The sequence below is a fragment of the Bradyrhizobium erythrophlei genome (assembly GCF_900142985.1).
Classification (GTDB): domain Bacteria; phylum Pseudomonadota; class Alphaproteobacteria; order Rhizobiales; family Xanthobacteraceae; genus Bradyrhizobium; species Bradyrhizobium erythrophlei_B.
The window spans coordinates 1600147-1714157 of sequence record NZ_LT670849.1; the positions used below are offsets into that span (position 1 = coordinate 1600147).

Annotated in this window: 106 protein-coding genes and 2 tRNA genes (2 of these 108 only partly in view); 48 read left to right on the forward strand and 60 right to left on the reverse strand. The window is 62.3% G+C overall.

Annotation, left to right across the window (positions count from 1 at the left end):
- A protein-coding gene (locus BUA38_RS07525) for a substrate-binding domain-containing protein (protein ID WP_244553210.1) crosses the window boundary here: on the forward strand, nucleotides 1-407 show its 3' portion. It extends 295 nt beyond the left edge of the window; 407 of the gene's 702 nt are visible here — the last part of the coding sequence; its start codon lies beyond the left edge, outside the window; its stop codon occupies nucleotides 405-407.
- Between the two features lie 33 nt (nucleotides 408-440).
- Here the strand turns inward: BUA38_RS07525 and BUA38_RS07530 are convergent, their stop codons facing one another.
- Both BUA38_RS07530 and BUA38_RS07535 read right to left on the reverse strand, forming a co-directional pair.
- A complete protein-coding gene (locus BUA38_RS07530; RefSeq protein ID WP_072817375.1) occupies nucleotides 441-2051 on the reverse strand; it encodes an acyl-CoA synthetase in 1611 nt (536 codons plus the stop codon).
- A gap of 80 nt (nucleotides 2052-2131) precedes the next feature.
- Complete coding sequence (locus BUA38_RS07535) at nucleotides 2132-2587, reverse strand: GatB/YqeY domain-containing protein (RefSeq protein WP_072817376.1); 456 nt, start codon at nucleotides 2585-2587, stop codon at nucleotides 2132-2134.
- Between the two features lie 172 nt (nucleotides 2588-2759).
- Here BUA38_RS07535 and carA point away from each other — a divergent pair, with 172 nt between their 5' ends.
- A complete protein-coding gene (gene carA / locus BUA38_RS07540; RefSeq protein WP_072817377.1) occupies nucleotides 2760-3950 on the forward strand; it encodes a glutamine-hydrolyzing carbamoyl-phosphate synthase small subunit in 1191 nt (396 codons plus the stop codon).
- Nucleotides 3951-4143: 193 nt separating this feature from the next.
- Complete coding sequence (locus BUA38_RS07545; protein WP_072817378.1) at nucleotides 4144-4656, forward strand: PaaI family thioesterase; 513 nt, start codon at nucleotides 4144-4146, stop codon at nucleotides 4654-4656.
- Between the two features lie 157 nt (nucleotides 4657-4813).
- Here BUA38_RS07545 and BUA38_RS07550 read toward each other — a convergent pair whose 3' ends face one another.
- The gene (locus BUA38_RS07550; protein WP_072825924.1) at nucleotides 4814-5371 is read right to left on the reverse strand and encodes a Dps family protein; all 558 of its coding nucleotides are present in this window, start codon (nucleotides 5369-5371) and stop codon (nucleotides 4814-4816) included.
- A gap of 79 nt (nucleotides 5372-5450) precedes the next feature.
- Between BUA38_RS07550 and BUA38_RS07555 the strand changes: the two genes are divergently transcribed.
- The 5 genes from BUA38_RS07555 to BUA38_RS07575 all read left to right on the forward strand — a co-directional run bounded on the left by BUA38_RS07555 (nucleotide 5451) and on the right by BUA38_RS07575 (nucleotide 11421).
- Nucleotides 5451-6152, forward strand: a complete 702-nt coding sequence (locus BUA38_RS07555; RefSeq protein WP_072817379.1) for a class I SAM-dependent methyltransferase — start codon at nucleotides 5451-5453, stop codon at nucleotides 6150-6152.
- Between the two features lie 196 nt (nucleotides 6153-6348).
- Nucleotides 6349-6424: transfer RNA gene (locus tag BUA38_RS07560), tRNA-OTHER, on the forward strand.
- Between the two features lie 257 nt (nucleotides 6425-6681).
- Nucleotides 6682-10146, forward strand: coding sequence for a carbamoyl-phosphate synthase large subunit (carB, locus tag BUA38_RS07565; protein ID WP_072817380.1), 3465 nt, complete (start codon nucleotides 6682-6684; stop codon nucleotides 10144-10146).
- 206 nt (nucleotides 10147-10352) lie between these two features.
- Nucleotides 10353-10829 (forward strand): transcription elongation factor GreA, encoded by a 477-nt coding sequence (greA, locus tag BUA38_RS07570; RefSeq protein ID WP_072817381.1) that lies wholly within the window; start codon nucleotides 10353-10355, stop codon nucleotides 10827-10829.
- A 193-nt stretch (nucleotides 10830-11022) separates the two neighbouring features.
- Complete coding sequence (locus BUA38_RS07575; protein ID WP_072817382.1) at nucleotides 11023-11421, forward strand: DoxX family protein; 399 nt, start codon at nucleotides 11023-11025, stop codon at nucleotides 11419-11421.
- A gap of 190 nt (nucleotides 11422-11611) precedes the next feature.
- Here the strand turns inward: BUA38_RS07575 and BUA38_RS07580 are convergent, their stop codons facing one another.
- Nucleotides 11612-12091 (reverse strand): Lrp/AsnC family transcriptional regulator, encoded by a 480-nt coding sequence (locus BUA38_RS07580; RefSeq protein ID WP_072817383.1) that lies wholly within the window; start codon nucleotides 12089-12091, stop codon nucleotides 11612-11614.
- 291 nt (nucleotides 12092-12382) lie between these two features.
- On the opposite strand from BUA38_RS07580, the gene trxB reads away from it, so the two are divergent.
- From trxB to BUA38_RS07605, 5 genes are all read left to right on the forward strand, one after another.
- On the forward strand, nucleotides 12383-13348 hold the full coding sequence (trxB, locus tag BUA38_RS07585; protein WP_072817384.1) for a thioredoxin-disulfide reductase: 966 nt from the start codon (nucleotides 12383-12385) through the stop codon (nucleotides 13346-13348).
- A 32-nt stretch (nucleotides 13349-13380) separates the two neighbouring features.
- Nucleotides 13381-14274, forward strand: a complete 894-nt coding sequence (locus tag BUA38_RS07590) for a LysR family transcriptional regulator (RefSeq protein ID WP_072817385.1) — start codon at nucleotides 13381-13383, stop codon at nucleotides 14272-14274.
- Between the two features lie 575 nt (nucleotides 14275-14849).
- Nucleotides 14850-15794: a 4-hydroxy-tetrahydrodipicolinate synthase gene (gene dapA / locus BUA38_RS07595; RefSeq protein WP_072817386.1), complete on the forward strand. Its 945-nt coding sequence runs from the start codon at nucleotides 14850-14852 to the stop codon at nucleotides 15792-15794.
- 74 nt (nucleotides 15795-15868) lie between these two features.
- A complete protein-coding gene (locus tag BUA38_RS07600; RefSeq protein WP_072817387.1) occupies nucleotides 15869-17674 on the forward strand; it encodes an adenylate/guanylate cyclase domain-containing protein in 1806 nt (601 codons plus the stop codon).
- A gap of 98 nt (nucleotides 17675-17772) precedes the next feature.
- Nucleotides 17773-18666: a haloalkane dehalogenase gene (locus tag BUA38_RS07605; RefSeq protein WP_072817388.1), complete on the forward strand. Its 894-nt coding sequence runs from the start codon at nucleotides 17773-17775 to the stop codon at nucleotides 18664-18666.
- Nucleotides 18667-18680: 14 nt separating this feature from the next.
- On the opposite strand, the gene BUA38_RS07610 is transcribed toward BUA38_RS07605, so the two are convergent.
- Nucleotides 18681-21170, reverse strand: coding sequence for a heavy metal translocating P-type ATPase (locus tag BUA38_RS07610; protein WP_083587501.1), 2490 nt, complete (start codon nucleotides 21168-21170; stop codon nucleotides 18681-18683).
- A gap of 53 nt (nucleotides 21171-21223) precedes the next feature.
- Here BUA38_RS07610 and BUA38_RS07620 point away from each other — a divergent pair, with 53 nt between their 5' ends.
- The 3 genes from BUA38_RS07620 (at nucleotide 21224) to BUA38_RS37495 (ending at nucleotide 21970) form a co-directional block, all read left to right on the forward strand.
- Nucleotides 21224-21499, forward strand: coding sequence for a metal-sensitive transcriptional regulator (locus BUA38_RS07620; protein WP_072817391.1), 276 nt, complete (start codon nucleotides 21224-21226; stop codon nucleotides 21497-21499).
- Between the two features lie 149 nt (nucleotides 21500-21648).
- Complete coding sequence (locus tag BUA38_RS36560; protein WP_156898438.1) at nucleotides 21649-21801, forward strand: hypothetical protein; 153 nt, start codon at nucleotides 21649-21651, stop codon at nucleotides 21799-21801.
- A 31-nt stretch (nucleotides 21802-21832) separates the two neighbouring features.
- Nucleotides 21833-21970, forward strand: a complete 138-nt coding sequence (locus tag BUA38_RS37495; protein ID WP_172805998.1) for a hypothetical protein — start codon at nucleotides 21833-21835, stop codon at nucleotides 21968-21970.
- An 84-nt stretch (nucleotides 21971-22054) separates the two neighbouring features.
- Here BUA38_RS37495 and BUA38_RS07625 read toward each other — a convergent pair whose 3' ends face one another.
- Nucleotides 22055-22735, reverse strand: a complete 681-nt coding sequence (locus BUA38_RS07625; RefSeq protein ID WP_072825925.1) for a ParA family protein — start codon at nucleotides 22733-22735, stop codon at nucleotides 22055-22057.
- 234 nt (nucleotides 22736-22969) lie between these two features.
- Complete coding sequence (locus tag BUA38_RS07630) at nucleotides 22970-23275, reverse strand: hypothetical protein (RefSeq protein ID WP_244553211.1); 306 nt, start codon at nucleotides 23273-23275, stop codon at nucleotides 22970-22972.
- Between the two features lie 317 nt (nucleotides 23276-23592).
- Here BUA38_RS07630 and BUA38_RS07635 point away from each other — a divergent pair, with 317 nt between their 5' ends.
- Complete coding sequence (locus BUA38_RS07635) at nucleotides 23593-24237, forward strand: cytochrome c oxidase assembly factor Coa1 family protein (RefSeq protein WP_072817392.1); 645 nt, start codon at nucleotides 23593-23595, stop codon at nucleotides 24235-24237.
- A gap of 41 nt (nucleotides 24238-24278) precedes the next feature.
- Here the strand turns inward: BUA38_RS07635 and BUA38_RS07640 are convergent, their stop codons facing one another.
- Entirely contained in the window at nucleotides 24279-25409 is a 1131-nt protein-coding gene (locus tag BUA38_RS07640) for a hypothetical protein (protein WP_072817393.1), read from the reverse strand.
- A gap of 227 nt (nucleotides 25410-25636) precedes the next feature.
- Complete coding sequence (locus tag BUA38_RS07645) at nucleotides 25637-27367, reverse strand: NACHT domain-containing protein (RefSeq protein ID WP_072817394.1); 1731 nt, start codon at nucleotides 27365-27367, stop codon at nucleotides 25637-25639.
- A 147-nt stretch (nucleotides 27368-27514) separates the two neighbouring features.
- Between BUA38_RS07645 and BUA38_RS07650 the strand changes: the two genes are divergently transcribed.
- A complete protein-coding gene (locus BUA38_RS07650; RefSeq protein WP_072817395.1) occupies nucleotides 27515-28189 on the forward strand; it encodes a recombinase family protein in 675 nt (224 codons plus the stop codon).
- Between the two features lie 266 nt (nucleotides 28190-28455).
- Here BUA38_RS07650 and tnpC read toward each other — a convergent pair whose 3' ends face one another.
- The 7 genes from tnpC to BUA38_RS07685 form a co-directional block, all read right to left on the reverse strand.
- Nucleotides 28456-30048, reverse strand: coding sequence for an IS66 family transposase (tnpC, locus tag BUA38_RS07655; RefSeq protein WP_072825673.1), 1593 nt, complete (start codon nucleotides 30046-30048; stop codon nucleotides 28456-28458).
- Between the two features lie 94 nt (nucleotides 30049-30142).
- Complete coding sequence (gene tnpB / locus BUA38_RS07660) at nucleotides 30143-30490, reverse strand: IS66 family insertion sequence element accessory protein TnpB (protein WP_072815721.1); 348 nt, start codon at nucleotides 30488-30490, stop codon at nucleotides 30143-30145.
- Nucleotides 30487-30888: an IS66-like element accessory protein TnpA gene (tnpA, locus tag BUA38_RS38745; protein WP_072815717.1), complete on the reverse strand. Its 402-nt coding sequence runs from the start codon at nucleotides 30886-30888 to the stop codon at nucleotides 30487-30489. The genes tnpB and tnpA overlap by 4 nt, the downstream gene beginning before the upstream one ends.
- Nucleotides 30889-30969: 81 nt before the next feature.
- Entirely contained in the window at nucleotides 30970-31356 is a 387-nt protein-coding gene (locus BUA38_RS07670) for a hypothetical protein (protein WP_072817396.1), read from the reverse strand.
- An 83-nt stretch (nucleotides 31357-31439) separates the two neighbouring features.
- Nucleotides 31440-31516 (reverse strand) — tRNA-His (locus BUA38_RS07675).
- A 181-nt stretch (nucleotides 31517-31697) separates the two neighbouring features.
- Nucleotides 31698-32132: a phasin gene (locus BUA38_RS07680; protein ID WP_072817397.1), complete on the reverse strand. Its 435-nt coding sequence runs from the start codon at nucleotides 32130-32132 to the stop codon at nucleotides 31698-31700.
- 248 nt (nucleotides 32133-32380) lie between these two features.
- Complete coding sequence (locus tag BUA38_RS07685) at nucleotides 32381-32764, reverse strand: phasin family protein (RefSeq protein ID WP_072817398.1); 384 nt, start codon at nucleotides 32762-32764, stop codon at nucleotides 32381-32383.
- Between the two features lie 204 nt (nucleotides 32765-32968).
- Between BUA38_RS07685 and BUA38_RS07690 the strand changes: the two genes are divergently transcribed.
- Nucleotides 32969-36139, forward strand: coding sequence for a PAS domain S-box protein (locus tag BUA38_RS07690; protein WP_072817399.1), 3171 nt, complete (start codon nucleotides 32969-32971; stop codon nucleotides 36137-36139).
- 42 nt (nucleotides 36140-36181) lie between these two features.
- On the opposite strand, the gene BUA38_RS07695 is transcribed toward BUA38_RS07690, so the two are convergent.
- Nucleotides 36182-36628, reverse strand: a complete 447-nt coding sequence (locus BUA38_RS07695; RefSeq protein ID WP_072817400.1) for a hypothetical protein — start codon at nucleotides 36626-36628, stop codon at nucleotides 36182-36184.
- 103 nt (nucleotides 36629-36731) lie between these two features.
- Between BUA38_RS07695 and BUA38_RS07700 the strand changes: the two genes are divergently transcribed.
- Nucleotides 36732-37301, forward strand: a complete 570-nt coding sequence (locus tag BUA38_RS07700; protein WP_197685920.1) for a TetR/AcrR family transcriptional regulator — start codon at nucleotides 36732-36734, stop codon at nucleotides 37299-37301.
- A 12-nt stretch (nucleotides 37302-37313) separates the two neighbouring features.
- Here BUA38_RS07700 and BUA38_RS07705 read toward each other — a convergent pair whose 3' ends face one another.
- Nucleotides 37314-38102 (reverse strand): alpha/beta fold hydrolase, encoded by a 789-nt coding sequence (locus BUA38_RS07705; RefSeq protein WP_072817402.1) that lies wholly within the window; start codon nucleotides 38100-38102, stop codon nucleotides 37314-37316.
- Nucleotides 38103-38283: 181 nt separating this feature from the next.
- Between BUA38_RS07705 and BUA38_RS07710 the strand changes: the two genes are divergently transcribed.
- The 3 genes from BUA38_RS07710 to BUA38_RS07720 are packed head-to-tail and all read left to right on the forward strand — an operon-like array spanning nucleotide 38284 to nucleotide 41861.
- Nucleotides 38284-38934, forward strand: coding sequence for a GntR family transcriptional regulator (locus BUA38_RS07710; protein ID WP_072825927.1), 651 nt, complete (start codon nucleotides 38284-38286; stop codon nucleotides 38932-38934).
- Nucleotides 38931-40460, forward strand: coding sequence for an aldehyde dehydrogenase (locus BUA38_RS07715; protein ID WP_072817403.1), 1530 nt, complete (start codon nucleotides 38931-38933; stop codon nucleotides 40458-40460). Before BUA38_RS07710 ends, BUA38_RS07715 begins: the two co-directional genes overlap by 4 nt.
- Nucleotides 40461-40520: 60 nt before the next feature.
- Nucleotides 40521-41861: an MFS transporter gene (locus BUA38_RS07720; protein WP_072817404.1), complete on the forward strand. Its 1341-nt coding sequence runs from the start codon at nucleotides 40521-40523 to the stop codon at nucleotides 41859-41861.
- Between the two features lie 182 nt (nucleotides 41862-42043).
- On the opposite strand, the gene BUA38_RS07725 is transcribed toward BUA38_RS07720, so the two are convergent.
- Both BUA38_RS07725 and BUA38_RS07730 read right to left on the reverse strand, forming a co-directional pair.
- Entirely contained in the window at nucleotides 42044-42694 is a 651-nt protein-coding gene (locus BUA38_RS07725) for a 3-oxoacid CoA-transferase subunit B (protein ID WP_072817405.1), read from the reverse strand.
- A gap of 22 nt (nucleotides 42695-42716) precedes the next feature.
- On the reverse strand, nucleotides 42717-43424 hold the full coding sequence (locus BUA38_RS07730) for a CoA transferase subunit A (protein WP_072817406.1): 708 nt from the start codon (nucleotides 43422-43424) through the stop codon (nucleotides 42717-42719).
- Between the two features lie 387 nt (nucleotides 43425-43811).
- On the opposite strand from BUA38_RS07730, the gene BUA38_RS07735 reads away from it, so the two are divergent.
- Nucleotides 43812-45749 carry an AsmA family protein gene (locus BUA38_RS07735; RefSeq protein ID WP_072817407.1) on the forward strand — a complete coding sequence of 646 codons (1938 nt, stop codon included), beginning with the start codon at nucleotides 43812-43814 and terminating at the stop codon, nucleotides 45747-45749.
- 152 nt (nucleotides 45750-45901) lie between these two features.
- Here the strand turns inward: BUA38_RS07735 and BUA38_RS07740 are convergent, their stop codons facing one another.
- On the reverse strand, nucleotides 45902-47077 hold the full coding sequence (locus tag BUA38_RS07740; protein WP_072817408.1) for a DUF3734 domain-containing protein: 1176 nt from the start codon (nucleotides 47075-47077) through the stop codon (nucleotides 45902-45904).
- A 149-nt stretch (nucleotides 47078-47226) separates the two neighbouring features.
- On the reverse strand, nucleotides 47227-47724 hold the full coding sequence (locus BUA38_RS36565; protein WP_156898439.1) for a hypothetical protein: 498 nt from the start codon (nucleotides 47722-47724) through the stop codon (nucleotides 47227-47229).
- A 99-nt stretch (nucleotides 47725-47823) separates the two neighbouring features.
- Between BUA38_RS36565 and BUA38_RS07755 the strand changes: the two genes are divergently transcribed.
- From BUA38_RS07755 to BUA38_RS07770, 4 genes are all read left to right on the forward strand, one after another.
- Nucleotides 47824-49902 carry an FUSC family protein gene (locus tag BUA38_RS07755; RefSeq protein ID WP_072817411.1) on the forward strand — a complete coding sequence of 693 codons (2079 nt, stop codon included), beginning with the start codon at nucleotides 47824-47826 and terminating at the stop codon, nucleotides 49900-49902.
- The gene (locus BUA38_RS36570; RefSeq protein WP_072817412.1) at nucleotides 49899-50108 is read left to right on the forward strand and encodes a DUF1656 domain-containing protein; all 210 of its coding nucleotides are present in this window, start codon (nucleotides 49899-49901) and stop codon (nucleotides 50106-50108) included. The genes BUA38_RS07755 and BUA38_RS36570 overlap by 4 nt, the downstream gene beginning before the upstream one ends.
- Nucleotides 50105-50986, forward strand: a complete 882-nt coding sequence (locus tag BUA38_RS07765; RefSeq protein ID WP_072817413.1) for an efflux RND transporter periplasmic adaptor subunit — start codon at nucleotides 50105-50107, stop codon at nucleotides 50984-50986. Before BUA38_RS36570 ends, BUA38_RS07765 begins: the two co-directional genes overlap by 4 nt.
- Nucleotides 50987-51081: 95 nt before the next feature.
- Nucleotides 51082-51504, forward strand: a complete 423-nt coding sequence (locus BUA38_RS07770) for an SH3 domain-containing protein (protein ID WP_072817414.1) — start codon at nucleotides 51082-51084, stop codon at nucleotides 51502-51504.
- Nucleotides 51505-51534: 30 nt separating this feature from the next.
- Here BUA38_RS07770 and BUA38_RS07775 read toward each other — a convergent pair whose 3' ends face one another.
- Nucleotides 51535-52518: an N-acetylmuramoyl-L-alanine amidase family protein gene (locus tag BUA38_RS07775; RefSeq protein WP_244553212.1), complete on the reverse strand. Its 984-nt coding sequence runs from the start codon at nucleotides 52516-52518 to the stop codon at nucleotides 51535-51537.
- A gap of 214 nt (nucleotides 52519-52732) precedes the next feature.
- The gene (locus tag BUA38_RS07780) at nucleotides 52733-53845 is read right to left on the reverse strand and encodes a hypothetical protein (protein WP_425304952.1); all 1113 of its coding nucleotides are present in this window, start codon (nucleotides 53843-53845) and stop codon (nucleotides 52733-52735) included.
- A gap of 225 nt (nucleotides 53846-54070) precedes the next feature.
- Here BUA38_RS07780 and BUA38_RS07785 point away from each other — a divergent pair, with 225 nt between their 5' ends.
- A complete protein-coding gene (locus tag BUA38_RS07785) occupies nucleotides 54071-55015 on the forward strand; it encodes a DUF5996 family protein (RefSeq protein ID WP_072817415.1) in 945 nt (314 codons plus the stop codon).
- A 128-nt stretch (nucleotides 55016-55143) separates the two neighbouring features.
- Here BUA38_RS07785 and BUA38_RS37500 read toward each other — a convergent pair whose 3' ends face one another.
- A complete protein-coding gene (locus tag BUA38_RS37500) occupies nucleotides 55144-55299 on the reverse strand; it encodes a hypothetical protein (RefSeq protein WP_172805999.1) in 156 nt (51 codons plus the stop codon).
- 286 nt (nucleotides 55300-55585) lie between these two features.
- Here BUA38_RS37500 and BUA38_RS07790 point away from each other — a divergent pair, with 286 nt between their 5' ends.
- Complete coding sequence (locus BUA38_RS07790; protein WP_072817416.1) at nucleotides 55586-56278, forward strand: glutathione S-transferase family protein; 693 nt, start codon at nucleotides 55586-55588, stop codon at nucleotides 56276-56278.
- A 55-nt stretch (nucleotides 56279-56333) separates the two neighbouring features.
- Nucleotides 56334-56702 carry a cupin domain-containing protein gene (locus BUA38_RS07795; protein ID WP_172806000.1) on the forward strand — a complete coding sequence of 123 codons (369 nt, stop codon included), beginning with the start codon at nucleotides 56334-56336 and terminating at the stop codon, nucleotides 56700-56702.
- A gap of 36 nt (nucleotides 56703-56738) precedes the next feature.
- On the opposite strand, the gene BUA38_RS07800 is transcribed toward BUA38_RS07795, so the two are convergent.
- Nucleotides 56739-57305 carry a RidA family protein gene (locus BUA38_RS07800; protein WP_083587505.1) on the reverse strand — a complete coding sequence of 189 codons (567 nt, stop codon included), beginning with the start codon at nucleotides 57303-57305 and terminating at the stop codon, nucleotides 56739-56741.
- 1047 nt (nucleotides 57306-58352) lie between these two features.
- On the opposite strand from BUA38_RS07800, the gene BUA38_RS07805 reads away from it, so the two are divergent.
- The 3 genes from BUA38_RS07805 to BUA38_RS07815 all read left to right on the forward strand — a co-directional run bounded on the left by BUA38_RS07805 (nucleotide 58353) and on the right by BUA38_RS07815 (nucleotide 61611).
- Nucleotides 58353-59729, forward strand: coding sequence for an ABC transporter substrate-binding protein (locus BUA38_RS07805; RefSeq protein ID WP_072817417.1), 1377 nt, complete (start codon nucleotides 58353-58355; stop codon nucleotides 59727-59729).
- 161 nt (nucleotides 59730-59890) lie between these two features.
- The gene (locus BUA38_RS07810) at nucleotides 59891-60763 is read left to right on the forward strand and encodes a carbohydrate ABC transporter permease (protein WP_072817418.1); all 873 of its coding nucleotides are present in this window, start codon (nucleotides 59891-59893) and stop codon (nucleotides 60761-60763) included.
- Complete coding sequence (locus tag BUA38_RS07815) at nucleotides 60760-61611, forward strand: carbohydrate ABC transporter permease (protein WP_072817419.1); 852 nt, start codon at nucleotides 60760-60762, stop codon at nucleotides 61609-61611. Before BUA38_RS07810 ends, BUA38_RS07815 begins: the two co-directional genes overlap by 4 nt.
- A 4-nt stretch (nucleotides 61612-61615) precedes the next feature.
- Here BUA38_RS07815 and BUA38_RS07820 read toward each other — a convergent pair whose 3' ends face one another.
- The 5 genes from BUA38_RS07820 to BUA38_RS07840 all read right to left on the reverse strand — a co-directional run bounded on the left by BUA38_RS07820 (nucleotide 61616) and on the right by BUA38_RS07840 (nucleotide 68857).
- Nucleotides 61616-62431 (reverse strand): ABC transporter permease, encoded by an 816-nt coding sequence (locus tag BUA38_RS07820; RefSeq protein ID WP_072817420.1) that lies wholly within the window; start codon nucleotides 62429-62431, stop codon nucleotides 61616-61618.
- Nucleotides 62431-63342, reverse strand: coding sequence for an ABC transporter permease (locus BUA38_RS07825; protein ID WP_072817421.1), 912 nt, complete (start codon nucleotides 63340-63342; stop codon nucleotides 62431-62433). Before BUA38_RS07825 ends, BUA38_RS07820 begins: the two co-directional genes overlap by 1 nt.
- Complete coding sequence (locus BUA38_RS07830; RefSeq protein ID WP_072825932.1) at nucleotides 63339-64523, reverse strand: ABC transporter ATP-binding protein; 1185 nt, start codon at nucleotides 64521-64523, stop codon at nucleotides 63339-63341. Before BUA38_RS07830 ends, BUA38_RS07825 begins: the two co-directional genes overlap by 4 nt.
- 92 nt (nucleotides 64524-64615) lie before the next feature.
- Nucleotides 64616-66082, reverse strand: a complete 1467-nt coding sequence (locus BUA38_RS07835; protein ID WP_072817422.1) for a glycerol-3-phosphate dehydrogenase — start codon at nucleotides 66080-66082, stop codon at nucleotides 64616-64618.
- A 90-nt stretch (nucleotides 66083-66172) separates the two neighbouring features.
- Complete coding sequence (locus BUA38_RS07840; RefSeq protein WP_072817423.1) at nucleotides 66173-68857, reverse strand: sensor domain-containing protein; 2685 nt, start codon at nucleotides 68855-68857, stop codon at nucleotides 66173-66175.
- Between the two features lie 296 nt (nucleotides 68858-69153).
- Here BUA38_RS07840 and BUA38_RS07845 point away from each other — a divergent pair, with 296 nt between their 5' ends.
- Nucleotides 69154-70257: an NAD(P)/FAD-dependent oxidoreductase gene (locus BUA38_RS07845; RefSeq protein ID WP_072817424.1), complete on the forward strand. Its 1104-nt coding sequence runs from the start codon at nucleotides 69154-69156 to the stop codon at nucleotides 70255-70257.
- A gap of 87 nt (nucleotides 70258-70344) precedes the next feature.
- Here the strand turns inward: BUA38_RS07845 and BUA38_RS07850 are convergent, their stop codons facing one another.
- A complete protein-coding gene (locus BUA38_RS07850; RefSeq protein ID WP_072817425.1) occupies nucleotides 70345-70530 on the reverse strand; it encodes a YdcH family protein in 186 nt (61 codons plus the stop codon).
- Between the two features lie 559 nt (nucleotides 70531-71089).
- On the opposite strand from BUA38_RS07850, the gene BUA38_RS07855 reads away from it, so the two are divergent.
- The 3 genes from BUA38_RS07855 (at nucleotide 71090) to BUA38_RS07865 (ending at nucleotide 72046) form a co-directional block, all read left to right on the forward strand.
- Nucleotides 71090-71296, forward strand: coding sequence for a YdcH family protein (locus BUA38_RS07855; protein ID WP_072817426.1), 207 nt, complete (start codon nucleotides 71090-71092; stop codon nucleotides 71294-71296).
- A 96-nt stretch (nucleotides 71297-71392) separates the two neighbouring features.
- On the forward strand, nucleotides 71393-71605 hold the full coding sequence (locus BUA38_RS07860; RefSeq protein ID WP_072817427.1) for a hypothetical protein: 213 nt from the start codon (nucleotides 71393-71395) through the stop codon (nucleotides 71603-71605).
- A gap of 189 nt (nucleotides 71606-71794) precedes the next feature.
- Nucleotides 71795-72046 (forward strand): hypothetical protein, encoded by a 252-nt coding sequence (locus BUA38_RS07865; RefSeq protein ID WP_072817428.1) that lies wholly within the window; start codon nucleotides 71795-71797, stop codon nucleotides 72044-72046.
- A gap of 5 nt (nucleotides 72047-72051) precedes the next feature.
- Here BUA38_RS07865 and BUA38_RS07870 read toward each other — a convergent pair whose 3' ends face one another.
- Nucleotides 72052-73221 carry an epoxide hydrolase family protein gene (locus BUA38_RS07870; protein WP_072817429.1) on the reverse strand — a complete coding sequence of 390 codons (1170 nt, stop codon included), beginning with the start codon at nucleotides 73219-73221 and terminating at the stop codon, nucleotides 72052-72054.
- Complete coding sequence (locus BUA38_RS07875) at nucleotides 73218-73925, reverse strand: GGDEF domain-containing protein (protein ID WP_072817430.1); 708 nt, start codon at nucleotides 73923-73925, stop codon at nucleotides 73218-73220. The genes BUA38_RS07870 and BUA38_RS07875 overlap by 4 nt, the downstream gene beginning before the upstream one ends.
- Before the next feature lie 210 nt (nucleotides 73926-74135).
- Between BUA38_RS07875 and purE the strand changes: the two genes are divergently transcribed.
- Together purE and BUA38_RS07885 are read left to right on the forward strand one after the other, a co-directional pair.
- Complete coding sequence (gene purE / locus BUA38_RS07880) at nucleotides 74136-74624, forward strand: 5-(carboxyamino)imidazole ribonucleotide mutase (RefSeq protein ID WP_072817431.1); 489 nt, start codon at nucleotides 74136-74138, stop codon at nucleotides 74622-74624.
- Nucleotides 74621-75724 (forward strand): 5-(carboxyamino)imidazole ribonucleotide synthase, encoded by a 1104-nt coding sequence (locus tag BUA38_RS07885; protein WP_072817432.1) that lies wholly within the window; start codon nucleotides 74621-74623, stop codon nucleotides 75722-75724. Before purE ends, BUA38_RS07885 begins: the two co-directional genes overlap by 4 nt.
- A 22-nt stretch (nucleotides 75725-75746) precedes the next feature.
- On the opposite strand, the gene aqpZ is transcribed toward BUA38_RS07885, so the two are convergent.
- A complete protein-coding gene (gene aqpZ, locus BUA38_RS07890; RefSeq protein WP_072817433.1) occupies nucleotides 75747-76469 on the reverse strand; it encodes an aquaporin Z in 723 nt (240 codons plus the stop codon).
- Nucleotides 76470-76728: 259 nt separating this feature from the next.
- Here aqpZ and rpsU point away from each other — a divergent pair, with 259 nt between their 5' ends.
- Both rpsU and BUA38_RS07900 read left to right on the forward strand, forming a co-directional pair.
- Nucleotides 76729-77034, forward strand: coding sequence for a 30S ribosomal protein S21 (gene rpsU, locus BUA38_RS07895; RefSeq protein WP_072817434.1), 306 nt, complete (start codon nucleotides 76729-76731; stop codon nucleotides 77032-77034).
- 169 nt (nucleotides 77035-77203) lie between these two features.
- Entirely contained in the window at nucleotides 77204-78088 is an 885-nt protein-coding gene (locus tag BUA38_RS07900) for a tetratricopeptide repeat protein (RefSeq protein WP_072817435.1), read from the forward strand.
- Nucleotides 78089-78129: 41 nt separating this feature from the next.
- On the opposite strand, the gene BUA38_RS07905 is transcribed toward BUA38_RS07900, so the two are convergent.
- The 8 genes from BUA38_RS07905 to BUA38_RS07940 form a co-directional block, all read right to left on the reverse strand.
- Entirely contained in the window at nucleotides 78130-79071 is a 942-nt protein-coding gene (locus BUA38_RS07905; protein ID WP_072825933.1) for a hypothetical protein, read from the reverse strand.
- Nucleotides 79072-79144: 73 nt separating this feature from the next.
- Complete coding sequence (locus BUA38_RS07910; protein ID WP_072817436.1) at nucleotides 79145-79429, reverse strand: cupin domain-containing protein; 285 nt, start codon at nucleotides 79427-79429, stop codon at nucleotides 79145-79147.
- A gap of 19 nt (nucleotides 79430-79448) precedes the next feature.
- Nucleotides 79449-80543, reverse strand: coding sequence for a calcium:proton antiporter (locus tag BUA38_RS07915; protein ID WP_072817437.1), 1095 nt, complete (start codon nucleotides 80541-80543; stop codon nucleotides 79449-79451).
- Nucleotides 80544-80788: 245 nt separating this feature from the next.
- Complete coding sequence (locus BUA38_RS07920; RefSeq protein ID WP_072817438.1) at nucleotides 80789-82186, reverse strand: NAD(P)(+) transhydrogenase (Re/Si-specific) subunit beta; 1398 nt, start codon at nucleotides 82184-82186, stop codon at nucleotides 80789-80791.
- Nucleotides 82187-82228: 42 nt separating this feature from the next.
- The gene (locus BUA38_RS07925) at nucleotides 82229-82546 is read right to left on the reverse strand and encodes a proton-translocating transhydrogenase family protein (RefSeq protein ID WP_072817439.1); all 318 of its coding nucleotides are present in this window, start codon (nucleotides 82544-82546) and stop codon (nucleotides 82229-82231) included.
- A gap of 11 nt (nucleotides 82547-82557) precedes the next feature.
- Nucleotides 82558-83682 (reverse strand): Re/Si-specific NAD(P)(+) transhydrogenase subunit alpha, encoded by a 1125-nt coding sequence (locus BUA38_RS07930; RefSeq protein ID WP_072817440.1) that lies wholly within the window; start codon nucleotides 83680-83682, stop codon nucleotides 82558-82560.
- A gap of 136 nt (nucleotides 83683-83818) precedes the next feature.
- Nucleotides 83819-83971, reverse strand: coding sequence for an aa3-type cytochrome c oxidase subunit IV (locus BUA38_RS07935; RefSeq protein ID WP_072817441.1), 153 nt, complete (start codon nucleotides 83969-83971; stop codon nucleotides 83819-83821).
- Nucleotides 83972-84101: 130 nt separating this feature from the next.
- On the reverse strand, nucleotides 84102-85982 hold the full coding sequence (locus tag BUA38_RS07940) for a M3 family oligoendopeptidase (protein WP_072817442.1): 1881 nt from the start codon (nucleotides 85980-85982) through the stop codon (nucleotides 84102-84104).
- 116 nt (nucleotides 85983-86098) lie between these two features.
- On the opposite strand from BUA38_RS07940, the gene BUA38_RS07945 reads away from it, so the two are divergent.
- The 3 genes from BUA38_RS07945 (at nucleotide 86099) to BUA38_RS07955 (ending at nucleotide 92064) form a co-directional block, all read left to right on the forward strand.
- A complete protein-coding gene (locus tag BUA38_RS07945; protein WP_072825934.1) occupies nucleotides 86099-87598 on the forward strand; it encodes a sigma-54-dependent transcriptional regulator in 1500 nt (499 codons plus the stop codon).
- Nucleotides 87599-87975: 377 nt separating this feature from the next.
- Nucleotides 87976-90192: a L,D-transpeptidase family protein gene (locus BUA38_RS07950; protein WP_072817443.1), complete on the forward strand. Its 2217-nt coding sequence runs from the start codon at nucleotides 87976-87978 to the stop codon at nucleotides 90190-90192.
- Nucleotides 90193-90462: 270 nt separating this feature from the next.
- Nucleotides 90463-92064 carry a DUF882 domain-containing protein gene (locus BUA38_RS07955; protein ID WP_072817444.1) on the forward strand — a complete coding sequence of 534 codons (1602 nt, stop codon included), beginning with the start codon at nucleotides 90463-90465 and terminating at the stop codon, nucleotides 92062-92064.
- Between the two features lie 33 nt (nucleotides 92065-92097).
- On the opposite strand, the gene BUA38_RS07960 is transcribed toward BUA38_RS07955, so the two are convergent.
- Nucleotides 92098-92373 (reverse strand): DUF2312 domain-containing protein, encoded by a 276-nt coding sequence (locus BUA38_RS07960; protein WP_072817445.1) that lies wholly within the window; start codon nucleotides 92371-92373, stop codon nucleotides 92098-92100.
- A 233-nt stretch (nucleotides 92374-92606) separates the two neighbouring features.
- The gene (locus tag BUA38_RS07965) at nucleotides 92607-92909 is read right to left on the reverse strand and encodes a DUF1244 domain-containing protein (RefSeq protein WP_072817446.1); all 303 of its coding nucleotides are present in this window, start codon (nucleotides 92907-92909) and stop codon (nucleotides 92607-92609) included.
- A gap of 223 nt (nucleotides 92910-93132) precedes the next feature.
- Between BUA38_RS07965 and BUA38_RS07970 the strand changes: the two genes are divergently transcribed.
- Both BUA38_RS07970 and pyk read left to right on the forward strand, forming a co-directional pair.
- Entirely contained in the window at nucleotides 93133-93732 is a 600-nt protein-coding gene (locus BUA38_RS07970) for a DUF1036 domain-containing protein (protein WP_072817447.1), read from the forward strand.
- Nucleotides 93729-95165 carry a pyruvate kinase gene (pyk, locus tag BUA38_RS07975; protein WP_072817448.1) on the forward strand — a complete coding sequence of 479 codons (1437 nt, stop codon included), beginning with the start codon at nucleotides 93729-93731 and terminating at the stop codon, nucleotides 95163-95165. The genes BUA38_RS07970 and pyk overlap by 4 nt, the downstream gene beginning before the upstream one ends.
- Before the next feature lie 21 nt (nucleotides 95166-95186).
- On the opposite strand, the gene BUA38_RS07980 is transcribed toward pyk, so the two are convergent.
- On the reverse strand, nucleotides 95187-95612 hold the full coding sequence (locus tag BUA38_RS07980; RefSeq protein WP_072817449.1) for an OsmC family protein: 426 nt from the start codon (nucleotides 95610-95612) through the stop codon (nucleotides 95187-95189).
- A 348-nt stretch (nucleotides 95613-95960) separates the two neighbouring features.
- Between BUA38_RS07980 and BUA38_RS07985 the strand changes: the two genes are divergently transcribed.
- A complete protein-coding gene (locus BUA38_RS07985; protein WP_072817450.1) occupies nucleotides 95961-97454 on the forward strand; it encodes a hypothetical protein in 1494 nt (497 codons plus the stop codon).
- Between the two features lie 32 nt (nucleotides 97455-97486).
- Here the strand turns inward: BUA38_RS07985 and BUA38_RS07990 are convergent, their stop codons facing one another.
- From BUA38_RS07990 to tolQ, 14 genes are all read right to left on the reverse strand, one after another.
- A complete protein-coding gene (locus BUA38_RS07990; protein ID WP_072817451.1) occupies nucleotides 97487-98161 on the reverse strand; it encodes a TetR/AcrR family transcriptional regulator in 675 nt (224 codons plus the stop codon).
- Nucleotides 98162-98299: 138 nt separating this feature from the next.
- Complete coding sequence (locus BUA38_RS07995) at nucleotides 98300-99529, reverse strand: glycosyltransferase family 87 protein (RefSeq protein WP_072817452.1); 1230 nt, start codon at nucleotides 99527-99529, stop codon at nucleotides 98300-98302.
- Nucleotides 99530-99639: 110 nt separating this feature from the next.
- A complete protein-coding gene (locus tag BUA38_RS08000; RefSeq protein WP_072817453.1) occupies nucleotides 99640-101112 on the reverse strand; it encodes an NCS1 family nucleobase:cation symporter-1 in 1473 nt (490 codons plus the stop codon).
- An 83-nt stretch (nucleotides 101113-101195) separates the two neighbouring features.
- The gene (locus tag BUA38_RS08005) at nucleotides 101196-101624 is read right to left on the reverse strand and encodes a DUF3052 family protein (protein ID WP_072817454.1); all 429 of its coding nucleotides are present in this window, start codon (nucleotides 101622-101624) and stop codon (nucleotides 101196-101198) included.
- A 16-nt stretch (nucleotides 101625-101640) separates the two neighbouring features.
- On the reverse strand, nucleotides 101641-103563 hold the full coding sequence (ftsH, locus tag BUA38_RS08010; RefSeq protein ID WP_072817455.1) for an ATP-dependent zinc metalloprotease FtsH: 1923 nt from the start codon (nucleotides 103561-103563) through the stop codon (nucleotides 101641-101643).
- A gap of 237 nt (nucleotides 103564-103800) precedes the next feature.
- Nucleotides 103801-104868, reverse strand: a complete 1068-nt coding sequence (tilS, locus tag BUA38_RS08015) for a tRNA lysidine(34) synthetase TilS (RefSeq protein ID WP_072817456.1) — start codon at nucleotides 104866-104868, stop codon at nucleotides 103801-103803.
- Nucleotides 104869-104926: 58 nt separating this feature from the next.
- A complete protein-coding gene (gene ybgF / locus BUA38_RS08020) occupies nucleotides 104927-105973 on the reverse strand; it encodes a tol-pal system protein YbgF (RefSeq protein ID WP_072817457.1) in 1047 nt (348 codons plus the stop codon).
- Nucleotides 105974-106139: 166 nt separating this feature from the next.
- Nucleotides 106140-106628: a peptidoglycan-associated lipoprotein Pal gene (pal, locus tag BUA38_RS08025; RefSeq protein WP_072817458.1), complete on the reverse strand. Its 489-nt coding sequence runs from the start codon at nucleotides 106626-106628 to the stop codon at nucleotides 106140-106142.
- A gap of 331 nt (nucleotides 106629-106959) precedes the next feature.
- Nucleotides 106960-107703, reverse strand: a complete 744-nt coding sequence (locus BUA38_RS08030) for an N-acyl amino acid synthase FeeM domain-containing protein (protein WP_072817459.1) — start codon at nucleotides 107701-107703, stop codon at nucleotides 106960-106962.
- A gap of 171 nt (nucleotides 107704-107874) precedes the next feature.
- Nucleotides 107875-110202, reverse strand: a complete 2328-nt coding sequence (locus BUA38_RS08035) for a putative bifunctional diguanylate cyclase/phosphodiesterase (protein WP_072825935.1) — start codon at nucleotides 110200-110202, stop codon at nucleotides 107875-107877.
- A gap of 186 nt (nucleotides 110203-110388) precedes the next feature.
- Nucleotides 110389-111720, reverse strand: coding sequence for a Tol-Pal system beta propeller repeat protein TolB (tolB, locus tag BUA38_RS08040; RefSeq protein WP_072825936.1), 1332 nt, complete (start codon nucleotides 111718-111720; stop codon nucleotides 110389-110391).
- A gap of 90 nt (nucleotides 111721-111810) precedes the next feature.
- Complete coding sequence (locus BUA38_RS08045) at nucleotides 111811-112746, reverse strand: protein TolA (RefSeq protein ID WP_072825937.1); 936 nt, start codon at nucleotides 112744-112746, stop codon at nucleotides 111811-111813.
- A gap of 45 nt (nucleotides 112747-112791) precedes the next feature.
- Nucleotides 112792-113262 carry a biopolymer transporter ExbD gene (locus BUA38_RS08050; RefSeq protein ID WP_072817460.1) on the reverse strand — a complete coding sequence of 157 codons (471 nt, stop codon included), beginning with the start codon at nucleotides 113260-113262 and terminating at the stop codon, nucleotides 112792-112794.
- 54 nt (nucleotides 113263-113316) lie between these two features.
- Nucleotides 113317-114011, reverse strand: the 3' portion of a protein-coding gene (gene tolQ, locus BUA38_RS08055) for a protein TolQ (protein ID WP_072817461.1). The gene runs 19 nt beyond the window's last position; only the last 695 of its 714 coding nucleotides appear in the window; its start codon lies off the right edge, out of view; it ends in the stop codon at nucleotides 113317-113319.

A 114011-nucleotide genomic window follows, 5' to 3' on the forward strand; every position in this document is an offset into this window, starting at 1 on the left:
CGGATATCGGCAGCGTCGATGCGTTGAAGCGGGCGCTCACCGGCGCACGCATGGTGGCGCTGCCCGGCAGCACCAGCGGCATTTTCATGAAGGACGAGGTGTTTCCGCGGCTCGGCATCGCCGACAAGGTATCGTCGAAGCTCTACGCGCGCGGCATCGAATCGACCAACGCACTGGCGGCCGGCGACGCCGATCTCGCCATCGGTCCGGTCAGCGAACAGGTCAATCAGCCCGGCATCGAACTGGTGGGACCGCTTCCCGACGAGGTGCAACTGGTCCAGATATTCACCGCGGCCATCGTCAAGACGGCGCATAATCCGGAGCAGGCCAAGCGCCTGATTGCGTTCCTGGCGTCCGATCAAACCACGACCGCCATCAAGAACTCCGGCATGCAGCCGGCTCGGTAACGGCCGCAAGCCGCGAAGACCAACGCGGCTGGATCATCCCAGCGCCCGCAGCTCGCGCCGCAGCACTTTTCCCGTCGCCGTCATCGGCAGGTTATCTGCGAACTGCACAAAGCGCGGATATTCGTGCGCGGCGAGTTTCACTTTCACGAAATCCTGGATCTCGCGCGCCAAGGCCTCGCTTGGCGCAAAACCCGGCCGCAGCACGATCCACGCCTTGATCGACTCGGTGCGGACCGGATCGGGAACGCCGACCACCGCCGACATCGCCACCGCCGGATGTTTCAAGAGACAATCCTCGATCTCCGACGGACCGACGCGATAACCGGCCGTGGTGATGACGTCGTCCTCGCGGCTCAGGTACCAGAAGTAGCCGTCCTCATCCTGCCGTCCGAGATCGCCGGTCAACAGAAACCCGCCGACATATTTCTTTTGCGTGGCGTCCGGGTTCTTCCAGTACTCGATCATGGTGACGGGATTGGGCTGTGCGACGGCGATGATGCCGCGCTCGCCCCGCGGCAATTCGTTGCCCGCATCGTCGACGATGCGCACGTCGAAACCCGGCGTCGCCTTGCCCATCGAGCCCGGCCGGATCGGAAACAGTTTTGCATTGTTGCCGACCGACAGATTGCATTCGGTCTGGCCGTAGCCTTCGTGGACTTCGATGCCGAAGGTTGATCGCACCCAATCCAGGAGTTCTGCGCCGAGCGCCTCTCCGCCCGAGAAGATGCTGCGCAACTTCACGCCGGGATGACTGACCTCGGCCTGCCGCATCAGCTTCAGTGCGGTCGGCGGCAGGAACACGTTGCGCACGTTGTGTTCGGCCATCAATTGCATCGCGGCATGCGGTTCGAATTTTTTCGCGCGGTGCCCGACCACCGGCACGCCGTGATAGAGCGAGGGAAACAAGACGTCGAACAAGGCTCCGATCCAGGCCCAGTCGGCCGGCGTCCACATCACGTCATCGGCTTTGGGGAAGAAATCGTGGATCATCTCGACATTCGGCAGATGACCGAGCAGCACGCGGTGGGCGTGCAGCGCGCCCTTTGGATTTCCGGTCGTACCTGACGTGTAAATGATCATCGCGGGATCGTCGGCCGCGGTATCGACGGTCGTAAAATCGCTCGAGGCGGCTTGCAGCGCCGGCCCGAATTGTTTCGTGCCGGCGGGCGCATCGTCGCCGACGAGATAGATGTTTTTCAGATCGGGAAGGTGGTCGCGGATCTTTTGCAATTTCTGCCATCCGGCCGCATCGGTGACGATGGTCCTGGCGGCTGAATTGGCAAGGCGAAATTCCAGCGCGTCTTCGCCGAACAGCGCGAACAGTGGAATCGAGATCATGCCGGCGCGAAAGGCCGCCAGATGCCCGACCAGCAATTCCAGCGACTGCGACAGGAACAGCGCGACGCGGTCGCCGCGCGTGAGCTCATCGGCGACAAGTACGTTGGCGAAACGGCGCGACAGCACGGCGAGTTCATCGAAAGAGGTGTGGCGCGACGAACCATCCTCGTCGACATAGATCAGCGCGAGGCGGCCGCTTCCGTCGGCATGGCGATCGCAGCAGGCGGTCGCCATGTTGAAGCGCTCGGGGATCTCCCAGCGAAACTCGCGGCAAAGTTTGGCGTAATCGTTGGTTTCGGTGAGCATGGCGTAAGCTTAAACCAACACCGCTGCCACTCAACCCTCTCCCACAAGGAGAGGGGGCGATAGATCAAGCGGGGCGAGGTTCAAGAATTAAGCGCCGCCTTCACCAAACCGCTGGCTTTGCCGAAATCCATCTGCCCGGCATACTTGCCCTTGAGCTGGCCTACGACCTTGCCCATGTCCTTCATGCCAGCGGCGCCGGTCTCCTTGATGGCCGCCGCAATCGCGGCCTTCATGTCGTCGTCTGACATCTGCTTGGGCAGGTACGCCGAAATCACCGCGATCTCATCGCGCTCCTGGGCGGCGAGTTCGGCGCGGCCGCCTTTCTCGTAGAGCTCGACCGATTCCTGGCGCTGCTTGATCATCTTCTGCAACACGCTGAGCAGGTCAGCGTCGGAGAGCGGCGGCTTGCCCTCGCCGCGCGCGGCAATGTCGGCGTTCTTGATGGTCGAATTGACCATCCGCAACGTGGAGAGCTTGCGCTCTTCCTTGGCCTTCATCGCGTCCTTGACCGCGTTGTTGATGTCGTCGCGCAGCATGGGAATCACCCTCTTTTCGGCTTGAAACGTTGATCTAGGCGGTTCGGCTGACCGAGACAACCGGCGTTCCGGCCGCGGGCCTGCTAACTGCCCGGAAATATGCTGAAAACGCATGTGAATCAGCCTGAAGCGACTTTGACGCGGGCCCCGCACGCGACTATGTAAAGGCTTCATGACGACATCCGGAAATACTGCCGCCTGGCCGGACCACAAGCCGACCGCACTTCTCGTGCTGGCCGATGGAACGGTGCTGGAAGGTTTCGGCCTTGGCGCCGAGGGCCACGCCGTCGGCGAGGTCTGCTTCAACACCGCCATGACCGGTTATGAGGAGATCCTCACCGACCCCTCCTACGCCGGCCAGCTCATCACCTTCACCTTCCCGCATATCGGCAACGTCGGCACCAACGACGAGGATATCGAGACAGTGAACATGGCGGCGACGCCGGGCGCGCGCGGGGTGATCCTGCGCACCGCGATATCAGACCCCTCGAACTATCGCGCTACGCGGCACCTCGACCAGTGGCTGAAGGCGCGTGGCATCATCGGTCTCTCCGGCATCGACACGCGCGCGCTGACCGCATTGATCCGCAGCAAGGGCATGCCCAATGGCGTGATCGCGCATGCCAAGAATGGCGAGTTCGACCTCCACGGCCTGAAGGAAGAGGCGCGGGAATGGCCGGGTCTCGAAGGCATGGACCTGGTGCCGATGGTGACCTCCGCCCAGCGCTTCACCTGGGACGAGACACCGTGGAGCTGGGACAAGGGTTTCGGACACCAGACCGATCCGGAATTCAACGTGGTCGCGGTCGACTACGGCATCAAGCGCAACATCCTGCGCCTGCTCGCCGGCGTCGGGGCCAAAGTTACGGTGGTGCCGGCCACGACCTCGGCCGAAGACATCCTGGCGATGAAGCCGGACGGCGTGTTCCTGTCGAACGGTCCGGGCGATCCGGCCGAGACCGGCAAATATGCCGTTCCGGTCATCAAGAAGGTAATCGATTCCGGCACGCCGACTTTTGGCATCTGCCTCGGCCACCAGATGCTGGGGCTCGCCGTCGGCGCCAAGACGAAAAAGATGCATCAGGGCCATCACGGCGCCAATCACCCGGTGCGGGACGAGACCACCGGCAAGGTCGAGATCACCTCGATGAATCATGGATTCGCGGTGGATCAGGCGACGCTGCCGAAAGGCGCGACGCAGACCCACGTCTCGCTGTTCGACGGCTCCAACTGCGGCATTGCGCTCGACGGCAAGCCGGTGTTCTCCGTGCAATACCATCCGGAAGCCTCGCCGGGCCCGCGCGATTCCCACTACCTGTTCCAGCGCTTCGCCGATTTGATGCGGGCGAAGAAGCGGGCTTGAGAAGATCCTTCGTCATCGCCTGCGACAAACGCAAGGCGTTTGCGCAAGGGAGCGCAAGCGAGGAAGTGATCCAGCGTTCTCTTTGAACTGGATTGCTTCGCTGACGCTCGCAATGACGGGTTGCCAGGACTGGCGTCCTTGATCGCTATTTGATATGACGTATATCATTGCATTTTCCGCTCGGAGTTCCCTCATGACCGACACTTCTGCCCGCAAGGTCGAATACGGCGTGACGCTCACGGACGTGATGGCCTCGATGAAGGGCATCGATTTCCTGCGCGCCATGCTCATCGAGGGCAAATTCCCGGCGCCGCCGATCATGCAGAACATCGAGCCGTTTGATCATGTGGTCGAGCCCGGGATCGTTTCGTTCTCCAGCGTGCCCGGCTTTCGCCACTACAATCCGATCGGCTCCGTGCATGGCGGTTACGCCGCGACGCTGCTGGATTCCGCGATGGGTCTTGCTGTGCACTCGATGCTGCCGCCCGGCTCAGGCTACACCACGCTCGAATTCAAGGTCAGCTTCATCCGCGGCATGACAAAGGACACCGGCGTCGTGCGAACCGAGGGCCGCACGCTCAATGTCGGCCGCCGCGCCGCCACCGCGGAGGCGCGCATCACCGATGCCAGGGGCCACCTGCTCGCACATGCGACGACGACCTGTCTGGTTTTCGAGATTCCGGGGCCCGGCGCCAAGGGAATGTAAACGTTGGTGGTTCCGGTCGTCCCGGCGAAAGCCGGGACCCATAGCCACCAGCCTTCGTTTTGCGAAGAAACTTCGTCCGCGTCCATTTCGAGAATCACGCGGTATGGGTCCCGGGTCGCGCTTCGCTTGCCCGGGACGACCTGAAAATGTTCGACAGCTACGCCGCGTTCGAGCCTTCCTGGCGCGTGGCTTCGAACAGGAACCAGGTGCGCCGTTCGGTCTCGTCAATGAATGTCTCGAGCAGGCCGGCGGTGCCGGAGTCCTCATGCTCGTCGCACAGCTTGTGCGCCTTTCGCATCGCGGCTGCGACGTGCTTGTTGTCTTCCATCAATTCGCGCAGCATTTCGCGCGGCGGCACGTAGCTTTCGTCGTTGTCCTTGATGGTCTGCAATTTGGCGACCTGCCCGATCGAGCGCACCGTAGTGCCGCCGATCTTGCGCACCCGCTCCGCCAACTGGTCGGTGGTGGCGAAGATGGCGTCCGAATGCTCGTCGAGCATCAGATGATAGTCGCGGAAATGACGGCCGCTGACGTGCCAATGGAAATTCTTGGTTTTCAGATAGAGCGCAAAGGCGTCGGCCAGAAGCACATTGAGCGCGGCTGAAATCTTGTCGGTGGCGGCCTTCGACAGGTCGCTCGGGGTGTCGAGATCGGGGGAGGTTTTGCTGGCTTTGCTCACGATCAGCCTTCCTGTTAGGTAGCCGGCGATGGACATCGTTCGCCGGACCATTTAACGCCTCATTGGCGGGGCGGTTCCTACGGCGGAACCCTGGTATTTTCGGGCGCTACACCTCATGGACGAATGGATCGATTATTACGATTCCACGCATACGATCTATGCGAGCAAGTTGCATCGCGATCTGCATTTTCAGCTGATTGCGCGGGACATCATCGGATATATCGGCACGCCCGACGCGGTGGTGTTGGATTACGCCTGCGGCGAGGCGCTATCGGCGGCCCGCGTCGCGGACGCCTGCGGCATGCTCTATCTCGCCGAGCCTGCGCCCGGGGTGCGCGGACGCCTGATCGCCCGCTTTGCCCCGAATACCAAGGTCCGCGTGCGCTCGCTCGAAGACGTGCGCAAGATGGCCGAACAATCGATCGATCTCGTGGTGATGAATTCGGTCACGCAGTACATGACCCCGGAAGAACTCGACGGCGCCTTTGCAAACGTCCGGCGGATCCTGAAGCCCGGCGGACGGCTTGTGGTCGGGGACGTGCTTCGCCCCGAGGTCGGCATGCCGCGCGACGTGATCGCGCTGTTGCGTTTTGCCGCTGCCCACGGATTTCTGCGCGACGCGCTGATCGGGCTGGTCTCGACGGCATTGTCGGACTATCGGCAATTGCGCAGCCGCGTCGGCCTGGAGCGCTACAGCGAGGCCGACATGGTGGCCAGGCTTGGGGCAAGCGGCTTCACCGCCTCGCGCGTCGCCGTCAATATCGGCCACAATCCCTGGCGCATGACCTTCGTGGCGCGGCCGTCGCTGGCCACGTGAAGGAGTGAACCGAGCGGGCCCGTCTTCGCCCTTCCGCCTTCGCTCTTCGAGCTTCGGCGGACATGTCGGGCTACGCCGAGGCAGCCCTCGCTACGAGGTGGCCTGCCTGGCCGAAGCAGGCGCAGCCTGCGAAGGCTGGTAGGGTTAACCGCGACTAACAGTGGCCCCACGGGCGCCGATCGGGAAAGATGGATGCGGCCCGGTGGCGGAAGCGTCGACGCGAGAGCAGTGCAATGCTCTTTATCCTGGTTCAAATCCAGGCCGGGCCTCCAGCCTTCGCTCGCTTTGCGAGCGAAGGCCAGGCAGGCCAGCCCTATCAGGCCGAAAGCCAGCCCACCCGGCCCCGCCTCGCCATAGCTCGGAGAGCGAAGGCGGGAAAATGGCGGTTGATGGTCCTTTATTGGGGGTTTCGCGGTCGCGGAATCTGGTCTAAAGACCGACCGCGCGCGGCGATCACGCGCTTCTGGCTAGGGGACGCGCGGAATGCGCGCCCTTTTTTTGTGCCCGATTTCCCGGCCCGCGAGTATTGATGCCCAAAAGAACTGACATCTCCACCATCCTGATCATCGGCGCCGGTCCCATCGTGATCGGCCAGGCCTGCGAGTTCGACTACTCCGGAACGCAGGCGGTGAAGACGTTGAAGGAAGAGGGCTACCGCATCGTCCTGGTCAACTCCAATCCGGCGACGATCATGACCGACCCGGAACTCGCGGACGCCACCTATATCGAGCCGATCACGCCCGAGATCGTCGCCAAGATCATCGAGAAAGAGCGTCACGTCATTCCCGGCGGCTTTGCGCTGCTGCCGACCATGGGCGGGCAGACCGCGCTGAACTGCGCGCTGTCGCTGCGCCGGCTGGGCACGCTCGCCAAATTCGACGTCGAGATGATCGGCGCCACGGCAGACGCGATCGACAAGGCCGAAGACCGCCAGCTTTTCCGCAACGCCATGCAGAAGATCGGCCTCCAGACGCCGAAGTCGCGGCTGGCCAACGCCTCCGCGCTCAAGAAATCCGACCGCGACAAATACCTCGCCGATCATGAGAAGCTCTCCGGCGAGGCGCTTGAAACGTTCGAGCGGCAGTGGACGCTAGGGGAGAACGAGCGGCGCAAGCGCTATCAGCAGCAGGCGCTCGCCGAAGCGCTGATGGCGCTCTCCGAGATCGGATTGCCCGCGATCATCCGCCCCTCCTTCACCATGGGCGGCACCGGCGGCGGCATCGCCTACAACAAGGAAGAGTTCATCGACATCATCGAGCGCGGGCTCGACGCCTCGCCCACCAACGAAGTCCTGATCGAGGAATCCGTTCTCGGCTGGAAAGAGTTCGAGATGGAGGTGGTCCGCGACAAGAAAGACAATTGCATCATCGTCTGCTCGATCGAGAACCTCGATCCGATGGGCGTTCACACCGGCGATTCGATCACGGTCGCGCCGGCACTGACGCTCACCGACAAGGAATACCAGATCATGCGCGACGCATCGCTTGCGGTGCTGCGCGAGATCGGCGTTGAAACCGGCGGCTCCAACGTGCAGTTCGGCGTCAATCCGGCCGACGGACGCATGGTCGTGATCGAGATGAATCCGCGCGTGTCGCGCTCGTCGGCGCTGGCCTCGAAGGCAACCGGATTCCCGATCGCCAAGGTGGCCGCGAAGCTCGCTGTCGGCTACACGCTCGATGAAATCGCCAACGACATCACCGGCGGCGCCACGCCGGCGTCGTTCGAGCCGACGATCGATTACGTCGTCACCAAGATTCCTCGATTCGCGTTCGAGAAATTTCCCGGCGCTTCGACAACGCTGACCACGTCGATGAAGTCGGTCGGCGAAGTGATGGCCATCGGCCGCACGTTTCAAGAGAGCCTGCAAAAGGCGCTGCGCGGGCTCGAGACCGGCCTCACCGGCCTCGACGAAATTGAGATCGAGGGCCTCGGGCGCGACGACGACAAGAACGCGATCCGCGCGGCACTCGGCACGCCGACGCCGGACCGCCTGTTGCAGGTGGCGCAGGCGATGCGGCTCGGCTGGAGTGATGAAGACATCTTCAACTCCTGCAAGATCGATCCGTGGTTTTTGGCGCAGATGCGTTCGATCGTCGAGATGGAAGCCAAGGTGCGTCAGGACGGCCTGCCGCCGAATGCTTTCGGCCTGCGCATGCTGAAAGCGATGGGCTTTTCCGACGCGCGGCTCGCCGTGCTCGCCAACATGACCGAGGCCGACGTGAAGGCGCGCCGGCATCAACTTGGCGTCCGCCCGGTATTCAAGCGCATCGATACCTGCGCCGCCGAATTCGCCTCGCCAACCGCCTACATGTACTCGACCTACGAGGCGCCGTTCGCAGGTCCCCCGTCGGACGAAAGCGCGCCGTCTGACAAGAACAAGGTCATCATTCTCGGCGGCGGACCCAACCGCATCGGCCAGGGCATCGAGTTCGACTATTGCTGCTGCCACGCCTGCTTCGCGCTGCACGATGCGGGTTATGAATCGATCATGATCAACTGCAATCCGGAAACCGTGTCGACCGACTACGACACCGCCGACCGGCTGTACTTCGAGCCGCTGACGGCCGAGGACGTGCTAGAAATCATCGAGACCGAAAAGACCAACGGCCGCCTGCATGGCGTGATCGTGCAGTTCGGCGGGCAGACGCCCTTGAAGCTCGCGCACGCGCTCGAGGAAGCCGATGTGCCGATCCTCGGCACCTCGCCCGACGCCATCGACCTCGCCGAAGACCGTGACCGCTTCAAGCGCGTGCTCGACAAGCTCAGATTGAAGCAGCCGAAGAACGGCATCGCCTATTCGGTCGAACAGGCTCGCCTTGTCGCGGCCGATCTCGGCCTGCCGCTGGTGGTGCGGCCGTCTTACGTGCTCGGCGGCCGCGCGATGCAGATCATTCGCGAAGACAATCAGCTCAGCGACTATCTGCTCGGCACCCTGCCCGAGCTCGTGCCGGGTGACGTCAAGGCGCGCTATCCCAACGACAAGACCGGGCAGATCAACACCGTGCTCGGCACCAATCCGCTGCTGTTCGACCGCTATCTGTCCGACGCGATCGAGGTCGATGTCGACTGCCTCTCCGATGGCAAGGACACCTTCATCGTCGGCATCATGGAGCACATCGAGGAGGCCGGCATTCACTCCGGTGACTCCGCTTGTTCATTGCCGCCGCACTCGCTCGATGCCGAGACCCTCGCCGAACTCGAACGGCAAACCCGCGAGCTGGCGCTCGGGCTCGACGTTGTCGGTCTGATGAACGTGCAATACGCCATCAAGGACGGCGATATCTATGTGCTGGAGGTCAACCCGCGCGCCTCACGCACGGTGCCTTTCGTCGCCAAGGTAATCGGCATGCCGGTCGCCAAGATCGCCGCACGGCTGATGGCCGGCGAGAAGCTCGCTGACTTTAATTTGAAGAAACCGAAACCCGATCATGTCGGCGTCAAGGAATCGGTATTTCCGTTCGCGCGCTTCCCCGGCGTCGACACCGTGCTCGGGCCGGAAATGCGCTCGACCGGCGAGGTCATGGGCATCGACCGCTCTTTCGAAATTGCCTTCGCCAAGAGCCAGCTCGGCGGCGGCACGCGTGTGCCGAGGAAAGGCACCGTGTTCGTCTCGGTGCGCGAGAGCGACAAGACCCGCATCATCGATGCGGTCCGGCTGTTATCCTCGCTTGGATTCAAGGTATTGGCGACGTCGGGCACGCAGCGCTTCCTCAGCGATCACGGTGTGCCGGCGGAGAAGGTCAACAAGGTGCTGGAAGGACGGCCGCATATCGTCGACGCCATCACCAATGGCGACATTCAGCTCGTTTTCAACACCACCGAAGGGCCGCAGGCATTAGCCGATAGTCGATCGCTGCGGCGCGCTGCCCTCTTGCATAAAGTGCCGTATTACACCACTCTCTCCGGTGCCGTGGCGGCTGCCCAGGGCGTCCGCGCTTATCTGGGCGGAGACCTTGAGGTCCGCACGTTGCAGAGCTACTTTTCCGAGAACTGATCATTGGCGAGCCCAAAAGCCCCTGCAATGATTGGCAATAAAGCCAGCTGGGAACTCTCCGCCCGCATCAATGTTGAGTTGGCCTCCCTTCACCGGGCCGAGTTAACGGGCTTTTGAACTGTTTCGGCAGTGAAAGCCTGATCTGAAAACGTTTTCGCGCGAGCCAAACCACGATCTGCCGCCCGCGCGGACAAGGGATAGAGAAGATGATTGAAAAGGTTCCGATGACCGCGGCGGGTCATACCGCGCTCGAGGATGAATTGAAGCAGCGCCAGTCGGTGAATCGTCCGCGCATCATCGAACACATCGCGGAAGCGCGCTCGCATGGCGACCTTTCAGAAAACGCGGAATATCACGCCGCGAAGGAAGAGCAGTCGCATAACGAAGGCCGCATCGCCGAGCTCGAGGACAAGCTCGCGCGCGCAGACATCATCGACATCTCGAAGCTGTCGGGCGACACGATCAAATTCGGCGCGACCGTCACGCTGGTCGATGAAGACACCGAGAAAAAGGCGGTGTGGCAGATCGTCGGCGAAGTGGAAGCAGACGCCAAGAAAGGCAAGATTTCCATCACCTCGCCGCTGGCGCGCGCGCTGATCGGCAAGAAGAAAGGCACGACCGTGGAAGTCATGGCCCCCGGCGGCCCCAAATCCTACGAGATCACCAAGGTCGAGTGGCGCTGATTTTTTGAGCCCACTAGCACCTCCGTAGCCATGAAAATCCGAAAGCCGCGCCTTCAGAGCGCGGCTTTTCTCATGTCGGCAGTCGGAATATTGTTCAAAAGTGGGGGTTAGACGGTGGGCCGCACGAAGCTTTTGGGCGGCCGAGACGATAAGCTCACGCGTACTTTAACGTGTCAAAACAGGGGGACATGACATGGACCAGACGTTTTCGAAATTTCAGCCAGCCGCGCTCAGTCTGTTTCGCTTCATCACCGGACTGCTGCTCTTCCAGTACGGCGTTGCCAAAATCCTGAAGTTTCCGGCCGGCACGCCGTTCGAAAAGGTGGAATTGTTCTCGCTGATCGGCGCAGCCGGCTCGATCGAACTCATCCTCGGCGGGCTTCTGATGATCGGCCTGTGGTCACGGATCGTCGCTTTCATTCTGTCGGGCGAAATGGCCTTTGCCTATTTCATCGGACACTTTCCGCGCGGATTTTTCCCGATCCTCAACAACGGCACCGCGGCAATCCTGTTCTGCTTCGCCTGTCTGTATCTGGCGACGTCGGGCGGAGGCCCCTACAGCGTCGATGCGAAGATGGGAAAGAAGGATTGAGGCGAGGCTAGCGATATCGCCGGCGGAATGAATCCCTCCCCCTTGCGGGGAGGGAAGGTTCGCGAAGCGAACCAGGGTGGGGGTAACGTTTCGCAAATCAGACGCCCCCACCCGGCTCGGCGCTCGTTGTCGCTCACGCCGATCCACCCTCCCCGCACTCGCTAAGCTCGCGGGGGAGGGATAAGAGAAGCTAACCCCTCGCCTTCACTTCCAGCGGCACGGCCGCCTCAAACTTCGAATTGTGCAATACCAGCGACGTTCGCACGTTTCGCACGTGCGGCGCCGCGGTCAGATGCGTGACGAAATCCTGAAACGTCGCCATGTCGGGCGCCACGCATTTCAGAACGAAATCGACCTCGCCCGACAGCATCCAGCATTCCCGCACCAAGGGCTCGGCGCGCACGAAATCCTCGAACGCGCGCAAATCGGCGTCGGCCTGGCTCGACAGATGGACGGACGCAAATACCGTGACGTCGAAGCCGAGTTTTCGCGGATCGAGCAAGCCGCGGTAGCCCTGTATGTAGCCCGCTTCCTCCAGCGTCCGCACGCGGCGCAGACACGGCGGCGGGGAAATGCCGACGCGTTTGGCTAATTCAACATTCGTGATTCGACCGTCGGCCTGGATTTCGCTCAGGATTTTGAGGTCAATTTCGTCAAGATTCTTCGACACGCGGTCTGGGTTCCAGCAGGCTGAGAGGGACTTCTTGCGGGTGGCGGCCAATTTTTGCGGCCTTGGCCGTAACTCTCTTAGCCCAGCTCGGCTACGTCGCGCAATTTTATTACGCGTGCGTTGCGCCATTTTTCTAACTCACGGGAAATTTTGCTGATTTGAATTGCAATTCTTGCATAGCTCGCCAGATACCTTAGACTTGCATTTGACACTTTCAGCGCCAATGCGGCGCCTTCCCGGGCGAAAACAGCTTAAGCGCTCATCAAATCCCCCTCGGTAAGGGACCTGCTCATGCCTGCACCTATTCACGCGAAGGTCGTCATCATCGGTTCCGGCCCGGCCGGTTACACCGCGGCGATCTATGCGGCGCGGGCGATGCTTGAACCGGTGCTGATCCAGGGCATCCAGCCCGGCGGCCAGCTCACCATCACGACCGACGTCGAGAACTATCCGGGCTTCGCCGATGTGATCCAGGGCCCCTGGCTGATGGAGCAGATGGAGAAGCAGGCCGCCCATGTCGGCACCAAGATCGTCACCGATTTCGTCAACAAGCTCGAACTCGCGCGGCGGCCGTTCCGGCTGACCTGCGATTCCGGCGACGTCTATCTGGCCGAGACCGTCATCCTCGCCACCGGCGCCCAGGCGCGCTGGCTGGGGATGCCGTCGGAAGAGAAATTCAAGGGCTTTGGCGTCTCGGCCTGTGCGACCTGCGACGGGTTCTTCTATCGCGGCAAGGAAGTCATCGTGGTCGGCGGCGGCAACACCGCGGTCGAGGAAGCGCTGTTCCTCACCAACTTCGCCTCGCAGGTGACGATCGTGCATCGCCGCGATCACTTCCGCGCCGAGCGCATCCTGCAAGATCGCCTGTTCAAGCATCCCAAGATCAAGGTGGTGTGGGATTCTGCGATCGACGAAATCAGGGGTGCGGAGAACCCATCCAAGGTCACCCATGTCCGGCTGAAGAACGTCAAGACCGGCGCGCTCACGGAAGTGCCCGCCGACGGCGTCTTCATCGCGATCGGCCATGCGCCGGCGACAGAGCTTGTGGCCGGACAGATCAAGCTGAAACCGTCCGGCTATGTCGAGGTCGCACCGAACTCGACCGCCACTTCCGTGCCGGGCCTGTTTGCCGCCGGCGACGTCGCCGACGAAACCTATCGTCAGGCGGTCACGGCCGCGGGCCTTGGCTGCATGGCGGCACTCGAAGCTGAACGTTTTCTGGCGCTGCGCGCGAGTGATCGCGCGGCAGCTGAATGAATTTTCACCGCATACGCGACGGGTTTATGGATATGGATTGGGACAAGCTGAAAGTATTTCACGCGGCGGCCGAGGCGGGGAGCTTCACGCATGCCGGCGAGCAACTCGGTCTGTCGCAGTCGGCCGTCTCGCGCCAGGTCTCGGCGCTGGAGCAGGAATTGTCGGTCTCACTGTTCCACCGTCATGCCCGCGGCCTGATCCTGACCGAACAAGGCGACCTGCTGTTTCGCACCGCGCATGACGTGTTCATGCAGTTGCAGGCCGCCCGCGCCAAGCTCACCGACAGCCGCGAGCGGCCGAGCGGCGACCTCAAGATCACCACCACGCCCGGCGTCGGCATCAACTGGCTGATTCCCCGGCTCGGTGAATTCACCGCGCTCTATCCGGAAATCCGCATCTCGCTGATCGTCACCGACGAGGAGCTCGATCTGTCGATGCGCGAAGCGGACGTGGCGATCCGGACCCGCAAGCCGACCCAGCCCGACCTGATCCAGCGCAAGCTGTTTGCGATGGGCTTCCACGCTTATTGCTCGCCGGAATACATCAAGCGATTCGGCACGCCGCGTACGCTCGACGAGCTCGACGCGCATCGGATCATCACGCTCGCCGACGGGCAGGTCGCGCCGCATCTGCAAAACCGCAATTGGCTCGTCGAGGCCGGTCGCAACGGCACCGGCCCGCGCGAGGCCTATTTCAAGGTCAACAACATCCTGGGGCTGGTGCGCGCCTGCCAGCAGGGCCTCGGGATCGCGGCACTGCCGGATTACCTGGTCGAGGAAAACAGCCGCCTCGTGCAGCTGTTCGGCGAATCGGATTCGATCCAGCTGGATACGTATTTCGTCTATCCCGAAGAATTGAAGACGGTTGCACGCGTTCAGGTGTTTCGCGACTTCGTGGTGAGCAAGGCTCAGCGCTGGCCGTCCTGAAGCCGAAGCGCGACGAAGGCCTTCGTCGCGCTTCGAAAGCCACTGCACAGTTTTCCCGTGCGCATCCTAATTATCGGTCGATAATCGATCCCCGCATGTCTGACATGCGGCCCACCCCGTTGCTGCAGGGCGCCCGGCGGGACCATAATGTTCGGACACTGAGCTTTCGCGTTGCGCACATGTCCCCCTCCTCCAGTGGCGCGGATGTTCGGTTATCCCTCTTGGAAGGTGATTGTGTCGGCCCAACGAGGCCAATACTCAAAGCCGGGCTCTCATGAGCCCGGCTTTTTTTCGCGCTGACATCAAAGGCTTTTTCCACGCGGCGGTCTTCCCCTGATTGTTTTCACGATGGGAAAGCCTGACCTCGCACGCCACCCGTGTTGACAGTGGAACTGATGCACCGCATCATCGCGGCATGATCACGCGTTCGTGCACAGCCCTCCGTTCGAAAAAAGTCTCCCTTCCGGGGGCCTGGGGTCGACGCGCGCGATAGACACTTCGCAACAGCCGATCTGCAACCCCCGCCGCGAGGCGGGTTTTTTGTGTCCCGTCTCCGGTCAATCAGGAGAAGGACCATGACTGCCCCCTTTCAATCCTCAGGCCTGTGCTCGCAATTGCACGGCCTCTGGCTGCCGCTCGTCACGCCATTCTGCGATGGCATCGTCGATGAGACTTCGCTGCGGCGGCTGGTGCGCCATTACGCGGCGCTGCCGATCGACGGCTTGATCCTTGCGGCGACTTCAGGCGAAGGCCTGACGCTTGGAATGGCCGAACTCGAATGGATTGTCGCCGTGACGCGCGAAACCCTTGCCGAGGCGAGGCGCTATTTGCCGATCTGCCTCGGGCTCGCCGGCAGCTATACGCGCAAGCTTTGTCATACGCTCGATGAAACCGCGGGCTGGCCAATCGACGGCTATCTGATCTCGAGTCCATATTATTCGCGCCCCTCACAGCGCGGCCTGTTGCAGCATTTCAACATGCTCGCCGACCACGCCTCGTGGCCGCTCGTACTCTACAACATCCCCTATCGCGCCTCGGTCGCGCTTGAAACCGAGACGCTGCTCGAGCTCGCAAGCCATCCGAACATCGTCGGCATGAAGGATTGCGGCGCCAACCGCGCGCAGTCGATCGAGCTGTTGCGACGGCGGCCGGCCGGCTTTCGCATCTTGACCGGCGAGGACGCCCTGTATTTCGAGGCGCTCGCTGACGGTGCCGACGGCGCAATCCTGTTGTCGGCCCACGTCGAGACGCCGACATTTGCCGCGATATGGAAGCTCTTCAAGGAAGGTCACACGGACGATGCGCGCGAGCGCTGGGACAGCGTCTCCCCCCTCCCACGGCTGCTGTTTGCCGAGCCCAGTCCGGCGCCGGCCAAGTATTGGCTGGCGCGTACGGGCCTGATCGACAGCGCCGAGGTCCGGCTACCGATGGTCGAGGTCAGCCGCGAACTTGCAGCAAGGCTCGATGCCGAGATCGCGCGTCGGCAAGTTCCGGTATCGCGTTTAGAACCTTCGGCGTAGTCGGAGAGACGGAGCTAGAAGCAGGGCGAACGAAGTGCTTTGATCTCACGGTCGACTCGGCCGCGGAGGCTTTCTTGACCGGCGAAGGCGTGCAACGGCGGCTGGCGGCGGTGCTGGCAGGGGTGGTCGAGGACTACGGCCGCCTGATGCAGGCCGGCGAGGAAGTCGCCATGACCCGGCTCAAGGCGATCCGAAAGAACATCGTCGCTCCCGCCATCGCGTCTTGTCGCGGGCGCATCGTGAAGGTGTCCGGCGAGAGCATGCTGGTGGAGTTTTCAAGCGCGGTCGATGCGGCACGCAGCGCCGTCGAAGTCCAGCGCGCGATGGTCGCGCACGAGAGCGGCCAGGCTGGCGAACCTGACATCGCGTTTCGGATCGGCATGAATGTCGGTGACATCATGATCGACGAGAACGATATTTTCGGCGACTGCGTCAACATTGCCGTGCGCCTTCAAGGGTTGGCTGCGCCCGGCGGCATCTGTTTCTCCGACGACGCCTACCGGCAGATCCGCGGCAAGGTCGAACTGGCGTGCCACGATCTCGGTCCGCAGCGGCTGAAGAACATCGCCGAGCCGGTACGGGTTTGGCGAATGTCTTTTGGTGACAAAAAAAGTTTTAACAGAGAAGGCGCAGCCCAAATCCCGTCCTCGTTGCCGGCGACGGAGCCGCCGGCGCTCGAACTTCCGGCCAAACCGTCGATCGCGGTGCTGCCGTTCGCGAACCTGAGCAACGATCCCCAGCAGGATTATTTTGCCGATGGCCTGGTCGAAGACATCATCACCGCATTGTCGCGGTTCAAATCGCTGTTCGTGATCGCGCGGAATTCTTCGTTCGTCTACAAGGGCAAGCCGATCGATATCTGGCAGGTCGGGCGTGAACTGGGCGTGCGCTACGTACTGGAAGGCAGTGTACGAAACGCGGACTCGCGGCTGCGAATCACCGGACAACTCGTCGACGCCACCACGGGCGCGCACCTGTGGGCCGAGAAGTTCGACGGCCCGATGGCCGACGTGTTCGAACTTCAGGACAAGGTCGCCGCCAGCGTCGCCGGCGTGATCGATCCCCTGCTGCTCGACACGGAAATCCAGCGCGCCCTGGAGCAACCCACATCCAATCTGACCGCTTATCATTTTTATCTTCGTTCGCTGCCGCTTATTCGCGCGTGGACGCCCGAGGCCAATCTGGAGGCAATCGCGCTACTCGAACGCGCGGTCGAATGCGACCCGCGTTACGGGATGGCGCTCGCATCACTCGCACTCTGTCACGCCCACAATCTCTTGAACCGGTGGGTCAAGGACGCCACGACTGAGAGAGAACTCACCATCATCTGGGCGCGTCGCGCGCTTGAGGCCGCGCCCGACGACCCCTCGACCGTCACCTCGGCCGCTGGCGCGCTGATGGACACGGGCGAAAATATCGAAACGCTGAAGCGGCTGGTCGACGGGGCCCTGGCGCGCAATCCCAGTCACGCCTTCGGCTGGTTATGGAGCGGTTGGATGCGCACCGTTTCCGGCGAGTCCGAGCTCGCGATCACCCATTTCGAGACATCGCTGCGGCTCGACCCTCGCGCCACGCGCAAGGCGTTTCACCTGACCGGCATCGGAATGTGTCATTTCTTCAAATCACGTTTCGGCGAGGCCTGCCGAATCCTGGAAATTTCCTTCACCGAGCTCCCAAGCTACTCGCTCACCGCCTGGTTCCTGGCCGCCACCTACACAAAAATGGGACGGCTCGACGCGGCGCGAGAATTCGCCAAACGCCAGGGAATTGCACCCGGCGGGGCGTGGCTGGTGATCGGACAGCTGCTTGGTAACGCGGCGCATCGCGACATGGCGCTATCCGCGCTCAGGCTCGCGACGGGTCAGGAATCCGGCGCCTGAGCCTCGCGAGATTTTGAGACGATTTGGCATGGCACAAAGCCGGCCTGCGCGACTTAATAGGTCGAATTTATCGGTCGAAATCGCGAAAGCGAGGCGACATGAGCAAGATCACCATCTCCGCTGAAGATCATCTTCCCCGGCGCCGGATTCCCATCCTCGACACCGAAATGAGCCATGTGACGGTCGGTCAGGGCCATCCGATCGTGTTCCTGCACGGAAACCCGACGTCCTCCTATCTCTGGCGCAACGTCATTCCTCACGTCAGCGATCTCGGCTGGTGCCTGGCGCCCGACCTCGTCGGGATGGGACAATCCGGGCCCTCTCCTGCCGGCGCCTACCGGTTTCGCGATCACGCGCGCTACCTCGATGCGTGGTTCGATGCGATCGGCCTGCACGAGAATATCACGCTCGTCCTGCACGATTGGGGATCGGCGCTCGGCTTTTACTGGGCGTCGCGGCACCCGGAACGCGTCCACGCCATCGCCTATATGGAATCGATTCTTTTCCCGCGCGAATGGGCAGATCTCCCGCAAAGCCGGGCGCCGCTCTTTCGCGACCTGCGTTCGGAGAAGGGCGAGCACATGATCCTCGATGAAAACTTCTTCATCGAGGGGTTGCTGCCGAAACTCGTCATCCGTCCTCTCGGCGAGAAGGAAATGTACGCATACCGGCGTCCGTTCCTTAACCCGGTATCGCGGCTGCCAATGCTGGTCTGGCCGCGGGAATTGCCGATCGGCGGCGAGCCGGCCGATGTTGTGGCCATCGTCGAACGATACGGACAATGGCTTCTGGAAAGCCCGCAACCGAAATTGTTCATCAATGCCGAGCCGGGCTCGATGCTGACCGGACGTTCGCGCGATTTCTGCCGGCGTTTTCCCAACCAGCAGGAGGTCACGGTATCCGGCCTGCATTTCATTCAGGAGGATTGCCCCGACGAGATCGGCGCGGCGTTATCGCGCTTCATCGGCGCCAACCGGCCGAAACGAAGCTGATCAGAGCAAGCTGGTCAAAGCCTTGTGCGCGCCAGCCGCAGCGCGTTGCCGATCACGCTCACCGATGAGAGCGCCATCGCAGCAGCCCCCAGCATCGGCGACAGCAGAATGCCGAACACCGGATAGAGCGCGCCCGCCGCGATCGGCACGCCGGCGGCGTTATAGACAAAGGCGAAAGCGAGATTCTGCCGGATGTTGCGCATGGTCGCCGCCGACAACCGCCGCGCCCGAACCAGGCCGGACAGGTCGCCGGTGAGAAGCGTGATGCCGGCGCTTTCGATGGCGACATCCGTGCCGCCGCCCATCGCAATCCCCACATCGGCCGCGGCCAGTGCCGGCGCGTCGTTGACGCCGTCGCCGACCATGGCCACGCGGCGGCCTTGCTGGCGAAGCCGCTGCACCACCTCACCCTTGCGCTCGGGCAACACGCCGGCCTCGATGTCAGTGATATCCAGCTGAGAGGCGACGGCGCGCGCGGTGGTCGCGTTGTCGCCGGTCAGCATCACGATGCGCAGGCCTTCCGAGCGCAACGCCGCGATTGCGGCTTTCGCCGACGCCTTGATCGGATCGGCGATGGCGAGAATGCCGGCAGCGCGGCCATCGATCGCCGCATGAATGACGGTCGCGCCGGAGGCGCGCGCCGCTTCCGCCGCGGGCTCAAACGCGGCTATCGCGACATTCAGCTCGCCCATCAACGTGGCATTGCCGAGCGCGACGGTGCGGCCCTGCACGCTCCCGGTGGCGCCCTTGCCCGGATGGGCCGCAAAGTCGGACGCACTTTCGAACGACAGGCCGCGGGCCTTGGCGGCCTCGATGATCGCACGCGCCAGCGGATGCTCACTCGCCTGCTCGAGCCCGGCGGCCAGCCGCAACAGCGTGTCCTCGTCGATGCCTGGCGCGGTCGCGACGGAAGCGAGCTTCGGTCTGCCTTCGGTCAGCGTCCCCGTCTTGTCGATCACGACGGTGTCGATCCGCTCGAACGCTTCCAGCGCTTGCGCATCGCGGATCAGAATGCCTTCGCGGGCGCCGCGCCCCACCCCCACCATGATCGACATCGGCGTGGCAAGGCCAAGCGCACAGGGGCAAGCGATGATCAAGACCGTCACCGCGGCTACCAATCCGAAGGTGAAGCGCGGTTCGGGTCCGAACATAACCCAGGCGGCAAAGGCTACTCCCGCCGCAGCCAGCACCGCCGGTACGAACCAGCCGGAAACACGATCCGCCAGACGCTGGATCGGCGCGCGCGAGCGCTGCGCCCGCGCCACCATGTCGACGATCCGCGCCAGCATGGTGTCGCGGCCAACCTGTTCGGCCTGCAACACCAGCGTACCATGCTGGTTGACGGTGCCGCCGATGACGCGCGCGCCCTCGGCTTTCGCGACCGGCATTGGTTCGCCCGTCACCATGGATTCGTCGACGAACGAATGTCCCTCGATCACGCGGCCATCGACCGGGATTTTTTCGCCGGGGCGAACCCGCAAATGATCGCCGACCCCGATCGAATCGATCGAAACGTCCTCGTCGCCGTGACCGGTGATGCGCCGGGCGGTTTTTGGCGCAAGCCCCAGCAATGCGCGGATCGCGCCCGAGGTGCGCTCGCGCGCCCGCAATTCCAGCACCTGGCCGAGCAGCACCAGCACCGTGATCACGGCTGCCGCCTCGAAATACACCGCAACCGCGCCGTGCGCGTCACGGAAACCGGCCGGAAAGGCCTGCGGCGTCAATGTGCCGATCACGCTGTAGAGCCAGGCCACGCCTGTTCCCATCGCAATCAGCGTGAACATGTTGAGGTGGCTAGATACGACCGAGCGCCAGCCGCGCGCGAAAAACGGCGCGCCCATCCACAGCACGACCGGCGTCGACAGCAGAAGCGAAATCCAGTTCGACCAGACTGGCGGCATCCCATGCATGAGACCGAGATGGCGGCCCATCTCGATCACGAACACCGGCAACGTGAGCGCCAGCGCAATCCAGAACCGCCTCGTCATATCGATCAGTTCGGGATCGGGGCCCTGGTCGAGCGAAACCTGTTCCGGCTCCAGCGCCATGCCGCAGATCGGACAGGTCCCCGGCCCGACCTGGCGGATCTCCGGGTCCATCGGGCAGGTGTAGATCGTGCCTGCCGGAACCACCGGCTCCGGCCGCTCGGCCGCGGCCGGCTTGGTTTGATCCTTCGGCTTGAGAAAACTGTCAGGGTCGGCCTGAAAACGGTCGCGGCAGCGCGCGGAGCAAAACAGATATTCCGTGCCCTGATAGTCGAAGCGATGTTTGGCGGTCGCACGCTTGACCTTCATGCCGCAGACCGGATCGATCGCGACCTCCGCGTCCGCGCCGGCTTTCCCTTCATGATCGCCGCCGCAGCAGGAAGCGGCAGCCTGATCATGATCGGCGTGACGAGGGTGACCGTGATGATCGTGGTTGTGCTGACCGTGGTCGTGATGATGGCAGGCGTGATCGCCGGAGGCGGCGTCTTTGGCGCCGTGAGTATGTTCGCCGTGGGCCATTTTTCGCTTCCGTCTCTCTTGAACAATATACCCTAGGGGGGTATATGACTCCCATGCGCGAAGAGATCAAGACCTCCTGCCTGAAAAGGCTGAAACGAATCGAAGGCCAGATCCGCGGGCTTGCGGGCATGGTCGAGGACGACCGCTATTGCATCGACGTCGTCACGCAGATCGCGGCGGCGAAAGCGGCGTTGCGCCGCGTCGAGGAGGAAATCCTGCGCGATCATGTCGCCCATTGCGTCGAGCACGCGATTGTTTCCGGCGACAAGGCCGATCAGCGCCGCAAGATTTCCGAACTGATGGATGTGATCGGCCGCGCCGATCGCTAAGAGGGATCAATCCGGAAGAATACCGCCTCTAACACGCTTGGTTAACGTGCGCTGAAACGCCCCGTTAAACTCTGTGTCGAGGGCAAGGCCGGTATCTTAGGACTTTGCCGCTATCGATAGCCCCAATCACAAAAAGGCGGGGGCGCATCATGACGACCGAGACCATCCCAAACAGACGTTTTGCGAATTCCAAGTGGGCCGAGAGGAAGCAGGATTTCCTGATCGTTTCCTCGTTCGCCCTGTGGTCGATGCTGCTCGGCTTTTCGCCGGTGCTGGCCGTTCGCTTCCTGTCTGGAAGCTGAGGACGCCACAACAGGAAAACGCGGGGGCGTTATGGTGGACATCCAGGAAAATTCAGAACAGGTCGGCGACGGCTTTTGCCGCCAGGACATCCTGTGGGCCGTCGGCATCTGGTCGGTGATCCTGACCCTGTCGCCGGTCGTGGTGTTCTACGTGCTGATGGTGAACTGACGACATTCACGAGACAACATCATCCCGCGTGTGCGCCGCATTATTGCGCACGCGGGATGATGTTTGTTGACGTGCAAGCGCGCTTTAAGCGGCCTGCTTGTGCATCACGCCACTGGCGGAAGCGGTACCGCGGATCGCCTTCACCGAACGCTCGATCGCAGCCCACAGCCGGCCGACTTCGGCAGCCGCACGGCCTTCCGCAAAATATTCGCGGGCGCCTTCGCCCTTGCCGAGCGCCATCAAAAGGTCGGCGCGGTTGGTGATCTGCCCGCCCCACACCGGCGCACGGAACTTCGCCAACGCCTCGCGTGCAATGGTGACGATGCGGCTTTCGACCTCGTCGCGCCGGGCCGGTGCACCGTTGAGCACGACCGCGTAAGGCTTGCGCGCGGCACGGCACATCTGAATCGTTTCCTGCACGGCATTGACGTCGAAGACGCCCGGACGCGCCGGAATCACGACCATGGTGGCGTTCTTGATCGCATCGTCGACGACGGCCGACAGATTCGGCGGCGTGTCGATGAAGACCCATTCGTAGCCATCGCGCTTGGCGGCAGCAACGATCCCGCTGACGGAATTAACGGCGGTCTTGATCTGCGGTTCGTTGGTGCCGCGCAACTTGTGCCACAAGGTCAGCGAGCCCTGCGGGTCCGCATCGACCATCAGGCACGGTTTGGTTATCTTGTGGACGTGCGCCGCAAGATGGGCAGCGAGGGTGCTTTTCCCCGAGCCACCTTTACGCGACGCAAAAACTATCACGTTCATATCCTTCGCCTCCATTGACCCCAGAGAGGGAAAAATGAATCAGCGCGCTGATTCGTGGAAGCGGAATTTGGTGTCAAATGTGGCGAAGACAGCAAATAGCTATCAGTGGTTGCTTTTGAGTCATACCATCGAGTCATACCCCGGCATGCCACACCCTGATGCCACGAATGACGCCGGATGCGGCGATCGCCGGGGTATGAGCCCTCGATCCGCCATTCGAAGGAGGCGCTTTACCTAATCATCCTCGCTGAGGCGCTGCCGGTACGGCCGGTGCTGACGCCGCGGCCTCTCGGACACCTCCTGAGGCTGGGGCCTGAAATAAATCCGGCATCCGGGGCTGAGCTGGGCCTGTTTTCTCACCATGCAGGCGGTGGTCCGCTGCACGTCGGGAATTTCAGAACCACAGAGGCTGAACGCATCGCCCATGCAGGCCTGTTGTTGTTCGGCCGTATAGGCCCACCCGGCCGTCGGCAGCAGCCACAACGCGGAAGCGGCGATCATGCCGCCGAATAGTTTTCGTCCAAGCGCAAAGCCAGTCATGATTCCCCCAATCCGCCCCAGAGACAAATTGTGAGTCAGCGTCATCGCGTTGGCAAGCGAACCTTCGCAGGATGACACCCACTAGCGGTGGAAAGCTTTCAAAGTGTGCTTTCGCTGCACACCGGTTCCCCGGATGAAACCGAAAGGCGCTCGCTTCGTTGCAGCAGATGCAAAAACGGTGTGCATCACGGTGCGAGACGACGGCCGTCACGGCGCGATCGCTTCGGCGCTGCGACTTTGGCGGTGGCTCTGCCCGTGTCGCCCGGCTGGCAAACCGGCTAAAATCCTGACCGACTCACCTCAAGCGGGTGCGCGCCATGACCGACCAGAGCTTGCCCCTCGATCAGACGGAAGTGCCGGCGGAAATCGACCGCTGGAACTGGGGCGCGTTCCTGCTGAACTGGATCTGGGGCATCGGCAACAACGTGTTTATCGCGTTGCTGGTATTCGTGCCGCTGCTCGGTCTGGTCATGCCGTTCGTGCTCGGCGTGCGCGGCAATCGCTGGGCCTGGCGCAACGGACGCTGGGACAGCATCGAACATTTCAAGCGCGTGCAGCGCGCCTGGACCAAATGGGCGGTCATCATTTACGTCGGTGTGATCGTGCTGTTTTGCGCGATCTTTGGCGGCGTGTTCTATCTCCTCAGTCACTCCGAGGCTTACCGGCTTGGCGTCGCCAATCTCGAGGCCAGCGCGGAAGTGGCCAACGTCTTGGGAAAACCGATCACGACCGGCCTTCCGACCGGCAAGATCTCCACCAGCGGTTCAAGCGGAAATGCGGCGCTCAGTTTTTCGGTCAGCGGACCGAAGGGCACGGGCCGCGTTTTTCTTGAGGCGATCAAAAGAGATGGAGCCTGGTCGCTCGGAAGTCTCAAGCTTAGGGTCGATGGACAGGACAGCGTCATCGATCTACTTCGCCCGACGCGCGCGGAGATCGACGGCGATCGGAGGTGGACGAGTTAGGTTGCCGCGGCGTCATTTCAGATGGCACCGGATGCTTGCTTCTAAAGCTCCGCCTCGACTCTCGCTGGAAGTTCCAACAGAGTCGGCACTACCCGTTCGCCGAAGCTCACCTTGTGCCTTTTTAGAAGGTCCGAAAAAGCACGGTCTCCTCGCCAGAGGTCGGCATGCGGCAGATACATTACATGCACGAAATCGATGCCGTCCGAATCTTTGATCGGCCGTTTATCGCGCTCGAATGCAAAGAGGACCTCGGCCGCGAGGAGGGCGCTCTCATCGCCAAATAACTTCTTCCAAATCGGAACGTCCTTACATAATTGCTGCGGAGAAGATATCTCTTCACGGAATGTCTTCAGGTCTCTCCGCAATCGGAGGAGTTGCGAACGCCCGTCCGCCGATAGAGCTTCATCCCCTGCCGCGTTTAGTTCGGCGGTAATTCTAGCCCGTAGGTCCTTTGTACGCGCCAACGTGCCCCGCAGTTCTCCGAGCATAGTAACGAACTTTCCCGCAATGTTGTCTCGCCGCTCCATGATTGGGCAATCCCAATTGCACTGCTCAAACCACAGTTCGTAGATAGACTCGGGGTCGTTGATGAAAAACCATAACTTCCGGTTCGCTTCGTCACGGCTTATCGTACCCGCGACGTATCTGCCAAAGGTGCCATCCTTGGCTAATGATCGGCCAAACATTACCGGCCAATTCCTGTCGGCAAGGTCTGCAAAGCGCTCGGGATATTCTTCGGCCCAGCGGCGCAGGTATTTACGCCTTGTCACAATGCGCTGTGCGTGGGCTGTCGCTTCGGGGTCTTGTTGGACCCCCTGAATAAAATGGCCAACGATCACTTCGACCTCGTGATCGTCTAGGGTTATCCGAGGTTGCCATAACCCTTCCTTTGAGAAGCGATGCCCGTCACCCAGATCGGTAGGATATGGAAATGCGTTCCGGCCGCAAAGTTCGGAAAGCAGTCGAGCCCGAGACAGACGGTTGCCTCGGTGCTCCGGGTCGGCTCGTTGCAGCAATTCAAAGACTACGTGGTACGACAGGCCAATTTCGATTCGCCCCGATTGCGCCAACTCGGTAAGTTTCTCCCGAATTTTGGCGACAGGGCTGCCCATCGGCGCATCGTGCATGGCCGAGTAGTCGGATGTGTCGAGGTGTATTCTGATCGGGCGCATTTAAAAGCCGCTCAGGACTCCCTAGTCCATACAGAGTGCGGCACAATTTGCTGAGCTGGTACAGTTGGGTGGGAACCCAAATATATCCCGTATAGCACTGTAATAACTCACCTTTTAGAGATGTATTGTTGAGCATCTGTAGCTCATTTTGTAGTTGCCGCCAATCCTCATCGGTTATCCCAACGGCATATCGGGAAGTTTCAGGTGTGCTCGTGCAGATGCCTCCGTTAGCTCGGTAGGCTGAAGTCGCGAATCAACTTAGCATCTGCGCCAGTCTTCTGAGCCTCTCGGTCGCGCAACAATGTGTAGTAGCGCTCAAAAAGCTCCCATCGATCTTGAGGAATTGCTCCCTTCAGCAACGAAATGCCAAACATGATTGTAACTTGAAGGGGACTGCTCAAAAGTAGCATCGTCGATGCATCGGCTGCTGCTCGGTCGAGCTCTGCTAGAATCACGTCACGTCTGTCAGGATCAGACAAACGAACCTGTGCAAGGCGTGATGCAAATTTCATTGCGTCGGAAGGAGTTAGAGGCGACAACTCCCAATGCTGCCAATAGTTAGCGCTTAGATCGTCGTTGTAACCTTGTGGCCGAGTGGTAACAACCACCAGCACATCCGCTGCGACGAGTGCCAAGTCATCCCAGAGCGCATCAATACTCTTAAGGAGCTCGGTGCGATTGCCGCTTGGAGGAACTTCGTCAAGACCGTCTAAAATTATAAGGGCTGGGCATGTTCCAAGCCAAGTGCGCAGCTCTGCCGCAGCAATTGGCTGATCTACATTTCGCGAAAGTCTATCTGCCGCGAAGGCAATCAAGCTTTGGCCCGATGGCGTCTTCTGAAGTGCATCAGCATAGATTGGCAAGTCAATGCGAATTGGAAAGCGAGCAGGTCCCTGAAGAGAAAGCCCTTCCTTAACGGCGCGTTCTAATATTGGCGCCACAAGGTCAGCCGTTTGCGGATTTAATGCCGAGTTCGCGTGCTCAGATAGCAATCTTGCTCGCGATACTTGCGCAAGAAATTGACCAATAGTTGATTTTCCCTGACCGGGACCACCGAGAACGACCACCCGGTTAGGCTGAGGTTCGGTACGTCTTCCCTTACGTAAACGCGAATTGCAAGCTATGGACTCATTGTCCAACTTATCGGCAGCACAGAGCAATAACTGCGCTACGACGCGAATTGAGTCATCTTCGGGTTCATCATCCTCTGCATGGTCGAATTCCGCCCCTTTGTCCTCCTCATCCGCGTCGTCAATATCTTCTTTCGATATGGCTGGAGCCGCAAAAGGCAGATCGATGAACAGATCATCTAGATAAATTGGCTTTTCTGTCTCTCGGCCCGCTTCTCGAAGGCGAACATCCCTTTCTTGTCGCAAATCTCGCGCTAACGCGAGCGGCAAAACCTGTTTCAGATAAGGCTTGGCAATTTGGTCAATTAAACCAGCCAAGACGTCGCTCGGTGTCAGCCACGCTGTATAAGAACGTCTGACCTCCGGTGCATTTTCTAAGTGCGCTCGGAGCTCATCTGCAGAAAGAATAGCAACATCTTTGATACCTAAGCGCGTCTTGTACTGGTCGATCAGTTTCTCGACTTTTGCTTTTCCCCCGCCCTTCGGCTCGGGCGAGAGGGTAACGTTTGTTGCTATGATGTAGTATTCAGGACGGCGCAGGTTCTTGCGCGTGATGAATTTTTGAAATTCTTGCTTCAACTGCGCCGTCAGCCAAGTTGCATCCCGAGCGTCCCCCTTCATGGCTTCTCGGCACTTTGCTTGCACCACAATGTAGCCGTTCCATCTATCCTCGCTGCTAGGAAAAGGGACGGTTCCTTCAAAGGTCGCTTCTCGAGCACCGTCGGGTCCCGCCCCAAAAACAACCACGCCCGGGCCCAATATCCTCACACTTAACGCCTGGACGAGGCGTTCGAAGGATTGAGGAGAGAAATTGCTGAACGTAAGCATGAGACCTAACCAGCCCTGCGACAGTTTCGACCACGAATCGTGGAACTAGTGAATGTTACATGTGCAACTTTTAGTCGCTAGTTCTGTCTTGTATAATACCTAATCATCCGTATAGTATTTATACAGAAACCTATAGGGGCCTTTGGCGTGTCTAAACGAGCGTTGATTAGTTACATCCGTGTTTCCACTTCACAGCAGGGGCGCTCAGGGCTTGGCATCGAAGCGCAGCGGGAGACTTTGACGCGGTTCGCCGAGGCTGAGGGCTTTGAGTTCCTCAAGGAATTTGTGGAGGTCGAAACGGGCAAAGGGGCCGATGCCCTCGACAGGCGGCCTCAGCTCTCAGCGGCCCTTGCGGCAGCACGGAAAGCCAAGTGCCACGTTGCGGTGGCCAAGCTGGACCGCCTGAGCCGCGACGTGCATTTCATCAGTGGCCTTATGGTCCACAAGGTGCCGTTTGTGGTCGCTGAGTTGGGGCCTGATGTTGATCCTTTTATGCTGCACTTGTTCGCAGCGTTCAACGAACGAGAGGCGAAAGAAATTGGACGGCGCACCAAGGCCGCGTTGGCGGCCGCAAAGGCCCGTGGTGCCACTTTGGGCAATCCAAGGCTTGCTGAAGCCCGTGAGAGCGCTGCGGACGCTGTCAGAGCTTCTGCTGACAGGCACGCGGCTAACGTGCTCCCCATCATCCGCGAGGCTAGGAAAGCTGGCGCAACTACGCTCAGGGAGATTGCGGATGTGCTCAATGCTCGCGGGGTCTCTACCGCGCGTGGTGGCCAATGGTACGCAACGAGCGTGAGGAACATGATGGCTCGGGCAACTTAGGGCTCTCCTGTCTCAGCGTTCGACAGCGGCCTTGCGTGCGAACGCTTGGGTCCTTTGTGACCTCGCGCTCTCTAATAGATAAGACCCCGGTGGGTGACTTCAAAAACCAGACGGCTTTATTCGCGGACGCACGGCTTCCCGCACGTGTGGCGCTTTGGCCCATTCCCAGTCCGCTTCGGCCCTCGGGTCTCCAAGGAACTCCGCTGGGGCTTCATCGTAACCATCCGGTGAGGGCCGCGGGATAGTCGCGTGGTTCTGTGATCCGATCATGCGGCGGACTGAACAAGGAGCTTCTTCCATTCCCAAGGGAGTAGCTCATTGAGCCGGCCTTGCGGAGTGGCGGCGATGCGGGCGAGCACGTCGGCCAGCCATGCTTGCGGATCGATGTCGTTGAGCTTTGCCGTCATGATCAGGGTGGCCATGATGGCGGCGCGGTCGGCCCCACGTTCGGAGCCGGCGAACAGCCAGGACTTGCGACCCAAAGCAAAGCCGCGCAGCGCGCGCTCCGCCGCGTTGTTGGTCAGACAGATCCGCCAGTCATCGACGAAGCGGGTGAACCGGTCCCAGCGGCGCAGCATGTAGTCGATGGGCTTGGCGACCGCGGACGAGTTCGACAGCCGGGCACGCTGCTCGCGCAGCCAGGCTTCGAGCGCCGTCAGCAGCGGCGCACTCTGTTGCCGGCGGACCCGCAGCCGCTCTTCGGCGCTTTGACCATTGATGCCGCGTTCAATGTCGAACAGTGCATCGATGCGCTTGACTGCTTCCAGCGCGATCGGCGAGATCGCCGCGGCGTTCTTGTCTCGCCTCGCATTGGCGGCGATGTCCGCCAACTCGAAGAACTGCCGCCTGGCGTGCGCCCAACAAAGTGCGGGCATGATGGGTCCCTGCGCGCGCGATGGGTCGTACAGCGCGTTGTAGCCGCTGTAGGCGTCCGCTTGCAGGATGCCGGTGAACGTCTGAAGATGCTGGGCAGGATGCTCCTGCCGGCGATCGCGCGAGGCGTAATAGAGCGCGGCCGGCGGCGCCCGTCCCCGGAACGGGCGGTCGTCGCGGACATAGGTCCAGATGTGGCCCTTGACCGTCTGGCCCTTGGCCAGGATCGGCACCGTGGTGTCGTCGCCATGCAGTCGCTCGGCGGAGAGGACATGACGCTCGATCAGCCGATAAAGCGGCTGCAGGGTCGTCGCACAGGCGCCGACCTGGTCGGCCAGCGTCGATAGGCTCAGATCGATGCCCTCCCGGGCGTAGCGCTCGCTCTGCCGGTTCAAAGGCTGATGCTGGCCAAACTTCTCGAACAGGATCATGGCCAAGAGGTTGGGCCCGGCAAAGCCGCGCGGCGTCACGTGGAAGGGCGCCGGCGGTTGGGTGATTGTCTCGCAATCCCGGCACGAGAACTTCTCGCGCACGGTCTGGATCACCTTCCACTGCCGCGGAATGACCTCCAGCGTCTCGGTGATGTCCTCACCCAGTTTCGAGAGCCTCGATGACCCGCAGCAAGGACAGCTCTCCGGCGCCGGGACCACGACCCGCTCGCGCGGCAGATGATCGGGGAACGGTTTGCGCGACGGCCGCTTACGCTGGAAGGACTTGACGGTCTGTGTCTGAGCCGCCGCCCTCTCAGCCGCCAGTTCGTCCTCGGTTGCGGTTGCTTCCAGCTCTTCAAGCTGAAGCTCCATCTGCTCCAAGAGCCGCGCCTTGCGCTCCGATCGGCTGCCGTAAATCTGGCGACGCAGCTTCTCGATCTCGAGCTTGAGGTAACTGATCAGTGCTTCGGCCGCCTTCGCGTTGGCCGCTTCCGCTTTGGCGCTCGCCGCGACCGCTTCCGCTTGCAGGCGCGCGGCGCGCTCCGCGAGGATCATCGCATGCGCGGCGGCCAGATCGGTGGGGAGCGATTCAGAGGTGGTCACAACGATGATGGAATCACATCCATCGCGATCCGAGAAGTGCAAAGCCTCATCCGACCGATGTCGGCCGCCACGTCTCTTGTGGGTGCCTCCAGTCAATCCCGGACAGGAGATAACCGAGCTGCGCCGACGAGATCGTCACCGCACCCTCAGCCGGGCTCGGCCAGATGAAGCGACCCCGCTCCAGGCGCTTCGTGAACAGGCAGGCGCCCTGGCCATCATGCCAGATCACCTTCAGCAGATTGCCGCGACGACCGCGGAAGCAAAACAGGTGGCCGCCCAGCGGGTCGCGATGCAGGATCTCCTGCACCTGCAAGGCCAGCGACGGAAAGCCCTTCCGCATGTCGGTATAGCCGGTTGCGAGCCACACCCGCACGCCGGCCGGCAACGGGATCATCGTGACTGCCCATCAGTCAGCGCCGCCACGACTGCGCTCAGCGTCGCGGCGTCAACCGCGCCCGTGATCCGCATCCGAGCCCCGGCCGCGAACTCGATCTCGATCGCACCGCTGGTCCCGGAGGGCGCCGCCGACGGTTGCCGCTCTGGCGCAATGGAGACCGCCGCAAAACGGACTTCGTCAGCTTGCCGCTGCATCGGCCCGGGCTCGCAAACGAGGACGCCCGTGCGGGCCTGCCGCCGCCAGGCCGTGACCAGATTGCGGTGAACATCATGTCGTCGAGCAACCTCGACAACACTGGCCCCGGGCGCCAGACTCTCCTCCACGATCCGAAGCTTCTCGGCAGTGGTCCACCGCCGTCGTCGCTCTGGACCGGACAGAATCGTAACCGTTGTCACGTTTGCTCATTTGCTTGCAAATTAATGAGCAAATCATCTCACGATCGAGCCCAATCCGGGAAGGCGGCCCTCAGCGGAGGCTTACGCTTCATCGTGGATGACATTCCACACAAGCGTTTCGCTCAGTTCGCGCCAGTGGCTTGGGAGCCTTAAGTCTTTCTGGTGGTGCTCAATGAACCAAGCGTACCAACGACCAGCAAGCGCCAGCGCCTCCGTCCTGGTGAGCGGCTGTGCTTCTCCTTTGGCGGCTGCACGCAGCTTCGCTATGCGTGTCTCAATCTCTACTAACCATTCTTTGTGCCGCCGAATGGCTTCGTACCGCGGCAGTCCGCTCGGCAGCGTCAGCCGCTCTTCCCAGCCCTTAAGACCGTACGTGTGCCGATAGGCTTCCAACACTTCGACGGGAATTGCTTTGCGCGAAGAGTAGCTTTTTTTCGTATTATCCAGTCGCGGCATTTTCACCGTCATTTGTATCGCTCTCTGTAAATAAAGCGAACAAATCGGTGAGGTCTATCAACATGTTGTTGATGCCGCAGGCAAATTGCGTAGCGTGGTACAGTTGGGTGGGCTCGAACCACCGACCTCCTGTTCCACAGACAGGCGCTCTAACCAACTGAGCTACAACTGCATCCCGGCCGGGCCCGCACGAAGGGGGCCCGAATGGGCGGGAAACTAGGTGCAAGCTTGCGCTTTGGCAAGGCCGACCACACGCCAAAACAAGGCTTTATCGGCGCGGTTTCTCTCCGCATTCAATAAAAAAACCCGGGCGCGACCGCCCGGGTTTTTTCTGGCTGATTGCCTTGCCTCGATCAGGCGGCGGGCTTGAACAGCTTGCTGGCGTTGGCCTTGATCGGCTCGACGGTGTCGGTCGCGACACGCTGCGAGAGCTCGGTGAGCTCCTTGCTCCAGGCGGTGAAGGCCTCGAACTGCTTCTTGGCGTGGCCGCTCCAGAGCTCTAACGCTTCCGAGGGGGTCTTCACGGCGACCAGCTCCTGCGCGAAGTCGAGCGAAGCCGAGGTGTTGGCCTTGACGATTTCCATCAGCTTGGCGGAGTACTCGCTGTAGCCTTTGCTGGCGTTGGAAAACACGGCTTCGATCGTCGAATTGTGGGTTTCGGCGACGTCCTTGAAACGGGCGTAGTTGTCGCGGGCCTGCGAAACGCCTTTCTCGGCGAAAGCGCGAACCTGCTCGGGGACTTCGAACGGGATGATGGAGGCGGAGAACGGGTCGGTGGTGTTGGCCATGGCGTGCATCCTCTGGGGGAAGGGTGGCTAGGGTTGTGACCCCTTGCTCGCCCGGCAAATTTCCGGACACGTCGGCATGGATCACAAAGGCGGAGGTGCCCTCTTGGGGCGCTTAAGATATGAGCACATTATCATGGCAATTTTGTGCAACGCAACGAAATTACTGGTGCAATGCCATAAAATAATAATTAGACAACCGGCCTCCGCGCCGCGAAGGCCGGTCGCTTTGCCTTAAATAGTTGCAAAACCTAGTGTTTCGGTTTGGCCGCATCCATGGCCGTGCGGCTCACGATCTGGCCCATCTCGCTCGCCTGCTCGGCGAGTGAGCGCATCTGGGCCTGCACATATTCGCGGTGCAACCGCATGACCTCGCTCAAGTCTTTGGCATGCACCAATGACTGCGCATAGTCGAGCGAGGCCTGGACGTTCTTTTCGGCATAGGAAAATGCCATGGCGCTGGCGTCCTTGGCGCCGGCGCCGACGGTTGCCGTCCGTGCGGAGAGCGACTCGGCCGCCACTTGCGCGCCTTCGATGAATTTTTCGAAGGTTTTGCGCGCCTGCTCCAGCCCCGCATCCGCCATCGACCGCATCTCCTTCGGAATCTCGAAATGCCTTTGTCCCTGTTCACTCATGGCCGGCCTCCTGCTTGCGTGGGATTCACGGCAACGTCCGAATGCGCAACAAGGTCCATGGAAACGGGCAGGTAGTTAAGGTTATCCAGCCGTTAAAAGCTGGACTCGTTCCCCGGCCATGGACCTGCAAGACGCGGAAGGCGATACTAACGATCTGTTAACGCTGTCACCTCAGGCAGCCCGACCACCCGACGCCGAAAGACGATGCAAAGTAGCGAATTCAAGGCGCGAGGCCCGGACGATCCGCGGCTGGCGGTGCATGCGACAAGCCCCCTTCCCGCCTGGCTTTGGTCGGTCGATGGCACGCGGGTGCTGTGGGCCAATCCGGCCGGCGCACTCGCCTTTGGCGCGACAAACGGCGTTCGTCTCGCAGGCAAGATCTTCGGCCCGGCCGATTCCCATCGCCGCCAAATTGCGCAACTCGCGCACCGACTGTTGCCGAACGGCGCCGTTCGCCTGGAACGGTTGCGCGGCTTCGGCTCCGTCCTCAACACGCTCGTCACCTGCGCCTGCGCCCGGCTTGAATTTGCCGACGGCCATGACGGCGTGCTGATCGTGGCCACCGATCCCCTCAGCCGCACGATGCCGCTGACCGAACGGCTGGAAAAACTGGTCGAGGAAGTGGACGCGCCCGTTGCGACGTTCGAGAGCGACGGCACGCGCGTGGCCGCAAGCGCTCGAGCCGACTTCTACGGCCTTCATCACCTCGCTGACGCCGGCCTTGAGGAAGCACGCCAGATCGCCTTGAGGGACGGCCGCGCCGAGGCTCCGCTCGGCTCGGCCCGTATCACGCTCACGCGCCTCGGCGACCGCACCGACACCGGCCTCTTGGCCGTGATCACGCCTGCGGAAATTCCAGCCGTAGCAGACGAGCTTCCAACGGCGGTATTCAGCGATGCCGTGGCAGACGATGCTGCGGCCGAGATGCCGAACACAGCGGGCAATGCGGACGCCGTTTCGCAAGGTGATGCGACGGAAGCTGCACCGCGCGCCGCAGATCCGCAACCAGCCGAGCCGCTTGCGCAGACGCCGTTCCGCTATCCCATGCGTTTCATGTGGCAGATGGACGCCGAGGGCCGCTTCTCGCTTGGATCGGACGCCTTCACCCGTTTGATCGGCGTGCACACCGCCGCCGGCTTCGGCCGGCCATGGACCGAAATCGCGCAAGTGTTCGGGCTCGATCCGGAAGGGCTCGTCGTCAAGGCCATCGCCACGCGCGAATCCTGGAGCGGCATCATCGTGGACTGGCCTGCCGGAGACGGCAGCCGCCTGCCGGTCGAACTGTCGGGGCTGCCGATCCACGACGCCGGACAAAATTTTGTCGGCTATCGCGGCTTTGGCGTGTGCCGCGACGTCGAAGGCCTGTCGCGCCTTGATGTGCTACGCAGTCAGGAATTCTTCAACGATCCGCCATCAGCCGACATGATGTCGCCTGAAATTGGCCAAGCCCTTGCGGGAACGTGGAAGTCGCCCGCGCCTCCGTCTCACATTGCCGACACAAGCGTTAATTCGACCGCACCGATTTCGTCTGCGCCTTTGCCCGACACATCACCATCAACCGATCAGGAAACGCCGGTGGACACGCCCAACGACCTTCAGGAAGTGCCGGCGATCTCGCCGAACGTCGTCCCGTTCCGTCCGCTCACCGAGGCGCGCGCTCCGGTGCTGACGCCGGTCGAGAACAGCGCCTTCGACGAACTCGCCCGCCAATTGTCGGCAAGGCTGGAGACCGACGACGATGCGCCCGAGGGAAGCGAATCTTCCGAGGCTCCGCAATCCGTCGCCGCGCCGTCGGTGCAGGTCGAAACGACCGAGCCGCCTGCCCCACCGCCGACCTGGCTTGCCGAACCCGAGCCGCCGGCGCGCGGCGAAAGCAAGCGCGACAAGACGCTGCTCGATCTTCTGCCGACGGGCGTCATGATCTACCGGCTCGACCGCCTGCTCTATGCCAATCCGGCGTTCCTCGAACGCATGGGATATGCCAGCCTGCATGCGCTCGAGCAGGCGGGCGGGGTCGACGCCCTCTATGTCGAGCCCGGCGTCTCAAGCGCCAGCAGCACGTCCGACACCGGCACGCCGGTCAGGATCTCTTCGCCCGAAGCGCCATCCGCCGGCACCGTCGACGCGCGGCTGCACACCATCAGCTGGGACAACGAATCCGCCCACGCGCTGATGTTTGCCGGCGCGTTTACGGAAAACGTCGTCGCCACGCCCGTCGTCGTCCCGCCGCCAACGCCACCCGCGCCGGAGCCGCCCGCCGTCGGTCAGGTCAATGCGGAAGAACTCGCGGCCATTCTCGACACCAGCGCCGACGGCATCCTGATGTTCGACGCGCTCGGCAACATCCATTCCTGCAACCGCAGTGCCGAGGCGCTGTTCGGTTACGATGGCGCCGAGCTGACGCAACTCAACCTCACCACCCTGTTCGCCCCGGAAAGCGAGGGCGTCGTCAAGCAGTATCTCGAAAGCGTGGGCGGCACTGATATCGCGAGCCTGCTCGAACACGGCAACGAGATCTTTGGCCGCAGACGCAGCGGCGATCACGTTCCACTGTCGATGACAATCGGGCGCACGCAGGCGAACGGCCCGAATTTCTTCGCAGCGTTCCGCGATCTCTCGCAGATCAAGAAGGGCGAGAACGAATTGCGCGAGGCGCAGCGGATCGCCGATCGCACCGCGACCGCCAAGGCTGATCTGCTCGCGCGCATCAGTCACGAAATCCGCACGCCGCTGAACGCCATCATCGGCTTTGCCGAGGTGATGATCAGCGAGCGCTTCGGCGCGCTCGGCAACGATCGCTATATCGAATACATGAAGGACGTTCGCACCTCCGGCCAGCGCGTGGTCGCCGTGCTCGACGACATGACCGATCTCAGCCGCATCGAGACCGGCAAACTCGACCTCGCTTTCACCAGCCAGAATCTCAACGACCTCGTCGAGAGCTGCGTCGCGGTGATGCAGCCGCAGGCGAGCCGCGAACGCATCATCATCCGCACCTCGCTGGCGCATATGCTGCCGCCGGTGGTGGCCGACGGTCCGGCGCTGCGCCAGATCACGATGAACCTGATCGGCAACTCTATCCATCTGACCAACGCCGGCGGTCAGGTGATCGTGTCGACCGCGCTGACCGATTTCGGCGACGTCGCGCTGCGGATCCGCGACAGCGGCCCCGGCCTCAACGACAATGAGGTAGCGGCCGCGATGGAGCCGTTCCGCCAGCAGGCACCATTCGATCAGTCGCCGGAGGCCGCCGTCAGCCTGTCGCTCACCAAGGCGCTGGTCGAAGCCAACCGCGCGCAGTTCAATATCAAGACCGGCGCGCGATCAGGAACGCTGGTCGAAGTGGTGTTTTCGCGGGCGATCGCGAAGACGTAAAACGCGCCAGACCGGTTTCTCCTTCTCCAAGGAGAGGTTCGGCTAGCTCGACCCCTGACGATCCCGCGTATGTTTCGCGATTTCGTTCCTGGCGGCGGTTACGATCTCATCGTTGGTGTGCGCGTGCCCCCAAAGGCCCCAGCCGCCCTGCACCGCCTCGGTGAGCAGAACCCAGGTCCGGTCCTTGAGGCTGTCGTCACCGGCGGCCTTCGCAATGAGATCGGTGAGCTGGCGCACGACCGCGATTTGTTTTGGCCGGTCGAGCGCACCTGCATTGGTGAGAACCTGGACGCGAACGTAGTTGCTGTCGCCGTCGACGTTCGAGAGTGCGCCGCGCTTCAGTTCATGCACGAAAGCGGCGGTGTTCTTGCGGAACATCGGAATGTCCGGCACCTGTTCGATCGCCTTGACGGTGGCGGCGGCTTCCGTCGCCAGGGCATGCGGGTCGCTAAAGGTGCCTGCGGTGGCGTAGATATCGATCATCGGCATCGACGGCGCTCCTTTGCTTCGATCAGACCTCAAGGCTATGCTGATCGTCATAGGATACTATGACAATCGTCATAGTCAAGAGGCACGACCAAGAGGCGCGACTTTGCCTGCCAACGTCAAGCAAACCATGATCGAGCGCACGGCGGTGCTGCTCGCCAAAAAGGGCCTGCAAGGCGCGTCGTTCAGCGAAATCCTCGAAGCCTCCGGTGCGCCGCGCGGCTCGCTCTATCACCATTTTCCCGGCGGCAAGGACGAGCTGGTGCTGGCCGCGCTTGAGCATGCCGGCAGCCAGGCGCTCGGCGTGCTCGACCGCCTGTCCGGAAAATCGGCGCGCGACGTCGCGGAAGGATTTTTGTCGCTATGGCGTTCGGTGCTGGCGAGATCGGATTTTTCGGCCGGATGCGCCGTCGTCGCGGTTACGGTGGCCGCCGAATCCGAAGACCTGCGGCTGCGCGCGGCGAACATCCTGCGCGGCTGGCGCGAAAAGCTCGCCGCGTTGTTTGCCGAAAGCGGAATACCGAGGAAGAAAGCCCGCGCGCTTGCCGCGAGCCTCGTTGCCGCCTGCGAAGGCGCCGTCATTCTGGCCCGCGCCGAACGCACGTTCGAGCCGTTCGATCTCGTCGCAGCCGAACAGCTCGCGATGGTCGAGGCGGCCGCGAAATCCGCTTCGTGAGCGCTCGACGCTTTAAGCCGTGGCGTGGGCGGGTTTGAGAAAATCCGCGATCGCGTCGAGAAAGACCCGCGGCTTCTGCAATTGCGGCACATGTGCGCAGCCGGCGAGAACCTCCAGCCGCGCATCCGGCAGCAGCGCCGCCAGTTCGTGCGACATCGGCGGCGGTGTCGCCTCGTCATGTTCGCCGACCAGAACCAGCGCTGGCACCTTGACCTTCGGCAGTTCGGGCCGCAGATCGAGCGCGGCGAGCTGAGCACAGGCCGCCTGCAACACCTCGGGATCGGTCTTCAGGAATGCTTCGCGGCGGTCGCGCATCAGCTCGGGATGGCTGGCCTGAAAATCGGCTGCGAACAGCCGCCGCATCGCCACGTCCGTGATCGCGGCAAGCCCCTTGGCCTTGGACGCCGCCGCCATGTTGCGGAAAGCGTCACGCCCCGGTTCCGAAAACGCCGCGCCGCAGTCGGCAAGGATGAGTTTCTTCGCGATCGACGGATGCCGGATCGCCATCTGCAACGCGACGAAGCCGCCATAGCCGTTACCGAGCACGATCGCCTCGCGATCGCCCACTTCGTTCACGACCTCCGCCATCCGGTCGGCGACCGCCGCAAGCCCGCCGTCGACGGCCCTCGAGCCGCCGAAGCCCGGCAATTCCGGCACGATGACGCGATGAGACCGCATCAATTCCGGCTCGATCGAGGCAAAGCTCGCCCGGTCCGATAGCAGCGAGTGAAGCAGGAACAACGCCGGCCCATTGCCCGAGACGGCCGCATTCACCGTGCCGTAGGCGAACAATCGATCCATGCGGGGTCTCTCTTATCTCAAAAGGCGGGAGGGTTTGATCTAAACGGGTGGGACAGGTTTGCGGCATCCGATTGATAGATCAAACCACTGATAGATCAAACCATGGACATTTCAAGCCCTCGGCGCTTGACGTGATATTTCACGAATGCAAGATAGCCCGCAAAACACGGCGGAAACCCCAATGCTTTTGCGCGACAATGTCTATGAAAGCCTGCGTGCTGATATTCTAAGCTGCCGGCTGGCGCCCGGCGACGACATGCGCGAGCAGGAGCTGGCCGAGCGCTACGCCGTCAGCCGCCAGCCGGTCCGCGAGGCCCTGCTGCGGCTGGAGCGCGAACATCTCGTCACCGTGCAGCCGCGCCAGGGCTATCGCGTCAATCCGATCTCGCTCTCCGACGCACGCGATCTGTTGCGCTTTCGCCTGGCGCTGGAGCCGGCCTGTGTCGCGGAAGCCATCGAGCATGCGCCGGACAAGACGCTTCAGGCGCTCGACGGCTTCCGCAGCTTTGCGGGGAATCGCGAAGACTTCATCACCTATAACCGCGCCTTCCATTCGGCGCTGGCGCACGCCTCCGGCAACCGCCGGATGGCCGGCGCGCTCTGCGACCTGATCGGACAGGCCGACCGTCTGGTGCGTGTCAGCCTCGCCAATGTCAGGGATCACGACCCGACCCAACTGGTCGCCGAACATGGCGAACTGATCGAGGCGATGCAGCGGCGCGACCGCAGGCGCGCGGCTACCCTGATCAAAGCTCATATCCAACAGACCGAAAAGCGGGTGCTGCCGGCACTCAAGCGCAACGCCGTGATCGTGGAGGAAAAAAACACATGAATATTCCAGCCAAACCGGGCTCCTCATCCGTCGAAATTCACGGCAATTTCGTCGACGGTCGCGAGATCGAAGCGGGCCAGGGCCCGATGCTCGACGTGCGCAACCCGGCGACCGGCGAGGTGATCGCGCAAATTCCGAACTCGACGGCGGACGATATCGACCGCGCCATGAAAAGCGCGCGTGCGGCCTTCGACGGCAAGGCGTGGGGCGGTATGGACGTGCGCGCCCGCGCGCGACTGGTCAACAAGCTCGCCGACGCGTTCGAGGCCAATCTCGATCAACTCTACAAGCTCGAGACGCTCAACAACGGCCGCCCGGTCAACGAGACGCGCGCGCAGCTGTCGCGGCTGCCGGACTTCTTTCGCTACTTTGCAGGGTTGGCGCTCGCGCGGCGCGACTCGGTGATCCCTGTCGAAGGGTCATACCTCAACTACACGCTGCGTACGCCGATCGGCATCGTCGCGAACTGCACGCCGTTCAACCATCCGCTGATGATTCTGTGCAAATCGCTCGCCGCGGTGCTCGCGTCCGGCTGCGTCACCGTGGTGAAGCCGTCGGAATACACGCCGCTGACGACGCTGCGGCTTGCGAAAATCTTCGCGGAAGCCGGTCTGCCACCCGGCGTGTTCAACGTCGTGCTGGGCCTGGGGCAAAGCGCCGGCAAGATGCTCGCCGAGCATCCCGACATCGACAAGCTGGTCTTGACCGGCGGCACTGAAGCGGGCCGCATCGCCGGCAGTGCCGCGGCGAAAGTGTTCGCGCATCAGACCATGGAGCTCGGCGGCAAGACGCCCGTGATGGTGTTCGACGATTATGACATCGACCGCGCGGTGAACTATGCCGCGTTCGGCGCCTTCATCGGCGCCGGCCAGACCTGCATCTGCGCCTCGCGTCATCTGGTGCAGACCACGATCTACGACGAATTCGTCGCCAAATTGAAAGCCAAGACCGAAACCATCCGGATCGGCGATCCGTCCGATCCCGCCACCCAACTCGGACCTGTGATCTCGGCCCGCCAGCGCGACCGCGTATTGTCCTACTGCAAGTTCGGCCACGAAGATGGCGCGCGGCTCGTTGCCGGTGGCGTGGCGCCGAAGATCGCTGGGCTGGAGAACGGCTACTTCGTTGAGCCCACGGTCTTTGCAGATGTGAAAGCCGACATGCGTATCTTCCAGGAGGAAGTGTTCGGTCCCTTCACATCCGTGACACCCTTCAAGGATGAAGCGGATGCGCTTCGGCTCGCCAACGACTCACCCTTCGGCCTGGCGGCCGCGATCCGCACCCGCGATGTGGCGCGCGCCCATCGCGTCGCCAGCGGCGTCAAATGCGGCATCGTCTGGATCAACGATCATCACCGGCTCGATCCGGCTTCGCCCTGGGGCGGCGTCGGCGATTCCGGGGTCGGGCGCGAATGCGGCACCGAAAGTTTCGACGATCATTTCAACGTCAAGAGCGTGATGGTCGCCACCAATGACGCGCCGTTCGACTGGTACCGCGACACGGCAGGCCAGCGGCGACTGAACTGAACACAATAAGCAACGCCGGCTGCGAAGGCCGGCGTTCGACACAAATACAGGGGGACTTTCATGGCTCAAGCAGTAAACGCCGGCGCGCGCCTCGACCGGCTGCCGATCTCGTCATTTCACTACCGCATCTTCTGGCTGGTCGGCGCCGGGATGTTCTTCGACGGCTACGATCTCTATGTCGCCGGCGGCGTGCTGGCTTCCGCGATCCAGTCCAAATTCTCCACCGCGGCGGAGAACCTTCAGTTCATCTCGCTGACCTTTGTCGGCATGACCGCGGGCGCGCTGATCACCGGATTTGTCGGCGACAAGTTCGGCCGCCGCTTCACCTATCAGATCAATCTCCTGATTTTCGGCTTTGCCTCGCTTGCCGCCGCGTTCTCGCAGGACATGACCCAGCTCATTATCTGCCGCTTCGTGCAGGGGCTCGGGCTTGGGGCCGAAATCGTCGTCGGCTACTCGACGATCACCGAATTTGTGCCGCCAAAGACGCGCGGACGCTGGTCTTCGATGATGGCTTTCATCGTGGTTGCCGGCTTTCCGGTCACGTCCCTGCTCGGCTATCTCGTGATTCCCAATTTCGGCTGGCGGCCGATGTTCGTCATCGCGGGCATCGGCTCGCTGTTCGTCTGGTACTTGCGCAAGAACTTGCCGGAATCCCCGCGCTGGCTTGAATCGGAAGGCCGGCTCAAGGAAGCAGAAAGCCTGATGCAGGCGATCGAAAAAGAAGCCTCCGGCGGCAAGCCGTTGCCGCCGGTGGTGGTGCCCGCCCCCGTGGCGCAGGTTGCGGCGAGCGATCTGGTCAAGCCGCCACTGTTGCAGCGCCTGATTGTCGGCTCATGGGTGCTGATCACGATCAACACGTTGATCTTCGGTTTCGTGATCTTTCTGCCGCAGTTCTTTTTGCGCCAGGGCCTGACCATCACCAACTCGCTCGCTTATACGCTGGTGCTGTCGGCGGGATCGCTGGTCGGATGTGCGCTCGGCGCCTATCTGTCGGACGGCATCGGGCGCCGCCCCAGCATCATTTTCGCTTCCATCATCACCATCGTCAGCGGCTACATCTATGCCCGCTTCGATGCGGCCTCGGATCCCGCGATCGTGCTGACCGTCGGCTTCATCCTGGTGGTTGCGATCTATATCCAGACCGCGATCCTCTATGGCGTCTATACGCCGGAGCTGTTCCCGACCGAGATCCGTCTCCGGGCCAACGGCATCTGCAACTTCTTCGGACGCGGCGCCACGGTGATTTCGCCCTTCATCGTTGGCGGCCTGATCGCTTCCTATAAGCTCCCGGGCGTGGTCTGGCTGATGATCGGGCTTGTCGTGGTGCAGATGATCGTGGTGTGGGCCTGGGGCGTCGAGCCGCGCAACCGTGGGCTGGAAGAAGTGGCGAAGGCGTGAGCTTGATGTCGCGAAGCAAAAATCACTGTCGTCCCGGCCAAGCGCCCCTCGCGCGCCGAGCGGGGACCCATACGCCGGGTCGATCGCATTGAGAGACGCTGTTCAACGGCTTTTGACGCAACAACTAAGACCTATGGTTATGGGTCCCTGCTTTCGCAGGGACGACGATAATCATCGAACCCCTACGCGTTCTTCAGCGCCACCCGAAACTCGGCTTCGGTCTTGGCCTTCACCTCGTCGAGCGTGACGCCGTCGGCGAGCTCGATCAGCGCCATGCCATCCTTGCCGTGCTTGTCGATCATGAAGACGGCAAGGTCCGTCACCACCATGTCGACCACACGCTCGCCGGTCAGCGGCAGTGTGCACTTCTTCAGGAGTTTCGCACCGTCCTTGGCAGAATGCTCCATCACCACCACGACGCGCTTGACGCCGGCGACGAGGTCCATCGCGCCGCCCATCCCCTTCACCATCTTGCCGGGAATCATCCAGTTGGCGAGATCGCCGTTCTCGGCAACCTGCATCGCACCGAGGATCGACAGATCGATATGCCCGCCGCGCACCATGCCGAAGGACTCGGCTGACGAGAAATAGCTCGTGTCCGGCAGTTCGCTCACGGTCTGCTTGCCGGCATTGATCAGGTCCGGATCTTCCTCGCCTTCATATGGGAACGGGCCCATGCCGAGCATGCCATTCTCACTCTGGAGCGAAACGTCGATGCCGTCCGGAATGTAGTTGGAAACCAGCGTCGGGATACCGATGCCGAGATTGACGTAAAAGCCGTCGCGCAATTCCTTGGCGGCGCGGGCGGCCATCTGTTCGCGGGTCCAGGCCATGGGAAGCTCCTGCTAAAATCGGTTAGTTGGCGGGCCGCGGACGCGTGTTGCGGAATTCGATCCGCTTCTTGGCGTTACCGACCTCGATGATGCGCTTGACGAAAATGCCCGGCGTATGGATGTGGTCCGGATCGATCTCGCCGGCCGGCACGAGGTGCTCGACTTCGGCGACCGTGACCTTGGCGGCAGTGGCCATCATCGGGTTAAAGTTCCGCGCGGTCTTGCGGTAGACGAGGTTGCCGGCGGTATCGCCCTTCCAGGCGTGCACGATGGCGAGGTCGGCGAACAGGCCGCGCTCCATGATGTATTTCTCGCCGTCGAAAACCTTTTCTTCCTTGCCCTCGGCGATCAGCGTGCCGACGCCGGTCTTCGTGTAGAAGGCCGGGATACCGGCGCCGCCGGCGCGGATGCGCTCGGCCAGCGTGCCTTGCGGATTGAATTCAAGCTCAAGCTCGCCGGCGAGGTATTGCTGGGCGAACAGCTTGTTCTCGCCGACATAGGACGAGATCATCTTCCTGATCTGGCGGGTCTCGAGCAGGCGGGAGAGGCCGATGCCGTCGACGCCGGCATTGTTGGAAACCACCGTCAGGTTCTTGACCCCGCTGTCGCGGATCGCATCCGACAGGGTCTCGGCGATGCCGCAGAGGCCGAAGCCGCCCGACATGATCATGATGCCGTCCTTGAGGATGCCGTCGAGTGCCGATTTGGCGTCGGGATAGACCTTTTTCATGCGAATAGCGACCTGATGGAGAAATGCGCCTGAGAGCGGGCTTGCCAACTATTAGGCGAAATCTTCGCAATGCGTCAATGACGGGGGAGTGGCTCGACGCAAGGTCGTCATGCCCGGGCTTGTCCCGGGCATCTACGTCTTTGCTACCGAAGAATTAAGGAAGTCGTGGACGGCCGGGACAAGCCCGGCCATGACGCCTTACCAACGCACCCGCACTCATCGGCCTTGAAAGGGTCACGAAAAACCAGCAAGTTGCCATGAACTGGAAGGCGTTAGCGGGCGCTCCTGCTCACCCTTTCGGCAAAGACCAGCGACCTCGTGCCGATTGCGCATCCGGTTCCAGCGAGGCAAACCAAACTTGGATAATTTCAGGATTTTCCATTGACGATGGCCCAGGGAACACGGCGCCTCGCGATGCCGGTCGCGGCGCTTTTTGGCTTGATGGTGGTCGCGCTGGTCGCCTCATCCTGGCTGCTCAACCGCGACGCGCTGCGCAAGGCGGTGGAGGCGCAAATCCGCGCCGTGACCGGGCTCGACCTGGTCGTCAAGGGCGGCACCGACATCTCGGTATTCCCCGGCAGCTACGTCTCCTTCCATGACGTCGGCTTGAGAGGTGGCGCAGCCTCCGATCCGGCGCTGACCGTCGACGTGCTGACCGCGAACCTGCGCCTGTTGCCGCTATTGTTGCAGCGTTTCGAGATCGCCGACGTGATGATGCTGCGGCCGCGCATCCGCGTGGTTCGCGACATCAACGGCGACAGCAACTGGACGCCATTCGTCGGCACCATCACCCGCACCATGAAACCGGGCGCCGAGAACCAGGTCTCGTTCTCGGAAATCCGCATCCAGGACGGCGAACTCACCTACGAAGACCCGGTGCGCCAGATCAAAGAAGCGCTCGGCGATATCGATCTGTCGCTCGCCTGGCCGTCGATCTCGCGCTCATTCGCGGCGACCGGCCAGTTCGACTGGCGCGGCGAACGCGTCGACGGCAGCATCTCGATCGGCGACTTCCTGGCGGCGCTCTCGGGCGACCGCTCCGGCTTCAAGGCCCGGCTCGCCAGCGCGCCGCTCAAGCTTGCCTTCGACGGCACCGTCGCCAACCGCACCAGCATGATGATGGAAGGCACGATGACGGTCGACTCGGCCTCACTGCGCAACGCGCTGCGCTGGACCGGTCAGGCGCCTCTCGGCAGCGGCGGCTTCGGCCGCTTCGCGCTGAAGGCGCGCGCCAACGTGGTTGGTGCTTCCGTCGCACTCACCAACGTCAACGTCGAACTCGACGGCAATGTCGCCGAAGGCGTGATGACCTATGCCAATAACGGCCGGCAGTCGTTGCAGGCAACGCTGGCCGCCGACGCGCTCGACTTCACGCCCTACATCTCGACCTTCCGTTTGCTCGCGAGCGGCGCGCGCGACTGGAACCGGCAGCTGTTCGATCTGGATTCACTGTCGACGACCGATCTCGATATCCGCCTGTCGGCGGCACGGATGACGGTCGGCCCGTCGAAACTGGGACGCACCGCGATCGGCGCCAACCTGCGCAATGGCGCGTTGGCGCTCAGCGTCGGCGAAGCACAGATCTATGGCGGCATCGCCAAGGGCTCGTTCGGCCTGTCGCGGGCCGATGCGGTGGCCGACGTGAAGGCGCAATTCCAGTTCACCGATGTCGACTTGCAGGCCTGCGCCAGCGAACTGTTCGGCGTCAACAAGCTGTCCGGCCGCGGCAATCTCAGCGTCTCGCTGGCGGCCTCGGGCTCGAGCCCGTTTGGTCTGGCGCAATCGCTCGACGGCACCGCCATGCTGACGGGCCATGACGGCGCGATCGCGGGCTTCAATGTCGAACAGCTGCTCAAGCGGCTGGAGCGGCGGCCGCTGTCGGGCGCCGGCAATTTCCGATCCGGTTCGACGCCCTACTCCAACCTCACCGTGGCCGTGAAATTTGCCGACGGCGTTGCGAGCGTCGACGACGTCCATATCGATGGACCGGCGCGCGTGACGCTGACCGGCACGGCATCGATGCCGTCGCGCGAATTCGACATGAAAGGCATCGCCAGCCTCACTAACGCGGACGGCGCGCCGGGCTTCGCGCTGCCCTTCGTGGTGCAGGGGCCCTGGGACGATCCATTGGTCTTCCCCGATCCCGACAGCCTGATCCGCCGCTCGCCAGCGACCGCGCCGCTGCTCGATGCGGTCAAGGATAAGAAGACCCGCGACGCCGTGCGTTCCGTGATCGAGCGCTTCACCGGCAACAAGATTCCCGACAAGACACCTGATGACGCCGCGCCTGCGGCCCCGGATGCCGCCAGCGCGAAAGCGAACTGAGCTTCGCCTTTCGCTCTTCGGGAGATAACTCGGCAAGCTGGCGCTGTCCGCCTCCCCCGAAAAGCCGACGTCAGGCTAGTCCGGGCTTATTGTTCGCTTGTGATCCGAGGCGAACCTCACGGCAAATGCTGACCTGCGCACCTCGTCTTCGATCAGTGGTGCGCCCCTTTGCCGCTCGTTGCCGGCATCATCATGTCGGCTTTTCCATGCGAATCCCTGAGAACGTCGAAGGTACGGGCGCCGATCTCGGGCGGCATCGGCGCGAGCCACGGAGAAGCGAGCAGCGTCGCCCGAGCGTCCGCCAGGCCCTGCGCCCATCGCGCCTTCATGGTGGCGCGGCTGAACTCGTAGTCCTTCGAGTGGCCCTGATTATCCGTCGGCCGATAAATCAGCTGCACGATATCCATCGTCGTCACGCAACCGAAATTGTAGAGGAACTTCGCTTCCGGCGTTTGCCGGAGGTGTTCCGGCAATTGGTCCCAAAGGCCGTTGATGTTGTGGCGCACGTCGTGCATGTGGCGGAGCATGTCGGTTGCTGCGCGGGTTCGGCTGGAATAGCGGATGTCTTTGTCACGCTCGGTGACCTCCTCGAGGTCGGTCGGCAGGCGGCCGCGGGCGTGAAAAAGGTCGACTTGAAAGACGAGCCGGCTGCGGCGCGGCATATATTCGACGACGTATTGCAGCGGAGTGTTCGAGACGAGCCCGCCGTCCCAATAATGCTCGCCGTCGATCTCGATGGCTGGAAATCCCGGTGGCAGGGCGCCGCTCGCCATGACGTGCTCGGGGCGGATCTTCGTCGCTGCGTTGTCGAAATAAGCGAAATTGCCCGTGCGCACATTGACCGCAGCAACGCTAAAGCGCATCTCGCGCGCGTTGATGCGATCGAAGTCGACTAGCCGCTCGAGCGTCGATTTGAGGTACGCGGTGTCATAGTAACTCGTGACTTTTCCGCCGAAAAACCAGAATGTCGGCGCGCGCGGCGCGAAAAACCCCGGCTGCCCGAACAGCATCGATGTGAGCGAACTCGTGCGCCGGTGGTGACTTGTGATCGGGCCGTCAGAAACGGGCCAAAGCGCCGAAGGCGCCGTGATGCCCTCCCAAAACTCACGAAGGCGCGTGACCCGCTCCTGCGGGGGATTGCCGGCGATGATCGCGGCGTTCACCGCGCCGATAGAGATCCCGGCGACCCAGTCGGGCAGATATTCGGAAGCCGAAAGTGCCTCGTAGACGCCGGCCTGGTAGCTCCCCAGCGCCCCGCCCCCCTGCAAGACGAGGCCGACCTTCTTGTCATAAGAAGACGGCCGCGGTGGGATACTTGTCTCGGTCATAATCGCCTCGTCTGCTCGGACGCAGCAGATGCCAAAGTGGCGCTGCTCCGGCGCTGATTAGCACACATCTGCTCCAGATCGACGCCGACGAACCAATTCCCATCTGGCAACCGCAATGGAGGGAACTGGTCCGTCGCGTTTCAAATGAGTCAAGTCAGTGAGACATTAACCATCGCTTGCCTCGCGAGAGTTGGACGTTCGTCGCCAACGTCGCCCGCGAAAGAAGACTTGCGCTCGAATTCCTTTATTCCGCTGAATGCGATCTCTGACGAACTTCGTTCTAAACGGACAGCGAAGTCGCGTCGTCCTAGCATCTCGATGCTGCTGCCAAATCGGCGATGGCGACAAAAAAGCCCGCTGACCAGAAAGAGCACGAAGGAAACCGTTAAAATCATTCGATCTGGATGAAGACTAATTGTTTGTATTCTATCCGATTTTTGCACGGCACCCCTTGGACGGCCAATCTTTTGCAGGCACCGCGCGCAGCCGAGCTTGCCGTGACCGCCAGCGTGCGGCAAAAGATGGAGAATCCTGCCGACCGCGCGAGTGCCGCCTATTTGAAGTTCCTGCACCACAAGCGGCGAATTCGATCCAGGAACTTCAAATAGAAAAGCGGCACTAGAATCATTAAGCCTGCTAGTACCCATAACTTTCCGAAGTTCGTGAACGGTGGGCGCTGAGACGAAACACGAACTTCGGAAAGTGGGTACTAGCGAGCAGCACCCGTCAAGCGAGGAGATTTAGGCATGGGCCTGAACTCTTTCATGATCCGCCACGCGGCTCTCATCTTTACCTGCAAGACCTTTGTCGCGGCCATGCTGGCGCTGCTGGCCGCCCTGTGGCTCGACCTGCCGCGGCCCTATTGGGCGATGGCAACGGTCTACATCACCTCGCAGCCGCTCGCGGGCGCGACCAGTTCAAAGGCCTTCTATCGCGTGCTCGGCACCGCCATCGGAGCCAGCGCCGCCGTCGCCATGGTGCCCAACCTCGTGAATGCGCCGGAGCTATTGTCTCTGGCGATGGCGCTGTGGATCGGGCTTTGCCTTTACCTGTCGCTGCTGATGCGGCAGCCACGCAGCTATGGCTTCATGCTGTCCGGCTACACGGTGGCCCTGATCGGATTTCCGGCCGTCTCCGATCCCGGCAGCATGTTCGACCTGGCGCTGGCGAGGTTCGAGGAAATCACGCTCGGCATCGTCTTCGCCACGCTGGTCTCGACGGTCCTGCTGCCGCGCAGCGTCGCACCGGCCGTCGCCGGTCGCGTCGAAAGCTGGCTGAAGGATGCGCGAATTCTCGCCCGCGACGTGCTCCTGGGAAACGGCAGCGAGGGCGAACTGCGCACGCAGCAACTCAAGCTCGCGACCGACTCGGTCGAAATCGACGCACTCGCCGGCCACTTGTCCTACGACCAGGTGGCTGACGCCAACACCGTTGGAAGCCTGCAAATGGTTCGGCGGCAGATGATGGTCTTGCTGCCGCAGCTTGCCTCGATCGCCGATCGTCTCGCGGCGCTGAACAGCCTGGGCGCGCGGCCCGCCGCACTCGACGTATTGCTCGACCGCATCGCACTGTGGCTGATGATCGACGGCGGCAACGAACGCCAGCCGGCCGACGACTTGCGCCGCGAGATCGCGGAGTTGAGGCCGAACCTGGACAAGGAGGCGTCCTGGGATCAGATCGTGCTCGCCAATCTGTTGATACGGCTGCGCGACCTCGTCGACATTTCCAGCGATTGCCGGGCGCTCGAACGCGCCATCGCTCAAGGCAGCGATCCCGCGCAGATAAAACTCGCCTACGAGCCGGAACCGGGCGCCGAGCTGTCGCGCCATCGCGACCATGCCCTGGCGCTCTGGTCGGCGGCCAGTGCGGCGGCCGCGATCCTGATCTGCTGCGCTCTGTGGATCGCAACCGGCTGGACCGACGGCGCGTCGGCGCCGATGATGGCGGCGGTCGGCTGCTCGTTCTTCGCGGCGCAGGACGATCCGGCGAAAGGCATCAGCAATTTCGGCTGGTGGTCGCTGGTCGCCGTCATCGTCGTCGGCACCTATCTGTTCGCGATCATCCCGGCGATTACCGACGTCGAGGTGCTGATCGCAGCGCTTGCGCCGACATTCCTGATCTACGGCTTTCTGATCGCGCGTCCGGCGACAAGCTTCATCGGTATGGCGCTCGCCGCCAACACCGCCACGCTGCTCGCCCTGCAATCGACCTACGTGGCGAACTTTCAGTCCTTTGCCAATACGTCGATCGCCTTCCTGTTCGGCATGCTGATGGCGGCGGTCGTGACCAGGCTCGGACGCACGGCGGGCGCGGCGTGGATCGCCCGGCGGCTGATGAAGACGAGCTGGGCCACGCTTGCCGTCACCGCCGAGCGCCGCGGCCTCAACGACCGCGCGGCCTTCGCGGGCCTGATGCTCGACCGGCTCGGCCTGTTGACCCAGCGCATCGCGGCCATGGACGACGCCGACCGCAGCGACGTCGTGAATTTGAGCCAGCTCCGCGTCGGGATCAACATCATCGACCTGCGCCGTGCGCGTCGGTCGCTCGCCCCTGCCACGCTTGAGGCCATCGACCGCATGCTGACGGCGCTGGCGGTCGCGGCCCGCAAACATGCCGGCGGCGCGATGCCGGCCGAACTGCTGAAGCGGATCGACATCGCGCTGGCGCGAACGGTTGAGGAGCCCGCCGGAAAACCTCGCGAGGACGCGCTGATCGGCCTCACCGGCATCCGCCGAGGCTTGTTTCCTGCTGCCGCCGCCTACGCCGGCGAACCGGCCGGCCAGGGGACCGATGAAGGCACCGGCGAAGGGATGCTCGTGGCATGAAATACGAAATCGACATCTTCGGCGTTCTCGTACCGTCGCTTCTGCTCTGGTTTGTGGTCGCCTTCGCGCTGTCGGCGCTGGTGCGCAGCGGCCTCGAGCGCAGCGCTTTCTACCGCGCGGTCTGGCACCGCGCTCTGTTCGATCTGGCGGTGTTCGTCAGCCTGCTTGGCATTCTCGTCTATCTGTCCACGGAGTACCTGTCGTGAAAAACATCGTCGTCCAGATCCGCCGTTTCGGTCTCACCGCGCTCGCGGTCGTGGTGGCGTGTTTCATCGGCGTGCGTCTCTGGGCCTATTACATGGACGCGCCCTGGACCCGCGACGGCCATGTGCGCGCCGACGTCGTTCAGGTCGCGCCGGACGTCTCCGGCTTCGTGACGGACGTTCTGGTGCACGACAACCAGCGCGTCCAGCGCGGCGACATCATCTTTCGCATCGACCGCGCCCGGTTTGCGCTGGCGCTGCGGCAGGCCGATGCCATCGTCGCCGGCAAGCGCGCGTCGCTGGATGAGGCCGAACTCGACCTCAAGCGCTATCGGGCGCTGACCACCGAAGCCGTGTCGCAGCAGAAGCAGGAGCAGGTATTGTCGACGCAGCAGCAGGCGCAGGCCGCCTACGATCAGGCGGTGGCCGACCGCGACGTTGCGCAACTCAACCTCGACCGCAGCGAAGTGCGAGCGTCCGTCAACGGCATCATCACCAACATGGACCTGCGGCCCGGCGCCTATGTCACGTCAGGCAAAGGCGTGATGGCGCTGGTCGACAGCGATACGCTGCGCGTCGAGGGTTATTTCGAGGAAACCAAACTGTCCCGCATCCACATCGGCGACCCGGTGCGGGTCCGCCTGATGGGCGATGCGCGGCCCCTGAGCGGACGGGTGGAGAGCATCGCCGCCGGCATCGAAGACCGCGACCGCGGCCAGGGCACGAGTCTGCTGGCCAACGTCAACCCGACCTTCAACTGGGTGCGGCTGGCCCAGCGCGTCCCCGTCCGCGTCACGCTCGACCAGATTCCCGATCCGACGCGTCTGGTGGCGGGACGTTCGGCAACTGTCGAAGTGATCGACCGGCCGGCCGGTAAGTAACCGGCCGCGGCGCATCGCTTACAGATTTTTAACAAGACAAGGCCGGCTTGCCTCGGCATTCTTTTGTGTAGCATCACCAGGAGGGGCCTTTAGCCATGCGCTTTGCGAAAGCCGCGGCATCTGCCGCAATCGTCACCTTGCTGCTGACGGGTGCCACCACCGCCAAGCCGATCGCCACCGTCGCCGAAACCAACCTGCGAAAAGGACCGGGCACCGACACCGAGGTGCTGACGTTGATCCCGAAGGGAACGACGGTCGAGGTCGGCAAATGCACCAACGGCTGGTGTGAGGCTTCGCTGGACGGCAAGGATGGATTTATCATCGCGCGCAACGTCGGCATGGCGCCACGGCCCGCCCCGCGTGTAGCCAGACTTGGAGCCCAAGTGGTCGAAGAAGAGGAAGTCGTTGCCGGACCGCCGCCCGGGTATTACCGCCCCGCGCCCTACTATTATCGCCCCTATTACCCATACGGCTATTACTACCGGCCCTGGGGCTGGGGTTGGGGATGGCGCTGGTAGCGCGCGTCACGGCAACAAGCAACCATCGCGTCAACGGCGGACCGTCGCGGTGGCCTGCGGCGGCGGGCTACAGAACTCCTTCGCCGCCGCGACAACGGCGTCGCTGATCAGGTCCCTGCGCTCCGGCGAGTTCATCTTCAGCTCTTCATCGCGGTTGATGATCGAGCCTGCCTCCAGCAGCACCGCCGGCATCCGGGTCTTTCGCAGCACGACCAGCTCGTCATGCGCATAGACGCCGGTTTCCTTGTCGAGCAGCGGATACTGGTAATGCCCCATGATCGGCATCGTATACTGCGGGGCATATTCCAGCCCCCTCGCCTTCATCGCCTTGCCGACCAGCTCGGCGAACGCAAAGCTCGTCTTGAAATCCGCGTTGTCGCGGGAGACGAACACGGAGTAGCCGCTGAAGCGGTCGCTGAAATGACTCTTCTGGCCTTCGAATTCCCAATCCTCCAGCAGTTTGTTCGGCACGGAGTCGTGGTGAATCGACAGGAAGAGATTGGCTTCCATATCGTTCGCAACGGCAACGCGCCTGAACAGGCTGGGCTTGGCCTTGCCTTCGGTCACCAGCAGCCGCGTCGCGGTAAAGCCCGCGGTCTTCAGGTTTTCCGCAATCTGTTGTGCCAGACGCAGGTTGAAGGAGAATTCAGGCACGTTGCGCGAACTGGTCGCGCCTTCGGATTCGACCGTGTGTCCGACATCCACCGCGATCCGGAATTTCGCCGGCTCGCAGGGCGACGACGCCAGCTTCAGGACGGGCGGATTCAGCGGCCCGAGCGCGGCAAGCTTGACGTGGGATTTTGACGCGGCGCGCTTCGTCTCCTTGTCGTGCCTGGTGTCCTTTTTGGCGGCTTTTTTCGCATCCTTTTTGTCGCCCTTCGACGCCTCCGCATGCGCCTCGGACTTCTTGTCCTTGCCCTTGAAAACATCCGTCAGCCAGTTGGCGTGGCTCACCCCGGCCGGCAGCAGCATCAATGCGGCGGTCGCGGCGATGAGACTCAGCCAAACAGACATGCGCCGAACGTCAGCGCGTGAGGGTGCGTTTGTTCGATCTGGCGACAGCAATCCTTGGGCTCTCCGGAATGGTGTTTCCGTTCACGCGTGACGACTGCAAGGCGACGTGTGCTTTTAAAAAGGCGACGTGTGCTTTTAAAGGATTTTGAAACAGTAGGTTACCGGAAATATGTTTCCAACGCCATTTACGGAAAAATTCCGTGGGACCAGCCGCTTATCGCGCCCTGATCTCGTCGAATTTGAGACGGGCCTGTTCAAATTTGGCATTGAACAGCCACATCGCGTCGAGAATTTCCCGATAATTGGCCGATGTCCGGGCCCGGTCGGCCTGCCCGTAGGCGAAGATGCTGTTGTTGCGCAGATAGCCCATCACGGTCGGGTCAGAGATTCGATGGTTTAGAAGATTACCTGACCGCAGCGCCGCCCGCGTCGGCGAGGGAATGATCTGCATCAGTTCGAACAGCTTCATCTGATCGATTGGATCCGGCAGCATTTTTGCGATGGTTCCGACCTGCGGGAAAATATCGGCATGCGTGCCCATCAGGGCATCGCGCACATTGGTCCAGTGGTTGAGCCGGTGGTCGAGATTGCCTATGCGCGCCTCTTCCCTGTCATCGCGCGCGATCAGCGCCGGATCAAGCGCTGCGACGCGCGGCTTGATCAGAGCCCATGCCGCGCGCCCGGTCTGGTCCTCGGACGGACCGGTCTGGAAACTGCCCTTGTATTTGTTGGAGCGCGCATTGCCGGCATTTTGCACGCCATTGGTCTCGGCGAAGAAAATCCCCACGGCGATGCGGCCGGCGATTTCCGCATTCGCCGCATCGAGGCCCTTGGCGCGCGCGATCGCCGTGCCGAGATCGGCGACATCCTTGAACGGCGTATCGGACTTCTGCGCATTGGCCGGCGGCGCATCCAAAAGATCGAACAGCCTGTAATATTCATCGAGCAGCGGCTCGTTCCTGGCCTCGAAATACGCCGGCGGGATTTCGAACTTGTTGGGCTTTCCGACTTGGGACGGGACGAGGTCGGTGAGGTCCTTGTACGTGCTGATCATCTCGTTGCGCGCCAGGTAAAGCGCCTGCCCCGGCAGGTTCGGCAGCGTCTCATGCGCGTCAAGCTGCGCGCGTCGCTGGCGCAGCACCTGCTCGAATTTGCTCACGGCCGAGCGATAGGCGTTGAGCGCGTCGGATTGTTGTTTCGTCGAGGTGCCCTGCTGGGCTGATGCAGGGGCGATGAAGCGGAGATTGCCGATCTCAGGAATGACCGTGATGAGAAGCGCGAAACCAAGGACAAGGCCCGGTGCGCGGCTATGGTTCCGGATTCGCAAGGCAATCTCCCAAAGGTGGAATTTGATTGTGCCCCGCATGGTTTGCTGTGAGGGAGACCATGAGGTTGATTGCAAAAGATCGATCAAGCGTTTGAATAGTGATGTCGGCATTCGAGGTTGCTTCATCCTTCCTATAACGCCGGTCACCAGTGCGGCTGGATTCGAGAGCCAGCGGACGTATTATTTACCATCTATTGACCGAAATACCGCTGCAAGGAGGCGCTGATGATGTCCAGAACGTCCAACAATCTGTGGCCTGATCTGGCGGCGTTAGATCTTCGGCCAACGACCGATACTCTCCATCTCTGGAGCCAGGTGGTCGGCAAGGTGCGGCTGATGCTGACACCGTGGATCAATCATAGCTGGCAGGCGACCTTTTATCTATCGTGCCGCGGCTTCACCACCGGACCGATCTATGGGGACGGGCGCGCTTTTGAAATGGAGTTCGATTTATTGAGCGACCTGCTGCGGATCGACACCGCGGGCGGCGAGGCGCGGCGCGTGAAGTTGGAAGCACAGAGTGTTGCCGCATTCTACGAAGCGACAATGGCGGCACTTGCTGAACTGGGATTGGCGGTGGAAATTCGTCGAATGCCCTGTGAAATTCCGGACGCAGTCGCTTTCAACGAGGATCATGCACAGCGTGCCTACGATCCAGACACTGCAAGAGCCTATTGGCATGCCATGCTGCAGGTGCAGCGGGTCTTTTTGCTGTTTCGCTCGCGCTTTGTCGGTAAATGCAGCCCCATCCATCTGTTTTGGGGCAGCTTTGACTTGGCGGTGACCCGTTTCTCGGGACGCGATGCTCCGCCGCATCCAGGCGGCATGCCTCATGTGCCGAACGCCGTGGCTCGCGAGGCGTATAGCCGGGAAGTTTCAAGCGCAGGCTTTTGGCCCGGTATCGATCATCCCGCCTTCTACAGCTACGCTTATCCCGCACCGAACGGTTTCGGCCTTACCAAGATTGAGCCTGAGGCCGCGATGTTCGACACCCAGCTTGGAGAATTCCTCTTGCCTTACGATGCGGTTCGCTCCAGCACGGATCCAGACGCTGCGCTCTTGGCATTCTTGCAAAGCACGTACGAGGCCGCCGCTAATCTTGCCCATTGGGAGCGGTCGCGCCTGGAGCGAGCGCAAGGTCAGTTTGGTCGGTTGCCCGAGGGCGCCTAGGGCTCGCTGTAACCCATCTGAGACATCGGCCGATCCCTCGACCTCCGCCCCGAAACGAACGTCGTCATTGCGCCGGGAAATATCCGGTTCCGGACTTGCAGCGTTATGCTTCGGCGCAACTTCTAAAATCAGTCGCGTTCGAAGACCTTGGCGCCGGGGTAGACCCGCCGGGCGTACGCAACGACCCGCTCCCGGTCCTGAGTCTCCATGAACGGAGTTCGGATCTGACACGATCCGACGACGAGGTGCCACATGCCATTGAGCTTCTGAATGATGACTTTCATCTGAGTGTTCCTCGAAAGAACCCATATCGCGGAAGTATAAAAATTGCTCGCCGCCGCTCAATTGTACGAGCGTAGGCACGGGGCATAGGGAGGGATGGAAGTGGTATACAAGGGTATGCTGATGTCTGGTCCCGGACTGCAAGAGACAGGTGTTGGACGAGCGGTTATTTCCGAGGTAATTGATCGCGAAGGCCGCCCGCGCCCGACGCTGCGGCGTGGCCTGTCGGACGTTTCCGATCGATCAATTTTGAAGTAGCCTGCAGCGATCCTTGCCTGGCAGGCCACCATGATCACGCTCTATTCTTATCCGCCACTGTTCGGCGTCGCCGACAATAATGGCTACGGTCTGAAGGTATTCGCCTTCCTGAAGCTCGCCGGCGTACCGTTCCGGCACGAACACATCTTCGATGCGTCGAAGGCGCCACGCGGACAACTGCCCTATATCGTCGACGGCCACGACAGCGTCGGCGACAGCGAAACCATTCTTGCTTATGTCACTCAAAAATATGGCGTCACGCTGGACGCGGCGCTGACGCCGGCGCAGCGCACGACCAATCTTCTCATCACACGCACGCTCGATGATCTCTACTGGGTGATGTCCTATTCGCGCTGGAAGGACGAGCGCTATTGGCCCCTGTTCCGCGATGCGCTCAAGCGCGAGCACCCGAGCCTTACCGATGACGGGCTGATCAAGGCCAAGGAGTTCAACGCCCAGCGCTACTATTACCAGGGTATCGGCCGCTTCGAGCCTGATGCCGCGATGGCCCGCGGGCTCGCCGATCTCGCCGCGCTGGCGAACCTGATCCTGCGGCAAGGCTATGTGCATGGCGACCGACCGACGGCGATCGACGCCGGCATCTACGGTTTCATCGCCAACATCTATTTCTACGACATCGACACGCCGTTAAAGGAGTTTGTGGTCGCGCATGACGGTCTGGTACGACATTGCCGTGCCATCCACGCCGCGGTCAGTACGTGAGCGCCCGGCTCCGCCGAGGGATTAAATGCTTTACGGAATCGAAAGGGAGGCCAGCGTGATCAAGTCGAGAAATGCCGACGTCGAGGCCGTGGCGGTAAGCGCCGTCGAGGGCAAGCCGATGTATGGCGGCAACATGCTCGTTAAGCCGCTCATCAAGGGTGACGAGATGACATTCCTCGAGATCCATTATGCGGCCGGAGTCGGCGCCCCGCTTCACACCCACACGCATGAATCGATTGCCTATGTTGTGAAGGGAAAAGTGAAATCGACGGTCGGCTCGGAGGAATTCATCATGGGGCCAGGCGATGTTTGCCGGCACCCGAAAGGAGTCCTCCACGGATTGGAGGCCCTCGAAGACTCGGTTGTGGTTGAGGTCAAGTCGCCGGCGCCTGATATCGGCGCCTTCTTCGCGATACGAAAATGAGGACCGGCTGCGTCGCCAACCCGCACGGCTGGTGGATTATTCTGTCAGCTCAACGATCATCTCGACTTCCACCGCGTTGTTGAACGGAAGCCCCGCCATGCCGACGGCAGATCGCGCGTGCTTGCCGTTCGTCTCGCCAAAAACCTCCACCATCAGGTCGGAAAACCCGTTTACGACTTTCGGCTGGTCACCGAAGCCTTCGGCCGAGTTGACCATGCCAAGGACTTTGACCACGCGCTTCACGCGATCCAGGCTACCAGCCGCTGTCCGCACCTTGGCCAACATGATCAGCCCGACCTGGCGCGCCGTGTCATAGCCTTCTTGTATGCTGAGGTCCTTGCCAACCTTGCCTTTGTATTTCCAATCGGCGGGCGGAGTGTTTCCCGCGAGAAAAAGCAAATTACCGACACGCACAGCGTCGACGTAGTTGGCCACCGGGGGCGGAACGGCCGGCAAGGTAATGTTCAACTCCTTGAGCCGTGCCTCGGCAGAAGGTGAGTTCTGCGCCAGAGCGCCCGCCGAAGAAGCAATCCATATTGCCAATCCAAGCCCGCATAGGCCGATCCGTGAGACAAGTTTCGCTAGACGGAGTCCTTTTTTCATTTGCCGTCTCCATGAAGATAACTCTCTGCTATCGATAGCCCGCCGACCGCAAATCGCTGTCCGTCTGTTTCGCACTTCGGCTCGCTTGTCGGCAGCTCGACCGACAAACTCTATGTCATTCTCGGCTACAGATGAAGAAGCCGGGAGTGACTACTATTGGCCATTGCAGACGCTGCACGATCTCCAGATTGAGACCGCATTCGGCCGCAGAGCGGACATCGGTGATCCGACCATCCTTTCGGTGATTTGCCCGTCGGGCAAATCACGCGCGGTCCTTCTGAACCATCCTGTCCAGCCCTTTTGCGAAAAATATTTCGCTTCGCCGTTTGGTAGAAGCAGCCTTAGTGATTCCAGTCGTCCCGCACCCTCACGAGGGGCGTTTCGCGATCGTCACGAACGTTGGGCGCGGGATGCGGTGGACGTGGTGTCGTCAACTGACGAGTGACGATGCCGCGGACGGCGAAGTCGTGTGGTCCTGACGCCCCGATGCTGGCGTCAAGCTTGCGAGGTGATGATCTTGCAGGCGACGGAGACAACAAAGCGCGGTCTCCGGGGAGAGCACGAAGGAACCCGTTAAAACATTCGCGTGCGGGAATGCCGGGTGATCCCGGCGCGACCGTGGTGACTAACTCGTGTGTTTTATTTCTTTACACACGAGGCTGCGGGTGCGTTTGGGTGCCCGGCATTCCCCACGCCCTCCTTGGGCGAGCGAGACACAATGCAAGACCCGGCTCGCATTTGCGGGGCGGGAAGCGTGGAGGTGTGCCTGGCGATAACCCTTCGTGTCGTCCCGGCCTTGAGCCGGGACCCATAACCACTGGGCTGCATTGTTTTGCGACAGCCGTTGACCAGCATCTTCAAAACTACTGCCTCGGCGTATGGGTCCCGGCTCAAGGCCGGGACGACGTCGATAGTGACGGCCAGGGGACCCGCGGCGCTACGTTGCTACCTAAGTGCGACAAGAACCGGCTGGACATGGCCTGCCCTTCGGCTAGTCTTTCATCCAACCGGTTAAAATAAGGCCGGACACCAAGCAGGGAGAGAGATGTGAGAGTTCGGGGACGAATTGCGCTTTTTGCTGTCGCTGCGGCAGCGTTTTTGGCGGCACAGCAGGCGCACGCGCAGAACAGCATTACGGTCTGGTGGAGCAAGGGCTTCTACAAGTCCGAAGACGACGCGCTGATCGCCGCGATCAAGAAGTTCGAAGCCAAGACCGGCATCAAGGTCGAGCTGTCGCAATATGCGATCCAGGACATGATTCCGAAGACCGTGGCGGCGCTGGATTCCGGCACCGTTCCGGACGTTGCCTTCTCCGATTCCTACGACGTGCAGGCACAGGGCAAATGGGCGTTTGAAGGCCGGCTCGAGGATCTCTCCGATATCCTGCTGCCGATGAAGGACGCCTTCGCGCCGAACACGCTGGAAACCGCTTTTCTCTACAACGACCAGACCAAGAAGCGCGCTTATTACGGCTTCCCGCTGAAGCAGCAGAGCATGCATGTGCAGATCTGGAAGGATCTCCTGGAAAAGGCCGGCTTCAAGCAGAGCGACATCCCGACCAAGTGGGAGGATTACTGGTCGTTCTGGTGCGACAAGGTGCAGCCAGCGATCCGCAAAGCGACCAGCCAGCGCATCTTTGGCATCGGCCAGCCGATGGGCGTTGAATCCACCGACTCGCTGCAATCGTTTTACACTTTCATCGACGCCTATAACGTCCACCTCGTCGACAGTGACGGCAAGCTCCTGGTCGACGATCCCAAGGTTCGCGACGGCCTGATCCACGCGCTGAAGGATTATACCGACACCTACATCAAGGGCTGCACGCCACCCTCCTCCACCACCTGGAAAGACCCGGACAACAACGTCGCCTTCCACAACAAGACGATCGTGATGACGCATAACTTCACGATCTCGATCGCGGCCAAGTGGTTCGAGGATTCCACCAATCCGGCGCTGACGCCGGAACAGCAGGCGGCCGGCAAGAAAGCCTATGAAGAAGACATCATCACGGCCTCCTTCCCCAACAAGCCGGATGGCTCGCCGATCAAGTATCGCTCCGACGTCAAGACCGGGCTGATCTTCGCCGCCGCCAAACGCAAGGCCGAGGGCAAGCAGTTCATCAGTTTCCTGCTGCAGGAAGAAAACGTGCGGCCCTATATCGAGGGCGCGCTCGGCCGCTGGTTCCCGGTGACGACAGCAAGCCAGGCGAGCCCGTTCTGGCAGGCCGATCGCCATCGCAAGGCGGTCTGGACCCAGTTCACGGGCGGCACGCAGCCGTTCGACTTCACCAAGAACTGGAAGTTCACGATCCTCAACAACGAGAATGTGTGGGCGAAGGCGATGAACCGCGTCGTCAGCGAGAAGGTGCCGGTGGAGAAAGCCGTCGACGAACTGATCGCGCGTATCAAGGAGGTCGCGGGGTAGGCTTGCGATGTAGGGCGTCGGTGTCCCGGACGCGGTGCGGCGCGTAGCGCTGCTCCGCAGAGCCGGGACCCAAAGCGGCGCACCCTACCGAATGGACCCCGGATCAGCAGCGCATCGTTTCACGCTGCGCAGCATCCGGGGAACGCGGAGAGAACGAAGTAATGGCGATCACGCTTTCAGCATCCGACCCCCTCTCCGGTACGCCGGCCGCGCCGCGGCTGTCGACGCCGCAGGTCTGGGGCATTTTGCTGATCGCCCCCTACGTGCTCGTATTTCTCGCCTTCGTGGTCTATCCCGTCGGTTATGGTTTCTGGCTGGCGCGGGCGCCGTCGAATTACGTCGCGCTCGCCAACGACCCGATCTTCGCGCGCGCCGCCGTCAACACGCTGATTTTTCTGGTCATCGGCATCAACCTGAAAATGCTGATCGCGCTGTTTCTGTCCGGCTTCTTCGTGCAGCAGCGCGCCTGGATCCGCTGGCTGTCGGTGATCTTCATCCTGCCCTGGGCGGTGCCGTCGATCCCGACCATTCTTTCCGTGCGCTTCATGCTCAATCCGGAATGGGGCGTGGTGAACCAGCTCATCTTCAAGTTCACCGGCGATGACGGGCCGAACTGGCTAAACGATCCCGCCGTCGCGCTCGCGATGGCGATCGGCGTGCACATCTGGAAATCGCTGCCGTTCTGGACGCTGATCCTGATGACGGGGCGGCTTGCGATCTCGCAGGACCTGTTCGAGGCGGCAGACGTCGACGGCGCCAACTGGTGGCAGAAATTCCGTTTCATCACCTGGCCGTCGATGCAGCCGCTGTACCTGACCTGCACCCTGCTCTCGATGATCTGGACACTCGGCGACTTCAACAGCGTGTATCTGCTGACCGGCGGCGGGCCGGCCGACCTGACCCACGTGCTCTCGACGCTCGGCATTCGCTATCTGCGGCTCGATCAGCTCAATCTTGCGATGGCCTCGATCGTGTGCGCAATGCCGCTGGTGCTGCCGCTGGTCTATTTCATGATGAAACGGTTGTCGCGATGAAGTGGCCTACCTTGCGCGAAACGACGACCGAAGCGCGGCTGATCCTGATCGGCATTCCCGTCCTGATCTGGACGATGATTCCGATCTACCACATGTTCCTGTTCGCGATCTCGCCGAAGGAAGATGCTTTCTCCGGTAAATTGTGGCCGGAGCATCCGACCCTGCACAATTTCGAGATCGTGTTTTATCAGCAGCATTACTTCCTGCGGGATTTCTGGGTGCAGTTCGGCAATTCGGCGCTGATTGCAGCGTCCGCCGGCGCGTTGACGCTGGTGATTGCCACCGCGGCCGCGTTCTCGATCTCGCGGCTGCGCGTGCCCGGCGGGCGCATCGTGCTCAATCTCGCGCTGTTCACCTATTTCATCCCGGCAGCGTTCCTCGCCGTGCCGATGTACCGCACCATGGGCAATTACGGCCTGCTCAACAGCCACTGGTCGCTGATCCTGGCGATGGTGACGATCGCCTGCCCCTACGCCATCTGGGTGCTGAAACAGGCGTCAGACAAGCTGCCGGTCGAACTCGATGAGGCGGCCGTCATGGACGGCGCGACGCCGTTGCAGATTTTCCGCCTGGTGTACCTGCCGCTGATGATGCCGTCGCTGGTTGCGATCGGCACTTATGCCGTGCTGCTCGCCTGGAACGAATATCTCTACGCTTTCCTGCTGCTCTCGAACGACCGCGATATCACGCTGCCGGTCGCGCTCGGCAACTTCCTCTCCGCCGACGATTCGCCGTGGGAACTCCTGATGACCACCGGCTTCATCTACGCGTTGCCGCCGGCTGCGATCTACTACGCCTTCCGCCGCTACATGGTCGGCGGGCTGACGGCGGGCGCGGTGAAGTCCTGAGACTTTAGAGCGGTGCGGCGCTTTTTCCCGGCGCCTCGGAAAGTTTCGAGGCAAGCGAGGCAACGACGATCACGAGTGCGATCAGCGCCACCACCAGCGTGCAGATCGCGTTGATTTCGGGTTTCACCCCGAGGCGCACCTCCGAATAAATCCGGATCGGCAGCGTCGCCGAACCGGGGCCAGTGGTGAAGCTTGCGATCACGAGGTCGTCGAGCGAAAGCGTAAAGGCCAGCATCCAGCCCGCGGCGAGCGACGGCAGGATCAGCGGCAAGGTGACGGAGAGGAATGCATGCGCCGGCGCACAGCCGAGGTCCATCGCGGCTTCCTCGAGGGTCGGATCGATCGCCCCCAACCGCGCCTGCACCACCACCGCGACGAAGCACATCGTCAGCGTGGTATGGGCGATGACGACGGTCCAGAAGCCGCGCTCGGCATTGACCGCAACGAACAGCAACAGCAGCGAGAGCCCCGTGATCACCTCCGGCATCACCAGCGGCGCATAGAGCACGCCGGAGAACAGTGCCCGCCCGCGGAAGTTCGCGCCGCGCGACAATGCGATCGCCGCAAGCGTGCCAAGGAGTGTTGCGAGCGTCGCCGACGTCACCGCCACGCGCAGGCTCATCCACGCCGCATCGATCATGGCAGTGTCGTTAAAGAACTCGCTGTACCAGCGCAGCGACCAGCCGCCCCACACCGTCACCAGCCGCGAGGCATTGAAGGAATAGACGATCAGGATCGCGATCGGCAGGTAAAGAAAGGCAAGCCCGGCTGCGAGCGCGGCGATGTTGAAGCGCGTCAGCCTGTTCGCGCGGCTCGCCATCACGTCCGCTCCAGTTGCTGGCGTTGCAGGCGGTCATACAGCACGAGCGGCGCCACCAGCAGCAACAGGAGAACGACCGCGGTGGCGGAGGCAACCGGCCAATCCTTGTTGGTGAAGAATTCCAGCCACAGCGTCTGGCCGATCATCAGCGCATCCGATCCCGCCAGCAGATCGGGAATCACGAATTCGCCGACGATCGGGATGAAGCAGAGCAGCGCGCCCGCGCCGATGCCGGGTAATGACAGCGGAAACGTCACGCGCCAGAACGCCTGACGCGGCGACGCGCCGAGATCGCCGGCCGCCTCCAATAGCGCCGGATCCAGTTTGGAGAGCGTGGCGTATAGCGGCAGGATCATGAACGGCAGATAGGAATAGACGATGCCGAGATACATCGCGCCGTCGGTCGAGAGCCACACCACCGGCTTAGATACGATGTGCAGTGCAAGCAGAACCTGATTCAGCAGGCCGTCATGCTGCAGGATGTTGATCCAGGCATAGATGCGGATGAGAAACGAGGTCCAGAACGGCACGATCACCAGCATCATGGCGACGGCTTGCGCGGCTACCGGCAGTCGCGCCATGCCGTAAGCAATGGGATAGCCGATCAAAAGCAGGATACCGGTTGAAATCGCAGCGACCGTGAGACTGCGCAGGTACGACAGCACATAGAGGTTGTCGGAAACCAATAGCCTGAAATTGTCGAGCGAGAGCGCGGCAAACGCCGTGCTGACCGCCTGCCATCCCTCACTGAGGTCGAACACCGGCGTATAGGGCGGTTGCGCGATCGCGGTCTGCGACAGGCTGATCTTCAGGACAAACAGGAACGGCACCAGAAAGAACAGCGCCATCCACAGATACGGCGCGATGGCCGCAAGCCGCGCCGGACGGGTAAAGATTTCGCGCCCGCTCATTGCTCCAGCACCACGCAGTCTTCCGGCGAGAACCACGCCACGACGCGCTGATTCACGCCATAGGCGTCGAAATCAAGCCGCGTCGTATTGGCCATCGCAGAGCGCAGCACCAAACCGCTATCGAGCCTGATCTTGTAGCAGGTCGAGCCGCCGAGATAGCCGACGTCGGTGACAACTCCTTCGAGCCGGTTGATGGCACGCGCATCGTCGGAGGGCGGCGCACGGCGGGACAGCTTGACCTTTTCGGGACGGATCGCGACACAAAGATCGGTCCTGGTGAGCGGCTGGCGCGGTTCCGCGACGTGGATCGTTCCGGCTTCGGTGGTTGCGATCGCAATGCGCCGCGCCATCATCAGGATCTTGTCGGCGCTCGCTTCGAGTTGGCCCTCGATCAGGTTGATGTCGCCAACGAATTCGGCGATCCAGCGCGAGCGCGGCGCTTCATAGAGTTCGCGCGGGGTCGCAACCTGCTGAAGGCGGCCGGCATCCATCACGCCGATCCGGCCTGCCATCGTCATCGCTTCCTGCTGGTCGTGGGTCACGATGACGAAGGTCAGGCCGAGCCGCCGCTGCAATTCCATCAATTCGAGTTGGGTGCTTTCACGCAGCTTTTTGTCCAGCGCCGCGAGCGGCTCGTCAAGCAGCAACAGTTGCGGGCGGCGCGCCAGCGATCGCGCCAGCGCCACGCGTTGCCGCTGGCCGCCGGAGAGCTGGTCGGGCTTGCGCTTTTCCATTCCTTCCAGCTTGACGAGCGCGATCATCTCGGCGACGCGCGCATCGATGTCGGCCGATGGCAGGCGGGCGCGCTTCAGTCCGAACGCGATGTTGTCCCGCACGTTCAAATGCGGAAACAGCGCATAGCTCTGGAACATCATGTTGACAGGGCGCTGATGCGGCGGGACCTGCGCGATGTCCTTGCCATCGAGCAGGATGCGCCCTTCATCGGGCGTTTCGAAGCCGGCCAGCATTCTGAGCAGCGTGGTCTTGCCGCAACCACTGGGGCCGAGCAGCGCGAAGAATTCGCCGGCCTGAATGTCGAGCGACAACGCATCGACCGCGCGAAATCCGCCGAATGTCTTGACGACCGATTCAATAGAAAGGAGCGGCGTGCCAGGCACTGTGCGCGGCAGGTATTGCGGCGAATCCGCCTGCTTTGCGGTATTCGCGGGTTCTTCGGTCATGCTCTCGGCCCGCCCCATGGAAGGCGCAAGCTAACCCTACCGCAGTCCTGGCTCAACCGCAGCGCTGTGGATGGCTGCCGGATATTCTCCCGTCATGCCGTAGCCATGAAGGTCGCCAGGCGTTCGCGATCGGCCTGCTCCATGGTCAGGCCGAGCTTCGAGCGGCGCCAGAGAATATCGTCGGGGAAACGGGCCCATTCCCTGGTCATGAGGTAGCGCACCTCTGCTTCGGTGAGCTCCGGTCCAAAACTCTCGCCGAGATCGGCCTTCTGTCTGGCTTCGCCAAGCATCTCGCCAAGCCGCGAACCGTAGGCCGCGACGAGTCGCAGCGCCTGATCGGCGGTCAGGAATTTCCAACGCTCACGCGCATTCTCCACTTCCGTCTCAAACCCGTGACGCGGGAAATCTCCGCCGGGAAGTACGGCTTGCGCGCTCCACGGCTTTGACATCGGATAGAACGGCAACAGACGAGAGACCGCACGTTCAGCGCGCAGCCGCGCGGTTGTAACGTCGCCGCCAAAAATGGTGAGGAGCGGCGCCCGGCGCCGCCGCGCATCAAACGTCACCGTCCCTTCACGGGCGAAACGTTTGCCCGGGCGTCCCGTCACAAGGTTGACGCCGGCGACCGACCGGATCACGTCGGAGGGATCGATGTGCTCTCGGAAATAGCGGTTGGCGGCATCGCAAAGATACGTGACTTCATGGGCGGATATCGCCACCGCCGCCGGATCCCCGACAAAGCTCCGCGCGACCGTGCCGATCATGGTGAAATCGCGCTGATACGGACTGGCGAAGACGAGCCTTCGGTCCGAGTTCTGCAGGACATAGACGTTATCGGTTTCGAACAGGCGGCGGACGATGATCTGGCCGAGCTTGACGGCGCTGGCGCGCGGCGGCGGCACCCGCAGCACGGTCTCCGCAACCGTCGCGGTCCACGCGCCCGCGGCGTTGACAAGCGCCCTTGTCGTGATCACCTGGCGATGGCCACGGTCAATCACCACAAGCCGCCAGATGTCACTGCGATCGGCACGCACGCATCGCGCGCCGGTACGGATCACCGCGCCTCGCTCCGCCGCATCGACGGCGCTCGCAATGACCAGACGCGAATCGTCCGCCAGGCAATCCGAATATCCGAAGGCTGTCCCGAACGGCCGCTGCAAGGCATCGCCGATCGGATGATGGGTGATATCGATCGCGGCCGAGCGCGGCAGGCTATCCCGCGGGGCCAGACGGTCGTAGACGAACAGCCCAAGCTGCAGCAGCCAGGGCGGACGCTCGTCCGAATGGGCCGGGATCACGAAATGCGCCGGCCGCACCAGATGCGGCGCGATCCGCATCCAGGCCTCGCGCTCGGCGAGTGCTTCCCGTGTACGGCGAAATGCCCGGCGCTCGAGCACCGCCAGATCGCCTTGGATCAGCCGTCCGCTGGCACACGAGGCCGCGCCGCCAAGGTCGCCCTGCTCGATCAGAATGACGCGCAGGCCGCGTCCGGCGGCGTCACGAGCCACGCTGACGCCGTTCAACCCGCCGCCGATGATCGCAAGATCGTAATCCGCCATGTCCCCGCGTCTTGTAGAGAGGCTGTCCTTCCCTTGACGGGATTAGCGGCGAAAGCAAGGAAAAGGAGAGAGGTAGAATACCGACTTGATCTAGCCGGTCTTGCGCACTGGTTCGACGGGATCGCTTGGAGCGCGGCCGACCAGCGTGCTGTACTGCTCGATCGGAAGCGGTTTTCCGATGAAATAGCCCTGCACCGCGTCGCAGCCCTGTTCGGCGAGGAAGCCGAGCTGCTCCTGGGTTTCGACGCCTTCGGCGACGATCGACATTTCCAGGCCATGGCCGAGGCCGATCACCGCCCGCACGATCGCCGCCGATTGCGGGTTGCGTCCGAGGTTCATGACAAAGGCGCGGTCGATCTTGATTTTGTCGAACGGGAAGGCCTGCAAGTAGCTGAGCGACGAGTAGCCGCTGCCGAAATCGTCCATCGAGATGCGCACGCCGAGCCCTTTCAGGCGCCGCAACAGCGACAGACCGCGATCGAAATCCTCGATCAGCACGCCTTCGGTGATTTCGAGTTCCAGCCGTCCTGGTGCTAGGCCGGTCTCGAGCAGGATCGAGTGCACGAGGCTGACGACGTCGCCATGCATGAATTGCGCCGGTGACAGGTTGACGGCCACCTGCAACGGCACCGGCCAGGAGGCCGCCTCGCGGCAGGCTTCGCGAAGAATCCACTGGCCCATCTCGAAGATCAGGCCGCTCTCTTCCGCCAGCGGAATGAAATCGGATGGCGGCACGAAGCCACGTGTGGGGTGACGCCAGCGCGCCAGCGCCTCAAAGCCGATGATCTCGCCATTGCCCGTTCCGTGGCGCGACGACGCCTGCGGCTGGTAGTACAGCGAGATTTCGCTATTCTTGATGGCGGTCGAGAGATCCTGGTGCAGCACGCGCCGGTCGCGAATCTGCTGATCCATCTCCGGTTCGTAGATGCTGATGGTACCGCGTGATTTCGCCTTGGCGCGCGACAGCGCCGCGCCGGCGTTGGCGAGCAGGGAGGCCGCGTCACGGCCGTTATGCGGGAAGATCGAGATGCCCGTGGTCGCCCCGGTGCGAACCGATTTGCCGTCGATCACGAATTCCTTGGCCAGCGTCTCGGCGAGTTGCTCCGCCAGCAGCATGCCGGCAATCGGCTGCTTGCCGTCGATGATCAAGCCGAAGGCGTCGCCGGAAAGCCGCGCCACCACGCCACCACGCGCAGACGCCTGCATCCGCTGCGCCACCTCGATCAGAAGCTTGTCGCCCACGGCATGGCCGAACACATCGTTGACTTCGTTGAGACCATCGAGGTCGATCGAGAGAACCGCGAATTCTTCTTCGGCCTCGGTGCAGGCCTCGATCATCTGCGTCAACGCCTGGAGGAATGCCGCGCGGTTCGGCAGATCGGTCAGGCCGTCGTGATAGGCCATGTGGGCCATGCGCGACTCGGTCTGACGGCGATCGGTGACGTCTTCGTGGGTCTTGATCAGGTATTGCGGTTCGCCCCTGTCATTGAGCACGGTTACCCGGCGCGTCAGGAACAGCCGCAGGCCGTCCTTGGTGCTGATCGGATGCTCTTCGGTAAGCGGCCGGCGTCCTTTGAGCGCGGCCTCGTCACGCGCCACGATGAGCCTGGCTTCGCGAGCATTGAAGATTTCTGCGGCGGTCAACCCGGCGACTTCTTCGCGGCGACGGTTGAGAATGGTTTCCGCGCTGCGGTTTGCCAGCAGGTATCGCCCGTCGCTCGCGCGTTCGACCGTCAGCGAGACCGGGATGTTATCGACGACCAGTTCGAGAAACTTCTTGGTGCTCTCCAGTTCCTGCGAAAGCACGTTGCGATCGGTCACGTCATCGAACAGCGCGATCAGGAATTCCGGCTCGCCTTTGTCATTGCGCGCGACCACGCGGCTGCTGGCCAGCACCCGCTTGCGCGAACCGCGCTCGACCACGAATTCATTGCTGAACGAACCTTCCGTTGCATGCAGCGCGGCACGATCGGCCGCCTCGATACGGGCTGCCGTGTCATGCGTGAATATCTCGTCGGCGCGCTTGCCGACGATGTAGTCCCGGGAGAAACGCGAGAAGCGTTCGAACGCGCGATTGGCGAAGATGTAACGCCCGTCGTCGATGCTCTTGGCGGCGACGCAGACCGGAATGTTTTCAAGCACGGATTCGAGGAACTGCTTGGTGGAAGCAAGTTCGCGCGACAGCGAGCGCTGTTCGCTACAGTCTTCGTGCGTGGCGATCGAGCCGCCGTTCGACAACGGAAAATATCTGACGTGAACGGCCTTGCCGCCCGGCAATTCGGTGATGAGGCCTTCGGCCTCGCCCGATCGCGCATAGAATTCGTCGATGCTGACATCGAGTGTACCGCGCTGAAGGCGAAGTTCGAGCAGCCCCCTGCCCGTCATGTCCGGCGTGATGTCCGAACGGGCGAGGCTGTAAATCTCGAGGTAACGGTCGTTAAGGAAGACGATCCGTTGGCGCGGGTTGGTGATCACCACCCCCTGCTTGAGATTGTTGAGCGCGGAACTGACGAACACGTTTCGGCGCTGCTGCGACAGCCTGAAGCGGCGCAAGGTCGACATCACCCAGATCCAGACGGCGATCAGGAAGCAGCCTGCAACCAGGCCGCCAAGCACGACGTCCGAGACAACGTCCGGATCGGCCGCACTCAGATACTTGATCAAGCCGGATTCGGGGGTGGAGGCGGTGGCGGCCCAAAAGGACGCAACCAGGCACAGCACGACCCCTGCCGGAATCATGATCCTGCCGCCTGCCTGCCAGTTCTTGTCGGCCATCGGTCACCCGCGGAATACTGGGGCCGGAGTTTCTGGCGTCACGGGTTTGGATCAGGTAAACGCGTACCCCAGCCGGGTTCGTTTGGGTGGGAAATTGCGCCAATTGGCGGGACATGATTAATGGATCACTAATGATTTGGGCCGGACAACTTCCGAAATAAATCCAACGAGTTGCTTAAACCAACGAACCACAACCAGAACCCGCGGCCTGCCCGGGCCTTTGACGCGAAAGTTGCAACCAGCCAGCTTTCCCGCCGTCCCGACGAAGCAAGCCAAATCCGGATCAGAATTTTCACATGGAAAAGGTCGAGTGCGTCGTCGTCGGTGCGGGAGTGATCGGCCTTGCCGTGGCGCGGCGGCTGGCTCAAAGCGGCCGCGAGGTGATCGTGCTGGAGGCGGCCGAGGGAATCGGAACCATCACCTCCTCGCGCAACAGCGAAGTCATCCACGCCGGGATCTACTACCGCGCCGGCAGCCTGATGGCGCGGATGTGCGTCAGCGGCAAGCACGCGCTTTACAGCTATTGCCGCGAGCAAGGCGTCCCGCATCGCAATTGCGGCAAGCTGATCGTGGCGACGACGCCCGCCGAAACGGAAAAGCTGGCATCGATCAGGGCGCATGCCGAGGCCAATGGCGTGGCCGACCTGCAAGTGCTTTCGGGTGAAGCCGCACGGGCCATGGAGCCCGCACTGTCTTGCGAGGCGGCGTTGCTGTCACCCTCCACCGGCATCGTCGACAGTCACGCTTATATGCTCGCGCTGCGCGGCAATGCCGAAGATGCCGGCGCCGCCTTTGCGTTTCACACGCCGTTGCTCGGCGCGCGAGCACGCGGCGGCCACGTCGAGATCGACGCCGGCGGCGAGACGCCGATGTCGCTTTCGTGCAAACTTCTGGTCAACGCCGCGGGCCTCGGCGCCACGACGGTAGCGCGCAGCATCGACGGCATGCCGGTGGAAAAGATCCCGCCGGCTTACCTCGCCAAGGGCAACTACTTCAGTTGCGCGGCGCGGGCGCCGTTTTCGCATCTGATTTATCCGGTGCCGGAGCCTGGCGGGCTCGGCGTCCACCTCACGCTCGACATGGCGGGACAGGCGCGGTTCGGACCTGACGTCGAATGGGTCGACAGCATCGATTACGCGGTCGACCCAGTTCGGGCTGAGCGGTTTTATCCGGCGATCCGCCGTTATTGGCCGGCGCTGCCGGATGGCGCGCTGATGCCGAGTTACTCGGGCATGCGGCCGAAAATCGTGCCGCCCGCGGTCGCGGTGCAGGACTTCCTGATCCAAGGACCGAAAGACCACGGCATCGACGGGCTGATCAACCTGTTCGGCATTGAATCGCCGGGGCTCACGTCATCGCTCGCGATCGCCGACTACGTCGGCGATTTGGCGGAAGCGTGAGAATCTATTGAGAATATGCCATCGACCGGACGCGCCAGTCGATCCTGACAGCGCCGGCGATCAAACAGGTCTGGTCTGGCTATTGAATTAATGCAACGTGGCGCTGGCCGAATGCTTCAATCGCTCGATTTCGTCCTTGACCATCAACTTCCGGCGCTTCAATTCGACAATCTGCAAGTCATCTGTTGAAAGGTGTAGAAGAGCTTCGTGCAATTCGTTTTCGAGAACCTTGTGTTTCCGTTCCAGTTCAACGAGATGTGCGTGAATTGCCATTCGAAACCTCCTCGGTTGGACTAAGACCTCAGATTCGATCCGGACATCAAAGTCTACACCAAGGCTTGAATCTGTCGATGGGTTTGAAAGTCGCTGTCCTCATATTTCACCGGCATCTGTAACGAATCGTGAGCGGGAAGCGCGAAGCCCTTTCGCAACAGCGGGATAAGCGTTCCGCGCAAAAACAAACGCATCCGCACAATGATTGGAACCCGGCAATCCAGGGCCCTGCCGTCCGGCGTTAACGATCGGACGCAGCGCCGCTATCGACCCGCGAAGGCGCTTGTTGGTTCTGATGGAACGCGCTTGCGGAGCAGGCTGCCAGGGAGGATAGTTGCGGGTTAGTGTCCCTGTTCTGACATTCGTATCTTATCGCGGCGGGTTCGTTTACGAATGTCAGAACCAAAGGGACACTAGCAAACATTTGTTTCAAGTGCGGTTTTGGATTTGACATTCACTCTTCGAGAACTCGCGGCGCCCCTGAAGCGAATGTCAAATCCACCGCGCTTGGCCTGCCGGAATTTTCGCAAATCTCATCCGCGTTTTGACTAAGTAAACCATGACCGACGAAGATGAGCGCGAACTCCAATCCGAGCTCGCAAGGCTGCAACAGGAACACCGCGATCTCGACGCTGCGATTGATGCGCTGCATCAGTCGCCCGCGCCGGACCTCTTGCGGCTGCAACGGCTGAAGAAGCGCAAGTTGCAGTTGCGCGACCGCATCGCCTTCATCGAAGACCAGATCACGCCCGACATCATCGCCTGAAGCAGACGCTTTGCCGCGCCAAAATGGTCCTTGACTTTTTGAGAACAAAATAGGAACATTCGCGCACCCCCAAAACTCCGCCCCCGAGGATGCCTCATGCCCGAAGCTGTCTCGTTTCCCTTTAGCCCGAGCTACGAACTGGCCTGCGATCGGCTGATCGCGATGTGCAATGGCGATCCGCGCAGCACGATCAAGGCGCTGATCCTGGCCAACGAATATCTGGAAACCGAATTGAGCGAGTTGCGGGCCAAGGCTGTGAGCCTGGGCGCGGTCGTCCGACGGTCGCGTTCGAGAGACGACGCGGCCTGATCATCTCTAGTGTCCCGGTTCCGACATTCGTATCTTGTCGCGAGCCGAGCACTCTTACGAATGTCAGAACCAAAGGGACACTAGCAACCATATGATTCTAGTGTGGCTTTAACTCTGACGTTCCTTCGAACAACTCGCGGCGAGACTGAAAGGAACGTCAGAGTCGCCACACTAGGCAGGAGCAGGTCCATGGCCAACGTCACCTATTACGTCGCAATGCCGTTTTTCCAGGATGAAGCCGGTCTCCTGGTCGCAGGTGCCGCGGAAGAGTGTCAGCATTCGACCGCCGCCTTGCGTCGCGCCGAAGCGATGTCACGCGCTGTCGGCAGTATCGGCGCAGTCGCGTTTTGCCGCAGCGGCGATCCGATGGCCGGCGAATTCAGCGATGCGCGCGTACTGAAAAAGTTCGGCGAGGTGCCGGACGATCTTGCCGGACTATAGAAGTTTCAGTGCAACTCGCGGAAGAATGCGCGAACCTCATGCGCCAGCAGCTCGGGTTGTTCGAGGGCGGCGAAATGGCCGCCCTTTTCCATGACGCTCCAGCGCCGGATGTTTTTGAACACGCGTTCGGCGATACTGCGCGGAGGCCTGAGGATTTCGCGCGGGAATTGCGCATAGCCGGTCGGGACCGTGATGGTCTCGCCAGGCGGCAGAATGGCCGCGGAGCCATGGAGTCGTGCGTAGTACGGCCAGAATGACGAGCCGATCGCGCCCGTGAACCAGTAAAGCGAGATATCGGCGAGCATCTGGTCGCGGCTGATCGCACTTTCGACATCGCCGCCACAATCCGACCAGGCGCGGAATTTTTCGACGATCCATGCCGCAAGACCGGCCGGAGAATCCGTCAACGCAAACGACAGCGTCTGCGGCCGCGTGCCCTGAATCCATTGATAGCCGGTTCCCTCGCGCGTCCAGTGCGCAAGTTCGCCGAGATAGCGCTTTTCCTCCTCGGTTGGATTTTGGATCGCATTGGGATCGCGGCCCGCGGCCATCATGAAGTTGACGTGGATGCCGATCATCTTTTCCGCGTGGGCATAGCCAAGCCGGCTGGTGACGCCAGCCCCCCAGTCGCCGCCTTGCGCGGCAAACCGCGAAAAGCCGAGAACGTCGTGCATCAAGGCCGCGACACAATCGGCCATTTCAGGCACGCCGTATCTTTTCTGGCCGGGTTTGAACGACAGCCCGTAACCCGGCAGCGACGGCGCGATCACCGTAAAGGCGTCGCTGGAATCGCCGCCGAACCGCGCCGGATCGGTCAGGCGCGGAATGATCTCAAGGAATTCGAACACCGAACCTGGCCAGCCGTGCAACAAGAGTAGCGGCATCGGATTCTCGCCTTTACCCTCGACACGCAGATAGTGCAGGTCGATGCCGTCGATCGGCACACGGAATTGCGGAAAGACATTGAGCGCCGCCTCCTCGGCGCGCCAGTCAAACCCGTCGCGCCAGTATTCAACGAGACTGCGCAGGTAGGCGACGTCGGTGCCGTAGGCCCAAGGATCGCTCAAAGCCTCGCCAGGCGCGGAATCCGGAAAGCGCGTGCGCGCCAGCCGCGCCTTGAGATCGGCGATATCAGCGTCTGCGACGTGAAGCGTGAACGGCACTGGTTTGGTCATGATGCTGTCCGGCTCGTTGATGCGAGAGGTTGGGCTTCGTGGCGACGCTGCGCCTTGCGCACATACATCGCGCGATCGGCATCCGCGAGTGCACGCCCTGCTTCCGAGTGCGGGCCGAGCAGGACGACGCCGGCGGAGACGCCGGTCCCAACCGTGCTGCCTTCGAAGGCAAAACTCAGGCCGTCGACATCCGCTTCAAGCGCGGCCGCTTTGGCATGGGCATCGGTTTCGCTGAGGTTCCACAACAATAGCGCAAACTCATCGCCGCCGAGCCGGCCGATCACGTCGGAGGAGCGGATCTGCCGTGACAGCACGGCCACGATCGCCTTCAGCACCTCGTCTCCGGCGGCATGACCGAATTGGTCGTTGACCGGCTTGAGCCGGTCCACGTCAAGCACGATCAGCGCGCCGGCTGCATGATAGCGCTGGATATAGGAGATGGCGCGCGCGAGCTCGCGTTCGAAACCGCGCCGGTTGGGAATTTCGAGCAGGAAATCCGTCTCGGCCGCGGCCTGCAACTCTTCGATGCGCGCGGTGGCCTTGGCCAACTGGGTCTTGAGCCGCCTGATCTCGGCCTTCACATCATCCTTAACCGCCGCGCGCAGCGTTGCCGAGGTGGCACGGCGCACCAGGGCGTTGCCGGCCGCGGCGTCCTTTTGGCGTTTCGCAGCGCGCGATGTTTTTACTCCTGATTTCCTCTTCATGCTGTTCCTTAAAACCGCGCGCAAATCCGGCCCGAAGCTCATTTTTTCCCCGCTCGCGTTAACGCCGGCCGCGAGTTCTGGCTCAAGAGAGCTTGCCTGTTCGTACCAAGACAGGATAGTCCATTGTCGATCCCTTGCCAGCTTGCCGAAGAAAGGGCCGATCCTATAATCGGGCCCTGGTTTTGGATTCCTTGAGTAAGAATTAACGATATGCCCGCGCCAGTCGCCATCATCATGGGAAGCCAGTCCGACTGGGAGACCATGCGCCACGCCGCCGAAACGCTCGGCGCGCTTGGCGTCGCGTGCGAGAAACGCATCGTGTCGGCGCATCGCACGCCGGAGCGGCTTTATGCATTCGCCAAGGGCGCCAAGGCAGCCGGCTTCAAGGTCATCATTGCCGGGGCAGGCGGCGCCGCGCACCTGCCCGGTATGGCCGCAAGCTTAACGGAACTTCCGGTGCTCGGCGTACCGGTCGAGTCCAAGGCCTTGGCAGGCGTCGATTCGCTCTACTCTATCGTGCAGATGCCGGCCGGCGTTCCCGTTGGAACGCTCGCCATCGGCAAGGCGGGCGCGATCAATGCGGCGCTGTTCGCAGCCAGCATCCTGGCGCTGAACGACAAGGCGCTGGCGGAGCGCCTCGCCGCTTGGCGCAAGCAACGTACCGACGCGGTCGCCGAGGGCCCGGAGGAGTCCGCGTGACCGACCAGGCGCGGGTGAAGCTCAAGCCGGGCGACACCATCGGAATTGTCGGCGGCGGACAGCTCGGCCGGATGCTGGCAATGGCCGCCGCGCGGCTCGGCCTGCGTTGCCGGGTGTTTTCGCCGGATCCGGATTCGCCGGCCTTCGACGTCGTCGCCAACGCCACCTGCGCCGAATATGCCGATGTCGAGGCGCTCGAACTGTTCGCAAGCGACGTCGACGTCATCACCTACGAGTTCGAGAATGTGCCGGCGGCGTCCGCCATGATCCTGGCGGCGCGGCGGAGCGTGCTGCCTGATCGCCAGATTCTCGAGACGACGCAGGATCGCCTGATCGAGAAGGATTTCGTTACGAAGCTCGGCATCCAGACCGCCGACTACGCCGACGTTTCATCGCCGCAAACGCTACGGGCCGCGATCGCCAGGATCGGTTTGCCGGCGGTGCTGAAGACCCGCCGCTTCGGCTATGACGGCAAGGGCCAGACCTTGATCCGCGCAGGCGACGATCCGGATCGCGTCTGGGAAGACCTCGGCACCAAATCGGCGATCCTCGAAGCCTTTGTGCCGTTCGAGCGCGAAATCTCGGTCATCGCCGCCCGCTCCGCCGACGGCAACGTCGAATGCTTTGATGTCACGGAAAACGAGCACCGCGATCACATCCTCAAAGTGTCGCGCGTACCGGCTGCCATATCGGACGCCCTGGCCGCGCAGGCGCGCGACATCGCGCGGCGGATTGCGGACGCGCTCGACTATGTCGGCGTGCTGGCGGTCGAACTGTTCGTGGTGCCGGGCGATGGCGGGTCGAAGATCCTGGTCAATGAGGTCGCCCCGCGCGTGCATAATTCGGGGCACTGGACGCTCGACGGCGCCTCGATTTCGCAATTCGAGCAGCACATCCGGGCGATCGCCGGATGGCAACTCGGCAAGCCCGTCCGCTATGGCGACGTCACCATGACCAACCTGATCGGCGACGAGATCAACAGCTATGCGGACTGGCTCGGCGTTCCCGGCGCAACCGTTCATCTCTATGGCAAGGGAGCGCCCCGGCCCGGACGCAAGATGGGTCACGTCACCCAGGTCGCGCCGGCCGGTCAAAAGTAACCCGCTTCGTCAGAGCTGACCGTTACGCCCGCTTGACGCCTTCCACGATGCCGGTCGGTTCTTCGCTCAGCCAGCGATAGACCACGCCCCCGAGCACACCGCCGATCAGCGGCGCCACCCAGAACAGCCAGAGCTGGCCGAGCGCCCACCCGCCCACGAACAAAGCTGGGCCGGTGCTGCGCGCCGGGTTCACCGAGGTGTTGGTGACGGGAATGCTGACGAGATGGATCATCGTCAGCGTCAAACCAATCGCCAACGGCGCAAAGCCCGCGGGCGCCTTGCCATGGGTCGCGCCCATGATGATGAACAGGAACATCGCCGTCATCACGACCTCGGTGATGAAGCAGACGACCATGTCGTATTGGCCCGGCGAATGCGCGCCATAGCCGTTGGACGCAAAACCCTTGCCGAGGTCGAAACCGGGAGCTCCGCTCGCGATCACATAAAGCAGCGCCGCGGCGGCGACAGCGCCGACGACCTGCGCGATCACATAGGGCAGGACCTGACCGGCCGGAAAACGGCGGCCGGCGGTAAGGCCGACCGTCACGGCCGGATTGAGATGGCAACCGGATATATGGCCGATCGCATAGGCCATGGTCACAACGCTCAGGCCGAATGTCAGCGACACCCCGAGCAACCCGATACCGACCTGGGGAAAAGCCGCGGCAATGACGGCGCTGCCGCATCCCGCAAAGGTAAGCCAAAATGTACCAATCAATTCAGCGGCATATTTTTTCGCTTCCATGGGAGCCTCCCGGATACACCCTCCGCGATCCTCCTCGCGAAATTCGTCCAAAAAGTTGCAGATTCCCTAAATCGGGATATTTACTCACCGGATGCCACGCGATCCGAGCCCCCCCTGCCCGAACCGAATTTCCGGTTCCCAGGTAGACATTCCACCTTTTGTCTGATACATCCGCGCGCTCAAAGGTCGGGAGCAAGGCTTTTTGCCAGCCCTTGGACCTTGTCAGAATCCAAGCCGATCAATTGAAAGAGGATGCCGCGTGCAGGTTCTCGTCCGCGATAACAACGTCGATCAAGCTCTCAAGGCGCTGAAAAAGAAGATGCAGCGCGAGGGTATCTTCCGCGAGATGAAGCTCCGCGGTCACTACGAAAAGCCCTCCGAGAAAAAGGCCCGCGAAAAGGCCGAAGCCGTGCGCCGCGCGCGCAAGCTCGCCCGCAAGAAGTTGCAGCGTGAAGGCCTGTTGCCGATGAAGCCGAAGCCGGTGTTCGGCGCCGGTCCCGGCGCCGAGCGTGGTGGCCCGGGTGGCGGCCGCGGCGGTGCGGGCGGACCTCGCGGCCCGCGCTAAGCGAAGTTATTTTTCAGATATGAATTGATCGACGCGGGCCCTTCGGCCCGCGTTTCTGTCTATGTCGGGACGTATCCGTAAAGCTACCGGCGATTCGCCCGATGCATTTCAAAGCGGAGCGCGCTACCACTGGTGTCCCGAAGTCGTGAGCGCGTGAGTATCCCGCACGATGACCGCCCCGGCCTCTTCCGGAAATTTACGCGACCGCCAGCGTGTGACCGCCGCAATTGCATTGACAGCGATCGCGCTCGGCGGCTGCTCGATGTCGCTGGGATCGCTGACGTCTTCGTCGGAGCTCAAGGAAGAGCCCGCGCTGATCACCTCGCAGGCCAACATCGCCTCGCTCAGCGAGACCATCAAGAACAACCCCGATAACCCGCAGGCCTACAACATGCGCGGATCGGTGCTGGCGCAGGCCGGAAGAACCGACGAAGCGCTCGCCGACTTCAACAAGGCGATCAGCCTCGATCCCAATTACGGGCAGGCCTTCGCCAATCGCGGCCAGATCTACCGCAAGACCAAACGGCTCGACCAGGCGATGTCGGATTATGAACGGGCGCTCGCGCTCGACGCGAACTATGCGCCGGCCTGGCTTGGCCGCGGCCTGGTGCACAAGGCGCGCGGCGAGGCCACACAGGCGCTCGAGGATTTCAACAAGGCCATTGCGTTACATCCGGACGATGCCGAGGCCTACTACAACCGCGGCCAGCTCTATCAGGGCGAAAAGCAGCACCAGTTCGCGATCGAGGACTTCACGGCAGCCAATGGCCTCGCGCCCCAACAGCTCGAGCCCCTGCTCGGCCGCGCGTTGAGCTATCTGGCGCTTGGCAAAGCCAAGGAAGCCGCCAACGATCTCGACGAAGCGGTACAGGACGATCCGCAAAACCCGCAAGTCTGGATGACCCGCGGGCTCGCTTATGAACGTCTGGGTGACAAGAGCAAGGCTGCCGGCTCGTATGGCCGTGCCATCAACCTGCGCCCGAAAGACGAAGCCGCACGTCAGGCTTTCGCCCGCGTCGGCGGCCGGCCCGGACAGAGCTACGAAACATTCTAGAATGATTTTTCAAGCCGCGCCGGTGCGCGTAGCCCGCCGACTTACTTCGGCAGCACTGAATTGAACAGCTTCTTGGTGGCTGAGAGCATGTCTTCAGCAACGTTAGGGCGCTTGGCCGCCGGCGGTGGCTGATCGGTCGCATCGGCCCGCAGATCCAGGGGCGCGCCGGCGGGATCGGGAATGTCGGCCGGCGGGGTCGGGTGCAGCGGATCATTGGCCCGCACGGCGGTCGGCTTGTTGTCGACCTGAGGGGTCGACACCATGATCGGCGGCGGCAACGGCTGGAGCGACGGGGCGGCAGCCACCGGCGCAGGTGCAGGGATCACGGGCGCTGCTACGACAGGAGCCGGCTCCGCAGCCTTCGGCTCCGTAGCCTTGGATTCAAAAGACTTGGATTCAAGAGCTTTGGGCCGTTCCGGCGTACGGGCGCTTTCCTGCACGCGCGGTTCGCTGCCGCGCAGGCGCTCGATGGCCGCCCGCGCCAGATCATTGGCATCAGGCCCGGCTGCCGGCTCGGCCGCAGGGGCGGTAACGGGCGCTGCCACGACCGGCTCGGCGGCGGGTGCCGGAGCGGGCTTGGAAGCGGCCTTTTCGCGCGGCGGCGGCGCGTGACGGCGTGTGTCCGCGGGCGTCGTCGGCGGAATGCTGGCGGTTTCCGCCGGCCGGTCCGCCTTGTCGGCGGGCTTTTCAGCCGGCTTTTCGAACGTCGCCTTGTCAGCCGCTTTGTCGCTGATCGACTTCTCGGAAATACCTTTTGCCCGGACACCCGGCTCGGGAATGCTACCCAAGTCAGCCGAGCGCTCGGACGGCTTCGAATCGGCCTTTGAGGCCGCCTTTTTCGGGTCAGCCGTGGACACAGCCGCGGCGGGATCGGCGGCCGGCGTCTTGGCGTTAATGTAGTGATTAACGATGTAAGCGCCGAGAATGGTCGCAATCACCGACGGAAAGATGTCCATCGCAAATTTTGAGGCCAATTTCAGCATGCCGACCACTCCCACGCGGGTTCTGATGCCGAAGCTTTGAGGCATATCGGTGGCAATTCGGTAAACGGCGGGGTTATGGCTTCAGCTCCACTTCCAAAAATACGATTTCGCTCGCGGTTTCGTTACGAACGTCGTGTTCCACCCCGGCCTTGCGGAAATAGGATTGGCCGACCCCCAGCTGGGCCTTGGAGCGCTCCCCGTTGGGCGCCACGATGGTCATCTCGCCCGCGGTCACGGGCACGATAACATAATCCATCTCATGAATGTGATGTCCGGTGGCTGATCCCGGGGCCAGCCGCCACCGGGTCACGCGCACCTCCGGGGTGTCGACCTGCACGTCGGATGTGGCGCTTATCATTTTTCAGCTCTTCTCCCGTTCAGGGAACGAACACCAGGAACATGAATATTGCAAATACCACAAGGTGGACCAGCCCGAAAAGGATGTTGGTTCGGCCGCTGCCCAGCGTGAGCATGGCAAGCAGCAGCGTGAGGGCCAAAAGCACCATCTCCTGGGGCGGAAGGCCCAGGACGAGTTGCCTGTCGAGTTCGTAGGCAGCGATCGCGACGGCGGGGACTGTCAACCCGATGGTCGCAATCGATGATCCAAGCGCGAGGTTGATGCTCTTTTGCAGGTTGTTCCGCCGTGCGGCGGCGATCGCCGCTACGCCCTCCGGCATCAGGATCAGCAGCGCGACCAGAATGCCGGCAAAAGCCGGCGGCGCACCGATCTGCGCCGCACTGGCATCGACCACCTGCGAGAACTTTTTCGCCAGCAGCACCACCGCCAGGAGCGAGATCAGAAGCAGCGCGGTGCTGAGCATGATGGTCTTGTTCGACGCCTGCGGACCGTCATGGTCGACGTTCGCGTCTGCGACGAAATAATCGCGGTGCCGCACCGTCTGCGTGTAGAGAAAGACGCCGTAGAGCAGGATGGTCGCAACACTGACGAAACCAAGCTGGCCTGCCGAATAGATTGGCCCCGGCGTCGTCAGCGTGTAGTTCGGCATGATCAGCGTAATGGTGGCCAGCACCAGGAGAACACTGAGGTACAGACTGGACCCGCTCGCCTGGATGTCCTGCTCACGGTAACGCAAGCCGCCGACCAGGATGCAGAGGCCGACCAGCCCGTTGCAGACGATCATGACCACCGCAAACACCGTGTCGCGCGCAAGCGTGGTAACGGCCTTTTCGCCGAGCATGATGGTGGCGATCAACGCGACCTCGATGATGGTGACGGAGAGCGTCAGCAACAACGTGCCGAAGGGCTCGCCGATCCGTTCGGCGACGACTTCGGCGTGATGAACGGCCGCGAACACCGTGCCGAACAGGATCACCAGCAGGGCTGCTGCGAACAACCAGCCGAACACCGACGGCACGAAAGTGTAGTGAAGCGCCGTGACGCCGACGAACAGCAGCACCGAGAGCAGAGGGAAAACCCACGATGAACGCGGCATCGGTCCGTGCGTGCTCATGCGACAATATCCTGAAATCGTTGCGACGAAGGCAAGGTGAACCACCGAAATCCAGCCGATACGCCGGTTATTTTTTTCGCTGTTTGAGAAGCTTCTCGACGTCGGACCTGATGCTGTCAGGAATTTCGCGGCAAGCACAGACGCGGGCGTGCATGACGTGCCATCTGATGCGCTGTTCGCGCGTGGCCCGGAGCGGCATGCGATTTGATCGATGCCACTCCTTGTTCAGGGCCACGGGGTCCGCCTCACATCGCCTTGACGATGTTCTCGGTAACCTTCTTGGCGTCGCCGAGCAGCATCATGGTGTTGTCGCGATAGAACAGCGGATTGTCGATGCCGGCGTAACCCGACGCCAGCGAGCGCTTGATGAACATCACCGTGCCGGCCTTCCACACCTGCAACACCGGCATGCCGTAGATCGGCGAGGTCTTGTCGTCTTCGGCCGCAGGATTGGTCACGTCGTTGGCGCCGATCACAAAGGCGATGTCGGCCTGGGCAAATTCGGAGTTGATGTCCTCAAGCTCGAACACCTCGTCATAGGGCACATTGGCTTCGGCGAGCAGCACGTTCATATGGCCCGGCATGCGCCCCGCGACCGGGTGGATGGCGTATTTCACCTCGACGCCCTCTTTCTTGAGGATGTCGCCCATTTCGCGCAGCGCGTGCTGGGCCTGCGCCACCGCCATGCCGTAGCCGGGCACGATGATGACCTTCGAGGCATTCTTCATGATGAAGGCGGCGTCATCTGCCGAGCCGAGCTTGGCCGGCTTCTGTTCGCCGCTGCCGCCGCCGGCGGCTGCCGTCTCGCCGCCGAAGCCGCCGAGGATCACCGAGATGAACGAGCGGTTCATCGCATGGCACATGATGTAGGACAGGATCGCGCCGGATGAGCCGACCAGCGCGCCGGTGATGATCAGCGCCGAGTTGCCGAGCGTAAATCCGATGCCGGCCGCAGCCCAGCCGGAATACGAGTTCAGCATCGAGATCACGACCGGCATATCAGCGCCGCCGATCGGAATGATCATGAGTACGCCGAGGGCCAGCGCAATGATGGTGATCAGCCAGAAGTCAAGCGCACTGCCACTCACCACGAGGCCGACGATGAAGAATACCAGCGCCAGCGCCAGCGCAATGTTGATGACGTGACGGAACGGCAGGATGATCGGCGCCCCGCTCATCCGCGCCGACAGTTTCAGGAACGCGATCACCGATCCGGTGAAGGTCAAGGCGCCGATCGCAACGCCGAGCGACATCTCGACCAGGCTTTGCGGATGGATGTGACCGGGCGTTCCGATGTCGAAGGCTTCGGGCGCATAGAAAGCGCCGGCCGCCACCAGCACCGCGGCCATGCCGACGAGCGAGTGGAACGCGGCGACCAATTCCGGCATCGAGGTCATCGGAACGCGGCGCGCGATCACCGCGCCGATACCGCCGCCAATGGCCACCGCTACAATGACGAGTACCCAGGCGATGCCGTCAGCAGGCGGATGAGCCGCCAGCGTCGTGCCGACCGCAATCGCCATGCCGATCATGCCGAACAGATTGCCCTGCCGCGATGTCGCCGGGCTCGACAGCCCACGCAACGCCAGGATGAACAGCACGCCTGCCACGAGATACAACAGTGCGGAAAGATTGGCGCTCATCTCAGGTCCCCCATTTCCTTCTCACCCCGAGGTGGTTGCCGATCACTTCGATTTCTTCTTGTACATGGCGAGCATGCGCTGGGTGACCAGGAAGCCGCCGAAGATGTTCACGCAGGCAAAGGTCAGCGCGACAAAGCCGAAGCCACGCGCCCAGCCCGAGCCGCTCGAGATCATGCCGACGCCGACCGCGAGCAGCGCGCCGACCACGATCACCGAGGAGATCGCATTCGTCACCGACATCAGCGGCGTGTGCAGCGCCGGCGTCACCGACCACACCACGAAATAGCCGACGAATACGGCGAGCACGAAAATCGACAGCCGGAACACGAAGGGATCGACGGCCTGCGCGAGCTGCTCCATGGTGTCTGCTCCTATTTCGGCTGGAAGTTCGGGTGGATGACGGCGCCGTCTTTGGTCAGCGCGGTGGCCTTGACCAGTTCGTCGTCCCAGTTCACGGCGAGCGCCTTGTTGGCCTTGTCGATCATGGTCTCGATGAACGAGAACAGGTTGCGCGCGTAAAGGCTCGAGGCCGATGCCGCCACGCGGCCGGCGACGTTGGTGTAGCCGACGATCTTGACGCCATCGACCTCGGCAACCTCGCCGGCTTTGGCGCCCTCGACATTGCCGCCGCGCTCGACCGCGAGATCGACCAGGACGGAGCCCGGCCGCATCGACTTGACCATCTCGCCCGACACCAGCTTCGGGGCCGGACGGCCGGGAATCAGCGCAGTCGTGATCACGATGTCCTGCTTCTTGATGTGCTCGGCGGTGAGCGCGGCCTGCTTGGCCTGGTACTCCTTCGACATTTCCTTGGCGTAGCCGCCCGCGGTCTGCGCGTTCTTGAACTCCTCGTCTTCGACCGCGAGAAACTTCGCGCCGAGCGATTCAACCTGCTCCTTCGTCGCCGGGCGCACATCGGTTGCTGTGACGATGGCGCCAAGACGCCGCGCCGTCGCAATCGCCTGAAGGCCCGCGACGCCAACGCCCATCACGAATACTTTGGCCGCCGGCACGGTGCCGGCCGCCGTCATCATCATCGGGAAAGCGCGGCCGAAGGCTTCGGCGCCCTCGATCACGGCGCGGTAACCCGCGAGGTTTGCCTGCGAGGACAATACGTCCATCACCTGCGCGCGGGTGATGCGCGGCATCAGTTCCATCGCAAACGCGGCGACGCCTGCATCCGCCATCGCCTTCAGCGCGGCATCGTTGCCGTAAGGATCCATGATCGCGACGACCAGCGCGCCGCGCCTGTAGCTGGAAAGCTCGGAAGCCTCGGGCCGCTTCACCTTGATGATGATATCGGCATCCTTCAACGCATCGGCGCTGACGGTGGCGCCGGCCGCGGTGAAGTCCGAGTCGAGCAAACCGGACTTGATCCCGGCGCCCGGCTCGATTGCAACCTCGGCGCCCAGCGCCTTGAATTTTTTCACGGTGTCGGGCGAGGCGGCGACCCGTGGCTCGGACGGATCAATTTCCTTGGCGACGGCAATCTTCATGGGGCCTCCGGCGGCGCGGAAAACTCGCAGGCGTCATTCCGGCCAGATTGGCAAATCCGGCGCCGGCCTGGCAACCGGGCAGGGTAAGCTTTCGCAAAGCTACGCCGCTAGCGGGGGCGGCGCAAACGTCAGGAAATCAGACGAGGAAAATCGCCATCAAAACGAGGATCACGATCACGGCCGCGGAGCCATACTTCACCAGCTTGATGAAGCCCTCATAGGTCCGCTCATGGGCCACGTAATCGTTGCCGTCGGCCGTCGTGTAAGCCACTTCGCTATGGTCTGCCATCTCTAGTCCCCAGTGAATGTCGATATCTCGCGTGGGATTACCGCAAACCGGAAGGCAGGGCAACGCCGCGAAACCTATCGGGTCATTCGAAAGGCCAATTATCCCGATCGCAGTGGCGCTTCGGGTCCCCTCAGCCCATTTCCTCGAGCTCGTCGATCATGCCCGAGATGACCGAAAGGCCACCATTCCAGAACTGGGGATCCTTGGCGTCCAGCCCGAAGGGCTTGAGCAGTTCGGAATAGTGCTTGGTGCCGCCGGCCGCCAGCATCGCTAGGTAGCGCTCGGCAAAGCCTGATTGCGCATGCTCGTAGGCGCCGTAGAGCGAGTTCACCAGGCAATCGCCGAAGGCATAGGCGTAGACGTAGAACGGCGAGTGGATGAAGTGCGGGATGTACATCCAGAAATTCTCGTAGCCCGGACGGATGTCGATCGCCGGCCCCAGGCTTTCGCCCTGGACGCTGAGCCAGATCTCGCCGATCCGCGCGGCGGTGAGTTCGCCGTTTTTGCGCTCGGTGTGGACGGCGCGCTCGAACGTATAGAACGCAATCTGCCGCACCACCGTGTTGATCATGTCCTCGACCTTGCCGGCGAGCAGCGCCTGGCGCTGTTTGGCGCTGCTGGTTTCGCCGAGCAGCCGGCGAAACGTCAGCATCTCGCCGAACACGCTCGCGGTCTCCGCCAATGTCAGCGGTGTCGGCGCCATCAGCGCGCCGTTCCTGGCCGCGAGCACCTGATGCACGCCGTGGCCGAGCTCGTGGGCGAGCGTCATCACATCGCGCGGCTTGCCCTGATAATTCATCAGCACATACGGATGCGCCGATGGCGTCGTCGGATGCGAAAACGCGCCCGGCGCCTTGCCCGGCCGCACCGGCGCATCGATCCAGCGATCCGTGAAAAAGCGCTCGGCAATGGCGGCCATGTCCGGCGAGAAGCTGCGATAGGCCGACAGCACCATGTGCTTTGCATCGCCCCAGCCGATCGCACCTGTCGCGGCAAAAGGCAGCGGCGCATTGCGGTCCCAATGCGGCAGCTTCTTCTTTTTGAACCAGCCGGCTTTCAGCCGGTAGTAGCGATGCGAGAGTGTCGGATAGGCCGCGCGCACCGCGCTCACCAGCGCATCGACCACCTCGCGCTCGACGCGGTTATTCAGATGACGGGAATCCGCGACATCCTGGAAGCCACGCCAGCGATCGGAAATTTCCTTGTCCTTGGCGAGCGTGTTGGTGACCAGCGCAAAGGTCCGCTCGTTGGCCTTGAAGGTCCTGGCGAGCGCCTCGGCCGCGGCCTTGCGCCGGGCGCCGTCGCGATCCTGCAACAGGTTGAGCGTCGGCTCGATTGCAAGCTCCTTGCCCGACACCTTGAAACGCAATGCGGAGATGGTCTGGTCGAACAGCCGGTTCCAGGCGGCGTACCCGCTCTGGGATTTTTCGTGGAACAATTGTTCGACGCGGTCTTCCAGTTGGTACGGCTTGTCCTTGCGCAGATCCTCGATCCAGGGACGATAATGCGCCAGCTCTGCGTTGCGCAGCGCCCCTTCGATCACGGCATCGTCGATGCGGTTGAGTTCGAGCGCGAAGAACAACAGATGCACCGAAGCATTGGTCAGCCGCTCGGAAACATCGCCGTAGAATTTCGAGATGACGGGATCGACGCTGTCGCCGGCATGCACCAGTCCCGCATAGGACGACAGGCGGCCGGCAAGATCGTCGATCGCCTCATAGCGCTTGACGGCTCCGGCGAGCCAGAGGCCGCCGCCATCCGACGCCGTCCGCTCGGCGAGCTTGCCTTTGTAATCGTTCTCAAACGCGACACATTCGGAATCCAGCCTGTCGAGGTCGCGCCTGACCTCCGGCGCGCCGGTCGCGGGATAGAGATCGGACAGATTCCACTCCGGGAGCTTGTCCGCCCTGGTCGCGGACGCTTTGGCCGAGGAGGCCTTCTTAAGACTGGCCTTGGGGCTGGTCTTGCGTTGGGTCGATTTGCGGAGGGAGGACGTGGCGCGCGAGGTCATCTTGTTCGAAACCTGTATTCCATCAGAACGGCGAGGCAAGGTTTAAGCAGGCGTTAATCGACGTCCGCCAGAGTGCCCCGATTCGAGACAGATAGTTGTTGCGTATGAGGAACACCATGCCTGCCACCATTTTGATCGCCGACGACGATGCGGTGCAACGCCGCCTGGTTGAGAATATGGTGCAAAAGTGCGGCTATGAGACGGTCACGGTCGATTCCGGCGATGCCGCGATTGCGATGTTGACCGCTCCCGACACGCCGCCAATCGACGCGCTGGTGCTGGACCTCGTGATGCCCGGCCTCGACGGCATGGGTGTCCTGGCCAAAATCCGCGAAGCCGGTCTTGCCGTTCCTGTCGTGGTGCAGACCGCGCATGGCGGCATCGACAATGTGGTGTCGGCGATGCGCGCCGGGGCCCAGGACTTTGTCGTCAAGCCGGTCGGGATGGAGCGGCTGCAGGTCAGCCTGCACAATGCGCTCACCACCAGCGCCCTGAAAGGCGAATTGCAGCGCATCCGCCACAGCCGCGAAGGCCGGCTGACATTTGCCGACATCATCACCCGCAGCGAGGCGATGACCGGCGCAATGCGCACGGCGAACAAGGCATCGGCCTCGACCATCCCGGTGCTGATCGAAGGCGAGTCCGGCGTCGGCAAGGAACTGTTCGCGCGCGCCATTCACGGCTCAAGCGAGCGCAAGTCGAAGCCGTTCGTCGCGGTCAATTGCGGCGCGATCCCTGACAATCTGGTCGAGTCGATCCTGTTCGGCCACGAGAAGGGAGCCTTCACCGGCGCAACCGAGCGACACGCCGGCAAGTTCGTCGAAGCCTCCGGCGGCACGCTGTTTCTCGACGAAGTGTCGGAACTGCCGCTGTCCGCGCAGGTCAAGCTGCTGCGCGCGCTTCAGGAAGGCACGGTGGAAGCGGTCGGCGCGCGCAAGCCGGTGAAGGTCGATGTGCGGATCGTTTCCGCCACCAATCGGCAATTGCTCGACCGCGTGAAGAGCGGCCATTTCCGCGAAGACCTGTTCTACCGGCTTCACGTGCTGCCGCTCACCGTCCCGCCCTTGCGGATGCGCCGCGAAGACATTCCGCATCTGGTGCGGCATTTCCTCGCCCGCTTCTCGGCTGAAGAAAATCGCCACATCACCGGGGTCAGCGGCGAAGCCATGGCGCATCTTTCTCAACTGGATTGGCCGGGTAACATCCGCCAGCTCGAAAATGCGGTCTACCGCGCCGTGGTGATGAGCGAAGGCGATCAGCTTGCTCTTTCCGACTTCCCGCTGAGCGCCGGGGTCGCGTCGCCGCCGACCGCGGCTGTCCATAGTGAGCCATTGATCATCGAGCCGGGCTTTCACGCAGGCGTCGTTAATGGTAATGAAATACCTATCGCTCCCTTCCCGGCCGCGGGCACGCTGGTGATGCTGACCGATGGTGGCGACGTCCGGCCACTGGAAGAACTGGAAAGCGAGATCATCCGCTTTGCGATTTCGCACTATCGCGGGCAGATGTCCGAAGTAGCGCGGCGTCTGAAGATCGGCCGCTCGACGCTGTACCGAAAGCTTGATGAGACCCTCGGCCAATCGGGGGATAGCGCTGGAACGGATCAGGCGGGATAACGCTCGATACGATCGCGGCGCCCATAACACGCGGACGAAGCATCTGAAATTGCAGGGCGGCAGAACATTTGAACCGTTGCCTTGGGGTGACAGACAAATGCCGACCTGCATGGCAAGACTTGCGGCAAAGCGATGCAACAGGACGCTTTGCGGTCAGTTTGTCGTGAGTTGCCTTGGCCGCTGCTGGTCGCTTGTGAGGTGCCCGTGTATCGTCTGCGTATGAATCGTTGCGGCAGCCATGCCAAGCGCGGGTATCTGGGGCACAATTTCAACCGAAATGAGCTTCAAAATCCGACCACGGTGGCGCTTTCGCGAAGGCTTTGACGGACAAACCACAGCTGCCTCGGAACGGGTCAGCTCACCCAAGGGGTGTGATAATGCGTGACTGTTGGAAGAACCGTGCTGGATACGACCGCGTCTTGATGACGGTCGCGGCAACGTTTCTCACGGTGTCGGCGAGCTCGGCATTGGCGCAAAACGATGCGCCGCGCTCTTCCGCCGCGGAACTCGCGATCGACGCCGCGGTGCCGCGCCCGGAACCGGCCAACGTCCCGCCGCCCACCGCCGCCGATTTCAAGCTCGACACGCCTTCGGCCGCGCCCACAACAACCGCCGCCGTTCCGATTTCCGAACCGACCAGGATCGAGCCTGCCAAGCCCGAAACCGCGCAGCCCGAAACGGCGAAGTCCGAACCTGCGAAGGAAGAGGCGAGCAAGACCGAAGCCGCCAAGACCGATGCCGCCAAGTTCGATACGCCGAAGAGCGATGCGCCCAAGAGCGACACTGCAACCGCAACCCCTGCGCAAACGCCCGCGCCCGCCACGGCCTCAACGCCCGAGCCGGCCAAGGAGCCCGTCAAGGCCGCGAGCAATGTTGCGCCCGAAGATCAGCCGGTTGCCGACAAGCTGCGCGACGTGTTCGGAGCCAAGGCTCAGCGCTATTTCGACCGCAAGGTCGAGCGCGCCGCAGTCGAGAAATTCTACACTGCGCGCGACTTTGCGCCGATCTGGACGCAAGGCGGCAAGCTGACCGAGAGCGGCAAGGGCGTCGTGGCCCGCTTGAAGGACGCCGCTTCCGACGGATTGAATCCGGCGGATTATCCGATTCCCGAATTCGCCGCCGCGGCCAATCCCGATGCGCTGGCCGATGCGGACCTCAAGCTCACCGCCAGCATGCTCGACTACGCGCGCCACGCGCAGAGCGGCCGGATGCACTGGTCACAGGTGTCGGGCGATATTCAATACCCGGAACATCCGACCGATCCGAACGAGGTGCTCACCAACATTACGTCGGCCAAGGACGCTTCGGCTGCCCTCGACAGCTATAACCCGCCGCACAAGCTCTATCAGGCGCTCAAGAAGAAGCTCGCCGAACTGCGCGGCCAGGGCGATGGACCGGTGAGCCAGATCGCCGACGGTCCGACGCTGCGCTACATGCCTGCCCGCGGCAAGCAGCCTGCGATCGAAGTCGAAGATGACCGCGTGCCGCAACTGCGCGCCAAGTTCGGTGTCGAAAATCCGGACGACCGTCATTACGACGGCAAGGTCGCTGACGCCGTGCGCAGGTTCCAGGCGACCGTCGATCTGAAGGCGACCGGCATTCTCGACGACCGCACCATCAGGGCGCTCAACAGCCCGAAGCACGACCGACAGATCGACACGGTCATCGTCAACATGGAGCGCTGGCGCTGGCTGCCGCGCGAACTCGGCGCGCCCGCGATCGGCAACGCCTATGTCATCCTCAACATCCCGGATTACACGCTCAAGGTAATGCAGAACGGCGCGCAGGTCTGGACCACGCGCGTGGTGACGGGCCAGCCCGGCGTTCATGCCACGCCGCTTCTGACGGAGACGATGAAGTTCATCACCGTCAACCCGACCTGGAACGTGCCGCCGTCGATCATCTACAACGAATACCTGCCGGCGCTTCAGCAGGACCCGACGGTACTGGAGCGGATGGGATTGAAACTCGAACATAACCGCGACGGCAGCATCCACATCTCGCAGCCGCCCGGCGAGCGAAATGCGCTCGGCCGCATCCGCTTCAATTTCCCGAATAAGTTCCTAGTGTACCAGCACGACACCCCGGACAAGAACCTGTTCGCCAGGGAAGACCGCGCCTTCAGCCACGGCTGCATGCGGGTGCAGAATCCGGACCAGTACGCCTCGGTGCTGCTGAATATCACCGAACCGAACGCCCACTACACCCCCGAAAAAATCAAGAGCATGTACGGCTCGAGCGAGATCAACCTGAATTTCCCGACGCCGATCCCGGTCAACATCACCTACCAGACCGCCTTCGTGGATGACGCGGGCAATCTTCAATTCCGTAAGGACGTCTATGGTCGCGACGCGAACATGCTGTCGCTGTTGCGTTCGGGCAAGAACAAGGACCTGGAGAACGTGGTCGCCCACTCCCAGCCGAACTATGTGAAGCCGGTCGGCGATCTGCGGATCGCCAGCGACAACTCGGTCTCGTCGGGCGGCCCCTCCTTCTTCGAGCGGCTGTTCGGCGGTCCGACCCAGTACCCGCCTGCCCCGGTCGGCCGCCGCCGCGGCGCTCCTCCGGCCGGCCAGTCCTACTACCAGCGCTAACGCCACCCAGGGCGGGCTAGCGCCAGAGATTGTCGAGCTAAATCAAGGGCCCCGCCATCTGGCGGGGCCTTTTTTCGTTAACCATTGTCCACTCGGATCTAGCCAGCGGGCTAGTTTTCGCCACACTCGATGGGTTAACTTTACCCTTCGGATTTGGGGGGAAGGGTTAAGTCCCGCTTAACCCTCCCGCGTTAAGAGTACATTTACCCTATTCGCCACACGGGGTCGCGAAAGGGTCTAACGCGTAAGTCTGTTGGGGTGGCTCATCACGTGCTGACCGGTTTCGCACGCCAATTCAATTTGCCGTCTCTGCCGAAGGCCGGATATCAGCTCGGGTTAACCTCGGTGCTGCTCCTGGCGGGACTTGGCGTGGTCCACGACGCCAGCGCCCTGAACGAAACCCGCACCCTGTCGTTCCATCACACCCATTCCGGCGAAGACCTCACCGTCACCTTCAAGCGCGAAGGCCGCTACGATGAGGAAGCGCTGAAGCAGCTGAACCATTTCCTGCGTGACTGGCGAAGCCAGGAACAGACCACGATGGATCGGCACCTGTTCGATATCCTCTGGGAAGTCTACCGCGACGTCGACGGCAAGAAGCCGATCCAGATCATCTCCGCTTACCGTTCCCCCGAAACCAACGCCATGCTCCGCCGCCGCTCCGCCCACACCGGCGTGGCGCGTTTCAGCCAGCACATGCTTGGCCATGCGATGGACTTCTACATCCCGGAAGTGCCGCTCGAGCAGATCCGTTTCGCAGGCCTGCGGCTCCAGCGTGGCGGCGTCGGCTTCTATCCCACCTCGGGATCGCCATTCGTACATCTCGACACCGGCAACATCCGCCACTGGCCGCGGATGACCCACGACCAGCTCGCGCGCGTATTCCCCGACGGGCGCACGGTCCACGTCCCCACCGACGGTACGCCGCTGAAGGGATATGAACTCGCCCGCGCCGAGATCGAGCGGCGCGGCAGCGGTGACGATGCGGCAACGATCGCCAAGCCGGCGAACGTGCTGGCCCGCTTGTTTGGCGGCAAGTCGAACGACGAGGACGAAGAAAGCGCCGCGCCTGCCGTTCAAGCCAAGCCCGTTGCGGTCACGCAGGTTGCCGTCGCCAGCAAGCCGGCAGAGCCGTCGGCGCCGCGTGCCAAGCCCGCAGGTGCGACCTTGCAACTGGCTGCGGCCGACATGCAGGTCGTTCAGCCCGTCAAGCCGAAGCCGCCGGCTGCATCGGACAAGGCTGAGGCCAAGCCGCAAACGCCGGCTGATATCATCAACGCACGCGGTTTCTGGGACGACATGCCGGCGACGCCGAACCAGGCAACGCCGGCGCAGGTCGCCGCCCTCAATGCCCGCAAGGCGCTCGCATCGACCACCGATCCGCAGTCGACATCAAGCGTTCCGGCTGCCTATCAGGCGATGGCCTACGCGCCGGAAGCGTCCGCGCCGGTTGACCGCACCCATGTCGTCGCCGCCAGCGCGCCGGTCCCCCGCAGCACGCGCCCTGCTTCATCCAGCCGCAATTCGATGGCGGCCAACGACGTCACGACCGTCGTCGCCAAGGGCCAAAATCAGGGTCAGGACGGCGTGGTCGCGACCGCTACGCGGATCGTAGCCTCGTCGCCATCCAGCGACCTATGGATGCGCATCATGATGCTGGCGCCGAGCGCGAGCACGTCGATGTCGGTCACCATGCTTGGCGACGCCAACTTGACCTTGCTGAGCAGGCTGTTCGTCAAGCCGCAGGCGACGATCGTGATGGGCTTCTCGGACGATCCGCTGATGGGCCTGACCATCGACCATTTCAGCGGCCCGGCCACCGCACCGCTGACGACGCAATCGTTCGGATTGCGGACGGCGTCGCTGCGCTAAACCTCCCGGTCGCGCGAGGCGACCGGGAACGCCTCACAGCATCCCCAACGCCTGTAGATAGGTCTCCAGGATGGTTTCCTGTTCCGCGCGCTCGTTGGCGTCCTGCTTGCGCATCCGGACGATGGTGCGCAGCGCCTTGACATCGAAGCCGTTGCCTTTCGCCTCCGCATAGACGTCGCGGATATCGTCGGAGATGGTCTTCTTTTCTTCCTCCAGCCGCTCGATGCGCTCGATAATGGCCTTGAGCTGATCCTTGGCGAAGCGCGTCGCGGGGGCTTCGTCTTCCTGGACGGCAGCAGACGTGGCCATTGGTTACTCCTGAAATAGACTGACGGTTGGATGGAAAAGAAAACGCTGCACGGCGGAAGCGTGCGCCATTTTCAAAATGAACCCTCAAGAGTATGGCTGCTCGCGTCAAGCCGGCATGCTGGCTCATCCACAGCCGCCCACAGAAAGCCGCCGATCGGCGCGCATCCTAGTGGAGTCGATTTGACATTCGCTCCCCTCTGACCACGCATTCACAGATGCGAATGTCAAAGCGGTCAGTGTCCAGGACCGGCCTTCTTCATCGCGGCCACCTGCTCTTTCGTGGCCGTTCCCTGAAATTTTTCCTTCCAGGTCTCGTAAGGCATGCCGTAGACGGCCTCGCGGCTCTCATCCTTGCTGATCGCCACGCCCTTGGCGTCGGCCTCTTCTTTGAGCCAGTTGGAAAGGCAGTTGCGGCAGAAGCCGGCGAGATTCATCAGGTCGATATTCTGAACATCGGTGCGTTCGCGTAAGTGCCCCACGAGCCGCCGAAACGCCGCCGCTTCAAGTTCTGTTCTGGTTTTGTCGTCGATCGCCATGATCGGTTCCGTTCTTCTCGCGCATGACCGGAGGTCCTGCTTGTCATTCTAGGTAAGAAACTGTCACATATTTTTCCACATCGCGACGCAAACATTCGGCCCGTTTCGCGGGCCCGAACGGTGCCCTTGAGACGGAAATGTCAGCGAAATTCCGCTTGATTCCGCTTGACCGTCGGCGGCCCTTCACGCGAAACCGTCAATATCCTGCTATAACTTGGCCTAGATGACTGCAAAAGATTCGCTTTTTCCGGCCCACACTGCAAAACGCCTCCGCGCCGCCCTAGCACCAGCTTTGCTGTTGGTGCTGGTCTGCCTGTGGAACGGATCGGCAGCCGCGGACTTTCGTCTCTGCAACAACACATCGAGCCGGGTCGGTATCGCGCTCGGTTACAAGGACGCCGAGGGCTGGACCACCGAAGGCTGGTGGAACGTGTCCTCGCGAAGCTGTGAAACGCTGCTGCGCGGCACGCTGGTGGCGCGGTTCTATTATATCTACGCGCTCGATTACGATCGTGGCGGCGAGTGGTCGGGGCAGGCTTTCATGTGCTCGCGCGACAAGGAATTCACCATCCGCGGCGCGGATAATTGTCTGGCGCGCGGCTTCGACCGGACTGGCTTCTTCGAAGTAGACACCGGCGACCAGAGGGCCTGGACCGTGCAACTCACCGATTCCAACGAACAACAGCCGGCGCAGCGCGTGCCGGGAATTCCCGGTACGATTGGTCCGGGTGGTCCCGGAAATATTCCGGGCATCTCCAATCCGCCTGGCGGATTGCCGCCGGGTACGCTGCCACCAGCGCCGGCGCCTGGGACCAAGCCATGAGGCGTATGCGCCGGATCAAGATTCTTGCAACGCTCGGCCCCGCCTCTTCCGACAGCAGTGTCATCCGGAAGTTGTTCGAGGCGGGCGCCGACGTTTTCCGCATCAACATGAGCCACACCCCGCACGACAAGATGCGGGAGCTGGTCAAGAACATCCGTAACGTCGAAAGCAGTTATGGGCGGCCGATCGGCATTCTGGTCGACCTGCAAGGCCCGAAGCTCCGGCTTGGCTCGTTCGCCGACGGCGCGGTGCAGCTCCACAACGGCCAGAGCTTTGTGCTCGATTCCGACAAGGCTCCGGGCGACGGCACCCGCGTTCAACTGCCCCATCCGGAAATTCTCGCAGCCCTCAAGCCCGGCCATGCGCTTCTGCTCGATGACGGCAAGGTACGCCTGATCGCCGAGGAAACCTCGCCCGATCGCGCCGTCACCCGCGTCGTGATCGGCGGGAAGATGTCGGACCGCAAGGGCGTCAGCCTGCCGGACACGGATCTTCCGGTCTCCGCGATGACGCCGAAAGACCGCGCTGATCTCGAGGCGGCGCTGGTGACCGGCGTCGACTGGATCGCGCTTTCGTTCGTGCAGCGCGCCGAGGACGTCATCGAGGCCAAGAAACTGATCCGAGGCCGCGCCGCGGTGATGGCCAAGATCGAGAAGCCGCAAGCGATCGATCGGCTGCCCGAAATCATCGAAGCCTCCGATGCGCTGATGGTGGCGCGCGGCGATCTCGGCGTCGAATTGCCGCTGGAGCGCGTACCGGGCCTGCAAAAGCAGATGACGCGGATGGCGCGGCGCGCCGGCAAGCCGGTGGTGGTCGCAACGCAAATGCTGGAATCGATGATCCAGTCGCCGGTGCCGACGCGCGCGGAAGTGTCCGACGTCGCGACCGCCGTCTACGAAGGCGCCGATGCCATCATGCTGTCAGCGGAATCGGCGGCCGGCAAATTTCCGGTCGAGGCGGTCTCGACCATGAATCGCATCGGCGAGGAAGTCGAGCGCGACCCGACCTATCGCGGCGTGGTCAATGCGCAACGCGCCGAACCCGAACCGACCGTGGGCGATGCGATTGCGGATGCGGCGCGGCAGATCGCCGAGACGCTCGATCTTTCCGCGATCATCTGCTGGACCAGTTCGGGATCGACCGCGCTGCGGGTCGCGCGCGAGCGGCCCAAGCCACCGGTCGTGGCGATCACACCGAACCTCGTCACGGGGCGAAAACTGTCGGCGGTGTGGGGCGTGCATTGCGTCGTCGCCGAGGACGCCAAGAATCTCGACGACATGGTGAACCGCGCCGGCAGCATCGCCTTCCGTGACGGTTTCGCACGCGCCGGCCAGCGCATCATCATCGTGGCCGGCGTACCGCTGCGTTCGCCCGGCACCACCAACATGCTGCGCATCGCCTCCGTCGGACCTGACGAAGAGGCGGATGTGTAAGCGCGCGACGAAGAGCCTTCGTCAGACCAGTTTTGCGTCCAGCGTGATCTTGGTGTTGAGCAGTTTCGACACCGGACAACCGGCCTTGGCCATGCCGGCGAGTTCCTGAAACTTCGCGTTGTCCGCGCCCGGGACTTTGGCATTCAGTGAAAGATGCACCGCGGTGATGGCAAAGCCGTCGCCGACTTTTTCAAGCGTGACATCGGCCTTGGTTTCCATTTGCTCGGCGGTGAGCTTGGCCTCGCCGAGGATCAGCGACAGCGCCATGGTGAAACAGGCCGCATGCGCGGCGCCGATCAGTTCTTCCGGGTTGGAGCCGGGCTTGCCTTCGAAGCGGCTGGCGAAGCCATAGGGATATTCACTTAAGGCGCCGCTCTTGGTCGAAATCGCGCCCTTGCCGTCCTTGATGCCGCCTCGCCATTTCGCCGATCCCGATGTGGTGGTCATGAGAGCTCCTTACAGACGTTGGGGTGAACCGCGGACATATCCTGCACCGTCAATGCGGCAGAATTTCTCGGCTGGCCAATGGCACTTCCCTGCCCTTTTCCGGAATGAGAGGCGCGTTCGGTTTGCGACTTCACGACTGGCAACACGTTACCATTGGTTAGGGTTGCCAGGTTCCACGCAGGCATTCGTTAACCAGCGGAATGCTTCAGCGCGCGGCCGTCCAGATGCCCCGCCGACTTTTACCCCGCTTTAGACCGGCTGCCGTAAAGCGGTTGATGTTTGCATCTTCCGATACAAGCTCAAAAGCGCCTTGAAGCGGGCTCGGTCGGTTTCTTCAGGGAGCCCGTTATGTACGCGCTGGAGACGTGGCGCGGTCCCAGGTTCGGCCAGGGACCCGGGACGATCGGGACGTCCTTTCAGACGTTCGGCGTTTACGTCTTCCTGATCTCGTTTGCGTGCCTCTACTACCTTTCAAACGCTTCACTGCTGCTTGGTCATTTTGACCTCGGATGGCATCTGGCCGCGGGCGACCTGATCAGGGAACGGGGCAGCGTTCCATTTCAGGATCCGTGGGCTTTCACGCTGGGCGACAGGCAGTGGTATAACCTCTCCTGGCTCTGGGACGTGGCTGCCAGCGTTGTGTTTCAATACACTGGCTTTAGCGGGCTCACGCTACTCGTCGTTGCGTGCGGCGCGATCATCGTCGGGTATCTGACGTCGGGCTGCCTCGGCAGCGGAGCTTCGGTGCTTGCCGTCTGCATTTCCGTTTTCTCCGTATCCGTGCTGTACCCCGCCTTCGCCACGCCGCCGAACACCTATCTCGCCGCTTCGCCGAACACCTCGACGATGCTGTTCTGCGTGATCTTCTACGTCGAATGCCTGAACAAGACGCGGCGATTCCTGCTGCCGGCGATGATGGCGCTGTGGGCCAATCTGCACGGCGGCTTCGTGCTCGGGTTTCTGATCATCGGGCTTTTCGGCGGCGTAGCCCTGCTCCGGCGGGATTGGGCGAACTTCAAGATCTACTGTTTCACTGGCGCGGCGTGCCTCGTCGCGATCCTCATCAACCCGCTTGGCTGGCACATCTACGACGGCGTCATGGCGACGCTTGGCCATTTCGTACAGGCCTATATCACCGAGTGGATGTCCTACTACAAGAACATCATGCTGCCCGGAAGCATCCCCGGGATGGTCTACATCGTGATCTTCGTTGCGCTCGAACTCCGCGACGCGGGCTCCAATCGTGCCCCGCTGGAGTCGCGGCTATTGACCTGGCTCTTCCTGTGCCTGGGATTCTATCAATACCGGTATATGTCGTTCTTTTTCCTGTTCTCGACCGTTCCGATGGCGCATCACATCGAGCGGCTTCTGCCGAGCGGACTGAATCTGGGTGCGGTCCACAAATCGCTGCTGGCTGCCGGCATCATCGGCGCGTGCGCGCTGCCGTTGACCTTCATGCGGGTAGAACCGGCTCTGACGCTTTCCGATGAACTCCTCTCGGAGCAGGACGCGCGTTATCTAGAGGCCAACGCATCACACATGCGCATTCTGAATCACTGGAACGTCGGCGGATCCCTGATCTTCCGCACCCATGGCGCCGTGCAGATATTCATCGATGGCCGGGCCGCGACCGCTTATCCCGACGCGCTGCTGCGCGACTATTTCACGCTGGGAGGATGGCAGATCGACGAGGCCGCCTGGAAAGCCGTGCTTGAAAAATACAAGATCGAAGCGGTGTTCTGGCCAAAGGACCATGACGTGCTGAGGCACTTTCTCGTCGACGAATCCGGCTGGAAAGAGCAATACACAGGCTCCCACGAGAGCCTTTACGTCAAACCATAAGGCTCGCGCGGCTTGAATCGTCGGACGCGCGCTTACGCGCCGACCAGCGCCTTGGCGGGCAAAACCGCCTGCACCACGAGGCCACGGGCGCGGGCATCCATCACCCCAACCGCGCGCAGCGCCAACAGCGTCACGGTTTGCACCGCATCGCGGAGCTTTCCCGGATCTTCCATGTTCTCCGCTGCGAGCGGTCCGACCAGCGCCTCGTTCAACGCGCCGAGCAGCGCGGTTGCGGCAAGGCTCGTATCCTGCGCCGGCAGATGACCGGCGCGAACGGCCGCATCGATCCGGCCTGCGATTTCGGCAACCACCGCACGGCGGCTCGCGAGCCGCGACACGCTGACATCGACATCGACCGGTTCGGCCAGGATGCCCCAAGCGAGCTTGCGTTGCGACAGCGCATGCACGGCAACCGTGGTAACGGCCGCGGCCAGCGCCGATGACGGACCGGGCGCGGCATCCGCGGCGCGGCGGATCGCCGCCAGTTCGTCGCGCGAGACGTCCGCGATCAATTCGGAAATCAATTCGGCCTTCGAAGGGAAGTAGCGATAGACGGTGCCAGCCGCGACATTGGCGCGAACCGCGATCGGCGCGATCTGGACTGCGGCCATCCCGCCTTCCGACGCGGCGTTGCGCGCTGCGGTCATGATGGCGCTGCGGCGCGCCGCGAGGCGCTTTACGACCTGATGGGTCCGCCGATAGACCATTTGCCTTTCGTGCTCCCCGGCGCGCTCTGGCCTGCTAGCCATGCAAGGCGCCTGTTCAGTTCTTGGCGGCCAGAGATGTGCCGCTTCAAGAAGTGAACAATAATTCAGACTGAATGACAAGCGTCTTGGATGATGGCCCTAGATTGCGGCAGCGGCGGCCGGAACAGGCGCCCCTTGCCCGCGCCACCACGGTCCGACGCGATAGGCGATGAGGACGGTGACCACCACCGTCGCCGCGAAGCCTGTCGGCGCGCCCAGAAGCGAAAACATCATTAGCAACACGGCGACAAGACCGAACGCCGGCAGTTCGTGCCGCTCAAATCCCTCGTCCAGCCCGACGCGAACGAGAAAGGCCACGGCGATCGCGAGCACCATCTCGTCGTAAAGGAACAGATACGGCGTCACCAGCAGCGCGCCGGCGGCGAGCGCCGCGGCTTTCAGCTCATGCCGGACGTTGCGGCTGCGCCATATCAGCGCCAGCACAACCGCGACGGTGGCGCTCAAGATCCATTGCAATGTCCAGGCTAGCGATTCAGGCCCGCCGAAATAGCGGGTCAGTCCGAAGATGCTTTGCAGCTTGCCCCACGGCGCGCGCCCCTCGACCAGGAAAGCCTGGTTGAACATCGGCACCCAGTGAACGAAGGCCTGCCAGCTCTCGGTGCCGAAGGCGAGCCAGGAAACCGCGGCGAGCGACACCGCAACGACGCCGGCGGTGAAGAACACGCGCCACTGCGAGGCTGCGATCAGCACCAGCGGCAACAGCAAACCATATTGCGGCTTGTAGCTCAAAAGCCCGAGGCAGATGCCCGACAGGGTCGGCCAGCGCGGCATGGCGACCAGTGTGCCGCCGATCAGCGCTGCCGTGAGAAATCCGTTTTGCCCGACCAGCGTATTGGTGAACACCACCGGAAAGGCGGCGGCGAGCAGAAAGCCGAAGGAGCGGCCGATGATCGCGCGCATGACCGCGAGATACGGCAGGAAGCTCACCGCAGCCCAGCCGACAAAAGCCACGCCGTAGGGGAAATGCGCCAGCACCGACGCCACGAACAGGAACGGCGGCGGATAATGCCAGGCGAAATTGCCGGGATAGCTCTGGCCGAGAACCGCGACCTGAACCTCTTTCTGGATGCCCCAGTCATAAGCGAGCGCTGGATGACCGTCGAGCACCAGACGGCCGGCGGACCAGACGTTGACGAAATCGGTCGGGATGCCGAGCCCGTTTTCGTCGAACAGCCACCAATGGGCGGTGGACCCGTTTTGCAGGAGCGCCACGTTGATCATGCACAAGACCAGGCAGCCGATCGAGAGCGCGGGCGGAATCGCGCTCCTAGCTGTGGGCATGGTGATATCGGACGTCAGCGTCGCCATGCAGGGGCTCCCGGCGCGTCGGAACACGCGCCACTCGCCCTCAAGCTTTAGGCCGGCCGGCTTGCCGAAATCTTAAGGCGAGCCGGTATCTGGCTGAGGATTTGACCGGTTCAGGCCACGGCTCTCGACGGCGCCCTCACCTCGCGGCCGCGCATCAGCGCCGCGTAGGACAGCGCGCCCAGCGCGGCCCCGATCAGCCAGCCCCAATCACCGACATTGGTGATGACGCCATAGGCGCCTGCCAGCGCGAGCCCGATCGAGATCGCAGCCGAACCGGCCAGCGCCAGCAATGCTCTGCTGTTCCAGCCGTTCTCGAAATGCAGCGAACCGGTTGGCGACATCGAATAGAGATCGTTGAGCACGATCTGCTGGCGTTTCACGAGGTAATAGTCGGCGACCATGATCCCGAACATCGGACCCAACGCGGCGCCGAAGATGCTGACGAAGATCGTGATCGCCTGCGGGCTCGAGACGAAGATCCACGGACACACGATCACCGAAAGGATCGAAGTGATGAGGCCGCCGCGACGGAAATCGATCTTGCCGGGATAGAGATTGGAGATGTCGTAGGCCGGCGACACGAAGTTGGCGACGATGTTGATGCCCATGGTGGCGACGATGAAGGTGATCGAGCCGATGGCAACGACCCAGGGGTTTCCGATGCGTTCGACGATAGCGACGGGGTCCATGATCGCCTCGCCGAACACTTTCACGGTGCCTGCGGTGACGATCACGGTGATGATGGCGAACACGATGAAGTTGACGGGAAGGCCGAGGAAATTGCCGACCTTCATCGACCGTTCGTCTTTCGCGAAACGCGAGAAGTCGCCGAAGTTGAGCAGCAGCGCGGCGAAATAAGCCACGATCAGCATCGCTGCATTCGCCATATGCCCGATCGCGGATCCTTCGGCACGCGGGCTCAGTTGCAATGACAGGCTGGAAACGCCGGTCTGCATCACGATCCAGATCGCCAGCGCAAACATCACGATGTAGACGACCGGTCCGCAGAAATCGATGAACTTGCGGATCGTTTCCATGCCATTGAGGAAGATCAGGAGTTGGAAGATCCACATGAAAAGGAAGCTGCCCCAGCCCAGGAGCGTAAGCCCGGCAAAGCCCGAATGGGTCCACGCTTCGGCGGCGGGATAAAACGTCAGCACCAGCGCTTGAACAGCTTTCGAGGCGAAGTAGGTCTGCACGCCGTACCACACGATGCCGACGATGCCGCGCAGGCCCGCGGCGACATTGGCGCCCATCACGCCAAACGACATCCGTGCCACGACCGGAAACGGCGTGCCGTATTTCAGCGACGGACGCCCGATCAGGTTCATCAGGAAATACACGATGGTAATGCCGACCACCATCGCCAGCAGCACTTCCCATCCGTTCAAACCGAGGAAGAAAAGGCTCGCGGCGAAGGTGTAGCCGCCGACCGAATGGACGTCCGACATCCACATCGCGAAGATGCTGAAGATGCCCCACGTGCGTCCCGCCGGAGCAATCGGCGCCAGATCGTGGTTATAAAGTCTGGAGTTGGCATTCGGGACGGCAATGACGGGTATGTCGTTCGGTGAACCTGACATCGGGCACTCCTCCACGCGGCGGCGAAGATGACGGATTAATTAAAGCAAGTCCCGCGCCAAGGGGGTAGCGTGCGAGCCCCGCGTCATCGCGTCTCTTTCGCGCGGTGCGGCCGCTGGTCTTTCGGGATCACGAACTTCAAGCCGGACCAGGTGTCGTCGATCGCGCACACCTTGATATCGACGAGGCCAAGGGGAAGCGCCGTGTCGCGCACCACGACGTCGCTCAGATCGCTTTCGACACCGGAAGACTTTTTCGGCCACGACACCCAGATCATGCCGTCGGGTGCGATCGCCTTGCGGTAACGCCGTAGCTTTGCGACGAGGCCCGTCGTGCGCGTTGCGAACAGGTGCACCATGTCGAGGGACGGTTTCGGTTCGGCCTTGATCGTGACCTCGGCCGGCAACGGGCCGACCATGGCGCCATAGGCCGAGGGCGCGCCATCGACAAAAATACAAAAGCCCGGCTTGATGCCGAGCTTTTGCGCAACTGGTTTGCTTGTGTAGCCGGCCATGGCCACGGGGCGTGATTTACGCCTGCGGCTGCGGCTCCAGTCCGGGATCCGGATCGGGACGCGGACGCGGCTTGCCGGCGGGCGGCACCGCCGAGGCACGCGGCGTCGTCGGCTCCAGCACCGACTCGCGGTTCGGCTTCTTGCCCTTCAGGAGATCCTGAATCTCGTCGCCGGTCAGCGTTTCGTATTCCAGAAGGCCCTTGGCGAGCACTTCGAGATCTTCACGCCTGTCGGTGAGGATCTGCGTGGCCTGGTTGTAGCCCTCCTCGACGAACCGCCGGATCTCGGTGTCGATCTTCTGAACCGTCGCCTCGGAAGCGTTCTGGGTACGCGACACCGACATCCCCAGGAAAACCTCGTCCTGGTTCTCGCCGTAGGACACGGTTCCGAGTGCTTCCGAAAGACCCCAGCGGGTCACCATCATGCGTGCCAGCCGCGTCGCCTGCTCGATGTCGGAAGAGGCGCCGGAAGTTACCTTCTCGCGGCCGAACACCAGTTCTTCGGCAACACGACCGCCCATCATGATCGCCAGGCGTGACGTCATCTGCTCGAGCGACATCGACAGCTTGTCGCGTTCCGGCAGTTGCATCACCATGCCCAGAGCGCGGCCTCGCGGGATGATGGTTGCCTTGTGGATCGGGTCGGTAGCGATGACGTTGAGGCCGACGATCGCATGGCCGCCTTCGTGATAGGCGGTCAGCAATTTCTCTTCCTCGGTCATGACCAGCGACTTGCGCTCGGCGCCCATCATGACCTTGTCCTTGGCCTCTTCGAACTCCGCCTGCGTCACCATGCGCTTGTTGCGGCGTGCAGCCGTCAGCGCCGCCTCATTGACGAGGTTCATCAGGTCGGCACCGGAGAAACCGGGCGTGCCGCGTGCGATGGTCTTGAGATTGATATCCGGCGCAAGCGGCACCTTGCGAACGTGAACCTTGAGAATTTGCTCGCGGCCAACGACGTCCGGATTGGGCACCACGACCTGGCGGTCGAAGCGGCCCGGACGCAGCAGCGCCGGATCGAGCACGTCGGGACGGTTGGTGGCTGCGATGAGGATGACGCCCTCATTGGCCTCGAAGCCGTCCATCTCGACCAGCAACTGGTTCAGCGTCTGCTCGCGCTCGTCATTGCCGCCGCCGAGGCCTGCGCCACGATGCCGGCCAACCGCGTCGATTTCGTCGATGAAGATGATGCACGGCGCGTTCTTCTTGGCCTGTTCGAACATGTCGCGGACGCGGCTTGCGCCGACGCCGACGAACATTTCGACGAAGTCCGAGCCGGAAATCGTGAAGAAGGGAACGTTGGCTTCGCCGGCGACCGCACGCGCGATCAGCGTCTTGCCGGTGCCGGGAGGACCGACCAGCAGCACGCCGCGCGGAATCCGTCCGCCGAGCCGCTGATACTTGCCGGGGTCGCGCAGGAATTCGACGATTTCCTGCAAATCCTGCTTGGCCTCATCCACACCGGCGACGTCTTCAAAGGTCACACGGCCGTGCGCTTCGGTCAGCATCTTGGCGCGCGACTTGCCAAAGCCCATGGCCTTGCCGGCACCGCCCTGCATCTGCCGCGACAGGAAGATCCACACGCCGATCAAGGCAATGAATGGCAGCCACGACACCAGGAGCGAGACGAACCACGGCACATTGTCGCCGGGCGGCTTGGCGGTGATCTGCACCTGGCCGGCGTAAAGCTTCGCTACCAGCGTCGGATCATTCGGCGCATAGGTCTGGAAGCTCGAACCGTTGGTGAAGGTGCCGTGAATCTCCGGCCCCTGAATCACGACGTCGCGCACGTGCTTGGCGTCGACCTCAGTCAACAGCTGCGAGAACGAGATATCCTGTGACGAGGCGCGCTGACCGGGATTCTGGAAAAGCGTGAACAAGGCCAATAGCAGCAGGACAATGATGACCCACAGGGCGAAATTGCGCAAATTGGCGTTCATTGACTTTCCTTCGTGGTCGCGCGGATCGCGGCCTTGTTCCCTGGGGTAAGCGCGAGAGAATCCCTACGGCGACTGCGAATTACAATTTAGGTGCCAAGGCGCTCCCTGCCAAGGGAACCAGATGAGACTATTTAGCCTATCCCGGGACAATTGCGGCTCAATTCATGTCGCGGAAATACGGTGTTTTCGGGGGTGGTTAAGGCCCGCAAAACACGAAAGGTCTCGCAGAAGGCCGGTCTAACTCCCCCGCCGCCGGCGTGGCGGGGCCGGTTCGATGACAATTCGCCCCCGAGCGAGGCTGATGACCGCGCCGGCGAGGGTCTGTTTCAGCTTCACCGGCCGCCCTTTGCCGGCCTTTCGCAACGTATGATCGAAAGCGGCCAGCAGAGCCTCTACCTTGCCCAGTTCCGCCGGCCCCTCATGACCGAACCGTTCGATCGCGCGCAGCAGAAGCCGCAGCCGAATCTCTTCGGCCAGAGTGGCGAAGCTGGCCGCATCGAAACTGACACCGTTGGACGGGCGAAGCGCTGCCGGTTGCGATGTCGCCGCGGCGTCCTTTAACGCCAGATAGCGCGCGGCGCCGTCGACGAGGACTTCGATCGCGGCATTGGCGCGCGCCAGCCGCGATGCCAGCCTGGCGAGGTTGCGCGCATCGCCGCCTTCGACGGCAAGACCTTCGATCACCTTGCGGATACGCGGCCTGGTGAAGCTGGGATCGCGGTTGGTCGGATCATCGGCAAAGCCGATCCCGGCCCTTTCAAGCGTTGCGATCAGCTGCGATTTCGAAATGTTCAGAAACGGGCGGCCGATGAACACGCCCTCGCGCTCGCTCTCGCGGGCCATCGCCGCCAGACCGCCGATGCCGCTGCCGCGCAAGAGCCGCATCAGCAAGGTTTCGGCCTGGTCGTCGCGGGTGTGAGCGGTGAGGATGTGGCTGGCGCCGCTGCTCCGCGCGACGCCGGTGAGCAGCCGATAACGCGCCAGTCGCGCCGCCGCCGGAATGCCTGTTTTCGGTTTGACGGCGGTCCAGCGCATCGTGCGATGCGCCACGCCAAGCGTGCGCGCCAAGCGCTTGACATCGCGCGCCTCACGCGCGGCCTCTTGCCTCAGGCCGTGATCGACCGTCACCGCCAGCAGTCGTGGCCCGCGCGAGAGCGCATTTCGCCAACGCGCCGCGAGCCACATCAAGGCGACGGAATCCGGACCGCCGGAAACCGCCAGCACCAGCGCTTGCGCGTTCTTCCAGTCCGCAAACAGGCTTTTGGCCTGCCGCGCCGAGATCGGGGATTTGTCGTCCTCAGGCATGACGTCGCCGGCTGATCGATTAAGGCCGTGAAGCGGACCTTAACCTATGTGCGACGCACTAGCACTTCGAGCGTTTCTGCTCGCGATCGACGGCCTGCTTGATGGTGCCCGCGGCGCGCGGATACTTCCGCGCCACCTCACCGAAGGCGGCACAGGCGGCTTCCTTTTCCTTCAACGCGGCCAGCGACTGGCCGAGCCGCAGCAACGCATCAGGGGCTTTCGCCGAGCGGTCGAACTTGGTCGTCACGCCGAGAAAGGCTTCGGCCGCCTCGCGGTATTGCTGGCGCTGGAAGAAGCTCTCGCCGAGCCAGAACTGGGCTTCCGCCATCATCGGATCGCTCGGATATTTGCGCTGGAAGTTGCGCATGGTTTCTTCGGCCAGCGCATAGTCCTTGCGCTGGATATAGCCGACGCCGAGATCGAACTCGTCGCGCGGCGTTGCCGAGGGCGGCAGGGTGGTGAGCGCGCCGGTGCCGTTGGTGTTACGCGGCGGCGGAGGCGGCAATGCGCCGGCGGGCGCCCCGCCCGTGTTGGCGAGGTCGAGTGGGTCACCGGCCCCTCGCCCGCCCGGTGCGCCGATTGGCGCCTCTGCGGGCATGGGCAACTGGCCACCGCCAAGCGCGCGCGGCGCGCCGGGCGCGTTGGGATTTTGCGTGGGGTCGAAGGCGTCGCCGCGGCGACCACTGCGCGGCCCTGCGGGCTCCTGAGCGATCGGCGCGGGGGCTGCGACCTGCGACTGATAACCTCCGGGCGGCGTCTGATAGGCCGGGGGCTGCTGCGGATAGGACGGCGCCTGTTGCACCGGAGGCATCGCGGCCGTGTTCGTCATCGGAGCGCCCGGCTGGCCGGGCGTCCCACCTTGCGGCGATCCCGGCGCACCGCTTTGGAGCGCCCTCAACCGCTCTTCGAGCTGCCGGTTGCGATATTGCAGTTCCTCGTTTTGCCCGGTGAGCTGCCGCAGCTGATTTTCGAGCTGCTGGATCCGGACTTCCGGATCGACGTCGTCGGATTGAGCGAGCGCCGGGGCTTGCCCTGCGAAAGCGCACAGCACAAGCGCCGCTGCCAACGCGGCAGCGCAGGTGGTTTTATGAATCCTGAATGACATTTGGGCGTTACGGCCAGTGAGCGCGACGGTGGATCAGCTTGAGAGAGGGAGTACGCCAAAAATGTGACTGAGACAAATCACGGCCATTGCCGGGCACTAGTCCAAAAGCACAACCGGCGCCGCTCGTTTCCGAGGGCGCCGGCAAAACTTTTCCAGTCAAGCGCTTTTAAGAGTTCGCGTTCAGCACCGTGACGGCGCGGCGATTCTGCGACCAGCAGGAGATGTCGTTACAGACCGCGACCGGACGCTCCTTGCCGTAGGAGATGGTGCGCATCCGCGATGCATCGATGCCGCGCGAGGCGAGGAACGAGCGCACCGACTGTGCACGCCGTGCGCCGAGCGCAATGTTGTACTCGCGGGTGCCGCGTTCGTCGGCATGGCCTTCAATCGTGAAGCTATAGCGCGGATAGCTCTGCAACCACTGTGCCTGCTTCTCCAGCGTCGCGATCGCCTGCGGCGACAGATCGGTCTGGTCGCTCTCAAAGAAGACGCGATCGCCGACATTGACAACGAAGTCCTGCTGACTGCCGGGCGTCGCCGCGCTCGCCATCGCACCATCGGTCAACGAATTCTTGGCGCAGGCACCCATCGACAGCGCAATTGCAAGCGCTGCAGCCAGCTTCAAACCCTGGAGGATACGCATAGGTTGTTTCATTCGGGAGCCTCCACGCTCACGTTTTCGACTTCTATCCGGTCTACAGGGCGATGGTTAAGCGAACGTTCCGTCAACCTTGATGGGGTGTTGCCGAACCCGTTCAAATGCCCCCAAACGGCGAAAAGCGACCGAGATGGTTAATGGGTTGTAAATGTGGCACGAGGGTGAAGGCAAGGGCGTTCCCCCAAATATATCGTTTTTTCAAGGTGATCGGCGGGGTTTTGCCCGCAAAAACCCCGCTCCGGCATAGCAAGTCCGATCGGGAGGTCTCCCCCGCTTGCAGGAGCGGCGACCGATGCTGAATGAGGCTGTCTAGCGCTCCCTGGCCGGACTAGCCGGTCGGTGAAATCGGGGCCTGCCCGAGCGGAAGTTCCGGCAGGTCGAGCACCGGGGATATCGGACTACGGCTTCGCCCGAACAGCATCTGCCGCTCCGCCTCGGTTGAACGGAACAGCGGATAACGCCGAAATACCTTGTCGCGCAGTTTCGGATAATCGACGGCCATCAGGCAGAGCGGCTTGGTGAGCGTCGGATAGGGACGCGGCAGGCACAGCGGCTGGTGCAGGAACACCCGGCGGTAGAACGCCTGATGCTCCTTGCGAACGGTCGCGGTGCCGATATCGGCATTGAAATGCTCGCACGCGACGTAAGCGAGCCGCAGCGTCACGTAAGGCAGCTGCGGATATTTGGTCCGACGGACAGGATCGGCGACGAACCGGTTGGGGTCGACGATTACTTTTCCTCTGGCCAGTTCCGGCTCGAGTAGGTCGGGAAATGCGTCAACCGCCGGCGTGTCACTATGATGAGGTGCCGCGACGCTGATACGGACTGAGCTGGTCAGCTCGCCGCCGAGATAGATACCGAAAGTCCATGAATTCGGCAGCTCGTCGAAACGATCGGCAAGTCGTCGCTCGGCGCACGGCTCGATTGCACCTTCGTTCAGATAGGCGCGGTATCTTAAGTTGTAGATTTCTTCCTTTTCAACTTCTGTTTCTGCCAGCCGGTACTCGACTTGGTCCAGAAGTTCGATTTGGCTCTGGAGGGGGCCGCTTCGCGTCTCTTGCACTAAACTCAATCAGACCTCCTGCAGCAGCCGCCTTGCCGCATACAACCGAAGGTTAATTCTTTCTTACCGCAAGTGCAAACAGATCGGCCGAACACGGTTAACCCGGCGGTCGCAAAAAACCTTTCGCGGACGGGAATAATAATCCCGCTCGACCGGTGCCCGGCGGCGCAAGAATATTTCTTAAGCGATTGATCGCGAGGGGATGATTTCGCCGTCCGCCCGGCGGCCGTGGGAGGCGTCCAGAAGCTGGCGGACCCGCATCGCGGGCACCGGCCGGCTGAACAGATAGCCCTGGGCTTCGCTGACGGTGCCGTCAGCATTGACGAGCTCCAGCTGTTCGTTGGTCTCGATGCCCTCGACCACGACCGACATGCCGAGGTCTGCGCTCAGACGCGCAACGCCGCGCAGCAGCCGCAGCGGCCGGTCGGTGTCGATGCCTTCCAGGAACGACCGGTCGATCTTGACCTTCTGCAATGGGAAACTGTGCAGATAGCTGAGGCTCGAATAGCCGGTGCCGAAATCGTCCAGCGAAATCCGCACGCCGAGTTCGCGCAACTGCGAGAGCAACTCGTGGGTGAGCTGGGTGTTGCGCAACAGCGAGGATTCGGTGATTTCGATTTCGAGCCGACGCGGCGGCAATCCCGAGACGTCGAGCGCGTAACGGACTTCGCTCAAGAGATCGCGCTGGTGGAACTGCTGCGGCGAGAAGTTCACCGCAACGCTGACCGCCTCTGGCCACTGCATGCATTCCAGGCACGCCTTGCGCAGGATCCAGCGGCCGAGGTCGACGATCATGCCCATATCCTCGGCGACCGGAATGATATCGGCCGGCGACACGGTGCCGCGAAGCGGATGATTCCAGCGCAGCAACGCTTCGCAGGTCGAAATCTTGCCACTCTGGAGATTGACCAGCGGCTGATAGAACAGCTCGAACTCCTCGTTGGCCAGCGCCCGGCGCAGGTCGAGCTCGAGGATGCGGCGCGCCTCGACGGTCTGCGCCATTTCCTCGCGGAAGAAACAGAAGGTGCCGCGGCCGTCCGCCTTGGCGCGGTAGAGCGCCATGTCCGCGTTCTTCAGAAGCGTATCGGCGCCGACGCCCGACGTCATCGCGATGCCGATGCTGGCGCCGATCTCGACCAGATGATTGTCGATCTTGTAGCGCTCGCTCAAATGATCGACGACCCGGCGGGCGAGTGCCGCGGCCTCATCGGGCGAGTGGATGTTTTGCTGGAAGACCACGAACTCGTCGCCGCCGAACCGCGCCACGAAATCCTCAGGCCGCAGCATCGCGCGCAAGCGGTCGGCAACCGCGCACAACAGCTGATCGCCACAGGGATGGCCGAGCGTGTCGTTGACCTGCTTGAACTGATCGAGATCGATGAACAGCAGCGCCGACATTTCATCGCTGCCGTGCGGATTTGCCAGCAGGTGGCCGATTTCGTCGCGGAAATTGACCCGGTTCGGCAGTCCCGTCAGTTCGTCGTAACGAGCCAGATGCGTGATCCTGGCTTCCGCGTTGCGCCGTTCGGTGACGTCTTCCAGGAGAACGACGGCGCCGCCGTCGGCCATCGGCTGGAACGCCCACGACAGCGAGCGGCCGCGCGCCACGTCCGGATCGGTCGTGATGATGCCCTTTGCCTGCGGGTTCTCGATTTCGGCGAGGATCATGTTGGCGTTCGCTTCCGAGATCGACCCGGCATCGACGCAGGCCGCAAGGATGCCGGATGCGCTGGGACGCAAATGCGCCAGATCAGCCGGCAGGTCCATCATCTCGCCGAAGCGATGGTTCATCACCGCCAGGTGCCCGTCGCTCGTGAACATGCACAGGCCGTGCGGCATGTTGTTCAGCGCGGTATCGAAACGCGTGGCGAGCGCGGCCTCCCGCATGCTGGAGGTCAGCGCATCGACGAAGATCGCATTGAGGCTGAGGTTGATGTATTTCAGGCCGACGAAGAACAGCGCCAGCAGCAGCCCGAGCCCGGTGTAGTAGACGTCGCCGTGCAGGATCAGCGCCAGCGCCAGCGGCGCGCAGGAGAACACGATGTGGCGCTGGATGATCCAGGGGCGTGCGTAGTTGCGTCCGGCGCTGGCAGCCGTGTATCCGATGGTGACGGCGGTGCACAGCATGTGCGCGATCGCGTCGTCGCTGCCGAGCACCACGACAAAGCACCACAGGCCGAGCGAACTCGCGTAGAGGTCGGCCAGATTCTTGTAATTGTTTTCCCACCAGGGCGCGCGCTCCGGCGTCAGCGGAGATACCCGCCGCTCCAGTTCGTATTCGCGCATCTGCATCGCACGCGCCACGCCGACGATCGAAATCCAGATCGCACACGGCCAGATCATGTGATTGCCGGTCTTCAGCGCCGTCATGACCGCGACAATGGTCGTGCAGAAGGTCCCGGCCAAAGTCGCCGTGAAATTCTGAAACAGCGAATCGACCAGCGCCGCATAGATGGAGGGCGGCAGCTCTTCTCGATTGCCTTGCTTTTTCTCGTCGACCAATTGCATGCGGACCGCAGACGTCATTTGCCGGCGCAGTCTTACCTGCCGGGGGTGAAGTCTTTCTGAGGGAACATCGTTACCGGGACGTTGTTTTTTGCCCCAATATTCCAAATCTGCCCACGGAATCAGCAGGCTAAGCACGGTTTGCCGTCCATCGAACCGATGGCTCCGGCAATTTCCGCATTAACCCTGTCAGGACAGCAGTGGCGACCAGGCCGGATCGGAGGCGAAGCCCGGCGTCGGGACGCGCTGTTCGAAGCGTCCGGAAATATCGACCGAAAACAGCGACGGCCCACCATTACCACCGGGATCACGGAAGAACATCAGCACCCGGCCGTTCGGCGCGAATGTCGGCCCTTCATTGTGGAAGCCCGACGTGAGAATCCGTTCCCCCGAACCATCGGGCTTGATGATACCGATGGAGAACTGACCGCCGCCCTGTTTGGTAAACGCAATGTAATCACCGCGAGGCGACCAAACCGGCGTCGAATAGTTGCCCTCGCCGAACGAAATGCGCTGCGCCTGGCCGCCGCTCGCGCCCATCACGTAGATCTGCGGCTTTCCGCCGCGGTCGGATTCGAAACAGATGCGGGAGCCGTCGGGCGAATAGGACGGAGACGTGTCGATCGCCGGCGTATCGGTGAGGCGCGTGGTCGACTTCGACCGCAGGTCCATCGCGAACAGGTTCGAATTGCCGCCCTGTTGCAGGCTCATGATCACGCGCTGTCCATCCGGCGAAAAGCGCGGCGAGAAGGTCATGCCTGGAAAGTTGCCGACGATTTCGCGCTGTCCGGTTTCGATATTGAGGAGATAGACGCGCGGGTCGCCCTGCCCGAATTCCATGTAGGTGATTTCCTGGGTCGAGGGCGAGAAGCGCGGCGTCAGCACCAGATCGCTGCCGCGGGTCAGGTAGCGAACGTTGGCGCCGTCCTGATCCATCAGCGCGAGCCGCTTGACGCGCCGCTCCTTGGAGCCCGTCTCGTCGACGAACACCACGCGGCTGTCGAAGTAACCCTTCTCGCCGGTCATTCGCTCGTAGATCTGGTCGGAGATGATGTGGGAAATCCGCCGCCAGTTTTCCGGCTGGGTGAAATATTGCTGACCGGCGAGCGGCTGACCGGTCGCGACGTCCCACAAACGGAACTCCGCCTTCAACCTTCCGTCCGGCTGGCGCGTCATGCGGCCGGTCACCAGCGCCTGCGCGTTGATGGTCTTCCAGTTGTTGAACTGCGGCACCGCGTCGAAGTTGACGGCCTTGTCGAGGTAGGCCGCCTGATCGATCGGCGCGAACAAGCCGCTGCGCCTGAGGTTGTTGGTAATGACCTGGGTGACACCGGCGCCGACATCGCCATCTGACGGTGTGCCGGCGGCGAAGTTCGGAATCGCGATCGGGACCGGCTGGAAATCGCCCTCCTGGACGGTGATGCGCTTTTGCGCGGCGGCCTGACGAGCGGGGACGCTTGCGAGCAGGCCGATCGAGGCCATGCCGGAAACGAGCTGACGGCGGTTGAAGCGAAACGGCATCGGGCGCGATCGGTCTTTGTCAGTCATTGGCAGGGTTTCATTTCATATACGCGGAACGTAACGCCCACGTTTCAGCTTCTTCGTCACGTTTCAGCCTCTTCGTTCCGTGAACACCGGCGCGAAGAATTTCCATTCCTCGAAATAGGCCGCCGGAAGGTTATACGGCTGGCATTCGATGATCGCGCGCAGCGCGCTCTCCTGATAGACCTTGAGATAGGGGGTCGCGGGCGCGCCATCAGGCACCGGCATCGCTTCCAGCGTACCGTCGCGCTTCAGCCGGATCGAGAAAGCGGCTTCCGGATTCTGGCTTTCGATTCCGCCATAAGGTTTTTTCCAGCAGCGTTCGACCTGTTGGCGGAACATCGCGCCCCAGGTGGCGGAATTGTCGGCGGCTGAGCCCTTCGCCGTGCCGAGCGCGGCGTTGGAATTGATCGTATCGCCGGTGACGGCCTGACGCGACGGTTCACGCTTGTCGAGAAGGGCCGCGATCTTGGTCTGATCGAAGGTGCGTTCCTTCGGCTTTGGCGGTTGCGGCGGCGGTGGCTTTGCCGCCTCGACCTGCGGCTTCGGCGGCTTCTTCTCTTCCTTCTTGATCGCGTCCGCGATCGGGTCGGGAGTTTCCGGCTTCTTCTCGACCGGCTTCGGCTCTTCCTTCGGCTTGGCTTCGGCCACGGGCTTGGGCGGATCGGGCTTTTTCTCGACCGGCTTTTCGATCGGCTTCGGTTGCGGCGGCGGCGTGGTGTCGGTAACGACCGGCGGCTTCTCGGTGATCTTACCCACGGCGTCGTCGACCGGCGGCTTGGCCTCGGCGACCTTCTCCACCAGCGGCTTGGGATTCTTCTTATCGCCTGTCTTCATGCCGGCCATGGCCTTCGAGAGCTGATCGGCGGAGACGACGTCGACGGCGACAGTGTCCTCTTCCGGCATGACGTAGGCCTTGGTCGAAAACGAAAACAGTCCCCACCCGAACACGAGGACGTGCAGGAGAATCGACGCAATAATTGTCTTGTCGACCTTGCCCTTCAAACCAGGCCTTCCGTTCGATCCAGGCGTCGCTTCGTCGGTCACTCTCTACGAGCCCTGCTCCGGGATGATGACAATATTAGCCTTGAAGCCAGCGGTCCGGATCTGCCCGAGCAATTTCATCATATCCGTGTAGCAGACATCCTTGTCGCCGCGCAGATAAACCACGCTTTCGGCCTCCGACCGCGTCTCGCGGATCGCCTTGATTTTAGTCAACAAATCGGCCGCCGCAACCGGCGCATCCCCAAGATAAAGCTCGACACTGGAGTTGCAGCTGCCGTTGGTCCGCTTCACCGACAAGGTCAGCGGCGGGGTGTTGTTGGCGATCGATTTGCCGCCGGAGGCGACCGGCAGATCGATATCGATATTCGAGGTCATCAGCGGAGCCGCCACCATGAAGATGATGAGCAGCACCAGCATCACGTCGACCATCGGCGTGACGTTGATTTCCGCCATGACGGCGGCACGCCGGCCGCCGCGACGTCCGCTGCCGGACGAGCCTGCCATGTTCATCGCCATGTTTCGGTGCTCACGATGGACTCACGATCGGTTCACATGATTTGGGTTCGGGCGTCACCCGCGCTCGTCGATCTGACGCGACAGGATGGCCGAGAATTCGTCCGCAAACCCTTCCAGCCGTTGGGCTTGCCGGTTCACCTCGGAAGTGAACTTGTTATAGAAAATAGTCGCCGGGATGGCGGCGATAAGGCCGATCGCCGTGGCAAAAAGCGCTTCCGCGATACCGGGCGCCACCACCGCCAGCGAGGTGTTTTTCGAAGCCGCGATCGACTGGAAGCTCGACATGATGCCCCAGACGGTGCCGAACAGGCCGACAAACGGTCCCGCCGAACCGACGGTCGCAAGCACCAGAAGCCTTCGCTCCAGCCGCTCGATTTCGCGCGCGATCGAGACGTTCATGACCTTTTCGATCCGCATCTGAAGACCGGCAAAGGACCGCGCCTGGCTCTCGAAGGAGCGCTTCCATTCGCGCATCGCCGCGACGAAACAAGCCGCCATCGACTGCGTCGGTTTGGCGGCGAGCGTGCGGTAAAGCTCCTCGATCGACTGGCCCGACCAGAACGCCTGCTCGAAGCGATCCATCGCACGACGGGTGCGCGAGTAGAGAATGAGCTTGTCGATCGCGATCGCCCACACCCAGACCGAGCAGGACAACAGTCCGAGCATCACGCATTTGACGATCCAGTGCGCCTGCCAGAACAGGGCAATCAGCGAGACGTCAGCGGATGGCAGCGGCAAGGCGGACTGTG

Bases quoted from the DNA above. Each gene is read 5' to 3' on its own strand.
- BUA38_RS07810 (WP_072817418.1), top strand. From the start codon at position 59,891: ATGGCGATCACGCTTTCAGCATCCGACCCCCTCTCCGGTACGCCGGCC.
- BUA38_RS07835 (WP_072817422.1), bottom strand. From the start codon at position 66,082: ATGGCGGATTACGATCTTGCGATCATCGGCGGCGGGTTGAACGGCGTC.
- aqpZ (WP_072817433.1), bottom strand. From the start codon at position 76,469: ATGGAAGCGAAAAAATATGCCGCTGAATTGATTGGTACATTTTGGCTT.
- BUA38_RS07785 (WP_072817415.1), top strand. From the start codon at position 54,071: ATGATGTCCAGAACGTCCAACAATCTGTGGCCTGATCTGGCGGCGTTA.
- BUA38_RS07925 (WP_072817439.1), bottom strand. From the start codon at position 82,546: ATGGAGCAGCTCGCGCAGGCCGTCGATCCCTTCGTGTTCCGGCTGTCG.
- BUA38_RS36565 (WP_156898439.1), bottom strand. From the start codon at position 47,724: ATGGGTACTAGCAGGCTTAATGATTCTAGTGCCGCTTTTCTATTTGAA.
- BUA38_RS07970 (WP_072817447.1), top strand. From the start codon at position 93,133: ATGACTGCAAAAGATTCGCTTTTTCCGGCCCACACTGCAAAACGCCTC.
- BUA38_RS07905 (WP_072825933.1), bottom strand. From the start codon at position 79,071: ATGCTGAAATTGGCCTCAAAATTTGCGATGGACATCTTTCCGTCGGTG.
- BUA38_RS07875 (WP_072817430.1), bottom strand. From the start codon at position 73,925: ATGAAGAGGAAATCAGGAGTAAAAACATCGCGCGCTGCGAAACGCCAA.
- BUA38_RS07640 (WP_072817393.1), bottom strand. From the start codon at position 25,409: ATGCGCCCGATCAGAATACACCTCGACACATCCGACTACTCGGCCATG.
- BUA38_RS07625 (WP_072825925.1), bottom strand. From the start codon at position 22,735: ATGAACGTGATAGTTTTTGCGTCGCGTAAAGGTGGCTCGGGGAAAAGC.
- BUA38_RS07940 (WP_072817442.1), bottom strand. From the start codon at position 85,982: ATGACCTCGCGCGCCACGTCCTCCCTCCGCAAATCGACCCAACGCAAG.
- BUA38_RS07930 (WP_072817440.1), bottom strand. From the start codon at position 83,682: ATGAAGATTGCCGTCGCCAAGGAAATTGATCCGTCCGAGCCACGGGTC.
- BUA38_RS07860 (WP_072817427.1), top strand. From the start codon at position 71,393: ATGCCCGAAGCTGTCTCGTTTCCCTTTAGCCCGAGCTACGAACTGGCC.
- BUA38_RS07965 (WP_072817446.1), bottom strand. From the start codon at position 92,909: ATGGCGATCGACGACAAAACCAGAACAGAACTTGAAGCGGCGGCGTTT.
- pyk (WP_072817448.1), top strand. From the start codon at position 93,729: ATGAGGCGTATGCGCCGGATCAAGATTCTTGCAACGCTCGGCCCCGCC.
- BUA38_RS07995 (WP_072817452.1), bottom strand. From the start codon at position 99,529: ATGGCGACGCTGACGTCCGATATCACCATGCCCACAGCTAGGAGCGCG.
- tilS (WP_072817456.1), bottom strand. From the start codon at position 104,868: ATGCCTGAGGACGACAAATCCCCGATCTCGGCGCGGCAGGCCAAAAGC.
- BUA38_RS07620 (WP_072817391.1), top strand. From the start codon at position 21,224: ATGCGCGAAGAGATCAAGACCTCCTGCCTGAAAAGGCTGAAACGAATC.
- BUA38_RS07910 (WP_072817436.1), bottom strand. From the start codon at position 79,429: ATGATAAGCGCCACATCCGACGTGCAGGTCGACACCCCGGAGGTGCGC.
- BUA38_RS07545 (WP_072817378.1), top strand. From the start codon at position 4,144: ATGACCGACACTTCTGCCCGCAAGGTCGAATACGGCGTGACGCTCACG.
- BUA38_RS07555 (WP_072817379.1), top strand. From the start codon at position 5,451: ATGGACGAATGGATCGATTATTACGATTCCACGCATACGATCTATGCG.
- BUA38_RS07840 (WP_072817423.1), bottom strand. From the start codon at position 68,857: ATGGCCGACAAGAACTGGCAGGCAGGCGGCAGGATCATGATTCCGGCA.
- BUA38_RS07950 (WP_072817443.1), top strand. From the start codon at position 87,976: ATGCGTGACTGTTGGAAGAACCGTGCTGGATACGACCGCGTCTTGATG.
- BUA38_RS07535 (WP_072817376.1), bottom strand. From the start codon at position 2,587: ATGCTGCGCGACGACATCAACAACGCGGTCAAGGACGCGATGAAGGCC.
- BUA38_RS07980 (WP_072817449.1), bottom strand. From the start codon at position 95,612: ATGACCACCACATCGGGATCGGCGAAATGGCGAGGCGGCATCAAGGAC.
- BUA38_RS07685 (WP_072817398.1), bottom strand. From the start codon at position 32,764: ATGAGTGAACAGGGACAAAGGCATTTCGAGATTCCGAAGGAGATGCGG.
- BUA38_RS07605 (WP_072817388.1), top strand. From the start codon at position 17,773: ATGAGCAAGATCACCATCTCCGCTGAAGATCATCTTCCCCGGCGCCGG.
- carA (WP_072817377.1), top strand. From the start codon at position 2,760: ATGACGACATCCGGAAATACTGCCGCCTGGCCGGACCACAAGCCGACC.
- BUA38_RS07720 (WP_072817404.1), top strand. From the start codon at position 40,521: ATGGCTCAAGCAGTAAACGCCGGCGCGCGCCTCGACCGGCTGCCGATC.
- BUA38_RS08005 (WP_072817454.1), bottom strand. From the start codon at position 101,624: ATGGCCGGCTACACAAGCAAACCAGTTGCGCAAAAGCTCGGCATCAAG.
- BUA38_RS36560 (WP_156898438.1), top strand. From the start codon at position 21,649: ATGACGACCGAGACCATCCCAAACAGACGTTTTGCGAATTCCAAGTGG.
- greA (WP_072817381.1), top strand. From the start codon at position 10,353: ATGATTGAAAAGGTTCCGATGACCGCGGCGGGTCATACCGCGCTCGAG.
- BUA38_RS07740 (WP_072817408.1), bottom strand. From the start codon at position 47,077: ATGACCGAGACAAGTATCCCACCGCGGCCGTCTTCTTATGACAAGAAG.
- BUA38_RS07845 (WP_072817424.1), top strand. From the start codon at position 69,154: ATGGAAAAGGTCGAGTGCGTCGTCGTCGGTGCGGGAGTGATCGGCCTT.
- BUA38_RS07915 (WP_072817437.1), bottom strand. From the start codon at position 80,543: ATGAGCACGCACGGACCGATGCCGCGTTCATCGTGGGTTTTCCCTCTG.
- dapA (WP_072817386.1), top strand. From the start codon at position 14,850: ATGACTGCCCCCTTTCAATCCTCAGGCCTGTGCTCGCAATTGCACGGC.
- purE (WP_072817431.1), top strand. From the start codon at position 74,136: ATGCCCGCGCCAGTCGCCATCATCATGGGAAGCCAGTCCGACTGGGAG.
- BUA38_RS07735 (WP_072817407.1), top strand. From the start codon at position 43,812: ATGGCCCAGGGAACACGGCGCCTCGCGATGCCGGTCGCGGCGCTTTTT.
- ybgF (WP_072817457.1), bottom strand. From the start codon at position 105,973: ATGTCATTCAGGATTCATAAAACCACCTGCGCTGCCGCGTTGGCAGCG.
- BUA38_RS07725 (WP_072817405.1), bottom strand. From the start codon at position 42,694: ATGGCCTGGACCCGCGAACAGATGGCCGCCCGCGCCGCCAAGGAATTG.
- pal (WP_072817458.1), bottom strand. From the start codon at position 106,628: ATGAAACAACCTATGCGTATCCTCCAGGGTTTGAAGCTGGCTGCAGCG.
- BUA38_RS37500 (WP_172805999.1), bottom strand. From the start codon at position 55,299: ATGAAAGTCATCATTCAGAAGCTCAATGGCATGTGGCACCTCGTCGTC.
- BUA38_RS07590 (WP_072817385.1), top strand. From the start codon at position 13,381: ATGGATTGGGACAAGCTGAAAGTATTTCACGCGGCGGCCGAGGCGGGG.
- BUA38_RS37495 (WP_172805998.1), top strand. From the start codon at position 21,833: ATGGTGGACATCCAGGAAAATTCAGAACAGGTCGGCGACGGCTTTTGC.
- BUA38_RS36570 (WP_072817412.1), top strand. From the start codon at position 49,899: ATGAAATACGAAATCGACATCTTCGGCGTTCTCGTACCGTCGCTTCTG.
- tolB (WP_072825936.1), bottom strand. From the start codon at position 111,720: ATGCCGTTTCGCTTCAACCGCCGTCAGCTCGTTTCCGGCATGGCCTCG.
- BUA38_RS07610 (WP_083587501.1), bottom strand. From the start codon at position 21,170: ATGGCCCACGGCGAACATACTCACGGCGCCAAAGACGCCGCCTCCGGC.
- BUA38_RS07790 (WP_072817416.1), top strand. From the start codon at position 55,586: ATGATCACGCTCTATTCTTATCCGCCACTGTTCGGCGTCGCCGACAAT.
- BUA38_RS07530 (WP_072817375.1), bottom strand. From the start codon at position 2,051: ATGCTCACCGAAACCAACGATTACGCCAAACTTTGCCGCGAGTTTCGC.
- BUA38_RS07705 (WP_072817402.1), bottom strand. From the start codon at position 38,102: ATGGATCGATTGTTCGCCTACGGCACGGTGAATGCGGCCGTCTCGGGC.
- BUA38_RS08035 (WP_072825935.1), bottom strand. From the start codon at position 110,202: ATGCAATTGGTCGACGAGAAAAAGCAAGGCAATCGAGAAGAGCTGCCG.
- BUA38_RS07985 (WP_072817450.1), top strand. From the start codon at position 95,961: ATGTACGCGCTGGAGACGTGGCGCGGTCCCAGGTTCGGCCAGGGACCC.
- BUA38_RS07690 (WP_072817399.1), top strand. From the start codon at position 32,969: ATGCAAAGTAGCGAATTCAAGGCGCGAGGCCCGGACGATCCGCGGCTG.
- BUA38_RS07715 (WP_072817403.1), top strand. From the start codon at position 38,931: ATGAATATTCCAGCCAAACCGGGCTCCTCATCCGTCGAAATTCACGGC.
- carB (WP_072817380.1), top strand. From the start codon at position 6,682: ATGCCCAAAAGAACTGACATCTCCACCATCCTGATCATCGGCGCCGGT.
- BUA38_RS07820 (WP_072817420.1), bottom strand. From the start codon at position 62,431: ATGGCGAGCCGCGCGAACAGGCTGACGCGCTTCAACATCGCCGCGCTC.
- BUA38_RS07825 (WP_072817421.1), bottom strand. From the start codon at position 63,342: ATGAGCGGGCGCGAAATCTTTACCCGTCCGGCGCGGCTTGCGGCCATC.
- BUA38_RS07865 (WP_072817428.1), top strand. From the start codon at position 71,795: ATGGCCAACGTCACCTATTACGTCGCAATGCCGTTTTTCCAGGATGAA.
- BUA38_RS07815 (WP_072817419.1), top strand. From the start codon at position 60,760: ATGAAGTGGCCTACCTTGCGCGAAACGACGACCGAAGCGCGGCTGATC.
- BUA38_RS07920 (WP_072817438.1), bottom strand. From the start codon at position 82,186: ATGAGCGCCAATCTTTCCGCACTGTTGTATCTCGTGGCAGGCGTGCTG.
- BUA38_RS07680 (WP_072817397.1), bottom strand. From the start codon at position 32,132: ATGGCCAACACCACCGACCCGTTCTCCGCCTCCATCATCCCGTTCGAA.
- BUA38_RS07935 (WP_072817441.1), bottom strand. From the start codon at position 83,971: ATGGCAGACCATAGCGAAGTGGCTTACACGACGGCCGACGGCAACGAT.
- BUA38_RS07695 (WP_072817400.1), bottom strand. From the start codon at position 36,628: ATGCCGATGATCGATATCTACGCCACCGCAGGCACCTTTAGCGACCCG.
- BUA38_RS07850 (WP_072817425.1), bottom strand. From the start codon at position 70,530: ATGGCAATTCACGCACATCTCGTTGAACTGGAACGGAAACACAAGGTT.
- BUA38_RS07575 (WP_072817382.1), top strand. From the start codon at position 11,023: ATGGACCAGACGTTTTCGAAATTTCAGCCAGCCGCGCTCAGTCTGTTT.
- BUA38_RS07730 (WP_072817406.1), bottom strand. From the start codon at position 43,424: ATGAAAAAGGTCTATCCCGACGCCAAATCGGCACTCGACGGCATCCTC.
- BUA38_RS07800 (WP_083587505.1), bottom strand. From the start codon at position 57,305: ATGAAAAAAGGACTCCGTCTAGCGAAACTTGTCTCACGGATCGGCCTA.
- ftsH (WP_072817455.1), bottom strand. From the start codon at position 103,563: ATGAACGCCAATTTGCGCAATTTCGCCCTGTGGGTCATCATTGTCCTG.
- BUA38_RS07670 (WP_072817396.1), bottom strand. From the start codon at position 31,356: ATGACGGTGAAAATGCCGCGACTGGATAATACGAAAAAAAGCTACTCT.
- BUA38_RS07710 (WP_072825927.1), top strand. From the start codon at position 38,284: ATGCTTTTGCGCGACAATGTCTATGAAAGCCTGCGTGCTGATATTCTA.
- BUA38_RS07630 (WP_244553211.1), bottom strand. From the start codon at position 23,275: ATGACTGGCTTTGCGCTTGGACGAAAACTATTCGGCGGCATGATCGCC.
- tnpC (WP_072825673.1), bottom strand. From the start codon at position 30,048: ATGATCCTCGCGGAGCGCGCCGCGCGCCTGCAAGCGGAAGCGGTCGCG.
- BUA38_RS07635 (WP_072817392.1), top strand. From the start codon at position 23,593: ATGACCGACCAGAGCTTGCCCCTCGATCAGACGGAAGTGCCGGCGGAA.
- BUA38_RS07775 (WP_244553212.1), bottom strand. From the start codon at position 52,518: ATGTCTGTTTGGCTGAGTCTCATCGCCGCGACCGCCGCATTGATGCTG.
- BUA38_RS07870 (WP_072817429.1), bottom strand. From the start codon at position 73,221: ATGACCAAACCAGTGCCGTTCACGCTTCACGTCGCAGACGCTGATATC.
- BUA38_RS07770 (WP_072817414.1), top strand. From the start codon at position 51,082: ATGCGCTTTGCGAAAGCCGCGGCATCTGCCGCAATCGTCACCTTGCTG.
- trxB (WP_072817384.1), top strand. From the start codon at position 12,383: ATGCCTGCACCTATTCACGCGAAGGTCGTCATCATCGGTTCCGGCCCG.
- BUA38_RS07645 (WP_072817394.1), bottom strand. From the start codon at position 27,367: ATGCTTACGTTCAGCAATTTCTCTCCTCAATCCTTCGAACGCCTCGTC.
- BUA38_RS07755 (WP_072817411.1), top strand. From the start codon at position 47,824: ATGGGCCTGAACTCTTTCATGATCCGCCACGCGGCTCTCATCTTTACC.
- BUA38_RS07960 (WP_072817445.1), bottom strand. From the start codon at position 92,373: ATGGCCACGTCTGCTGCCGTCCAGGAAGACGAAGCCCCCGCGACGCGC.
- BUA38_RS07945 (WP_072825934.1), top strand. From the start codon at position 86,099: ATGCCTGCCACCATTTTGATCGCCGACGACGATGCGGTGCAACGCCGC.
- BUA38_RS07990 (WP_072817451.1), bottom strand. From the start codon at position 98,161: ATGGTCTATCGGCGGACCCATCAGGTCGTAAAGCGCCTCGCGGCGCGC.
- BUA38_RS07900 (WP_072817435.1), top strand. From the start codon at position 77,204: ATGACCGCCCCGGCCTCTTCCGGAAATTTACGCGACCGCCAGCGTGTG.
- tnpB (WP_072815721.1), bottom strand. From the start codon at position 30,490: ATGATCCCGTTGCCGGCCGGCGTGCGGGTGTGGCTCGCAACCGGCTAT.
- BUA38_RS07855 (WP_072817426.1), top strand. From the start codon at position 71,090: ATGACCGACGAAGATGAGCGCGAACTCCAATCCGAGCTCGCAAGGCTG.
- BUA38_RS08050 (WP_072817460.1), bottom strand. From the start codon at position 113,262: ATGGCGATGAACATGGCAGGCTCGTCCGGCAGCGGACGTCGCGGCGGC.
- BUA38_RS07550 (WP_072825924.1), bottom strand. From the start codon at position 5,371: ATGTCCATCGCCGGCTACCTAACAGGAAGGCTGATCGTGAGCAAAGCC.
- BUA38_RS08000 (WP_072817453.1), bottom strand. From the start codon at position 101,112: ATGTCAGGTTCACCGAACGACATACCCGTCATTGCCGTCCCGAATGCC.
- BUA38_RS07830 (WP_072825932.1), bottom strand. From the start codon at position 64,523: ATGACCGAAGAACCCGCGAATACCGCAAAGCAGGCGGATTCGCCGCAA.